General features: G+C 35.6%; 78 protein-coding genes (2 of these 78 cut by a window edge). 29 read left to right on the forward strand and 49 right to left on the reverse strand.

All coding sequences use genetic code 11. The features are described 5' to 3' along the window. The 3 genes from RHP49_13465 to RHP49_13475 form a co-directional block, all read left to right on the forward strand. On the forward strand, positions 1 to 225 hold the 3' portion of the coding sequence (locus RHP49_13465; protein WNH11902.1) for a DUF5013 domain-containing protein. 987 nt of this gene lie to the left of the window's left edge; 225 of the gene's 1,212 nt are visible here — the last part of the coding sequence; its start codon lies off the left edge, out of view; the stop codon is at positions 223 to 225. 219 nt (positions 226 to 444) lie between these two features. Next, positions 445 to 6,924 carry a LamG-like jellyroll fold domain-containing protein gene (locus RHP49_13470; GenBank protein ID WNH11903.1) on the forward strand — a complete coding sequence of 2,160 codons (6,480 nt, stop codon included), beginning with the start codon at positions 445 to 447 and terminating at the stop codon, positions 6,922 to 6,924. Positions 6,925 to 7,524: 600 nt separating this feature from the next. Then, complete coding sequence (locus RHP49_13475; GenBank protein WNH11904.1) at positions 7,525 to 7,737, forward strand: hypothetical protein; 213 nt, start codon at positions 7,525 to 7,527, stop codon at positions 7,735 to 7,737. 184 nt (positions 7,738 to 7,921) lie between these two features. On the opposite strand, the gene RHP49_13480 is transcribed toward RHP49_13475, so the two are convergent. Beyond that, positions 7,922 to 8,062 (reverse strand): hypothetical protein, encoded by a 141-nt coding sequence (locus RHP49_13480; protein ID WNH11905.1) that lies wholly within the window; start codon positions 8,060 to 8,062, stop codon positions 7,922 to 7,924. Positions 8,063 to 8,330: 268 nt separating this feature from the next. On the opposite strand from RHP49_13480, the gene RHP49_13485 reads away from it, so the two are divergent. The 3 genes from RHP49_13485 to RHP49_13495 all read left to right on the forward strand — a co-directional run bounded on the left by RHP49_13485 (position 8,331) and on the right by RHP49_13495 (position 14,404). Next, on the forward strand, positions 8,331 to 9,533 hold the full coding sequence (locus RHP49_13485; protein ID WNH11906.1) for a site-specific integrase: 1,203 nt from the start codon (positions 8,331 to 8,333) through the stop codon (positions 9,531 to 9,533). Between the two features lie 191 nt (positions 9,534 to 9,724). After that, positions 9,725 to 13,945 carry a two-component regulator propeller domain-containing protein gene (locus RHP49_13490; GenBank protein ID WNH11907.1) on the forward strand — a complete coding sequence of 1,407 codons (4,221 nt, stop codon included), beginning with the start codon at positions 9,725 to 9,727 and terminating at the stop codon, positions 13,943 to 13,945. Positions 13,946 to 14,032: 87 nt separating this feature from the next. Next, positions 14,033 to 14,404 carry a hypothetical protein gene (locus tag RHP49_13495; GenBank protein ID WNH11908.1) on the forward strand — a complete coding sequence of 124 codons (372 nt, stop codon included), beginning with the start codon at positions 14,033 to 14,035 and terminating at the stop codon, positions 14,402 to 14,404. A 40-nt stretch (positions 14,405 to 14,444) separates the two neighbouring features. Here the strand turns inward: RHP49_13495 and RHP49_13500 are convergent, their stop codons facing one another. The 21 genes from RHP49_13500 to RHP49_13600 all read right to left on the reverse strand — a co-directional run bounded on the left by RHP49_13500 (position 14,445) and on the right by RHP49_13600 (position 41,448). Beyond that, the gene (locus RHP49_13500; protein WNH11909.1) at positions 14,445 to 16,088 is read right to left on the reverse strand and encodes a sulfatase-like hydrolase/transferase; all 1,644 of its coding nucleotides are present in this window, start codon (positions 16,086 to 16,088) and stop codon (positions 14,445 to 14,447) included. A gap of 66 nt (positions 16,089 to 16,154) precedes the next feature. Continuing rightward, positions 16,155 to 16,871 (reverse strand): 3-ketoacyl-ACP reductase, encoded by a 717-nt coding sequence (locus tag RHP49_13505; protein ID WNH11910.1) that lies wholly within the window; start codon positions 16,869 to 16,871, stop codon positions 16,155 to 16,157. Positions 16,872 to 16,884: 13 nt separating this feature from the next. Continuing rightward, on the reverse strand, positions 16,885 to 18,411 hold the full coding sequence (locus RHP49_13510; protein ID WNH11911.1) for a Dabb family protein: 1,527 nt from the start codon (positions 18,409 to 18,411) through the stop codon (positions 16,885 to 16,887). Positions 18,412 to 18,428: 17 nt separating this feature from the next. Continuing rightward, complete coding sequence (locus tag RHP49_13515) at positions 18,429 to 18,917, reverse strand: heme-binding protein (protein WNH11912.1); 489 nt, start codon at positions 18,915 to 18,917, stop codon at positions 18,429 to 18,431. 73 nt (positions 18,918 to 18,990) lie between these two features. Next, positions 18,991 to 19,416, reverse strand: a complete 426-nt coding sequence (locus tag RHP49_13520) for a Crp/Fnr family transcriptional regulator (GenBank protein ID WNH11913.1) — start codon at positions 19,414 to 19,416, stop codon at positions 18,991 to 18,993. A 638-nt stretch (positions 19,417 to 20,054) separates the two neighbouring features. Then, positions 20,055 to 20,924 carry a hypothetical protein gene (locus RHP49_13525; protein ID WNH11914.1) on the reverse strand — a complete coding sequence of 290 codons (870 nt, stop codon included), beginning with the start codon at positions 20,922 to 20,924 and terminating at the stop codon, positions 20,055 to 20,057. 31 nt (positions 20,925 to 20,955) lie between these two features. Next, positions 20,956 to 21,654, reverse strand: a complete 699-nt coding sequence (locus tag RHP49_13530) for a hypothetical protein (protein WNH11915.1) — start codon at positions 21,652 to 21,654, stop codon at positions 20,956 to 20,958. A gap of 60 nt (positions 21,655 to 21,714) precedes the next feature. Next, the gene (locus tag RHP49_13535; protein ID WNH11916.1) at positions 21,715 to 23,112 is read right to left on the reverse strand and encodes a hypothetical protein; all 1,398 of its coding nucleotides are present in this window, start codon (positions 23,110 to 23,112) and stop codon (positions 21,715 to 21,717) included. Beyond that, the gene (locus tag RHP49_13540; protein ID WNH11917.1) at positions 23,112 to 25,988 is read right to left on the reverse strand and encodes a glycoside hydrolase family 2 TIM barrel-domain containing protein; all 2,877 of its coding nucleotides are present in this window, start codon (positions 25,986 to 25,988) and stop codon (positions 23,112 to 23,114) included. Before RHP49_13540 ends, RHP49_13535 begins: the two co-directional genes overlap by 1 nt. Before the next feature lie 153 nt (positions 25,989 to 26,141). After that, a complete protein-coding gene (locus RHP49_13545) occupies positions 26,142 to 27,713 on the reverse strand; it encodes an arylsulfatase (GenBank protein ID WNH11918.1) in 1,572 nt (523 codons plus the stop codon). A gap of 12 nt (positions 27,714 to 27,725) precedes the next feature. Next, entirely contained in the window at positions 27,726 to 29,120 is a 1,395-nt protein-coding gene (locus RHP49_13550; protein ID WNH11919.1) for a sulfatase-like hydrolase/transferase, read from the reverse strand. A 35-nt stretch (positions 29,121 to 29,155) separates the two neighbouring features. Then, positions 29,156 to 29,503 (reverse strand): L-rhamnose mutarotase, encoded by a 348-nt coding sequence (locus RHP49_13555; protein ID WNH11920.1) that lies wholly within the window; start codon positions 29,501 to 29,503, stop codon positions 29,156 to 29,158. Positions 29,504 to 29,511: 8 nt separating this feature from the next. After that, positions 29,512 to 30,831 carry an L-fucose:H+ symporter permease gene (fucP, locus tag RHP49_13560; GenBank protein WNH11921.1) on the reverse strand — a complete coding sequence of 440 codons (1,320 nt, stop codon included), beginning with the start codon at positions 30,829 to 30,831 and terminating at the stop codon, positions 29,512 to 29,514. Between the two features lie 15 nt (positions 30,832 to 30,846). Continuing rightward, the gene (locus RHP49_13565) at positions 30,847 to 31,794 is read right to left on the reverse strand and encodes an aldo/keto reductase (protein ID WNH11922.1); all 948 of its coding nucleotides are present in this window, start codon (positions 31,792 to 31,794) and stop codon (positions 30,847 to 30,849) included. 10 nt (positions 31,795 to 31,804) lie between these two features. Then, positions 31,805 to 32,632 carry an amidohydrolase family protein gene (locus RHP49_13570; protein WNH11923.1) on the reverse strand — a complete coding sequence of 276 codons (828 nt, stop codon included), beginning with the start codon at positions 32,630 to 32,632 and terminating at the stop codon, positions 31,805 to 31,807. A 1-nt stretch (position 32,633) separates the two neighbouring features. Further along, positions 32,634 to 34,070, reverse strand: coding sequence for a tagaturonate reductase (locus tag RHP49_13575; protein ID WNH11924.1), 1,437 nt, complete (start codon positions 34,068 to 34,070; stop codon positions 32,634 to 32,636). 54 nt (positions 34,071 to 34,124) lie between these two features. Next, positions 34,125 to 35,777 carry an altronate dehydratase family protein gene (locus RHP49_13580; protein ID WNH11925.1) on the reverse strand — a complete coding sequence of 551 codons (1,653 nt, stop codon included), beginning with the start codon at positions 35,775 to 35,777 and terminating at the stop codon, positions 34,125 to 34,127. A gap of 6 nt (positions 35,778 to 35,783) precedes the next feature. Next, a complete protein-coding gene (locus tag RHP49_13585; GenBank protein ID WNH11926.1) occupies positions 35,784 to 36,794 on the reverse strand; it encodes a zinc-binding alcohol dehydrogenase family protein in 1,011 nt (336 codons plus the stop codon). 191 nt (positions 36,795 to 36,985) lie between these two features. Further along, positions 36,986 to 38,518 carry an alpha-L-fucosidase gene (locus RHP49_13590; protein ID WNH11927.1) on the reverse strand — a complete coding sequence of 511 codons (1,533 nt, stop codon included), beginning with the start codon at positions 38,516 to 38,518 and terminating at the stop codon, positions 36,986 to 36,988. Positions 38,519 to 38,657: 139 nt separating this feature from the next. Then, positions 38,658 to 40,478, reverse strand: coding sequence for a beta-agarase (locus tag RHP49_13595; protein ID WNH11928.1), 1,821 nt, complete (start codon positions 40,476 to 40,478; stop codon positions 38,658 to 38,660). 4 nt (positions 40,479 to 40,482) lie between these two features. Further along, a complete protein-coding gene (locus RHP49_13600; GenBank protein ID WNH11929.1) occupies positions 40,483 to 41,448 on the reverse strand; it encodes a hypothetical protein in 966 nt (321 codons plus the stop codon). A gap of 379 nt (positions 41,449 to 41,827) precedes the next feature. On the opposite strand from RHP49_13600, the gene RHP49_13605 reads away from it, so the two are divergent. The 4 genes from RHP49_13605 (at position 41,828) to RHP49_13620 (ending at position 46,647) form a co-directional block, all read left to right on the forward strand. Further along, a complete protein-coding gene (locus tag RHP49_13605; protein ID WNH11930.1) occupies positions 41,828 to 42,700 on the forward strand; it encodes a family 16 glycosylhydrolase in 873 nt (290 codons plus the stop codon). Positions 42,701 to 42,722: 22 nt separating this feature from the next. Next, positions 42,723 to 43,610, forward strand: a complete 888-nt coding sequence (locus RHP49_13610; protein ID WNH11931.1) for a family 16 glycosylhydrolase — start codon at positions 42,723 to 42,725, stop codon at positions 43,608 to 43,610. 15 nt (positions 43,611 to 43,625) lie between these two features. Next, on the forward strand, positions 43,626 to 45,209 hold the full coding sequence (locus tag RHP49_13615) for an alpha-L-fucosidase (protein ID WNH11932.1): 1,584 nt from the start codon (positions 43,626 to 43,628) through the stop codon (positions 45,207 to 45,209). A 220-nt stretch (positions 45,210 to 45,429) separates the two neighbouring features. After that, positions 45,430 to 46,647, forward strand: a complete 1,218-nt coding sequence (locus RHP49_13620; protein ID WNH14425.1) for a glycoside hydrolase — start codon at positions 45,430 to 45,432, stop codon at positions 46,645 to 46,647. A gap of 10 nt (positions 46,648 to 46,657) precedes the next feature. Here the strand turns inward: RHP49_13620 and RHP49_13625 are convergent, their stop codons facing one another. From RHP49_13625 to RHP49_13700, 16 genes are all read right to left on the reverse strand, one after another. Beyond that, positions 46,658 to 47,020, reverse strand: a complete 363-nt coding sequence (locus tag RHP49_13625) for a family 16 glycosylhydrolase (GenBank protein ID WNH14426.1) — start codon at positions 47,018 to 47,020, stop codon at positions 46,658 to 46,660. A gap of 75 nt (positions 47,021 to 47,095) precedes the next feature. Then, positions 47,096 to 47,359 (reverse strand): hypothetical protein, encoded by a 264-nt coding sequence (locus tag RHP49_13630; protein ID WNH11933.1) that lies wholly within the window; start codon positions 47,357 to 47,359, stop codon positions 47,096 to 47,098. A 297-nt stretch (positions 47,360 to 47,656) separates the two neighbouring features. Then, positions 47,657 to 48,841 (reverse strand): HYR domain-containing protein, encoded by a 1,185-nt coding sequence (locus RHP49_13635; GenBank protein WNH11934.1) that lies wholly within the window; start codon positions 48,839 to 48,841, stop codon positions 47,657 to 47,659. A 426-nt stretch (positions 48,842 to 49,267) separates the two neighbouring features. Next, positions 49,268 to 50,410, reverse strand: a complete 1,143-nt coding sequence (locus RHP49_13640) for a family 43 glycosylhydrolase (GenBank protein ID WNH14427.1) — start codon at positions 50,408 to 50,410, stop codon at positions 49,268 to 49,270. Positions 50,411 to 50,500: 90 nt separating this feature from the next. Next, positions 50,501 to 51,514 (reverse strand): L-rhamnose/proton symporter RhaT, encoded by a 1,014-nt coding sequence (locus tag RHP49_13645; protein ID WNH11935.1) that lies wholly within the window; start codon positions 51,512 to 51,514, stop codon positions 50,501 to 50,503. A gap of 45 nt (positions 51,515 to 51,559) precedes the next feature. Then, positions 51,560 to 52,594 carry an aldose epimerase family protein gene (locus tag RHP49_13650; protein ID WNH11936.1) on the reverse strand — a complete coding sequence of 345 codons (1,035 nt, stop codon included), beginning with the start codon at positions 52,592 to 52,594 and terminating at the stop codon, positions 51,560 to 51,562. Positions 52,595 to 52,622: 28 nt separating this feature from the next. Then, complete coding sequence (locus RHP49_13655) at positions 52,623 to 53,717, reverse strand: mandelate racemase/muconate lactonizing enzyme family protein (GenBank protein ID WNH11937.1); 1,095 nt, start codon at positions 53,715 to 53,717, stop codon at positions 52,623 to 52,625. Between the two features lie 20 nt (positions 53,718 to 53,737). Beyond that, entirely contained in the window at positions 53,738 to 55,930 is a 2,193-nt protein-coding gene (locus RHP49_13660; GenBank protein ID WNH11938.1) for a glycoside hydrolase family 3 C-terminal domain-containing protein, read from the reverse strand. Between the two features lie 14 nt (positions 55,931 to 55,944). Beyond that, a complete protein-coding gene (locus tag RHP49_13665) occupies positions 55,945 to 57,531 on the reverse strand; it encodes an arylsulfatase (GenBank protein ID WNH11939.1) in 1,587 nt (528 codons plus the stop codon). Between the two features lie 3 nt (positions 57,532 to 57,534). Next, a complete protein-coding gene (gene aldA / locus RHP49_13670) occupies positions 57,535 to 58,989 on the reverse strand; it encodes an aldehyde dehydrogenase (GenBank protein WNH11940.1) in 1,455 nt (484 codons plus the stop codon). A 119-nt stretch (positions 58,990 to 59,108) separates the two neighbouring features. Then, positions 59,109 to 60,479, reverse strand: a complete 1,371-nt coding sequence (locus RHP49_13675; protein ID WNH14428.1) for a sulfatase — start codon at positions 60,477 to 60,479, stop codon at positions 59,109 to 59,111. A gap of 78 nt (positions 60,480 to 60,557) precedes the next feature. Continuing rightward, on the reverse strand, positions 60,558 to 61,322 hold the full coding sequence (locus RHP49_13680; GenBank protein ID WNH14429.1) for an SDR family oxidoreductase: 765 nt from the start codon (positions 61,320 to 61,322) through the stop codon (positions 60,558 to 60,560). Between the two features lie 63 nt (positions 61,323 to 61,385). Further along, entirely contained in the window at positions 61,386 to 62,402 is a 1,017-nt protein-coding gene (locus RHP49_13685; GenBank protein WNH11941.1) for an alcohol dehydrogenase catalytic domain-containing protein, read from the reverse strand. 7 nt (positions 62,403 to 62,409) lie between these two features. Next, the gene (locus RHP49_13690) at positions 62,410 to 64,953 is read right to left on the reverse strand and encodes a glycoside hydrolase family 2 TIM barrel-domain containing protein (GenBank protein WNH11942.1); all 2,544 of its coding nucleotides are present in this window, start codon (positions 64,951 to 64,953) and stop codon (positions 62,410 to 62,412) included. 222 nt (positions 64,954 to 65,175) lie between these two features. Next, positions 65,176 to 67,701 carry a beta-galactosidase gene (locus RHP49_13695; protein WNH11943.1) on the reverse strand — a complete coding sequence of 842 codons (2,526 nt, stop codon included), beginning with the start codon at positions 67,699 to 67,701 and terminating at the stop codon, positions 65,176 to 65,178. Between the two features lie 132 nt (positions 67,702 to 67,833). Next, entirely contained in the window at positions 67,834 to 70,341 is a 2,508-nt protein-coding gene (locus RHP49_13700) for a T9SS type A sorting domain-containing protein (GenBank protein ID WNH11944.1), read from the reverse strand. A 342-nt stretch (positions 70,342 to 70,683) separates the two neighbouring features. Here RHP49_13700 and RHP49_13705 point away from each other — a divergent pair, with 342 nt between their 5' ends. The 5 genes from RHP49_13705 (at position 70,684) to RHP49_13725 (ending at position 80,281) form a co-directional block, all read left to right on the forward strand. After that, positions 70,684 to 72,297 (forward strand): hypothetical protein, encoded by a 1,614-nt coding sequence (locus RHP49_13705; protein ID WNH11945.1) that lies wholly within the window; start codon positions 70,684 to 70,686, stop codon positions 72,295 to 72,297. Between the two features lie 211 nt (positions 72,298 to 72,508). Continuing rightward, the gene (locus RHP49_13710) at positions 72,509 to 75,607 is read left to right on the forward strand and encodes a TonB-dependent receptor (GenBank protein ID WNH11946.1); all 3,099 of its coding nucleotides are present in this window, start codon (positions 72,509 to 72,511) and stop codon (positions 75,605 to 75,607) included. Between the two features lie 17 nt (positions 75,608 to 75,624). After that, positions 75,625 to 77,358 carry a RagB/SusD family nutrient uptake outer membrane protein gene (locus RHP49_13715; GenBank protein WNH11947.1) on the forward strand — a complete coding sequence of 578 codons (1,734 nt, stop codon included), beginning with the start codon at positions 75,625 to 75,627 and terminating at the stop codon, positions 77,356 to 77,358. A gap of 30 nt (positions 77,359 to 77,388) precedes the next feature. After that, positions 77,389 to 78,972 carry a hypothetical protein gene (locus tag RHP49_13720; protein ID WNH11948.1) on the forward strand — a complete coding sequence of 528 codons (1,584 nt, stop codon included), beginning with the start codon at positions 77,389 to 77,391 and terminating at the stop codon, positions 78,970 to 78,972. Positions 78,973 to 79,138: 166 nt separating this feature from the next. Beyond that, a complete protein-coding gene (locus RHP49_13725; protein WNH11949.1) occupies positions 79,139 to 80,281 on the forward strand; it encodes a family 16 glycosylhydrolase in 1,143 nt (380 codons plus the stop codon). A gap of 207 nt (positions 80,282 to 80,488) precedes the next feature. Here the strand turns inward: RHP49_13725 and RHP49_13730 are convergent, their stop codons facing one another. The 4 genes from RHP49_13730 to RHP49_13745 form a co-directional block, all read right to left on the reverse strand. Then, the gene (locus tag RHP49_13730; GenBank protein WNH11950.1) at positions 80,489 to 82,006 is read right to left on the reverse strand and encodes an arylsulfatase; all 1,518 of its coding nucleotides are present in this window, start codon (positions 82,004 to 82,006) and stop codon (positions 80,489 to 80,491) included. 27 nt (positions 82,007 to 82,033) lie between these two features. After that, complete coding sequence (locus RHP49_13735; protein ID WNH11951.1) at positions 82,034 to 83,659, reverse strand: DUF5060 domain-containing protein; 1,626 nt, start codon at positions 83,657 to 83,659, stop codon at positions 82,034 to 82,036. A gap of 53 nt (positions 83,660 to 83,712) precedes the next feature. Further along, positions 83,713 to 85,362 carry a sulfatase gene (locus tag RHP49_13740; GenBank protein ID WNH14430.1) on the reverse strand — a complete coding sequence of 550 codons (1,650 nt, stop codon included), beginning with the start codon at positions 85,360 to 85,362 and terminating at the stop codon, positions 83,713 to 83,715. A gap of 136 nt (positions 85,363 to 85,498) precedes the next feature. Beyond that, positions 85,499 to 86,359, reverse strand: coding sequence for an AraC family transcriptional regulator (locus RHP49_13745; GenBank protein WNH11952.1), 861 nt, complete (start codon positions 86,357 to 86,359; stop codon positions 85,499 to 85,501). A 154-nt stretch (positions 86,360 to 86,513) separates the two neighbouring features. Between RHP49_13745 and RHP49_13750 the strand changes: the two genes are divergently transcribed. The 6 genes from RHP49_13750 to RHP49_13775 all read left to right on the forward strand — a co-directional run bounded on the left by RHP49_13750 (position 86,514) and on the right by RHP49_13775 (position 92,927). Continuing rightward, a complete protein-coding gene (locus RHP49_13750; protein WNH11953.1) occupies positions 86,514 to 87,632 on the forward strand; it encodes a Zn-dependent alcohol dehydrogenase in 1,119 nt (372 codons plus the stop codon). A 97-nt stretch (positions 87,633 to 87,729) separates the two neighbouring features. Then, positions 87,730 to 88,452, forward strand: coding sequence for an alpha/beta hydrolase-fold protein (locus tag RHP49_13755; GenBank protein WNH11954.1), 723 nt, complete (start codon positions 87,730 to 87,732; stop codon positions 88,450 to 88,452). Between the two features lie 6 nt (positions 88,453 to 88,458). Then, the gene (locus RHP49_13760; GenBank protein ID WNH11955.1) at positions 88,459 to 89,616 is read left to right on the forward strand and encodes a cytochrome P450; all 1,158 of its coding nucleotides are present in this window, start codon (positions 88,459 to 88,461) and stop codon (positions 89,614 to 89,616) included. 42 nt (positions 89,617 to 89,658) lie between these two features. After that, entirely contained in the window at positions 89,659 to 89,973 is a 315-nt protein-coding gene (locus tag RHP49_13765) for a 2Fe-2S iron-sulfur cluster-binding protein (protein ID WNH11956.1), read from the forward strand. A 116-nt stretch (positions 89,974 to 90,089) separates the two neighbouring features. Further along, positions 90,090 to 91,337: an FAD-dependent oxidoreductase gene (locus RHP49_13770; protein WNH11957.1), complete on the forward strand. Its 1,248-nt coding sequence runs from the start codon at positions 90,090 to 90,092 to the stop codon at positions 91,335 to 91,337. 18 nt (positions 91,338 to 91,355) lie between these two features. Continuing rightward, on the forward strand, positions 91,356 to 92,927 hold the full coding sequence (locus tag RHP49_13775; GenBank protein ID WNH11958.1) for an alpha-L-fucosidase: 1,572 nt from the start codon (positions 91,356 to 91,358) through the stop codon (positions 92,925 to 92,927). Positions 92,928 to 93,021: 94 nt separating this feature from the next. Here the strand turns inward: RHP49_13775 and RHP49_13780 are convergent, their stop codons facing one another. Further along, positions 93,022 to 93,858, reverse strand: coding sequence for a T9SS type A sorting domain-containing protein (locus RHP49_13780; protein ID WNH11959.1), 837 nt, complete (start codon positions 93,856 to 93,858; stop codon positions 93,022 to 93,024). A 265-nt stretch (positions 93,859 to 94,123) separates the two neighbouring features. Here RHP49_13780 and RHP49_13785 point away from each other — a divergent pair, with 265 nt between their 5' ends. Next, entirely contained in the window at positions 94,124 to 96,277 is a 2,154-nt protein-coding gene (locus tag RHP49_13785) for a T9SS type A sorting domain-containing protein (GenBank protein ID WNH11960.1), read from the forward strand. A gap of 162 nt (positions 96,278 to 96,439) precedes the next feature. Here the strand turns inward: RHP49_13785 and RHP49_13790 are convergent, their stop codons facing one another. The 6 genes from RHP49_13790 to RHP49_13815 form a co-directional block, all read right to left on the reverse strand. Next, a complete protein-coding gene (locus RHP49_13790) occupies positions 96,440 to 97,432 on the reverse strand; it encodes a T9SS type A sorting domain-containing protein (protein WNH11961.1) in 993 nt (330 codons plus the stop codon). A gap of 95 nt (positions 97,433 to 97,527) precedes the next feature. After that, positions 97,528 to 99,759, reverse strand: a complete 2,232-nt coding sequence (locus tag RHP49_13795; protein ID WNH11962.1) for a VCBS repeat-containing protein — start codon at positions 99,757 to 99,759, stop codon at positions 97,528 to 97,530. Continuing rightward, a complete protein-coding gene (locus RHP49_13800; GenBank protein ID WNH11963.1) occupies positions 99,701 to 100,888 on the reverse strand; it encodes a VCBS repeat-containing protein in 1,188 nt (395 codons plus the stop codon). Before RHP49_13800 ends, RHP49_13795 begins: the two co-directional genes overlap by 59 nt. 94 nt (positions 100,889 to 100,982) lie before the next feature. Further along, positions 100,983 to 102,185, reverse strand: coding sequence for a PKD domain-containing protein (locus RHP49_13805; GenBank protein ID WNH11964.1), 1,203 nt, complete (start codon positions 102,183 to 102,185; stop codon positions 100,983 to 100,985). Between the two features lie 18 nt (positions 102,186 to 102,203). Next, positions 102,204 to 103,745 carry a RagB/SusD family nutrient uptake outer membrane protein gene (locus RHP49_13810; protein WNH11965.1) on the reverse strand — a complete coding sequence of 514 codons (1,542 nt, stop codon included), beginning with the start codon at positions 103,743 to 103,745 and terminating at the stop codon, positions 102,204 to 102,206. A 38-nt stretch (positions 103,746 to 103,783) separates the two neighbouring features. Further along, a complete protein-coding gene (locus RHP49_13815) occupies positions 103,784 to 107,050 on the reverse strand; it encodes a TonB-dependent receptor (protein ID WNH11966.1) in 3,267 nt (1,088 codons plus the stop codon). 310 nt (positions 107,051 to 107,360) lie between these two features. Between RHP49_13815 and RHP49_13820 the strand changes: the two genes are divergently transcribed. The 7 genes from RHP49_13820 to mobB all read left to right on the forward strand — a co-directional run. Next, positions 107,361 to 110,588 (forward strand): glycoside hydrolase family 2 TIM barrel-domain containing protein, encoded by a 3,228-nt coding sequence (locus RHP49_13820; protein ID WNH11967.1) that lies wholly within the window; start codon positions 107,361 to 107,363, stop codon positions 110,586 to 110,588. A gap of 107 nt (positions 110,589 to 110,695) precedes the next feature. Next, positions 110,696 to 112,528, forward strand: a complete 1,833-nt coding sequence (locus RHP49_13825) for a T9SS type B sorting domain-containing protein (GenBank protein WNH11968.1) — start codon at positions 110,696 to 110,698, stop codon at positions 112,526 to 112,528. A 597-nt stretch (positions 112,529 to 113,125) separates the two neighbouring features. Continuing rightward, entirely contained in the window at positions 113,126 to 113,482 is a 357-nt protein-coding gene (ssb, locus tag RHP49_13830; protein ID WNH11969.1) for a single-stranded DNA-binding protein, read from the forward strand. 76 nt (positions 113,483 to 113,558) lie between these two features. Continuing rightward, the gene (locus RHP49_13835; protein WNH11970.1) at positions 113,559 to 113,939 is read left to right on the forward strand and encodes a hypothetical protein; all 381 of its coding nucleotides are present in this window, start codon (positions 113,559 to 113,561) and stop codon (positions 113,937 to 113,939) included. A gap of 11 nt (positions 113,940 to 113,950) precedes the next feature. Continuing rightward, positions 113,951 to 114,148, forward strand: coding sequence for a hypothetical protein (locus tag RHP49_13840; protein ID WNH11971.1), 198 nt, complete (start codon positions 113,951 to 113,953; stop codon positions 114,146 to 114,148). 389 nt (positions 114,149 to 114,537) lie between these two features. Continuing rightward, positions 114,538 to 114,930 (forward strand): BfmA/BtgA family mobilization protein, encoded by a 393-nt coding sequence (locus tag RHP49_13845; GenBank protein WNH11972.1) that lies wholly within the window; start codon positions 114,538 to 114,540, stop codon positions 114,928 to 114,930. A 4-nt stretch (positions 114,931 to 114,934) separates the two neighbouring features. Next, a protein-coding gene (gene mobB, locus RHP49_13850; GenBank protein WNH11973.1) for a MobB family relaxase crosses the window boundary here: on the forward strand, positions 114,935 to 115,343 show its 5' end (the start). It continues 620 nt past the right edge of the window; 409 of the gene's 1,029 nt are visible here — the first part of the coding sequence; the start codon lies at positions 114,935 to 114,937; its stop codon lies beyond the right edge, outside the window.

Below are 115,343 nucleotides of genomic sequence, written 5' to 3' on the forward strand. Positions count from 1 at the left end.
GGTATTCCCAATCTGGCCAATATTTCAACAGCATTGGCGTCCGTTATGCTTTATAATGGAGCTACGATTGGTGAGACTTCGCCAAGCTTTGCAGGAGAGGCAACACTCGATTTTACTGTGGAAACTTCGCAAGTAGTGTCGATAGGTTTCTTAGGCAACTTGAAAGGTAGGGATTCAAAAGGTAATTACTTTTTAGGAAAATGGATTAAATTAGTTAAAAACTAAATATTTATTTTTTAGAAACACCCCTTAATTAAGGGGTGTTTCTAATTTTAACTTATCCAAAGGATTAAACTTTTGAAAATTATATTGATTCAACTACCACTAACTAAATAATTCTAAATAAAAAAACAAGCATAAAAATTTTACTGATAATAAGAGTTAATTTTTGTACAAATTTTGTTTAACGTTCTAAAATTATAGAACATAAATTAATTATAAACAATGAAAACAATACTACTCAAAACAAAAAACCTATGCCTCTTTTTGGTTGGTTTTTTACTAGCCTTTCAGGCCACGGCACAGGAGTTTGTGCATCCGGGAGGTCTCCATACACTGGAAGAGCTCAACCGCATGAAAGAGAAAGTTGCTGCAGGGGAAAGCCCTTGGATAGAGGGTTGGAATGCGTTGACTTTCGACTGGAAGTCGAGTGCTACTTATGGTATGACCAGTGGCGCTAGAGAAAATGCGAACTATAGGCAAAACATGAACAGGGACGCACAGGCGGCTTACCTGAACGCGCTCCGCTGGTACATCTCTGGGGACGTAGCCCATGCAGAAAAGGCTATAAGCATATACATGGCCTATGCCAATACCGTTAACCAAATACCCTCTGGAGGAACTACAGATATATTGGGACTTGGAGGTATAGGTTTTACAGCTATGGCCATGGGGGCTGAGATCATGAGGCTCTATGAGGGCTGGGCTCCAGAGGACTTTGAGAAGTTTAAGTTTATGATGAAGGAGTATTTCTATCCTGTAAGCCACGACTTCCTGACCTACCATAGAGGTACCTGCCCCACATATTATTGGGCAAATTGGGACTTGAACAATGTTTCTGCACTGATTGCTATCGGTATTCTGGTGGATGACCGGGATATTTTTAATGAGGGAATTGAGTATTTTAAAAATGGAGTTGGTAGTGGTAATATTCATAACGCCATCCCTTTTGTTCAGGGAGATTTTGGTCAATATCAGGAATCCGGAAGGGACCAGTCACATGCTTTGTTGGGTATCGGGTTGATGGCCAATTCTTGCCAAATGGCCTGGAACCAGGGAGTGGATCTGTATGGCTATGACGACAATAGGTTTCTGAAAGGTGCCGAATTTGCGGCCCGTACTGGAGCACTTTCGCTCGATGCACCATTTTTTGAAGAATTAAACACCTGTGCCAACCGCGGGCACCGCTGGGTAGCCAGCAATCAACTGGGAAGATATTTTGATCAACCTGTTTGGGAAATAGTTTATAATCATTATGTGGTAAAACAGGGACTGGAAGCACCTCATGTTGAAGCCATGGCACAGATCATGCGATTTGCTGGCAGTACCAATGACCAGTTGGGTCATGGTACGCTCACTTTTACGCTGGATGCAGCCGCTTCCCCACTAGCCTTTACAGCACCTCCAGGACAGCTGCAAGGTCTTACAGTACTAGAGGGCATCGGCAGGGTTGAATTGATTTGGAATGCTATAGAGACCATGGACGCCGAAGGGTTTACTGTTAAACGTTCGACAAGTTCGGGTGGACCATATACGACCATAGCTTCCTGGACGGGCAATACAGCCCCAGGATTTACCGATTTTGGTGTCGAAAACGGCACGACGTACTATTATGTGGTTTCCGCCAGGAACGAAGTGGGTGATGGGCCTGAGTCGGTTGAGATCTCAGCCACGCCTAGGGAAGCGGTACAAGAACTGCCAACGGGATGGACCAGAACAGACATAGGCATCCAGAGTGTTGAAGGTGAAGCTGTTTATGCCGAGGTTAATACCGGACATAGTTTTATTACCAAAGGAGCGGGTTGGATAGGAAAAGGAAATTTCGATTCTATGGGATTCACTTACGGAATGGCTTCAGGCGATGTAACGCTAACTGCAAGGGTGAAAGACTTTGGAGGTTTGCAAAAAACAGGGATTATGATCCGTGAATCGCTAGATCCCGATGCCAAGACGGTACTGATGAAAATTGGTGATGGCGGTTGGCGTATCGCTGGAATGGGATTACGTACCGAAACAGGGGCAAACATGTGGTTTGTAGATGGAAACCGTTACACCTGGCGCCCCAAAATCTGGTTCAGAATTTCCCGGGTTGGAAATACTTTTACCGTTTATGAGTCCAACAACAAGGATGTTTGGTTTGAAGTAGGTAGCCATACAATCGAAATGGCAGAGAATGTGTACGTGGGGCTTTTCAACTGTTCGGGGAATGCTACTTCATTGAATGAAACGAGGTTTGATCACGTTACGGTCACAGGACTTGATAGCAGTGCACCTGAGGCGCCTGCCAACTTTACGGCATCATCTGGCAATACCCAGAACATGCTGGATTGGGATGAGGTAACTGGAGCTTCCAGCTATACCTTAAAGCGCTCTACAACCAGTGGCGGGCCTTATACAACTATAGCAGCCAATCTTAATAAAATGGAATATCAGGATACAGGGTTAGAAAATGGTACTACTTATTATTATGTGGTGTCTGCTGATAACCTTTCGGGAGAGAGTGTCAATTCTTTAGAGATAAGTGTTGCGCCAGAATTGGCTATTGCACTGGCACCCGAAGAAGTAACCGCTCAGTCGGTATCTGGGCAGCAGATTGATCTATCGTGGAATGCAAGCTTAAGTGCAACTAGCTATCATGTAAAACGTGCCACGGTGAGTGGTGGAGCTTATGCCATTATTGACAGTCCTGATACCACTTTATATAGTGACACAACCGTAACGCCAAATACAACCTATTACTATGTGATCACAGCGATAAATGCGCTTGGAGAATCGGAGAGCTCATTGGAAGTGAGGGCAACACCTGGGCAAGTAAGCTATTGGAAATTTGATGAAACAGAAGGACCAGATGCCGCTGATTCCTGGAGTGATAATATGGGAGCTTTGAGTTCAGGTACTATATTTTCTGAAGGTCTGATAGATAATGCAGTGCGTTTGAATGGAAGCGATGAGCATGTGACACTTCCTGAAGGGATAGTAAGTTCTTTGACGGACTTTAGCATCACCACCTGGGTAAAACTTGATAAAGTGGACAACTGGGCACGAGTTTTTGACTTTGGTTCAGGAAGAGACAATTTTATGTTTGTTACACCAAGAAATGGAGATTCTGGTACTTTGCGCTATAGTATAAATAATGGAGCAGGCCAAGAACAAATCAATACGGGATCTGCTTTAACCTCCGGGAGATGGTATCATCTGGCTGTAACACAATCCGGCACTACGGCTATTCTTTATTTGGATGGCGTGGAAGTAGGTAGAAATGATAATATGACCCTTAATCCATCCAGTCTGGGCAATACTACCCAAAATTGGATTGGTAAATCACAATATCCTGATCCGTTGTTAGAAGGTCTGGTTGATGATTTTAGAATTTATAGCAGGACGCTAGAAGCTGCAGAGGTGGACTCGCTTTTCAATGCGGTGGATTTTCCTGCCGTAGCGCCTGTTTCCCTACTGGCCGCACCTGGCAATAACAAGATTACCCTGAAGTGGAACGATTCTCAGGGAGCTACCAGCTATACGGTTTATAGATCAGACGTTTCTGGTGGGCCTTATACACAAGTTGGAACATCTTTAGTCAATGAATTTTTGGACACGGAAGTGCTTAATGAATCTGCTTACTATTATGTAGTAACTGCTACCACACCTCTTGGAGAAAGCGCTTATAGCGAAGAGATAAACGGGACTCCTAACGGGGGTCGTGTTGCCTATTTGAAATTTAATGAAACAACAGGTACAAGTGCTGCGGACTCCTGGGGTGATAATGTGGGAACTCTTAGTTCAGGAGCAGCATTTACAGAGGGCCTGATAGATAATGGCGTGAGTTTGAACGGAAGCGATGGGTATGTTACACTCTCTGAAGGGATAGTAAGTTCTTTGACGGACTTTAGCATCACCACCTGGGTAAAGCTTGATAAAGTGGACAACTGGGCACGTCTCTTTGACTTTGGTTCTGGAACAAGCAACTACATGTTTATCACACCAAAAAATGGATCCAACGGCAGATTGCGGTACGCTATTAAAAATGGTGGCGGAGAGCAGCAAATAAATACAAGTGCTACTTTAATCATAAGCAGATGGTATCACCTGGCCGTGACGCAATCCGGTACTACTGCCATTCTTTATTTGGACGGCGTAGAAGTAGGCCGAAATACTAATATGACTCTTAATCCGTCCAGCTTGGGCAGTACGTCCCAAAACTGGATCGGAAAGGCACAATATCCTGACCCTTTGTTAGCAGGGCAGGTAGATGATTTCAGGATCTACAGTGAGGCATTGGGCGCTTCAGATATAGCAGAAATGGCTTTTGCATATTTGCCACCTGCAGCTCCGAATAACCTTTATACAGAGGCAGGAAATAATCAGGTGTCATTAAGTTGGACCGCCGCGTTGGGAGGAAACGGTTATAATATCAAAAGGGCTACGGATGTAGAAGGTCCATTTGAGGTAATTGCTAACGTAGTTGATACGAGCTACATAGATACAACAGCAGTAAACTGCGAAAAATATTTCTACACCGTATCGACTATTAATAACGTGGGCGAAAGTGCGGATTCATCGCCTTCGAGCCCTTGGTTGGGAAGGAAACTTTCAGGTATGTTAATAGGTACGGATGGTTCTGGGGGCAATAACCCCGCTACCACCAAAGAAGCAGCAGTAGATGGGGATATAGGGACGTATTTCGATGCGCCGACTAGTACCGCATGGGTAGGGTACGATTTGGGTGATGATGGCAGGAGTGTAATCACGAAAGTGCGTTACGCGCCACGTCCCAGTCATTCACACCGTATGAACGGATCGCAGATTCAAGGCGCCAATACCCCCGATTTCAGTGATGCTGAAACACTATTTTTTATTCCAAGACCCGCTGAATGGGTGATGACGGAACAAACTATTTCCAATAGCGGGGGGTATCGTTATGTTCGGTGCTTTTCGCCAAACGGTTACGGGAGCATTGCTGAACTCGAATTTTATGGGCTGCCAGCGCGTTTACCGGAATTTAGTAGTGACAGTATTGTAGAAGGGACATACGGTTCAGAATTCCATTATTTGACCGTGGCTTCTGATTTGCCGGAAGATTTCGTGGCTACCGGATTGCCGGAGGGATTAAGTATTGATGCTTGTACCGGTTTTATTTCCGGTGTACCACAAGCAGCAGGAACTTTTTCTGTAGATATAACCGCTACCAATTATTATGGTTCCAGTACTTATACTGTGGAGTTAATGATTAGGAAGAATCAAACTATTGATTTTGGTTCTATACCTGTGAAATACATTGGTGATGCCGATTTTGAACTTACAGCTGTTGCAAGCTCAGGTTTGCCGATTACATACAGTAGTTCCGATACCACAATAGCTACCATTGTTGATGGAAACAAACTGCATATCAATGGAGTGGGTACAAGTGTTATCACGGCTTCGAATGTAGGTGATAGTATTTACTATCCTACAGAGGAAGTTAGCCAAACTTTTACGGTATTGCCTTTGAGTCTCAATGTGCTGTATAAGGATGGTGACAATGGAAAGACATCAAATGGTCATATTAAACCTCATTTGCAAATTGAAAACAACGATGCTATAAGTGTTGCCTATAGTGAACTATCGGTTCGCTACTGGTTTACAGCTGAAAATTTTGCGGGCATCAATACCTGGATCGATTATGCTGATTTGGGTACTGATTTGGTTTCTATGAATTATGTAGCTTTGGAAAAACCGCATGACGGCGCTTTAGGCTATGTGGAATATCGTTTTGATTCCGTTGCAACCATGCTGGATGCTAGTGGTAATTCAGGGGAGATCCAGTCAAGACTATCCAACACCGACTGGGCAAATTTTGATGAATCAAATGATTATTCTTATCAATCAAATTCGGCTTATGACGCCAACGACCACATCACCCTGTACCGGAACGGATACCTGATTTCGGGAACAGAACCAGCACAGATTAATACAGATTTGAGCTTGAAAGTATATTCTGAAAATAAGAATAATAAAACTAGCACCAGTACGATAAATACTTACCTGAAGCTTGTAAATGAGGGAAATGTTCCAGTAGAATATAATGATCTGATTATCAGATATTGGTTTACAAAAGACAGTGAATCGGATTTGAACTACTGGATAGACTATGCGGATTTGGATGAATCAAATATATCTGGTCAGTTTGTAGCCCTTAATCCAGTCTTTTCAGAAGCAGACACTTATTTTGAGATTTCATTAGATTCGGCAGTTGGGTCACTCTATCCGTTAAGTCATACTGGAGAAATTCAGTACAGGATAACTAAAACCGATTGGTCTAAATTTGAAGAGTTGAATGACTATTCTTATTTGCCAAAAGCACCATTTGCAGAGAATGCGCATATCACGGTGTACTATAAAGGAGCACTTGTATATGGGATAGAGCCAGGTGGCAATAATTCTGCAAAAGGTATTAATGATCAAAAGACAGCAAATATGAACCAATTAGATATTGATGAGCTTAAGGTCTATCCAAATCCGGTATCTGATAAACTTACTGTACTTCTTAATAGTGAAAATGAAGATGTACAATTAATGTTGCACAGTAGCACGGGTAAGTTATTGATAGCTACTAAATCTAGAGAAAACCAGCACACATTAGACCTTAGTGCTTTGTCTGAAGGTGTTTACATTCTTACTATTACTGATACGAATGGAAGTACTTTTAAGAAGATTGTAAAGGAATAGATATTAATGGAAAGGTGATAACCATTATTGCTTAGAAATGATGAAAGACGGGAATAATTATCCCGTCTTTCACATTTTTATCTTTTAACTATCTTGTTTTTTTTCAAGTTTCTAAATCATACCAAACTCGCATTGAGAATTTGTTGAAACCCTTTTTAACTAGGCTCAAAAAGGACTTTAAAAATATCAAAAAATCAAAAGCTTCTATGTTGTGTTAGTTCAAATTTTAATCACTTTTTAACCCAAATAATTATTAAAAAACAAGGTTTTACTAAACCTACAGTAAATAATGCCATGTTACATCGAAAAACATGGATTATAGCAATCTTTTTGAGGCTCACCAGCTTGATATAGGCACAATCCTTTGTGCATACCCAGACCGATCTTGACTGCATGAAAAACAAGGCTGCGCAAGGCGCTCATCTCTGGATTGATGAATGGAAACTTCTTACACAAAATTCAAAGGCTCAAAATAATTATAACGGAAGGGCAAGGGAGAATATGAACTTACGGCAGGTAATGTTTTACAATAGTCTTGTATAAGATTAGTTGTGTTGTCTAAGCACCTAATTTAGCAAATACAAACTGAATAGAAATGAAGTGCACCCAAAATACAAAGATAAAGAACTAACAGGCTTTGTTATTTCAAATAATAATTATCATTTTATTCCTGCGAAAGCAGAGATAAGCAATGGTAAGGTTGTTGTTTTCAATGATTCTATAGCCAACCCTATACCAGTAAGGTATGGCTGGAAAAATGTACCCAATGGAAACTTATACAACAATGAAGATTTACCTGCTTCTCCTTTCTGAATAGATGTAAACTAAAGCTGTTTTTTACTGAATTTGGTGGCTGATGATTTTGACTTGTAAACCATATTTTCCTCATCAATGACATCCTTTATCATATTTGCAATTTGATTAGCCCCAGTTGGATTTGGGTGCAATAAGTCTGGAAAAAGTTCAACGTGGCTAATAAACGGCATATGAAAATCGATTAATATGGCATCTGTTTTGTAAGATCGCCGTCTGCATCGTAAATTTTAGGTTCAGAAAATTGAGGGTTGTGTTCTAAATCGTGTTCCAAATCGTGTTCATTTTCGACACCTAAGGTAATAAAATTGTAAATAGATTGCATAAAAAAACGGTTTAGAGTGAACCAAACCGTTTCATTTCAGAACTTTACGTTTTGTAGCGAGAGCGGGGCACGATCCCGCGACCTCCGGGTTATGAATTTAGAGTGATGTACATCGTTTAAGCGTAAATACCTTTAAAATCAATTATTTAAGGCTTTGTGAATATTGTATGATGTTAAACGATGGCGTTTGATATCATATAATGTTTTAGCTATGTTTTAGCAGAGTTTTAATTTCAAGAATTGTAAATTTATCTAAAACCGAACACTTATGTCTTCAGTATCACCTTTTTTGATAAAAAGACAGAATTCTAAGAATCTGCATCCTATAGCTATCCGAATAATTAAGGATAGAAAACCTTCGTATATTTATTTGGGGCAAGCAATAAAAATGAATCAATGGGATTCTAAAAATGGTCGTGTCAAGAATTCTCATCCAGATCATTTAGAAATCAATCAGCTTATTATTACCAAATTATCCAAAGCAAATAAAAGTCTTTTAAATGCTGAAATAAAAGACGAATATCTGTCATCAAAAAAGATAAAGAAACGAATGGTTTCAAATAATGAAGGTGATTTTTTTACAGTAGCAAAAGTCTATTTAAAAAATATTGAAGATCGAAAAAAATTTCACCAATTAGATATCGAAACAAAGCGTATAAGAGTATTTAAAGAATTTATTGAAAAAGATAAACTTCTTTTCAGTGAAATTAATATAGAATTGCTCAAAACGTTTGAAAACTTTCTACTTAGCAAACGCAATCTCTCAACCCGCACTGTTGTAAATTATATGATTACCATTAGAACCATTTTTAATTTAGCAATAACAAACTCCACTGTGGATGGTAAACTATATCCCTTTGGAAAAGGAAAATACCAAATAAAATTTCCTGAAACCAAAAAGATAGGTTTAAACAGTGATGAGATTACCAAATTAGAAAATATCAAAGATTTAACAAAAGCTCAAGATTATGCATTATCTGCTTGGTTGTTAAGTTTTTATTTTGCCGGTATTAGAGTTAGTGATGTACTACAATTGAAATGGAAGGATTTCATGGATAATCGCTTGTATTATCGAATGAACAAAAACAATAAATTGGTTTCATTAAAAGTGCCAGATAAGGTCTTAAAGATTTTGGATAAACTAGAAAGACATGAAGATTCTGTGTTTTTGTTTAAAGAGCTGGAAGGCGTAGATGGTAATGACAATAGATTGATTAGAACCAGAATAAAAACGGCGACACGGAATTTTAATCGAAGACTGGAATTAGTTGCCGAAAAGGCTGGAATAGACAAAAAAATGAGCATGCATATCGCTCGGCATAGCTTTGGAAATATTTCTGGAGACAAAATACCCATCCAGATGTTACAAAAACTATACAGACATTCTTCGGTTACAACTACGATACTTTATCAATCAAATTTTCTTCAAAGTGATACAGATGAGGCATTGGATAAAGTAATTAATTTTTAAATTGGATCTGTTTTTAGTAGAAAATGTGTAATCAAAATATTTTGAAACATTAGCGAAAATCAATCATGTTAATGAAACGTATGGGTTGAAATAAATAACAAATGGTTTAATCAGGATTTATCCGTCTAAAATAATATGTCACACATTAATTAAGTGATATATTTGAATATAGACCATTCTATGATTTTATTATGTGTAAAACCATTTCATTTTTCAAGTTTTTGATTTTTCTGTGTTTAGTTTCTTTTCTAAGTAAGATAGCTGCTCAGAATCCAATATATTTTCATCATTTAACTACTGATAACGGGTTGTCTCAAAGTGATGTAAATGACATTTGTCAAGATAATCAAGGTTTTATGTGGTTTGCCACACATGATGGGCTTAATAAATATGACGGCTATAATTTCACTATTTATAACCCAGATTCAAACAACCCCAATAGTATCAATAGTAATTTGATATTTGCATTAACTGCCGATAGCAAAGGGAATTTATGGTTGGGAACTACAGGGCATGGGTTGAATTATTTTGATAAATCATCAGAAACTTTTTTGCATTTTGTACATGAAGAAGGAAATTTGAACAGCTTAGGCAATGACCATATAACCGATGTTTATATAGATACCAAAAACAAATTGTGGGTAGGGACCAATAAAGGGGTAAGCGTATTGGATTTGAATAAACCTCTTGACTCCCCGGTGTTCAAGCGTTTTAGTTTAAATCAAGATGCCTTGGTTTCGGGTTCTGATGCCAATACGGTTTTTACCATTTTTGAGGATAGCAAAAATCAATTGTGGATAGGTGGTCCAGATGGACTTTATAAATCGTCATTAAACAGTAGTGGTGATATTTATTTTAAATTAATGAATACCATTATTGGCTTGCCAAGCAAAGCGGTGAGAAGTATTGATGAAGATGCTTTTGGACGTTTAATAATAGGCTGCAGCAATGGTTTGTACATGCTTCAAACAGAAAAGGAATCCAATACCTTAGAAAAGTTTTTTGATGGGTTTTTTAATGCAATAACCGTCAGTGGTCACCATATCTGGACAGGGACCAATAACGGACTCCTGCATTTCACTACTGATAACAAAAACCAAAAACCAGACTTTAAAGAGCGTTATGTGTACGACCCCAGAAACCCTAATAACATCAGCAAGAATATTGTAAAATCATTATTTATAGATCATACAGGCATCATTTGGGTAGGTACCAATGGCGGAGGGGTTAATAATTTTGACCCAGATAGAAAACCTTTTAAACATATTAGAAAAACATTAGATCCTAGAAGTCTTAGTTATGATAAAATAAGGGCCATGTTTGAGGATAGCAATGGCAATTTGTGGATTGGTACAGAAGGTGGTGGATTGAACATGCTTCCGCAAACTGAAAAAAACTATTCTGGTTTTGTGAATTTTGAAGATATTTCAAAACCATTTGCCTTGGCTGAGGTTGAAAAAGCAGGGAAGAAAAAGCTTTTTATTGGTGCAGAAGCCACGCCGGGGTTGTATATGTTGGACATTTCAAACCCTAAAAGCATCAATGAAAATAGCATAGAGGAAGATGAAGATGTAACCCACAGCGTTTTTTCTATCCTACAAGATAGCCACAAAAATGTATGGATAGGAACATATAACGGTGGGGTGCATCGATGGTTGTATCAAGGGGAAAATGAACCATATAAAAAGGACGTGTTTTTGAGTTCTAGGAAAGATTCGTCAAGTATTTCAAGTAATATCATCCGTAATATTTATGAAGACAGCAAAGGGAGCATTTGGTTTGCAACAAGCAATGGTTTGTGTAAACTGCCCCAAAAGGAAGTGGATAAAAACAAGCCTCAATTTATAGTCTATAAGCATAGCGCAGAAGATTATGAAAGCATTAGTCACAATTATATCCTTGAACTGTATGAAAGTGGCAATGGCACCATGTGGATAGGTACTTTTGGTGGGGGCGTCAATAAATATATCCCAGCTACCAATACTACAGATGAAAGGTTTGTGGCCTATAAAGCTGCCCACGGGCTGCCCAACAATGTTATCAAAGGTATTTTGGAAGACAAGGACGGAAATTTATGGATTTCAACAAATAAAGGGCTTTCAAAATTCAATCCAACCACAGAATCTTTTAAGAATTATGATGTCAATGATGGCCTGCAAAGTAATGAATTTCAAGAATTGGCGCGCTTAAAACTTGAAAATGGTGAGCTTCTTTTTGGCGGGATTAACGGTTTCAATGCCTTCTATCCCGAAGCTATTATCGATAATAATTATGAGGCCGAAACGGTCATTACAGATTTTTCAATATCCAATAAACCAATAAAAATAGGTGAAAAGGTTAATGGACGTGTACTACTTGAAAAGCCAATAAATCAAGTTACTGAAATTCATTTAAAATATTCTGAAAATAGTTTTTCATTTGAATTTGCTGCACTGCATTATGCGGCACCGCGCAAAAACCAATACGCCTACATACTGGAAGGGTTTGATAAAGACTGGGTTTATACCACCTCAAAAAAGCGGTTTGCCACTTACACCAATATAGCTCCTGGCAATTATACATTGAAAGTTAAAGCCAGTAACAATGATGGTATTTGGGACTCCACGCCTTCAGAATTGAAAATTGAAGTAATTCCGCCGTTTTATCTTACCAATTTAGCTTATGTCATTTATGGGCTCCTGTTTTTAGGTGCGTTGCTTTTGTACAGAAGGTTCACGATTATTAAAACAACCAAAAAGCATCAACTGGAATTGGAACATATTGAAAATGAAAAAAACGAAGAGCTCCAAAGAATAAAACTAGAGTTTTTTACCAATGTTTCCCATGAGTTTAGAACGCCTTTAACGCTTATAAAAGGTCCACTTGAATATTTGCAGAAAAACGGTAAAAATATAAGCCAGAAAGAAATAGAGGAGCAATATGGGCTGATGCAAAAAAACTCAAACTATTTGATGCGCTTGGTAAACCAGCTATTGGATTTCAGGAAAATCAATCAGGGCAAAATGAAACTGGTGGTTCGAAAAAGTGATATTGTAGCCTTTATCAAGGAAGTAGCAGAACCTTTTCAGTTTTTGGCCCATAAACAACTTGTTGATTTCCATGTTAAAACATCCTCCACCACCCTTATATCATGGTTTGATCATGATGCTTTGGAAAAAATAATCAATAATTTGCTATCCAATGCTTTTAAGTTTACACCAGAATACGGGCAAATCAGCATTGAGATTTCAGAAGATACAGATTCAGACATTAGCCATCAAAATGTCGTGGTGATTCAGGTGTCAGATTCGGGCTTGGGGATTCCAGAAGATAAAATCAATAAAATTTTTGAACGTTTTTATTCAGAAGATGAAAAAAACAAGAAAAACCCTGGAGGAACAGGTATAGGCTTGGCACTTACAAAAAACCTTATTGAACTGCACCAAGGCACGATCAAAATAAACAAAGAAAAAGGTAAAGGGGCTTGTTTTACCATTAAGCTTCCCATTAATAAAGAAGCTTATTTAAACCAGCCAGAAATAGTGTGTAAAGAAGTTTCCGATAGTGATTTTTTAATGCGCTCTTCTGAAAAGGAATCCTTTGCCATTGATATAAATGACGAATTGTTGGATGACGATATATCAAAAACCAGATCTAAAAAACCCATTTTGCTGATAGTTGATGATAATGCTGATATTAGGGCGTTTATCAAACAAGTATTGAGCAAAAGTTATTCTGTATATGAGGCTGAAAATGGGGAAGAAGGCTTTCATGTTGCCAGTAAAATCATTCCAAACATCATTATTACAGATTTGATAATGCCTATTATGGATGGTTTGGAACTATGCGAAAAGTTGAAAACAAACAAAACAACCAGTCACATTCCGGTAGTTGTTTTAACTGCAAAAATGTCTCAGGAAACAGAGCTTAAAGGTCGTGAAAATGGCGCTGATGACTATATTCGAAAGCCTTTTGATACAGAATTGCTTCAACTTAAGCTCAAGAACATCATAAAAAACCGTGATATTATGCGTCAGCGTTTTAATAGGGAGATAACTTTACAGCCCAAGGAAGTAACGGTAACTTCTACTGATGAGCGCTTTTTGCAACAAGCTATTGATATTGTAGAGGAAAATATGATGAATACCGATTTTAGCGTTGAAATGTTGGTTAAGGAAATGGGGCATAGCCGAAGTAACTTGTATTTAAAACTTAAGGAAATAACAGGGTTGTCTTCCAGTGAATTTATTAGGAACATCCGATTAAAAAGAGCGGTACAGTTATTTGAAACAAGTGATTTGTCTGTGAAGGAAATTATGTATATGACTGGCTTTAATACAGCATCCTATTTTGCAAAATGTTTCAAAAAGCAGTTTGGGGTCATTCCTAGTGATTATGTAAGGCAGAAAGATAAGAGAAATGAGTCGAAATGAAATTTTCAGCAAACACTTTGCACATAAGATTTTGCTCACATGCTTATTCGTTCTTTGTTTTTTTTGGCTCAAAGTTTCAAAAGGATAATGTGCAAATTCCTGATATTATTTTTTGTTTTTGTTGATGACATGACCTATTCTGATATTCATGCACTTGGTAACAATAAAATTAAAACACCAAATCTTGACCAATTGATAAATCAAGGCACCCCTTTACATATGCTTATAAAAGCGAGAGATATTGACAACGATAGTGATTTAGATATTTTACTAGGTAGCAATTCAGGTGTTTTTATGGATAAAAAAAAAGCGCAGAAAACAAAAGAATTGCAAACTAAAGGAGGCACTATTACTATTTTAAGGAATAATTTTAATACAGATAATATTATCATCTTCAACATGAACTTACTTATGTTGAAGATGCTGTTGGTAAACAATGTGCTCTCCTTGAAAGTTTAGAAAAAATTACTTGAACCATTAATCAATTCAGTACAATTATTTAATGACTCCCTTTCGGATATAAATCATTTGTGTATCTAAAAACCTCAGCTTTTCCAGTCCCTCTAGCTTGTGTTAATTCAATTTTCCATTGAGCTCTTAGTGTTTTTAAAACCTCGGTATACTCTTGGTTATTTACTAAATTATGAAGCTCTGCAGGATCATTTTTTAAATGATATAATTCTTCATAAACAGGTTGTTCATTATTTAAAGGCGCTTCAATATAATCACGATAAACAGCAATGTCTGGGTCATGCATATTGTAAAGCATCTCGTTTATAGGAATCCCTAATTCCTTGGCATATTTAATTTCTTTGGTAGCCGAGAAATTATTGTTTTTATAATATCTGATGTATTTCCATTCTTTATTTTGAACAGATTCGCAACGTGGGTTTCCAAAATGTGTAGACCATAAATTTTCAGTAAACACATAGTCTCTAACTTCTTTTTTATCGTCATTTGCCAAGTTGGATATATCTTTTCCTTGAAAACTATCAGGTTTTTTAATGCCTGCCATCTCTAACATTGTCGGTGCAATATCAATGGTTTGAACTAGCGCTTCACTTTTTTTACCTCTATTTTTCTTAGGTGTGTTTGGATTGAAAATAATAATAGGTACGTGCGTTGCTTGTTCATAACACAAAGCTTTACCACCTAAGCCTTGTTGCCCGCCAAATAAACCATGATCTGAAGTGAAAATAATGATTGTGTTTTTGTCTAGTTTTAACGCTTTTAGTTTTTCCGTAAGGTTACCAACCAATCTGTCAATACCCGTCATGGCTTGTAATTCTCGAATGTAACGCTCTTTAAGCTCTTTAGGAGTATCTACATAATTATAGATTGCTTGTCTGTCTTCGGCGTGTAAAAGATCTTTAGGCAGTTTGGGTGTTTTTATATCTGCTTTTGCGATATAATTTTTGTGTAAAGGAATTTCTAAATCTCTATATAACGTTTTATAGATAGTATCATCAGAATCTTTTTGCTTCATGGTGCGCGTACTGGCACCATGAGGTAAATTTAAATTAATGGATAGCATAAAAGGTTTATCCGATGGTCTTTCTTCTAAAAAATGCAAAGCACCTTTTAGTTTTCGAGCATTTAAATCTAAAAATTCATCTACACCTTCATTTATAATTTCGGGTTGTGTAAACGCAATAGCATCGTTAAAAATGTCATGATTATCTTTTGGATAAAATCCTAAATGGCCATGACCTGCATACCAATAATCGAAACTTTTTTCCATAAGTCCACTGTTATAACCGCCTTTACCAATTGGTGCGTGGTTTTTTCCAATCCAACCTGTATAATAGCCATTATTGCGCATAACTACTGGGTACGAATTTTTCCAGGCCGTATCTGAAACACTTGTTCCTGAATTAAAATTAACACCGTGTTTACGTTCATATTGACTTAATAGAATGGATATTCTACTTGGCGTACAAATAGCGCTAGTAACGTGAGCATTGGTAAATAAAGTTCCGTTATTGGCTAATTTATCGATATTAGGTGTTTGCACTATGGGGTTTCCTGTGCATCCTAATAAATCGTAAGATTGATCATCGGTTAAAATGAAAATGATATTTGGCTTTTGCTGAGCTTGTAAAATTCCTGAGAATATTAGAAATATTAGGGTTATTTTTTTCATTTGTTACGTACTAAATATTTTATTGTTATTTCGAAAATCAATCTATAAGTCTTGGTTATATCCATGTTATGGATTTGTAGACCATAGCGCGGCACTTTTAAGCATGGCCCGTCTAGGTAGTTTTAAACCAGCAACTATTAATTCGGCAAAATCTTCTGGTTGTAGTATATTTTCAGAACCTTTATTTAGCATTCGTAATTCAACAGTCATATCCGTTTCTATAGTGCTTGGTGTTAAAGTGTTTACGCGAATATTGTTTTTACGAACTTCTTTCATTAGTGATTCAGACATGCCAATAACAGCAAACTTTGATGCGCAATAAGCTGATATGTTTGGGTTTCCATTTAATCCTGCCGTAGAAGACACATTAATAATATCGCCTTCATTTTTATTTATTAAGTGCGGTAAAACTTCTTTGGTGACATAATACATGCCCATAACGTTGGTTTGAATAATTTCGCTCCATTGCTCAACAGGCATTTCATTGAAAGAACCAATAGCAGCAATACCTGCGTTATTCACTAAAATATCGACACCGCCTAAATTGCTAATAATATGTTTAATATTAATTTTTACGTCTTCATAATTACTAACATTAAAAACGGCATATGTTGCTTTAACTCCAAGTTCCTCAATTTCAGAAACAGTTTCTTTTAAAACGCTTTCCGCTCTCCCAGTAATGGCTACATTAATGCCTTGTTTAGCAAAAGCAATTGCCGTAGCTTTTCCTAAACCTCTTCCACCTCCGGTTATTATGGCATTTTTGTTTTTTAAATTTTCCATTTATTTAAGAATATTAATTGTTTTTTGTCCAATAGTCCATTACAAAAACATCGCCTATAATGGGGCCTACTTTATTAACTAATTCTAAATGCGCTTTATGAAAGAGGTAAATTTCTCTGTGGTGCTCATTATTAAACGTTATTGTAAAAGTGTGTGTAAAACCTTTGCTAGCACCTTCGGTACTATCATTTACTCCCCATTCTATATTAGCTATTTCAGGAATTTCAATTTTTAAATCTAAAAATGCTTTAACAGCCGTATCAATTTGTGCTTTGGTGGCATCTTCTTTATATTTTAAGTTTACTATATGTCTTAAAACTTTGCCTTCTCTATTAATTTTTGGAGCTATTTTATAACTGGCTATTTTACCTAAATCGAACCTGAACGAACCAGCAATTAAGAAATTGTTATCTTCGATTTTATGAGACTTTAAACCATAGTAGATTGAAAATCCAGTTTCTAAATAATTAATAGGAGTAAGGATGCCTTCTTTATTTAACTTTAATAATTGAATGCTAGCATCGTCTCTTGTACCAACAGCTAGAATAGCTTCAGTATTATTTGTTGAGACAATTTCAATTCTTGTCTGTCCTTGTAGTTTTGTGGTTTCATCATCTATTAGAACAAAATGAGGAACCAAAGCCCCCTTTTTATTCACTTTAAAAACACTAACACCATCACCATGATACACGAAGTCTGTTTTTTTTATAAAACCACCTCGCTTATAATATTTGTGATGTCTATGTCCTACAATTACAAATTTATTATCTCCTAAAGTTACTCCTGTTACTGGGTATGTACCAGTTAAATACCTATCTGTAGTGTTATCACTTATGTTATTAATGTTTTTAAACGTACCATTTTCATAAACTCTAAAACTACTTATACCATTATCTTGAAAACCGCCTGTGTATAAATAGGTTTTTCCTTTAATGTTATGCGCAAACATGCCTATAATACCATCTGTATGAATAGTTTCGTCGTCTTTCATAGACTGCACATGGGTTAGTTTTCCATCGTTTTGTATTTTAAAACAACTTAATCCGGGAGTTTCCTCTAAACCACCAATAAAAAGGTATGATGCTTTTTTCATGTGGACTACCTGTAATGTGATAGCGGTCCCTAAATGTGTTTCATCGGTGTCTTCAACTAATGCAACACGTTCTAAAGAGCCGCTGTTTAAAATTTTAAACGTTTCAATAACATTACCGTGTTTGTTAGCCACAAAAAGAAAATCTGTACCATTAATATTATCTGCAGCCATACCTCTGGCAGGTCCCTTTTTCATGTAAAGTTCATGATTGCTTAAAGGGGTAAGTATACCTTCTTTATCTAAACTGTACACATCTATATTCCCAACACCTCCAGCAAATATATAATGTGATCCATTTTTTTCATAACTTGTTACAGAAACTGTATTTTTTCCTGATATACTTTTGAAATCTTTTCTGTAAAGCATGACATCATCAGAAATCTGCGAGAAGCTTATTTGTGATAAAACTAAAAGGCCAAGAAGAAGTATGTTTTTTATAAAATTCATGTTTTTGGTTTTTTAAATTATTGTAAAATGGCATTTGCTCCAACAGTCGCAATATCATGATCTTCTTCTATAGTACCACCACTAACACCAATAGCTCCAATAATGGTTCCGTTTTCGTCTTTTATAGGTACTCCTCCAGGGAATGTTATTAGGCCTCCATTAGAAAGTTCAATATTATAAACTATTCCTCCTGGTTGGCTTATCTTTCCTAAATCACCTGTTGCCATATTGAAGTAGCGTGCTGTTTTTGCCTTTTTTATAGCGATGTCTATACTACCTAAAAAAGAACCGTCCATACGAATAAAAGCTTTTAAGTTTGCACAGGCATCTATGACAGCTATATTTTCTAAGACACCTAATTTTTCGGCTTCTTTTTTTGCAGTTAACAGCACTTTTAAAGCTTCTTCATGTGAAATATCATTTGATATTTGGGCATGTACTGTATTTGATAGTAATGTTAGTAAAAGTGCAAAAGCACAAATTTTAAAATGTTTTAATGAGTTCATTATTTTTATTTTTAACTACAAAAATGGTAAACTCGTTTGATAAAACAGTTGAACAAGTTCAACTCTGAAAAAATTATTCAATTTGAAACTGTTTTTTTATTTTACTTAAAAATTCGTGTCGAATACCGAGATAACCTGCTATTTGTTTATCTGTTAGTTTTGATACGATACCTGGGTACTTTTCAATAAAATGGCTATATCTCTCTTTAGCCGTAAAGGAATGGTTATTTATTAAGCGCTTTTGCCATGAAACCAAAGCCTTTTGAGACATAATTCTGAAAAGTTTTTCAACCTTTGGCATCGTATTATATAATGCCATTTTATCTTGTTTGTCGATTAATAATACCGTACTATCCTCTAAAGCTTGAATGTTTAAATTAGAAGGTATTTGGTTCATAAAACTATCTATATCCATAAGCCACCAATCTTTAGCAGCAAAATACAAAGTGTTTTCATTCCCTTTTTTATCTATAGTAAAAATTCTAAAACAACCTTCCAATACAAATCCTTCGACCTTACATATTTCACCTTGAGTTAATAGAAATTCTTTTTTTTAATTGATTTTGGATAAAATGGTTTGCAGAATCGATCTATTTCTGTTTTGGAGAAATTTGTGTTTTTAGTAATATTTTTTATTAATAATTCCTTTGTCATTTATTTCTTAATTGAAGAAAACATCTTTTATGGAAAATACATATTAGGCTTTTATATTAATTAAAAATTTAAAAAAGCATTGATGGTAAATAACTCGATTTATAATTTTTTAATGTAAACGTAATAAGCTGAATTAGTTTTGTTTTTACTATCTATAAAATTGGCTGATAACTTAGTCTTTCCAGCTTTTGATTAAAATATTCCTTTTTCATTGATACTTTTAAAATTAAGAGTAAAAGTATTTTTAACATCCAATTTTAATGTTGATTTTGGTTAAGATTGGATCGCTTTCAGTACTATTACGAATATCTTTGTAACAATAATTTACAATATCGCTATTTGAGTTTCTTGTAATACTTCCATCTACAATTTCTTAATTTATATTAGCTTTCTCGCTAGCTGAAAGTATGGGGAACCTTTTATGAAAAAATTATTTCAATTTGGGTTTGCTTTAGCACAGCTAACAACCTTTTAAAGGTATAATTAGATTTTATTTCCTAAAAAAGTTTGAAATTTAGAAGGATTTCCATCTTCATCACCAGTAAGCAAGTAATAAACCATTCCCGCATCAGATATGTCTGCTCTTTTTTCTTTGTGTTTTTTCATGCATTTCCAGATCCAAGCTATATCCGGATTTTTATGATTTTTTAGCCAATCCCAAACACTCCAATCATGATTAGAACTCCAGCCTTCATTAGGATTGTTTTTGTTGTTTTGGTCTTTTATTCTTTTAAACTTTAAACGTTTCCCACTAAGTTCAATAACCTGATCTATAGTATGGTGATTTGGTCTCCTCAAATGATTATCGTTATAATTACTGTGCGATACAATATATACATGAGATAATGCTTCTCCATTGCCTTCATTTATTACCAACTTAACAGCCTGATAAAGAAATTCTGATGGTCCCATGTTTATAAAATACAAGGGGTCTTCCTCAGTAGATTTTACTAATTCATTTTTAAAATGTTTAATGGCTTCGCTTTTATGAGTTCCTACATCAAAGAAAAGGTCTTTATTAAAACCCCTTCTTGTTATAGAGCCATCAACACCTTCTTTCATATAATTTCTAACGGTTGTGTGCGGAGGCGATGGCATAAAATTGTTATAAGAATAATGGACTAATTTATCCTGAAGTTTCAATTTTGCTAATATAGCTAGGGTGGCGGGTGTAGCACCCCAATCATCTGGATCTGCATAATTCCATCTACCAGTGTAGTCCAAATCTGGTTGTGCATTCCCATCGGCGCTACAGGCAATTCTATTGTTGTTATAATCTAAAGCTTGGGCTGAGGAAAAGTTAGGTGCTAAAAATAGAAAACCTATAATTAATTTAATTGTGTTTATTCTCATTTGAATACTTATTTAGTAGGGCTTATTACGCTTATTCGCAAGCAATTGTTTCGGTTTTGGCTTCGGATTGTTCTTTTGCCTCGTTATCTGTTATGCCAGATGATAAAACAAGTTTGTCTAATTGAAAATGCTGCGATCTTCCACATATTTTTAAAGTATACTCTCCTGCTTCAGGAAATCTTGCAGTCATCCAAGAACTTGACTTAGGATCGTGCATATCTAGCTGCCCCCCATAAGTAAAATCTATTTTTCCTCTACTAACAAACTTTTCATAATGTTTTAAAAAATAAACTTCATTGTTTATCCAAGCCGACCCAACATCTTCGGGGAAATAAATCCAAACATCGTTAGATTTGTCATCTTCTACTGTTTCTGGTTGCCTCATGTACCATCTAACACGGTAATTTCCTGAAGCGGTAACTTTAAACTTAACCGTGATTTCATTAGCTAAATTTTGAGTTTGGTACTGGTTTGCGCCAAAGTATTCTATATACTTTCCATTTGATGCTTTGTCATCTTCTACAATTCTCCAATTTCCTTTTAACTCAAAACCTTCTGCTTCTATAATAAGTAGTCCATCTTTATTTGTTATGGTGCATACTTCTTCATTTACATTTGCCTCATTTACATTTTCCTCATCTGGTAAAACCATTTCAGAATTATTATCGTTATCACTACACGAAAAAAATAGAGTCAATACTATTAATGGCAAAAAATTAAATTTTTTCATAATTGGTTTTTTAGTAATATTCTAGTTAAAAAATGTTTTATAAATTATTTGATAGAGTATTTATTTAGTTATTTTTAGCTTTAAACTACACAATGCATCTTCAGGTAATTCTACATTTATTTCCTCTTCACCAATTATTAACTTTACAAACTGATTTGTTGATTTATTGTTTTGAATTAATACTTTAATCTCATTATTTCTATTTTTAGTTGTCACAATTCTATGTTTTGAAATGTGAGCAATTCTTTTATCGCCTTTAACTACGGAATTACTTGCTAAATACATAGCATTGTAATCTGGTGTATATTGAATAGCTCCATTTTGGCGATTAATAACCATTAACGAATTTTGTTTCCATCCCCAAGCGCTATTTGATGTTTCATTTAAAATTAAATTCCAATAGCAATAATTGGTGCTGCCTGCATTTATATAGTTGGCAATTTCAGACAATCTTTCTTTGGCTTGTTCGGTAGAATTATCACCATTATAACACTTTGTTTCCGTATTCATGATTTTCATATTAGGCGCCAGTAATGAGACTTCCCTAATAAAAGCCTCTTTGGCATATTGAAAACCTATACCGTCAAAATTTTCAAAGGTTTTGGAGTTTAATAGTTTATAATGATCTCCTCTGTTAATAGTTCTAAACGTTCCGGCCCAAATACCCGTGTCTAAGTCTTCATTTTTAAATGCCGGAATTACGTAGTTGACACTTAAATCTTGCAATTGTTCCATGGTCATATTACAACCTGGAAATGGGGCATAGGTATCTGGTTCATTTTGTATACAAAAGCGATCTATTTCTACTCCTTCATTTTTATAAGCTTTAATGTATTTTATCAAATAGTTAGTATATGCCTCATAAATTTCTGGTGATTCTATTAACCTACTTTTTTCTTTATCTAAATTGTTTTTATCCATGGCATTACTATATTTCATCCATGCAGGTGGACTCCATGGAGATGCTTGTAGTATCATTGAATTATTTTCCTTTAAAGCTTCTTTTATAAAAGGCAATAAATGTTTTTTATCTCTTTCAATGGAGAAATACTTCATGTCATAATCTTCAGGTACCATGCTATAACTGTATGCATCTAAAGAAAAGTCACTAGCTCCAATAGGCGTTCTATTAAAAACAAGATTTGCATTATTGGTGTTAAATAAATTTTTTAAAACTTCGCGTTGTTTTGTTTTAGGTAAGCTAAATAAAGCTTCACCGCCATTTTCATTAAAAGCACCTCCAATGCCCTCAATAGTTTGGAATTCCACCTCAGGAACTAAAACAATAAAATCATTTTGATGTACTTCAATGTTAGCGTCAATTTTTGTTTCGTATTTTTTAATTGGAGAAGCTTCTCCTTTTTTTAATGTAACATACGAAACTTCTACATTATAATTTTGTGCACTTAATGCTGATGTAAACAATATGGCAGCAATTAATATTTTATTAAATTTCATTATTTTATTTGTTTTAATGTTAAACCATTTAGCCAAAAAGAACCTTTTGGATTAATACTTTTAAATTTTAATACAATCGCATTAGTACCATCTGAGTTAAAGGTTGATTTAATTGAAATGGGTTTACGTTCACCACTACTATCATTATTATAGTAATTTACAATATGGTCGTCAGCGATTCTTGTAAAACGACCATCAGCATCTTCAACGGTAACTTCTATTTCATTTGTTAATGTTATATCCAACTTTCTTGCATGATGAAAGGTTTCTATAGCATATTTCCCCATTTTTAAGTTTGTTAATTTTAAAGATAATTCTCCATTTTCTATATAAACACCATCTGTGCCTACAAAACTTAAATCACCAACCATACTTGTCCCATTTCCTAACCAATTTATTTTTTTGTTAGTGTATATTTCAACTTGTGCATTTGTTTCTTTTAGTTTGTATTTTAAATCGCTGTTAGAATTTCCTGTCCATTCTTGCCATTCAAATTGTACCAATTGTTTGTCTCCACCAATATCTACACGATCTATAGGATAATCGTAAATTGGTTTGGCATGGTTCGCAATTTCGTTGGTATTAAAGCTTACCGTATTTATTGTGGCATTTCCAGATTTTAAGCCTTTTGCCTTCGCATTTATGGTTATTGTTCCTGTTTGATTGGTTCCTTTTACATAAATAGCGGCAACACCATTGTAAACTAGAGCAGGATTGGCGTAAATTTTGCCATTATCAATTATTTCACCAACGCCAGAAACCGAAAACGTAATTTCATTTTTAGTGTTAGTAACCACTTCACCATTTTCATCTAAAATAGAGGCGTATACCAATCTAATATCCGATCCTCCAGCATAAAACGGTTTGTCATTAATATTATATACAACTTTTATATGATGTGGTTTCCCCTCTTTTTGCCTTGTAAATTCTGTTACTTTTTCGCCGTTAGAATATCCAATAGCTTTTAATATGCCACTTTTCCAATGGTGTTTAAAAGTAAATGAAGGATGATTTAAATTGGCTTTAGTAATATCATTATCTGGTAATTGTCTTGCAATTAGTTTTCCGTCTTGATATAATTCTACTTCTTGACAATTACTAAATACTCTAACTTTTCCCTCCTTAGAAGCTGTTTCATCTGCGATATGCACTATTGGTTTTTTTACTAATTCTGATTGATACCAATAATAAACGGGCTTAGGTACTCTGTATGGGGACAGAACGCCGTAAGTGGTCATGAAATCTCTGGACCATTGATCGTCAACAATATCTGGTTGTAAATGATTATAATCTGCCCCTAACCAAGTAATGGCTGCAAAATTATTTTTGTTGCCTTTATATCTTGAAATGTGAAATTGATTCACTTCTGAATTTGGAGAACTACCATGTTCCATAACCATAGTAAAGGCACTCTCTGGAAATTCTGTTCTTCGATAATCCATAGTGGCATGCACATCTGTAATTCCTTCGTTTTTTGGTCCATCCCATGGGGCAGAAGCAGAGGCCGTTAATCTGAAAGGGTCTTCTTCTTTGGCAACAGTTTGCATTCTAGGAACTGGACCTCTGTGATTAATTCCTGCTCCCCAAACAATAATTGCCGGATGATTTCTATGATTACGAATCATGGTTCTGGTTGCTTTTTCTAAGTTTTCAAACCAAGTGTCATCTCCCCATTCAATCCAAGTAGAAGGTTCTTCATAAATAAAAATTCCCACTTCATCACAAGCATTAATAAAAGCATCATCTTGTGTATAATGTGATAACCTTATAATGTTCATGCCTGCTTTTTTGTATTGCAAAGCTTCATTATAATGAAAGGAATTTGGTACCGCATCTCCAATATTAGGATAACTTTGATGGCGATTGGCACCAACCAAAAAAAGAGGTTCGCCATTCAATACAAAACCCTTTCCTTTTTCTAAAGAAAATTTTCTGAAACCAAATTTGTTTTCCACAAAATCAACAGGTGTTTCGTCATCATAAATCACCGAATTTACTCGATATAGATAGGGCGTGTCTGGAGACCATAAATGATAATCTTCTTCAACGGTTGCAGATTGCCTAAATGTATATGATGAGTTTGCAGCAATAGCAACTTCTGAAATGAGCTTCTTAATTACAAAACCATCTTTATTAATAATATTGGTTACTATCTTACTGTTTTTATCTGTTGAATTTTCATTTTTCACAGTGGTTTTAATAGTAACTGTACCGTTGTTTTTGTTTACAGTAGGTGTTGTAATGTGCACGCCAGCATCAAAATTTTCCCAATTGAAATTGACATGAAGTTTATTAGTGGTTACTAAATAAACATCTCTGTAGAGCCCACCAAATTTTACATAATCTGTTCTATGAGGATCGGGAGCAATAGATTGGTTATATGTGTTATCTGCTTTTACAGCAATGGTGTTTTCTTGTCCGAATTTTACAAAATTGGTAATATCAAAATGAAAAGGAGTGTAGCCATTTACAGCGTAATTACCCACTTTTTCTCCATTAACCCATAACTCTGTTGCGTTATGTACGGCTTCAAACTCTAAAAATATTTTTTGAGAAGTATCAGCTTCAATCTTCAGCTTTTTTCTATACCAACTAATATCTCTTAAGTAGTTTTCTTGTACCCAAGTTTCTTTAATACTATCCAGCTCATAAGAAACTAATTGTGGGTTGTGTGGTACAGAAACATCTTCCCAATTGCTATCATCAAAGTTTATGCTTGTTGGTTTCGCTTTAAGATCTCCTAAATGGAATTTCCATCCTAAATTTAGGTTTGTTTTTGTCCTATTTCCAGCCTCAAAACCTTTTGGTAAATTATTACTCTGGGCAAAATTAAGATGACCAATTAGAAGTCCGATAATTAAGAATTTGATTTTCATTTTTTGTTGTATAAAATTTATCCATACCAAAAATATTTATTCTTACCTCCTACGGTAATTAGATATGGATAGAATGATAGAACATATGGTCTAAAATGAAAAAAGGCTTTGAATTTTCATCCAAAGCCTTTCTTATTAATACTATTTTTCAGTTTATTTCAACTCGAGTTCTTTAATTTTAACCTCCGATTTACCTCTTAATTTATGGTAAGTTGCAGTTAATTCAGCTAATTTTTCTTTATTAGTATTTGCTAAATCATTTTTCTGAGCTCTATCTTCCTTTAAATTATAGAGTTGATATTCACTAGAAATTCCTAATTCAATATTTACTTGCTTATTAATTGGCTTTCCTTCGTAAGGCGGAATTAATACCCAGTCTCCACTGCGCAATGCTGTTTTTTGACCAGTTTCCAGAATTAAATTTTTTCTGCCTTGGTTTGATTTTCCTAAAAAGGCATTTAATAGTTGTTCACTATCATTAGTTTTTGCAGTACTACCTGTTAAATGAGCCAAAGAGCTAAATAAGTCTAACTGGCATACTATAGCATTAGAAACAGTTGGCTCTATGGTTCCTTTCCAATATGTAATAAAAGGCACATGTGTACCTGCATCAAACAAACTATATTTACCACCACGTAAACCTCCCGAAGGTGTATGGTTACCTAATTTTTCTACAGCATCATCATAATATCCATCATTTAATACTGGGCCATTATCACTAGATAAAACAATCAAAGTATTTTCTAAAATACCTTCTTCATTAAGAGTTTTAATGAATTCACCAATAACCCAATCGGCCTCTAAAATAACATCGCCACGTGGCCCCATTCCAGATTTTCCAACAAAACGAGGGTGTGGTGTACGTGGTACATGTGGTTGTTGTAAGGCATAGTATAAAAAGAATGGGTTTTCCTTATGTTTCTTCACATAGGTTTGTGCTTCTTTTAAAAAGTGGTCCGCCATGTCTACATCGTTCCATTTTGCAGCTTCGCCACCTTTCATGTATCCAATTCTAGGTATTCCATTTACAATACTGTTATTATGACCGTGGTGCCATTTCATAGTTAAAAGTTCTGGATTATCTTTCCCTGTAGGTTGGCCTTCAAAATTTGTTTTGTAACTAATTTCAATGGGATCGTTAGGATCTAAGCCATCTACATGACCGTTTCTTATGTAAACTGTTGGCACTCTATCTTGAGTTGCAGCCATAATATACGATTCTTCAAAGCCAACCTCATTTGGCCCAGGGGATACGCGTTCATTCCAATTTACATTTCCTCTACCTAAACCTAGGTGCCATTTACCAACAATACCAGTTTGATACCCTTGTTGCTTTAACATTTTTGGAACCGTTTTTTGTTCTGTACTAATAATTAGAGGCGCGGTGCCTGGTAAAATAGCAGCATCTTTATTTCTCCATGGATAAATACCTGTTAAAATCCCGAAACGGCTAGGAGTACAGGTTGCTGAAGTTGCATAACCGTTTGTAAAACGTACACCGCCATTGGCTAATTTATCGATGTTAGGAGTTGAAATTTCTGTAGCACCATTTGCACTAATGTCGCCATAGCCCAAATCATCTAAATAAATAAAAACAATATTTGGTTTGGTGTCGGTTTTTTGAGGTTCTTCTTGTTTATTTTCATTTTTACAACTTACCGATAAAGCAAACGTAATCATTAAAATAGAGCATTTTAAAAATGTAGGTTTAGTGATTTTAATCATAATTATTTAGCTTTAGTTTGAATTTGTTGATTTTTTTCTAATCTGTTCCCACTTTTTTTCTTCTTTGATTACATTTTTTGCATGTGGATCAAACCAGTTAGGATCAATATTTTTAGCATCCCATTTTTTATAAGCCGCTTCTAGATTTGCTATGATTTTTGAATTGCCATCTGAAATATCATAACGTTCTAAACTGTCCTTTTTTAAATTAAACAGTAGTGTTTTGTTTTTATAAGCACTCTTGTATAGTTTGTAGTCCCCTTTTCTTACTGCATATTCAAAATTTCCAGAAGACCTCCAAAAAAGTTCATCGTGTGGTGCTGATTTTACTTTGTTTGTAATGTATGGTAATAAATCTACACCATCTAGTTGTTTTTCTTTTTTGGCCTTAGCTCCAGCCGCATTTAAGAATGTAGGAAATAAATCTAAAGATGATACAATATTTTGATAATGTTGATTTTCTTTAATTTTCTTTGGCCAAGTCATGAAAAACGGCACTTTTATACCGCCTTCAAATAACATCCCTTTATGACCTCTATATGGTTTGTTATCGGCATGTTCAATTCTACCGCCATTATCGCTTAAAAATACAATAATAGTGTTGTCTTTAATATTATTTGCTACCAAAGTTGAATCTATTCTACCTACATTAGTATCAACAGCATTTACCATGGCAGCATATATACTTCTACCAGCGTATTCTATATGTTTTGTTTTTTCTAAATATTCTTTAGTAGCATGATCTGGCGCATGAGGTGCATTATAGGCTAAATACATAAAAAAGGGTTTGTCTTCTTTTTTAGAAATAAACTTAATGGCTTCATCTGTAAAATCATCAGTTAAATAATTTAATTCATTTTCAGGTACAGCTTTACCATTTCTGTATATGGTTTGAATATCATTTTTAGCTTTTCCCCAATAGTTCATACCGCCTCCAGGAAAACCAAACCAATGATCGAAACCTTGAGCAGGTGGGTATAAATCTGGATGATCACCAACATGCCATTTTCCAATAGCACTCGTTCTATAACCTTGCTCTTTTAAAGCTTCAGAAATCATTTTTTCTGATAGAGGTGTACCGACAGTAGTATCATTTTCTACATTATAAGGCATATTACAATCATGACCAAAACGTGCTTGATAACGACCAGTTAAAAGACCTGCTCTTGATGGACTGCAATAAGGATGTGTGACATATCCGTTTGAAAACACAACACCTTGTGAAGCTAATCTGTCTAGATTTTGTGTAGGTATGTCTGTACTCCCATTAAAACCAACATCGGCCCAACCTTGATCGTCGGTTAGGATCACAATAATGTTTGGTTTTTCTTGAGAAAACACTTTATTTACAACTGTAGATAATAGTGCAGCGAGTAAAAGTTGTACTGTTTTTATCCTGAAACTCATTCTTGTTTTGTGTTTACTGTTATTTGTTTTTAAGCTTATCTTTCTAATTTAAAAACCTGTTCTAAAGCCATCCATTTTTCGCCATTTTTAGCCCAGGGAAGTTCTTGTTGGTATTTCCACATGAGGTTTTCCCATTCTTGCACTTTTGGGTTGTTGGCATCCATTTTAGCTTTTTTGACTGGATCAAAAGTCTCATCAACTTCCATAATCATAAACATACGATTGCCGACAAGGTAAATTTCCATGTCCACAATACCTGCATCTTTAATGCTTTTGGTTATTTCTGGCCATGCATTACCAGCAGCGTGGTATGCTTTATATTCCTTTATTAATTTAGAATCGTCTTTTAAGTCGCATGAAAAACAATGTCTTTTTGTACTCATAATTTCTGTTATTTTGAAGTTTTATAAGTAGCATAGCCGTAATGTGCAACTACTGCCAAACAGATTAATGGAAGAACAAATGAGAATTTTACTTCAGGAATAAACCCCAAAATGGCAACATCTGCAAAACCAGAACCTCCCATATCCAAAATTCTACCTTGAAGTACTGGCATTAAAGCCCCACCTACAATAGCCATAACCAATCCTGCTGATCCAATTTTGGCTTCGTCCCCCATATCTGTAAGTGCAATACCATAAATGGTTGGGAACATAATAGACATAAATACTGAAATCCCAACCAAAGAAATTAAACCAGCCATTCCAGGTAAAAGAATAGCGCCAACACTACAAATAACACCACCAATTCCAAAAAGCATTAATATTTTGGATGGGTTTATTGATTTCATCAATGCGGTTCCTATCCATCTACCAACAAGAAACAAAACCATTGCAGCAACATTATAATATGTAGCGGTTAGTTCCCAGCCAAAAGTCGCATTCAAATTATCTACATATTGAAAAATATAGGTCCAACACATAATTTGAGCACCAACATAAAAAGCCTGAGCAATCACACCATGTTTGTAATTTTTGTTAGAGAACAATTTTTTGAACGATTCTGACAGTCCCATTTTATCTTCTGCTGCAGTTTTTGGAATCTTGGTAAAAATTATAATAGACATAATTATTAATACTAAAACACCTAAAGCAATGTAGGGAATACTGATAATGCTTAAATCGTTTTCTCTGATGGCTCCTAATTCTTCTGAACTTAAGGCGTTATAAGCTTCAGTAGTATAATCGTCAGAACGTAAGGCGCCAATAATAAAAACTTGAGCTATTATCATACCAGTTAAAGAACCAATTGGGTTAAAAGCTTGCGCTAAATTTAAACGTTGGGTGGCCGTTTCCTTGTCGCCTAAGGATAAAATCAAAGGATTGGAAGTGGTTTCTAAAAATGCCAAACCGCAAGTAATAATCCATAATGAAATCAAAAAATAATTGAATTCTTGGTTCGCTGCTGCTGGAAAAAACAAAAATGCTCCAATAGCGTACAAAGACAATCCTAATAGAATCCCAGATTTATAACTATATTTTCTAATGAACAATGCTGCGGGTAACGCCATGAAAAAGTACCCAAAATAGAAAGCAAATTGTACTAATGATGCTTGAACATTTGAAAGCTCTGGCATTACTTTTTTAAATGCTGAAACCATAGGGTTGGTTAAATCGTTTGCAATACCCCATAAAGCGAATAAGGAAGTAATGATTATGAAAGGAAGTAAAAGTTCTTTTCTAACTATAGGGATTTTTAAATGTTTATTCATTTTTTTTAAATGGTTTTATCTTAAATTTAGTACGGTGTCTGTAATGTCATTAAATATAGCTTCTGGCAGTTTGCCTTCTTCCCATGCATCTAATAAATCAATTAATTGATCCTTGGTTGTTGGTCCAACAACGACTCTATCTGCTTCTTCTATTGAAAACACATACCTTAATGCCAATCTAGATAACGGTATGTGATTTGCTTTAGCAATATCATTTATTTTTAAGGCTGTATCAACATCCAGATTGGTAATCCATTCATTATTGGGACGTTCATTGGAGTATTGCTCTAAACGTCTACCTAATAAGCCCATATGTAAAGCAGAAGCTGCATAATACCCGATATTTTCTTTTTGTATTTGAGGAATGTCTTTATTAAAACCAGTTAAGTTGCAGGCATCTAATTTTAAGAACCCAGATAGCACATCAAAATTTTCTTTAATCATATGGGGATAAAATCTATCTATAGGATTTCCACCAATACCTAAGCTTTTTACAAGGCCTTCTTTTTTTAATGAATTCAAGCACTCCATGATTTCGTCCATTTTTTCAACAGGTACTAAATGTGGCTCATGTAAAAACAATAAATCGATGGTATCTATACCCAAAACATGCAAGCTTTCGTAAACACTTTTTCGCATGGTTTTAGGCGAATAGTCTATAATGAATTCATCAGCTTTGTCCGCATTTAATCGACCAACTTTAGTACTTATAATAGGCTTTTTTCCAGACCATTGTTCCAATGCTTTTCCTAAAAATTCTTGTGATCTATTATAGGATGGAGCAGTATCAAATACACTTACGCCATGTTCTAGGGCATACATTAAAGTTACAACGGCATCTTTTTCTTCAATAGGTCTCCAAACACCTCCCAAACCAGAACAGCCACAAACCAAACGGCTTTGGTTATTGAAGAATTTGCTTTTTTTATGATCTCCTTTAATATAAGTTGGCTTTGTGCTCATAATCAAATTATTATAAATTATAAAATTTTATAGTATTATTGCCCATAATATTTGCTTGTTCAGTAGAACTTAGACTTGCTATAAAATGCGCTACTAAATCTTTAACTTGTTTGTAATTGCCAGCCACCAAACATACTGGCCAGTCGGAACCATACATTACTCTTTTCGTTCCAAAGACCTTTAAAACTGCATTCATATATGGTTCAATTTGTGAGGGTGACCATGTCTTGTAATCAGCTTCGGTAATCATGCCAGACATTTTGCAATACACATTTTCATGCTTTCCTATTTCATTTATTAGAACTTCCCATCCATCAAAAAAACCATCTTTTATATACGGTTTTGCTATGTGATCGATTACGAATTTCTGGTTAGGAAACTGTTTTACAAATTCTAAAGAGGCACCTAATTGATGTGGAAGTATGAGTATATCGTAAGTGAAATTATGTTTTTCTAAAGCTGAAATACCTCGTAGAAAATTTGGTCTTAATAAAAAATTGTGATCCGCTTCACCTTGTACAACATGACGGAATCCTTTTATTTTTTCAAATTGACTATAATGTTTTAAAGCCTCGTCAATATTTTCAGACCTTAAATCTACCCAGCCGACTATACCTTTTATAATATCATTTCCAGCAGCCAGTTTTAAAAGAAATTCTGTTTCTGCTAAAGTTTGGTCTGCTTGAACTGCCACACAGCCTTCAATTCCATTTTCATCATACACTTTTTTTAAATCAGAAGGTGTAAAATCACGTCTGATTACCGACATACTATCGTCAATCCACGCGTGTTTTACGGGTTCATAATTCCAAAAGTGCTGATGGGAATATATTATCATATTAGTTCATAAAAGTTTTCAATGCCGATGTCATCCCCTTGTTTATAATGGATTCTAAATTTTTATTGACTTCGTTTTCCAAACCACTAATTGCGGTTAAGTCTGTTTCCCAGAAATCAATATTTGATAAGGTGGCTTTTACAACGATTGAAACATTATTGGTTTTCCATTGATTATTAAAAAACTCCAAAACAGCGGTATCGTCTTTTAATGTAATAGGAGTTCCGTTTCTATCACCTTTATAAAACGCAATTAACGCCGCAAGTGAAAACAACAAATGTGAAGGCAATGCATTTTTTCTTTTGATGAATTCCAAAACCGATGGCAATACACGTGTTTTGTATTTAGATATGGAATTTAATGAAATACTCATGAGTTCATGTTCCAAATATGGATTTCTAAATCGGTCTAATACATCATTAGAAAATTGACTTAGTTCCTCGTCTGGTAAATCCAATGTTGGACAAATATTTTTGAACAATGCGTCTTGTAAAAATGTACCAACGATTTTATCTTCCAATGATTCACGAACACGATCTATTCCATATAAATAACCAACAGGTACTAAAGTGGTGTGAGCACCATTTAAGATTCGGACTTTTCTAGTTCTATATGGTTCCATATTGTTAGTGAACACAACATTCAATCTACAGGGTTCTGATGGAAATTCTTCTTTAACGGATTCAGGGCCTTCAATAACCCAAAGATGAAACTGTTCACCTTCAACAACCAAATTGTCTATATAACCTAATTCTTTGGTTATGGCCTCCATTTTGTCTTTAGGATATCCAGGAACAATTCTGTCTACCAGTGTGTTACAAAAAATATTATCTTCATTAATCCATTCAATAAAATCGTTTCCAAGCTTCCACTCAGAAGCATATTGAAGTATAATGCGTTTTAAGTTATCTCCATTTCTATCAATTAATTCACAAGGAATAATAATCAAGCCTTTATCTGAAGCACCATTAAATGCTTGAAATCTTTGGTACAATAAAGCTGTTAATTTACCTGGAAAGCTAGACTGAGGCTTATCATTTAAAGTGTCCTTTTCATTATAAGAAATTCCGGCTTCTGTGGTGTTAGAAATAACAAATCGTAAATCTGGATTTTTAGCATTTGCTAAATAATCATTATAGTTTTCATACGGATTAATACTTCTCTGAATACAATCTATAATCTCATGTTCACTAATAGCTTTTCCATTTTTAATACCGTTAAGATAAAGTGTGTATAAACCGTCTTGATCATTTAGCATTTTTACTAATCCTTGATTTATGGGTTGCACGACAACAACACCACCATCAAAATTGGCTTTTTTATTCATTTCATGAATCATCCAATTAGCAAATGCTCTTAAGAAGTTTCCTTCTCCAAATTGTATGATTCTTTCGGTATATGTATTAACAGATGTTGTTTTTCTATTTAATGTATTCATTTAGTCTATACTTATTTCTACAAGGTTGCATAAACCTCGTAGTTATGATTTAATTTATAATGAAACACCTCGTTTCCAAGGGATAAAATCGTTGTTACCGTGTAAAACGGCCTTTGAGTGCACTTCACCACTTGCCACTTTTATTATGTGCTCTAAGATTTTATCACCCATTGATTCTATAGTGTCCTCACCCGTAATAACTGTTCCTGCATTGATATCAATAATGTCGTTCATACGTTCAAATAAATTGGTATTACTAGACATTTTAAGTACGGGTGCCACCGGGTTTCCTGTTGGTGTTCCTAAACCAGTAGTAAAAACCACTACATTGCAACCTGAACCTACCAAACCTGTAGTCGATTCTACATCATTTCCTGGAGTGCATAATAAATTTAATCCTGGTTTTGTAACTTGTTCGGTATAATCTAAAACGGCAACAACAGGGGAGGTGCCTCCTTTTTTTGCGGCTCCAGCTGATTTCATGGCGTCGGTAATTAATCCGTCTTTTATATTTCCAGGTGATGGGTTGTTTTCAAATCCAGAACCAACGGCCACAGCGGCTGCAGAATATGCACGCATTAACCCGTAAAATTTCTTGGAATCTTTATCGGTCACACATCTATTAATAATTTCCTGTTCTACACCATTTAACTCTGGAAACTCTGATAATACTGGACTGCCACCTAGAGCAACTAGTAAATCTGAAGCATAGCCTAAAGCTGGATTTGCAGAAATACCTGAAAACCCATCCGATCCACCACATTCCAATCCTAAAACGAGTTTGCTTAGCGGTGCTGGTTTACGCTCAATTTTGTTAGCTTCAATTAAACCTAAAAATGTATGCTTAACAGCCTCTTCAATAAGTTTGCGTTCACTTTCACTACGCTGTTGTTCTAAATAATGAACTGGTTTTTTACAGTTTGGATCGATAGCTTCAATAGCATTTTGCAACATTTCTATTTGTGCATTTTGGCATCCTAAACTAAATACAGTGGCACCTGCAACATTGGGGTTTGTAATATAACCCGCCAATAGTTTTACTAAAACCTCAGAATCTTGACGAATACCACCACAACCACCATCATGTTTTAAAAATTTGATTCCATCTACATTTGGGAATATTCTGTTTTTAGAAATTTCTTCTTTTGTTGTAATAATTGGGGTATTGAATATGTCTTCAGAACTTACACCAGATTTGTATTGTCTAATTAATGCTTCGGTATCTACAGCAAAATCTTTTTTGGTCTCATATCCTAATTTTTCTGAAAGTGCCCCTTCTAAAACATCAATATTTCTGTTTTCACAAAAGGTTAAAGGTATCACTAGCCAATAATTGGCTGTTCCCACTTTACCATCTTCTCTGTGATAGCCACTGAATGTACGCCCTTCAAAATTTGAAGCATCGGGTGCAGTCCATATGAATTTTTCTTTAGAATCATTAAATTCCGCCGAAGCGTGCTTTACATTTTCAATGGTAATAGCGGTCCCTTTTTGTATTGGAAGTACTGCCTTTCCTATTAAAACGCCATACATGAAAATTTCATCACCTATGTTAAAATCGTATAGAGCGAATTTATGTTTTTGCTTGATGTCTCCTTGCAATGAAAAAGTTTCGCCAGCAACATCTATAAAAGTGTTTTTGGGCAAGGGGGTTATGGCAACGATAATGTTATCCTTTGGGTCTATTTGTACGTAATTCTTAGGCATCGGTTTTTAATTGAAATTTACGGTTGCTTTTATAACTCCTGTTTCTGGTTTTAACCAACTATCAAAATGGTTAATCATTTCGGTAAAAGGCACATTGTGCGTTATGAAGGATTCTGTAGGGAATTGGTCTAATACACTGATAACATGTTCGAAATCTTCGGTTGTTGCATTTCTACTGCACATTAAAGTCATTTCTTTAGCATGTACTTTAGGATGCGTATAAGTTAATTCTCCTTTTGAGAGCCCTACCAATACAAAACGTCCACCGTGGGACATGTAGTCTGGACAGGCTTCTAAAGCAAATTTATTTCCTGAGGCATCAAATACTACGGTTGCCATATCTCCATTGGTAATGTCTTCTATTTGTTTCACGGGGTCTTTGCCAACGTTAACTATGTAATCAACACCAATACTATCTTTTGCATATTTTAATCTGCCCTCGTTCATATCTAGAGCAATGACTTTTGCACCTTCGATTTGAGCGAGTTTCATGATTCCAATTCCAATTGGTCCACAACCAACAACAACAACAAATTCTCCTTTTTTTATGGCTGCACGTCTTACCGCATGTGCACCGATAGCTAAAGGCTCCACTATGGCCATTTGGTCATCTGAAAGGTTATTTGCAGGTAATAGAATATTGTCGGGAACGGTTATTTGCTCCTGCATTCCGCCATCGGTATGAATGCCCAAAACTTTAATATTTGTGCAACAATTGGTTTTTCCATTTCTACAGGCAATGCATTCACCACAACTTACGTAGGGCATCACCACAACATTATCTCCAGCTTTAATGCCTTTTGGGTTCTCGCCAATTTCTAAAACGACCGAAGCCAATTCGTGACCTAGTATTCTAGGATAGGTGAAAAAAGCTTGATTGCCACCATAGGCATGTAAATCGGTACCACAGATACCTACTTTGTTTATTTGTAATAAGGCTTCTCCTTCTTTTCTAACTGGAGCTTCTTTTTCTTTTAATAAAAATTCCCCTGGTTTTTCGCATACTATATATTTCATGTGATAATATTTATTGTTTTTTATCGGTCACATGTAACTTCCAAATAATCATTTTCTTGAGAATCAAGAATTCGTTATGGAAGTTTCATGATGTATAATAAATTTATTTTAAACTCATAAGAGCACATCAGTTATAGATGTACTCTTATTTACTAAACAAAAATTTTAAAAACTAACTACTAAATTGTTTTTTATAAGGTTAACTCTAAGACAAAAGCAAAATCTCCAGATTTTTGAGATGGCATTTCAACAGTCAAACCATTATCGTCTTGAGACCATTTTAAAGTCTCATCACTACCTAACATTCTAACATTAGATACTTTATCTTCTGAAGATTTAACAGATTTAACAAGAACACTATTGTTTTCTGGCCACGCCATCATAATAGCATATACTTTGTTTCCTTTTTGTGTGAAACGAATATCCTGTCCTGTAAATTCTTTATTGCCTCCTTCTGAATGGTGACCAGTACCAACTTCTGTAGGACCTTCACCAAAGGTTTTCCAATATTTTGTATCGTAAATAGCTTCACCATTTATATCCAACCAACTACCAATTTGTAATAAGATTTCTTTTTGGTCTTCTGGAATGGTGCCATCTGCTTTAGGACCTACGTTTAAAAGTAAGTTTCCGTTTTTAGAAACAATATCAATTAAATCATCAATTAAAGAATTAGCAGTTTTAGATTTCCAATTAGTAACATGAGACCATGAGTTTTTACCAATAGAAGTATCTGTTTGCCAAGGCAATTTTCTAATACCGGGAAGCTTGCCACGCTCTAAATCATAAATGACCGTGCCTTCCGGAAAAGCTTCATGATCAAAATTCTTATCGTTTATTACCACTTCTTTGCCCCATTCCATGCCTTTGTTATAATAGTAAGCGGCTATTTTTGGACGCATATCTGCATAATCGGGAATATCCAAGTAGAAATCAAACCAAAGGATATCGGGTTGGTAGTTGTCAATTAAATCAACGGTTCTGTCCCACCATGTTTGTTTGAATGCATCGGAAACCGGTTCTGTTATATCTTTTCCTTTAGAAGAATATAAATCAGCATATTGTGGGTCTGTGGTGTCAAAATGGTCTTTTTTATTGTAAAAGGACCAATTGAAAGCATAGTGGGAAGATGCTCCCATAATCAAACCTTTATCCCTGCCTTCTTTAAAAAGTTCCCCTAAGATATCACGTTTTGGCCCCATATCCACGGCGTTCCATCGCGTTGTGTTGGATTTGTACATGGCAAATCCATCATGATGGTCGGCTACAGGAATCACATATTTTGCTCCCGCCTTTTTAAATAAATCAATCCATTCTGCCGCATTGAATTTTTCACCTTTAAACATGGGGATAAAATCTTTATAGCCAAAGGTTTTTTGGTCGCCCCAGATTTTTTTATGATGGGTGTAAACTTCGTTAGGGCCTGTTTTTTGAGGTGTTAATTGTGCCGTAAATGTGGCCGTATCCATATACATTTGACGCGGGTACCATTCTGAACTATAAGCAGGCACAGAATAAGCGCCCCAATGAATAAAAATACCGAATTTTTGATTGTTAAACCATTCGGGGTCTTTATAGTTTTTTTTGATAGACTCCCAATTTGGTTCAAAAATTTGGGTGTTTTCAGTTTTATTTTCTGTTACTTTTTTTTCGTTTTTTTCACCACATCCCAAAATTAAAAAGGAAAGGGTTAATAAAATACAGGACTGTTTTCTTAAAAGCATGTTCAAAAATTTTGGTTAATTGTGATTAAAGTAAATTTACTAATGTGTTGGCTAAATTCCTGTTTTTACTTAAAAGCTGAAATATCGAATGTTTAAAACTCTACAACATATGGTTATTTCTCAGATTTTTTGATTAATCTTAACCTCTCGACTCAACATTTATAATAACTGAACTAACATGGCCACCTGAATCAGGAAAGGTGATTTTTACACTGTTTTCCCCTGCTATCAAAAGTTTATTGTCTATCGGAATACCAATAACACCAAAGAATCGTTGTCTCGCTAATTGGTCATAACCTGCCCAATTATTTGGTACTTCTATGGTTTTGCCATTAAGCGTTATAGTAGGTTTTTTACTCATATCATGAGACCTGCCAATCCCCATTTTGATATATGCTCTACCATTTTTAACAGCTTCAATATTCTTAAAGTTAAATGTGATGGTTTTGTTTTTCTCTATTGGTTGTAGATAGGTGTCTGTATAATAATTGTTTTCTTTTAAAGTATTATTAAATATAATAGGAGTAACATCACATTCTGCTATGATTGTTTCGCCAGGTTTTAGTTTAACTGAATCTATAGATGATTCGTTTGTAAAGTAAATTAATCTTGGAAATCCTGTAGCAGTGGTGTAAAGTCGTCTTAACGTGATGTTTTTTATATAATCTGTGCTGTTGTTTAAAAAGTTTAATACCACATCTTGATTCTCATCACTTAAATTATTTATAGCAATAAAAACTTTTCCCTCCTTTGAAAACCCATGTATCTGGATGTCGGGATTGTTTGATGCCACTTCTATGCGTTTTCCTTCAACACCTTTCCAAAGTTCATAAAATTTCTTCAGGTGTGTAAAAGTATATGAACCATCTTCCTCTTTCTTTTTAATAACCCAAGGATAAGGATAGCCATTAGGGTTTCCTTCTTTATTATCATAGAACCAAGTGGCTTTAGAAGTTATAAATGGAATGGCTTTAAGTAAACGGTCAGGTTTATCTAATAACTGCATTAAAATCTTATTATAAGCTATTAAGCAAGTGCCATTTAATTCTGGGGAATATGGTTTGCCAACAAGTCCTTGCGCCGTATAGCCATATTCTGAAATAACATGAGGTTTCACAACACCCCATTTTTTAAAACTGTAGGCTTCAATTAAATCTAGAATACCTTCGGAATTACTTCCTGAACGGTAACTAAAATCGCCTTCAACATTTCGTCCATCATAAATATGTGTTGCAAAAAACTGCATGCTTTCTCCCGCCACATCCATAAAGGTTTTCATGCGCGTATCCCAGTAGCCGAAATCGTCTTTTTCAACTTCAGGATATGCAGAGGCGTAACCACCAACCATCATATCAGGAATTTCACTATGTACTTTATCTGCAACAGTTTTATATAATTTAGACATTTCTATTATGACGGCAGGTGTTTCACCCCAAGTTTCTACGTAATCTTTGGCATGTACAAAAGGTTCATTCATAACCTCATAGTACTTTGGAATTACGGGATACGCATTTTTTAAGTAAGTAGCATCGTATTCCGCAACTTTGTCGTAGTTCTGGTTTAATTGAAAGGCCTCACTAGGATGGTCTGTAATGATGAAATCTGAAGTAGCAAATTCATCAAAGAGTGGGCTCTTTTTTAGACCTTCAGCAGCTCTATCTGCCATTGCTTTTGCTTCTGCTAAAGATGGGATTTCTGTTTTCGATTTTCTAAAGGGGGCAGGGCCACCAAAAGCACGACCATGTTCAATTCCTAGTTTTTTAAATAAATAATCGGCATCAGAAGCTAGATCCCAACTAGCATAAGAATCGTGCATTGCAAAGTATTTTTGCCTATTTAATTCACTTTCATTACCTATAAATTTTTGAGTAGTAAAATCGATAGTTACTTCGTTTTCTTGAGCAACAACGCTGTATAGTGATACTATGCTTATTGTAAGTGTTATAAATAATTTATTCATTATCTTAAAGTTTAACAAATTTGTAATAATCATCTTTGCTTGTAATGGCATAATATGCGCCTTTATTTAAATCTGAAATGGTTATGGAATTTGTGTTTGTCTCTTCTTTTACAATTTCTCCATTAGCCGATATAATTCTTATAAATTCATATGAAGGATTGCCCGGTAAGGTTAAAATATTCGAGTTTTTATTAAGTGAAAGTGTAATATGCTGCTCGTTCAAATCATCAAGAGTAAGTACTTTTATAGCTTTAGTGATTTCAATTCCAGAGAGTTCTTTGCTTACAATATTTTCGTTAGGAAAGCCTTCCCCAGAGCCATAATACAATACAAAACGATATTTGTTGCCTTCCTTTTGTTGTCCTGCATTTAAAGTTACCTTTATTGAACCTTCCCCAGTATTAATGCTACTGTTTTGACTTGCAGCAATCCATTGTTGGCCATTCCATAACGCTACTTGAAGCAATCTTGGTCCGCTGGCTTTGTAATTAATATCAAACTCAAAAACTTCCCTACTAGAAAGTGAAGTGGGGGTTAATAAAGAAAAGGATGCATCGTCTAAAATAGGAGCGTTGGTTTTAGTTATTTCTACATTTCTTATGATGGACGAAGCGCGCTCTGTTTTCCAATCACCACCTCTATCTCGTACAGAAACCAAAATACGATAACCTTTGCCAACTCGTGGTTTATCTTTTGGACTGATTTGAAATTGAAATACACCTTTCCCTTTATCTACAGGAATGGTTTTTCCTGCCCAAAATTTACCTGGACCACCAGAAATATCCAAAGCTAAATCGGAATCTTTTGAAACTTCATATCCAACAAAAAAGCTATACGAAGATGCACTTTTAAGTTTTACTGGCACATCTTTTACGAATATTACTTTGTCGTTTTGGGCTTGATTTTTAAAGGATATAAACCCGAAAATGAGTAGGGCAATGAATTTGATTGTTATTATGCAATGTTTCATAATATTGGTTTTATTTATTTTGGTTTTAACCTTTTGCTCCTGTCTCACTGCGAGTGTTTGGAATTAATAATGCTAGAACCTATTCAAATCTAAGTAATAAATAAAGCATCATAAATAACACATGGTTATAATTTGATAACATATGTCTATTAAAAGCGATTTAGAGTGCTCTAAGTCCTTACCTTAAGACCATATGAAGTTCTAAAAAGTCTGTTTTTATCCTTTGTTGTAACTGTTACCATGTAATTTTATTAACATCAAATTCATAGAATGGAATAAAAATTTTTCATGAAAAAACCTTTGCTTTTATTGTTGTTTATTGCTTTTTTATTTGGGTTTTTAATCAATAATAATAGTTGACAATAAAAATTGTTAAATAATGGATAAAAAACGTTTACAAAATTTATGTTTTGTACTTATTTTTTCAGGGGTAACACGGGCGCAAGAATTAACCATTCCTCCAAAAAAGTATGTTGATTCTGTTCAAATTGAGCGTGCCGTAAATAGAAATAATGATGATTTTCCGTTATCGGACCAGCAGAATTTAAAAAACTGGAAGCTGTTAACAGATGTTTCCGACGAGTTTAAAGGAAGTAAACTCAATGAAACTTTATGGTTTCCAAACAATCCGAAATGGAAGGGAAGACCGCCAACTTTTTTTCATGGTTCTAATGTAAAGATTGAAAAAGATGAACTTGTAATTAGAGCCAATCAGCACGGTAATACTAGCTTGCCAAATGAGTTCACACATTCAACTGGCTTCATTAAAAGCAGAAATAAATTCCTTTATGGCTATTTTGAAGCCGAATGCAAACTCATGGATGCCCCTTGGGTTTCTGGTTTTTGGATGACCAATGTAGATACAGATTGGTGGACAGAAATCGATATCTGTGAGAATGCTCCAGGGGTAGATTATAACCGTCACGATTTGAATTCAAATATTCATGTATTCCGTTCGCCTAAAGACCAAGGAGATGTGAAAGCCCATTTTTCACGTACTGAAAAATATTATTTTCCCAAAGAGTTACAAGCCGATTACCATGTTTGGGGATTGGAATGGATGGAACAATACATTCGTTTTTATATAGATGGCATCTTGTTTCGTGAGGCGGAGAACACCCATTGGCACCAACCTTTAGAAGTCAATTTTAATTGCGAATCCAATAAATGGTTTGGCGCCTTGCCCAATGATAATCGGTTGGATGGCGAATTCCATGTGAAGTATTTTAGGGCATGGACATCAAAAAAATAATCTAACGTTTACATCTTTAAAAATGAAATTATTAGCAAAACAATCCAAATATTTATCAATAATTCTACTTATAATTAACACAAGTTTATCTGCACAAAAAGCACCTGTTTTTTTGAATGGTGAAGACCCAAGACCAACCGATACGAAATGGGAATTGGTTAAAACTATGTCCGATGAGTTTAACGGTAAAAAAGTAGATGAAGAAAAATGGCAAATATCCGGTCAAGGATGGATTGGCAGACCACCGGGCTTATTTCTTGCCGATAATGTAAAAGTTAATAACGGTAGTTTGCAAATAATAACCACCACATTGCCAAAACCTGTAATTAAAAACAAACAAGAGTTTACTCATGGAGGCGGTTATGTTGGGTCTAGAAACGGAATGACTTATGGTTATTATGAGTGTGAAATGAAAGCCAATAAAACATTTATGTCTTCTACTTTTTGGTTGATAAATGAGGGTAAAGATTTAAAGGGTTGTGATAAAAGAACCACAGAATTAGACATACAAGAATGTGTTGGGCAAATTACAAATGATGCTGAGTGGATGAAAAATTTTGATCAAGCTATGAATTCGAATACGCATAGCAGAAATATCCCCGAGGGTTGCGACTACATCAAGGGTTCGGAAAAAGCTGGAGCAACTATTGGTGGAAAGGTATATGATGATTTTCATGTGTATGGCGTTTGGTGGAAGTCTAAAGATGAAATTCTTTTCTTTTTAGATGGTAAATTTCAATCGAAAGTAAAACCGCCCGCTGATTTTGATATTGAAATGTGTTTAAGAATGGTTGTGGAAACTTACAACTGGAATCCCGTTCCTGCTGATGGTGGCATGACGTGTTCTTTAGAAGATAGAACAACCACTTATAATTGGGTAAGATCTTGGAAACTGGAAGATAATAAATAATAAAAAAAAATAATTATGAGAATTATTAAAGCTTTAATCCTCTTTTTTTGTGTTGTGTGTTTAAATTGTAAAGAGAAACCAACCAATCAAAAGGAAAATAGTTTAAACATTGAATCTTCAATTTCTTTTGAAGAAAATTGGGAGTCGTTTGAAAAAGTGAATCCAGAACCAAATTGGTTTAAAGACGCCAAGTTTGGTATCTATACACATTGGGGACCAGCATCTGAAGCTTTTAAAGGTGCAGATCCTAATAAATGGTATGGAGGCTGGCATGGCATGTTAATGTATAAAGATGGTGTTAAAATTGAAACAGAAAATGGAAAACCATCAAGCAATTTCACACATCATAAAGAAAAATATGGAGATCCCGCTGAATTTGGGTATAAGCATATTATTGAACAATTTAATCCTTCTAAATTCAATGCTAAAGAATGGGCAGAATTGTTTAAAAAATCAGGAGCTAAGTTTTCAGGGCCTGTAGCCATGCATCATGACAATTTTGCAATGTGGAATAGTAAAGCGACACGGTGGAATTCGATGAATTATGGAGGCATAGATCCTTCACTAGAACTTAAAAAAGAAATTGAAAGTAGAGGCATGAAATTTATGGGATCATTTCATCATGCATTCACTTGGAAATATTATGCTCCAGCTCATAAATATGGTGGAGTAGACCCTAAAGATTATGATTTATACACAAACCCCCACAGTATAGATTCTGATATTCCTGATGATGATTTTTATAAGCAATGGTGGGCAACACTAAAAGAGTTTATTGACGTTTATCAACCAGATTTAATTTGGTTTGATTGGTGGTTAGAAAATATGACAGAAGAATCACGTCAAAAATTTTTAGCGTATTATTATAATAAAGGGTTAGAATGGGGAAAAGAAGTTGTTGTTTGTTATAAAGAAACTACATTTCCAGAAAATGTAGCCATTAGAGATTATGAAAGAGGCAGACCAAACCAACCTAAAGCACAAACTTGGTTAACAGATACGTCTCCAGGAGCATGGTTTTACAGACCCCATGCAAAGTTTAAAACATCTAATGAGCTTATAGATATTTTAATTGATATTGTGTCTAAAAATGGATCTATGTTATTGAATGTTCCGCCAAATCCTGATGGTTCAATTCCTCAAGGCATGAAAGATTTGTTAATTAATATGGGCACTTGGTTAGAAGTAAACGGAGAAGCTATTTATGAAACAAGGCCATGGACAATTTTCGGTGAAGGCCCAACAAGATTGCCTGAAGGCGGACATAAAGTTGAAAAACATAAAATTGAATATACCAATAAGGATATTCGATTTACGAAAAAATCAAACACAGAGTTTTTTGCTATTGTTTTAGATAAACCTGAAAATGAAATTGTGATTAAATCACTTAGTACTGGATTAGGGGTTTTAAATTCTAAAATTGAAAACATCAATCTTTTAGGTAGCGATGAAGAAATTCAATGGACAAGAAATGATAGAGGATTAGTTATAAAAGTACCTAAAGAACTTAAAGAAAGTGAAGCCTACGCATTTAAAATATATATGGAAGGATATAAAGAGAATGACATAGGAGGAGACATTGAAGCACATATTGACTGATACTATGTTAATAACTACAAAGAGAACAATCATTTATAATTGGGTTAGATTGTGGAAATTGGTTGATAGTAAAAAACAATAATAAAAAAGATTTAAATTTTTGAAATGTCATAACCAAGATTTGGATAACAAAGAAAATGGTAATTATGCCATTCCATCACACCATTAAAAAAATAAGCATTAACAGATGAAAACATTAAACTCACTTTTTCTATTACCAATGTTAGTAGGATTTCATTTAATATCCTGTAAATCACAATCTCAAACTTTTCCTTTTATATTACCAAAAGAGAAACCAAACCAGCCATTAAGCACCTCAATGCAACGTAATTATGATAATTATATGGCGCCAAGACCAGAAGACAACGAGCTTTATACGCAGTTTAAATATACCCAATTAAAAGGTTTGGATTACAGTAATCATGATGGAACGATAACGCGCCGCGACCCTTCAAAAGTTATTTTCGAAAATGGAAAATACTATGTTTGGTACACGCATAGACAAACGCCCACACCACCTAAGGGAGCAAAAATGTCTAACGATACCATTCCTTCTGCAGATTGGGATTTATCAGAAATCTGGTATGCCACTTCTGAAGATGGATTTACTTGGAAAGAACAGGGAGTTGCCATTCCAAGGCCTCCAAAACCCAATTTAGGGCATCGTTCTGTGGCTACTGCCGATATCTTAAAATGGAAAGGAAAATTCTATATGTATTATCAAGGGTTTAACGAAGCAAGCGGTACGCGTGGTGACGATTGTCCAGTTTTGGCTTCATATGCCGATTCGCCGGATGGGCCTTGGACAGCGGTGAATAAAATAATTATTCCAAACGGTCCGAAAGACACTTGGGATCAATTTTCCATTCATGACCCTTATCCTTTGGTTTATAAGGACAAAATATATCTCTATTACAAATCTGATTTTGATGGAGATCCTGATTTAATTCGTATGCAAGGTTTGGCTACTTCCGATAATCCGCTGGGCCCTTTTACAAAAAATCCATTGAATCCTGTTTTGGCTTCAGGTCATGAAACTACGTTATTTCCTTTTAGAGAAGGTATCGCTGCGCTGACCATTAAAGATGGTAATGAGCATAAAACAATTCAATATGCGAAAGATGGGGTTAATTTTGAAATCGCTTCCATCGTTGAACTTATGCCCACAGCAGCTGGCCCTTACATTCCTGATGCATTTACTAATACAAAGGACGGAAGAGGTATAACTTGGGGTATTTCGCATTTTACCAATTATACTACATGGGCAGAAAATCACGCTATTTTAGTACGTTTTGATTGTGATCTAAGTTTGGATATTGATGACCCTGAAATGAAAAAGCATCATGTGTATCATCGCCCTGATGTATATCTTTCGCAAGGCTTAAGCGAAAAACAAAGAGAACGTATTTTAAAGGAAAATAATAAAGCGAAAAACTAAAAGTCAAGACCTATTGTTTCACCTTCCAAACCCTGATGTAATCAATGTCATAGGTTTTATTTAAGCGGTCATCAATAGGGAAAGCCTGTAGCCATTTGCTGGATTCACTATTGAAATTTATATGTTGGTCTTGATGCCAATACGTATTTAACGATTCTCTAAAAATAACGCTATCTAAATACCATTTTATGGAATCTTTATTCCATTCCAAACCCCAAACATGAAATTCTTTTTGAAACTCGAAAGGGATGAGGTATTTTTTTCCAAAGGATTTTAGTTTATCGACGTTTCCTTTATCGGAAGAGGTTGAGAACACATGGAGGTTGGAAGTTAAATCATGGCGGTTTGATTGGGCACCAGGATTATTTTGCAGATATCAATCTCGGTTTTCCAATTGTCCTTAAACCAAAAATATAAAGCCAAAAACAACTTACTGAGGGCGCATCCATTAATTTAGCTCGCATTTCAAAATAAAATAGCCGTAGGTTATGGATTTTTTACTAATAACACAACCAACGCTATGGGTATAGCTATTAAAAGGCTCATTTAACTTATCTACACGTAATACTAAATGGCCGTTTTTTACTACTACATTTTTTGTATTTGCCATGGACGGTTTTCCGCCCGGCCAATTGGGGTTGTCGCCATGCCATTTTGTGGCATCTAATTCATTCCCATAAAACTCATCGGAAAATTGTTTTTGAATACCCATAAATTATCCTCTTGATTGGATAGGGGAAAAGTGCTGTTAATACGAATTGGTGCCTTATCAAAGTTTAGAGAGTCCGTATAATAATTAGCTGGTTTTGTTGAATCTTGTGCATGCAATGTTATTGCGAATACAACGGAAAAGACTGAAAGTAAAAACCTCACGAACAACTTTTTAGTTTTAATCAAATTCAAGGTATCTAAATATAATGTTGCTTTTTTTATTGATTTAATGGTTTTTTAATCCAATAAAAAAGAATTACCACTTTACCTTTAACAAGCAAAGTGGTAATATTTCATATTATATGTTATCTAATTTCCAAGTTCTGATCCAATCGTACTTAGTGTTTAAATCATCAAATGAGCCTGTTGCAAAAATACTGCCTGCTTCATCTACAGGATTCCAATCATAGGTTTCAATGGCCATTGTAATATAGCCGTCCAGATCAAAATCTGTTGGAGGCGTAATAGAATGCGTGTATTCTCCATCTAAATAGAATAAAATTTCAGTAGGCGATTTCCACCAACAGCCATATACAAAAAACCTAGAATTATTTTTTTCTGTCAATACCGTTTTAGCTGGTGATTGCATGGATTCATTTACTTCAGTATCACAATCTCTTTGATGCCTCCATGCATTTGAATGGTAGGAGTTAGCCCAATCTGCAGCCCAGTTTGCGGTACCATCATGAACACGCCCCACACATTCTTGAATATCTAACTCTAATTTTCTAACTGGCCCAGTATTGCAATTTTGCTTAAAGGCAATCCAAAACGTAGAAGACATAATGGTTTTATTGGCTTTCATTCTACATTCATAATATTGACCATGTTTTGCAACTGCCTTTGAACGTACAATGGCACCTCCATGGGTGAATTCTGTATTATTTACCGTTTTTGGTGCGGCAAACTTTTCAACAGTTATGTTTAAATTGCCGTCACTTACTGTAACATTATCCGATTCAAATAGTCCAGGTGGTCTTCCAATCCAATTAAATCCATCCGTTGAAGGGTTTCTGTGCCATTTATTATCATCAAAAGAAGTACCATCAAATTCATCGGATAAATTCTCAACTTTAGTCCATTTTTTACTAGACGGTGTTGGGTCGCTTCCAATAAAATAAGGTTTATTGCTTGATGGAGCATCCCTAGTTACAATAACATCGAAGCTACAAGTGGCAACATTACCGGCCGCATCTTTTGCTTGAAACGTGTTTGTTGTGGTTCCCATAGGATACATTGCTCCAGAGGGTAACCCACTGGTTTGTGTAACCGTTGCACCCACGTTATCTGTAGCATTAGGGACAGTATAATCCACTTTGGCTTCGTTTTCTGTAGAGGCAATAGTAACATTTATATCAGTCTGACACGTAACCACAGGTTTTTCTGTGTCTTTTATTAGGTCATCTCCGCTATCACCACTACAAGATGCAGCAATGATCATGAAGCATAAACTAAATACATAAACTAATTTCTTTTTTGCCATAATCTTTTTTTTTAAATTTAATACGCAAATCACTTTAGCCAAAAGTATCTTTTTGGATTAATACTGAAAGAAACAGATTGTCCAAAATGTGAAACATATGTCTTTTTTCTAAATGATCACTGTCAAATAAACATCTGATTAATGCTGATGGAACTAAAGACTGTCTGAAAAGTGCATAAATCGTCATTACGAAAGCAGTGAAGTAATCTGTTTATTGGTTTTTATAGATTGCTTCACTTCAACTGCGCTCTGTGCAGGCGTACCTCGATGACGTAAAACAACACTTTCCAGACAGTCTCATCAGGTTTAACCTGCCAGCAGGCTGGTGCCCCGAGACTTGCTCTTTTTTTTAAATTTATTTTTTGCCTTTTTGGTCACGATAGCAATCGGGATTAATACCTCGTGGGCTTGTTGCCCTGAGGTAATTTATTCCTCGCCTTTTTCCCCTTTGGCTTTATGTTCTTTTATGCGCCAGGTGGTAAAACGTCGAATGTATTGGTAGTCTGAAGTTTTATATTCATGTGTTAATCCCCAACGCAAAATTTCGGTAGGTTCCTTTTCGGTATCGGCTGTTCTGTTTAAGCCAATGGCATGGGGCGCGCCTTTTACAACCGCTTTTATTTCAAAATTAATGCCATCCGGTGACCATTGTACCGTGTTTTTTTCTGGGCCATCGGTAGTGATTAATGATGAAATGCCTCCGTTGTATGGCCAAACACAAATTTCGTGTCCACTATTGCTTATGGGGTTATATGGTGATTTTACATAAGGCCCTTTTGGATTATCGGCAATAGCAACCCCATGACGGATTTGACGCCCTCCAAAGGTAATGGCTTCACCCATTTGCTCACCTTTATAGTATAAATAGAATTTTCCTTTGTATGGCAAAATACATGGGTCATGCACCTTATGGCTATCAAAATCGCCTTTCTTTTCAACCATAAATCTATTATCTTCTTCACCTTTCCAAATACCATTATCGGCAGGGCTTAAAATAGGTTCTGCGCTTTTTGTCCAAGGACCATTTGGTGAATTGGACCATGCCAAGCCCACTTGATTTTTTACGCGCACATTGTAGGGCGATTTTACCGTTTGATAGCATAAATAATACATGCCTTCATGCTCCATAATTTCCACTGTAAATACAGAACGGTCATCATACGCACCTTTTTCGCCTCGTGCAACCGCTAAGCCTTCTTCTTTCCAAGTGATGCCATCTTCAGAAGTGGCATACCAAATATCGCATCTGTCCCAAGGGAATACTTTATCTTTTTCAATATCGCCTGCAAAACCTTGTGTTGGCCCTGTGCTCCTGCTGTACCAAACATAATATTTGCCATCGTGTTTAATCATGGCGCTTGGGTCTCTGCGAACCACGCCTTCTTCATAGGCCAAATCACCTTTTAGATCTGAAACTGCATAATCAAAAAACCATTCATTCCCTAAATTGGGATCCCATTGCAGGGCACGTTTGGAAGCTGCGCTCAGTTTGTCTTTATTGGTAATGCCCAAAAAATCTTGTTGGTCATCCGTGATCGTAATTTCTTGTTTTTCAGGGTTTATTTTCATTTCATTTTTACATGCAATGACACTAATTAATGATAGTGCACATACTAATTGACATAATTTATTTTTCATTTGTTTCATTTGTTTCATTTTTTAAGATATTCCGTTACCGATTGCTATAATTATAATTCCAACAATCATACACGCTAAACTCAGGTATAAATAATTTTTTGCTTTTGAAGATGCGTTGACCCATTCTTTAGTGATGATACCACTGACGATGGCTGTTGCCACACAAGATGTATTAAATATAGCATAACCCACAGTGTTTCCGATGTCACCTAATTTGAATGCAGCGAATGCAAAAAGGGCAGAGGCGGCATAGTGAAATACAGCCATAATAAAAATAAGGACAAAGTTTTTGCTAAAACTCGGGGTTTTAAAATTGTCCCAGGCTTTTTTGGCTGATAATTGCCATGCAAAATATGCTGCCATTACAATACCACCACTAATAAAAATGGGAAACATAACACCCACAGCTGTTACCCATTCTGCATTCCCAGCAGCTTGAAAAGCTTCATGAATAGATGGTCTGCCCACAGCGTTGGCATAACTAAAACCAGTAGCTAATAAACCTCCAACAACAGCAATGGTAATGCCTTTGACCATGTCGCCTTTTTCTTTTTTGCTTTGACCGGATTTTAATTCATCCAGCTCTCTGGTAATCCCAGCTTGACCGTTAAAAAGCACACCTAAAAGAACGACAAAAATACCTGCAAGAACCGTTAGGAATACGTTTTGAGGTGGTAGGCCTTCTACAACGAAAGGCAAAATAGACCCTACCAAAATGACCGTTCCGATGAATAGGGAAAATCCCAATGACAAGCCTATATGGTTGATGGCCTTGCCCCACATCATCACCCCAATACCCCATAAGACACTGGCTGCCGCCATTTTGAATAAAATATCTGTTGGCACCGCAGCAAATACGCTGCTAAAATCTTTAATTAAAGTCAACGATGCAATAATAGGCACCAAAAACATAGTTAACATAAAAAAGAGTCCCCAAGTATTTTCAAACTTAAAATCTTTGGTAAATTTCTCTGGTAAAGCATACAGGCCCAACATCAGTCCCGCTCCTATGGCTAATACAATTCCTTCTATCATAATTATTTTGTTTTAGTTAGTATAATTTTGTTTTTATTGCGAGTGTTACCACCCAAATTTAAATATGGTCGTGCTCGTAAATTCTTCACCTGCCTTGGTAATTGATTTTGGCGAATTTTCAATGTTTGGGCCATTTTGATAGCGATGCGTTTCGCAACAAAAACCACGATATTTTCCATATTGTTCTCCGTTTTCTCTTTTAATGGCATCGGAAGTATATTTGCCCGTATATAGCAACATGCAAGGTTCTGTTGAAGAAACGGTCAATGACCTTCCTGAAACATCAGATGATATACGAGCTACTTCTTGAAGTTTGAATTCTGGGTTATCGAACACATAAAAGTGCTCAAAGCCATCTCCCATCGCTTTATGTACATCGCCAATTATTTTACCCGAACTTAAATCATCTGATTTACCTTTAATATCCACAATTTCGCCTGTTGCGGCTCCGCTATCATCCATCACGAGCCTCTTGTTTGTATTTACTTGAGCTTTATGGTTTTCAATAGTAGATTCAAAGGCATTTAAGTTGAAATAGGTATGGTTTGTTAATGATAAAGGGGTATCCTTATCTGGAGTTGCACGGTATTCTATTTTTAATTCATTATTTGAAGAGAGTGTAAAAATAACAGTAGCCTTTACATTTCCTGGAAATCCTTCTTCTAAATCTTTGCTTGAAAGTGACATTTTAACGCAATTTTCAATCTTTTCTGCTTTCCAAACCTTTTTGTCAAAACCTTCAACGCCACCATGTAGATTATTTTCCCCACAGTTTTTTGCCAATTGGTATTGTTTTCCGTTTAAGGTGAATTTTGAATCCTTTATTTGAGAACAATATCTGCCAATAGTTCCACCGAAATAGGGTGAATTTTCAACATAATCCTTCCCGAAATAACCATCCAAAGTATCAAAACCACATGCGATGTTTTCAATATCACCATTTTTATTTGGAGCCAATATGGAAGTGACGGTTGCTCCGTAATTGGTTATTTTTACTTCTAAACCATTCTTGTTTTTCAGTGAAAATAGCTTAATAGTTTCACCATTATAATTTCCAAAATTCGATATATCTATGCTCATAGCTTGATGAAATTATTTAATTGTTCATTTATTTTTCTTCGAAAGGAGCCAACTTTTTCCAATCGAAAATAACGCCGGTTCCAGGATAATCTGGAGCTACGGCTCTGTAGTTTTCTACTACCAATGGTCTTGTTGTATATTCATCTATTGGAAAACTGTGTACTTCCAGCCAACCAGAGTTAGGTTGAGACGAAACCAAGCTTACATGCAATTCTTGCATACCGTGTGAACAAGCGGGAATGCCATGTTTATCTGCAAGTCTAGCTGCCGCCAACCAACCAGTTATACCTCCACAATTGGAGGCATCTGGTTGTACAAAAGACAATTTTGCTTGATCGAATGCATATTCAAACTCGTGAATGGTATGCAAGTTTTCGCCCATCGCCAAAGGAAACCCTGTAGCATCAACAATTTCGCTAAATCCTTTGTAATTATCAGGTATAATAGGTTCTTCAAACCATGTAATGTTATATTGTTTGAAACCTTCAATAGCTTTTATCGCTTTTTCAACAGACATAGAATAATTGGCATCCACCATAAAAGTGACATCTGGTCCCACAAATTCTCTAACGGCTTTGATGCGATCTATATCTTCTTGAAGATTTTCTTTTCCAATTTTAATCTTGACAGCATTAAAGCCTTTAGCTAAATACCCTTCCATGTTTTTTAACAACTTTTCAATAGGAAACATTAAATCGATTCCGCCACAATAGGCTTTACAGGTATTTCCTGCGCCCCCAGCCATTTTCCATAGCGGTAAATTTGCTTTTTTACATTTAATGTCCCAAAGTGCAATATCTATTGTAGAAATGGCAAACGAGGCGATACCACCACGGCCCACATAATGAATATGCCATTCTAAAAAATCGTAAATACCATCGATATCGGAACCGTCCTTATCAATCAATACATTTGCAAAATCATGCTCTATCATGGCTTTAATGGCAAAACCCCCTTTGCCACCAGTATAGGTATAACCCGTCCCTTCGGTGCCATCTTCCAAGGTTATGGTAGTGGTTACCAATTCAAAATGATAATGGTCGCCATGTTTGGCATCCGACATGACTTCTGGTAAAGGCACGGTGAATAAGCGAACGTCAACATTTGAAATTTTTGTACTCATAAGTGTTTTCTTTATATAGTTTAAATTAGTTTAACCGAGATTTCCACGGGTTTTGAAGCACCTAAATATTGGCTTCGTTTACTAGGTAATGCGTTTGCAATGATGATTTTATAATTTCCTTTTATCCATGACTTATTACCGTTTATATCGGTTTGATAAAAATCTTTATTGGCTAAATTGAAATTTATTATTTCGGATTTTCCTGCTTCTAATTCCACTCTTTTAAATGCTTTTAAAGCGTAGAATGGTAAGAATACTTTGGTGTCTTCTGGAACTAAATACAGTTGGATAACATCCTCAAAATTCTGATTACTAACGCTTTTAATTTCAACTGAAACTGAAAAATCTTGTCCTTTCTTAATTTTTTTAGCACTCCCCATTGGGTTTGAAAACTCGGATTTTCCATAGCTTAAGCCAAATCCAAATGGGTACATGGGTTCTTTTTCCATGTATTTATAGGTTCGTCCTTTCATACTATAATCATCAAAAGGCGGCAATTGATTTACATTTTTTGGAAAAGTTATGGGCAAATGTCCAGAAGGAGCCACGTCGCCAAAAAGAATGTCGGCTACTGCATTTCCTCCCTGTTCACCAGGATACCACATGAGAACAATGGCATCAACGTAAGGCTCAATGTCTTCCAAAGACACTGGGCTTCCAGTTCCTATTACCAAAACCAAGGGCCCAATTTTATTTTCACTGATTTCCTTGATATAGTCAATTTGGCTTTGTGGTAATTTTAAATCTTTTCTGTCGCCTTTGTTTTCTGAAGCTATGGCATCCACTTCTTCGCCTTCAATTTCGTTGGAAATACCAGCAACTAGAATTGTAGCATTGGTAGTTTTTGCTACTTTAGGTGCCCAGTTTAAAGGGTTTAAGTTCTTTTGAAAAGGTAAAACACCTAAACGGTATTCTACTGAAGTGCCCAATGAAACTTTATTGGTAATTCCTTCCAAAACAGTAACCATATTGGGAGATGCACCATAATAATTCGCCATTAAAATATCCGCGGAAGCGGCGAAGGAGCCAGTAACATATAAAGATTTTATGTTTTTATTCAATGGCAATACATTGTTGTCGTTTTTTAACAGCACAATGGATTGTTGTGCGGTTTTTAGAGCAATGGCTTTATTTTTATCGGAATTGATGACGGCAGTACTCAGTTGTGTATAAGGATTGCTCTCATCAGAATCAAAAAAGCCAAGTTTAAAACGAATTAAAAATAGTTTTTTTAAACGTTCGTTTATCAAGCTTTCGGAAATAAAGCCTTGTTCTACCGCTGACAGGAGTTTTCCGTAAACCCAACCACAATTTAAATTGACTCCTGCCAGTAATGCAAGTGCCGCCGCTTCTTCTGCGGTTTTAGCTTTTTTATGACCTTTTAAAATGTCGCCCAAAGCACCACAGTCGGACACGATGTAGCCATCAAACCCCCAGTGCTTTTTTAGAATATCTTCCAATAGAAAAATACTGCTATTGGCGGGCTCTCCATAAACAGCATTGTAGGCGCCCATTATTCCTTGTACGTTCCCTTCTGTAACCAAGGCTTCAAATGCAGGCAGATAGGTTTCATATAAGTCTAGTTTTGAAGGATTTGCATTGAAACTATGGCGTAAAGCTTCAGGACCAGAATGCACCGCAAAGTGTTTGGCACATGCCGTAGATTTATAATACTTTGGATGGTTTCCTTGCAAGCCTTGTACAAAAGCAATGCCTATTTTAGAAGTCAAATAAGGATCTTCGCCGTAGGTTTCTTGTCCACGTCCCCAACGCGGGTCTCTAAAAATATTGATGTTTGGAGACCAATAGGTTAATCCCGCATACATACCCCTGTTTCCAATGGATTTAGAAACTTCAAATTTGGCTCTACCTTCATCAGAGATGGCATTTGCCACCTCCTTTATCAAAGTCGGGTTAAATGTTGCTGCCATAGCAATGCCTTGCGGAAAAATTGTCGCTTTCCCATTTCGGGCAATACCGTGCAAAGCTTCGTTCCACCAGTTGTATTCCGGAACACCTAAGTGCTGAATTGCCGGAGATTCAGAAAGAAACTGACTGCATTTTTCTTCCAAAGTCATGGCATCAATCAATAAACCCGCTCTTTGTTCAAAAGAAATGGATTCATCAAACCACTTTTGAGATGGGGTTTGTGCATCCAATGCTATAAAAGCAAAAAATGATAGAAGATACGCTATGGAATTTATATACTTCATTTATAAATACATGTTTACTTTAATTCAATGTTTTGAATATTGGAATGTGCATCGCCTCGAATATCTTTGAAATGAGAAACTAGTTTTTTTAATTTTTCGGGGTTGGATTTAGCCAAATTGTTTTTTTGACCCCAGTCTTTTTTTAAATTGTACAATTGGAATTCTTGGGAAATTCCAGTTTCTATTTGTACATCCTCTAAAAATCCATTGCCTTTATACTCAGGAATCATTAACCAATCACCTTTCCTTAAAGCTGTTCTAGTGTTCGCTTCAATAATAAGTGATTCTCTAGCTTTATCACCCTTTCCTAAGAAGGCTGTAAGTACATCTTGACTATCAGCAGTTTTTACATCTGCTTTTAAAAGGTTGGCTAATGATGCCATCAAGTCAATTTGACAAACCAATGCATCCGAAACTTTTGGTGTTATGGTTCCTTTCCAGTAAGTAATAAAAGGCACTTTAGTCCCGGCTTCAAACAAACTATATTTGCCGCCTCTTAAACCACCTTTAGGGTCGTGATTACCAATTTTTTCAACCGCATCGTCAAAGTAACCATCGTTTAAAACAGGACCATTATCACTTGAAAATATAACTAGCGTATTTTCTAACACACCTTCTTCTTTTAAGGTTTTCATAAATTCACCAATAACCCAATCGGCTTCCAAAATGACATCGCCTCTTGATCCCATACCTGATTTACCCACAAAACGAGGGTGTGGTGTTCTAGGAACATGCGGCTGTTGCAATGCATAATACAGGAAGAAGGGATTATCTTTATGTTCTTTTACATAAGATTGTGCTTTTTGCAAAAAATGGTCAGCCATATCTACATCACTCCATTTTGCAGATGCGCCACCTTTCACATAGCCTATTCGTGGTATACCGTTAACAATGCTGTTATTATGGCCATGATGCCATTTCATGGTCGTTAATTCTGGATTGTCCAATCCTGTTGGTTGTCCTTCAAAATTCTTATTATAATTGACCTCGATGGGGTCTTTTGGGTCTAAACCTACTACATTACCATTTTCTATATATACAGTAGGTACACGGTCTTGTGTTGCAGCCATGATATAAGAATAATCAAAGTCAACTTCATTTGGACCTGGCGAAATATGGGTATTCCAATCAACATCTCCATGTCCTAAACCCAAATGCCATTTACCAACAATGCCCGTATTGTAACCTTGGGATTTAAACATTTTTGGCAATGTAAATTGATCGGTGGAAATTAACAGTGGGGCAGTACCAGGTAGAATTTTGGCATCTGCGTTACGCCATGGGTAGATTCCGGTTAAAATGCCATATCGACTTGGTGTACAAGTAGCCGATGTTGCATAGCCATTTGTAAAACGAACACCTCCATTTGCCAATTTATCGATATTTGGTGTTTGTAATTCGGTTGCTCCATAGCAACTTAAATCGCCGTATCCTAAATCATCCAAATAAATAATGACCACGTTTGGTTTGGCGGCTATTTCTACTTTTGTTTTTTTTGCTTGGTTTTTTTTATTTTTACAATTATGAAGAAATAATCCTAACGTAAGAAAAAGGAAATAACAGGGTGTTTTCAGTTTTGAAAATTGGATTATCGTCATCATATTTTAAGCTTTATGTCTGATATAAAAAGTCTTTTTTTCTAAGTATTGTTCAAAACCATATTTGCCATCTTCTCCACCAGAGCCAGATAATTTATAACCGTTATGGAACCCTTGATGCTGTTCACCATGACCTCGGTTTACATAGATTTCTCCGTATTCCAATTCATCATTGCATTTCATTATGGTATTCATATCGTTGGTAAAAACCATTGCTGCCAAACCATATTCACTGTCGTTGGCATAGCCTATAACTTCATCAAAGGTCTTGAATTTTAAAACTGGCAAAATAGGGCCGAAAGATTCTTCGTGAACAATGGTCATATCTTGGGTTACGTTTGTCAAAACCGTTGGTTCAAACCAATAGCCTTTTTCAAATTGCTTTCCAACTGGTTTTTTACCTCCGGTCGCCACTGTAGCACCTTCTTCAATACTTACGGTAACTAAATGTTCCATATGCTTTAATTCGTTGGCATTTACTTTTGGTCCCATATCGGTTTCTTCCAACATGGGGTCTCCAACTTTCAATCCTTTCACCTTTGCAATAAATTTATCCATGAATTTATCGTAAATCCCTTCATGGATATACATACGTTCGTTACAGGTGCACACTTGCCCACAATTGTCGAAACGAGAATGTAAAGCGGCATCAACGGCAGCATCGATATCAGCATCTTCAAAAACAATAAAAGGGGCTTTCCCGCCCAATTCCAGTTGTACATGTGTCAAATTTTGGGCTGCGTTTCGGGCAATTTGTTGACCAACAGGTGTGGATCCCGTCATGGTAACCATTTTGCAAATAGGGCTTTCCACCAGAGCATTACCCATGGCTCTTCCTGGGCCCGTTAAAATATTGATAACACCTTTAGGGATGCCTACTTTATTGGCAATATGGCCTAATTCAAGAGTTGTTAAAGGGGTTTCGGAAGTTGGTTTGATTATAATAGTATTTCCAGCGATAAGAGCAGGTCCTAATTTCCGGGCAGCAAGAGCCAAGGGGAAATTCCAAGCAGTAATGGCTACAACCACACCACGCGGTATTTTTTGAATCCAGATTTGTTCGTTTGGGTTGTCGGAAGGAATAATATCACCTTCAATTCTACGGGCGCCTTCACATGCATATTCAATAAAGGACGATGCCACAGCAACTTCAAACCGTGCTACTTTTAATAATTTCCCTTGCTCTTTAACCAGTAACTGTGCCAAATTTTCGGCATTTGCCTTTATCTCGTTTGAGAACTTATACAATAAATTGGCTCTTTCCCGAGCAGGTAACTTTTTCCACTTTTTTTGTGCTTTGTCAGCAGCTTCTAAAGCTTCAATAGCTTCTTCAGGAGTACCGTTTTGAACACGTGCTACAATTTCCTCTGTAGAAGGATTAATAATATCAATGGTTTCTCCAGAGGTTGAGGTAATCCATTTTCCGTCTATGAATAATTGGTATTCTTTAATATCTGCCATGTTTTTATGTTTTATATTTTTTAATTCTAAATCCTCATGCTATATTAAGGTATCTGTTTCGCTTTCATATTCTGCTCCATTTTCACGATTTAATTCGTCGAAAAACGGATTGCAATAAATTAGTTGTGATGAATGTTGTTATTTCTATAGGTGTCTAAACGTTCAATGGCTTTTTTTTCATAAAGATGTTTTAGCATCCAAAGCGGTCTTTCTAAAGTCATTTCCCATTCAAAAAAACGTTTATATAATTCTTTTACTATTTCAGGATTGGATGCTGCAAGATTATTGGTTTCTCCAATATCTTCAGCTAAATTGTATAATTCAGCTTGACGATCTGGAAAGCGGATTAATTTCCAATCGTGATGACGAATAGCTCCGCGAACTTCCTTTTTCCAAAACAAGGTTTCATGAGGTCTATTCTTGTATTTTTGAGTTACAAATGGGATTAAGTTCACACCATCTAAATCGGTAATTTGTTTTTCGTCACCTCCAGCTAAATTATAGAATGTTGGAAATAAATCTAAAGTGCTTATCGGATGTGTGTAAACCGTATTTTCTTGTAAATGGGTTGGCCATGACATTACAAAAGGCACGCGAATTCCGCCTTCTAAATGATTTGCTTTTGTGCCTCCTAAAGGTTTATTGGAAGAGGCATTGGTATCGGAAGGGCCTCCGTTATCGTTAGTAAATACGATAATGGTGTTTTCCCTTAAACCAAGTTCGTCTAATTTATTAATAACTTTCCCACAAGCGCGATCTAAACCAAGGGTCATGGCTGCTAATGTTTTTCTTTTATCTTCAAGATTGGGAAATTTGTCTAAATCATCTGGTCTAGCTTCCATAGGTGTATGCACGGCGTTAAAGGACAGGTAAACAAAAAATGGTTGCGATTTGTTTTCTTCTATAAATTTAGTGGTTGCATCAGCTAAAGCATCGGTTAAATATAATTCTGATTCTTCAAAATTACCAAAACCACGTTCCATGCGGTTTTCTTTTTTTATTAGTTTATTGTTTTGGTCGTATTCATAATAACTCCTTGCGCCTCCTCTAAATCCGTAAAATGTATCAAAACCTCTTTTTGTAGGATGAAAACAATCGGCATTACCCATATGCCATTTGCCGAAAAGAGCTGTTTTATAGCCTTCCTCTTTTAAATATGCTGCAATTAATTTTTGATTCAATGGTAAACCCATATCGTCTCCAATAGCTCCTGATACACTCATGTAACCCGGTACATTGTTTTCTTCGTAACCAAAACGTTGTTGATATTTTCCTGTTAAAATGCCGGCACGAGAAGGTCCGCAAACAGCTGCAGATACGTAAGCCTGTGTAAAGCGTAAACCTTGCATAGCTAATTTGTCTAAATGTGGCGTTTTAAATTCTTTACTGCCTTGAAACCCAAAATCGGCATAACCAGCATCGTCTGATAAAATGAATACAATATTAGGTTGTTCTTGAGCTAAAACCCATTGGTTCCAACTCAAGAACATTAAAAACATTATGAATATTGATTGCTTATTTTTATACACGTTTTGATTTATTTTTATGCCATTTAACTTATTCTAAAATTACCTGCCCATCCAGCCGCCATCAACCAGAACAATAGCCCCGTTCATATAACTTGCTGCTTCTGAAGCTAAAAATACGGTTGGCCCAGCAAAATCTTCGGGCTTGCCCCATCTTCCAGCAGGAATGCGCGACAATATAGATTCTGATCGCACGGGGTCGTTTCTTAATGCTTCAGTGTTATCGGTAGCAATGTACCCAGGCGCAATAGCGTTTACATTGACGCCTTTACTGGCCCATTCGTTGGCAAAGGCCATAGTTAACTGTCCGATAGCGCCTTTGCTTGCTGCATATCCAGGAACCGTAATACCGCCTTGAAAGGTTAACAAAGAAGCTGTGAAAATAATTTTACCATGTCCTCTTTTAACCATTTCTTTTCCAATTTCCCTTGTGAGGATGAATTGTGCATTTTGATTGACCTCAATCACTTTGTCCCACATCTCGTCAGGATGTTCTGCGGCTGGTGTTCTTAAGATAGTCCCCGCATTGTTGACTAAAATATCTATTTGCGGATGGTCTTTCTTTACGGCCTCAATGAATTTATAAAGCGATTTTCTGTTGCTGAAATCACATTGGTAGGCACTGAACTTTTTACCTTTGGATTGTACTTCCTTTTCAACAGCACTACCTGATAATTCCAACGATGCCGAAACACCAATAATATTTGCACCAGCCTCAGCCAAACCTATTGCCATGGCTTTACCGATGCCTCTTTTGCAACCTGTTACTAAAGCTGTTTTTCCCTCTAAACTGAATGTATTTAAAATTCCCATTTTTATTTATGATTTTTGATTTACGATTAACGATTTTTGAACTCTGAACTTATTTATTTAAAGCTGACAATCCATTAACACCTTTAACCCATCTGGATTATTATCGATGTTTTCAAACACTTGTTGAATGTTGGTCAAGGGTTGTACATCGGTAATCATTTGTTCAAATGGCAATTCATTGGCAGTTATTAGTTGTATGGCTTTTTCATAATCTTCTTTTTCATAAACCCTTGCGCCAATCAGTTTCAACTCTTTCCAAAAGAATTTGAACAGATCCACATCTTTTTTCTGTCCGTGAATTGCAACCATAACGATTCTTCCACGAATACCAGCGACTTCGCACATAATATCCAATGCCGGTTGCACGCCAGCAACTTCAAAAACCACATCCGCTCTTCGGTTTTCCGTTTTTCCTTTTACATATTCTACTAAATCCACATCTATGGGGCTCACTGCATCAAAACCAAGTTCTTTTGCTTTGGCAATACGTTTTGGGTTGACTTCTGAAAGGATAACTTGGGCACCCACTTCTTTGGCAACCATGGCAACCAATAAGCCAATAGGGCCACCACCTAAAATTACGGCGGTTTCCCCAGCTGTCAAGCCACTTAAACGCACATCGTGTGCTGCAACCGATAAAGGCTCTATCAATGCTGCCAATTTTAAATCGGTGTTTTCTTTAAGTTTATGTAGTGTAAAAGCGGGGACATTCCAATACTGTTGCATGGCTCCTGGGCTGTCAATGCCTATAAACTTTAATTCCTCGCAAATATGGTTGAATCCTTTGTCTGAAGCCTTTACTTTTCGGTCATCCAACGGGCGTACCACTACTTTTTCACCTACAGAAAAACCAGTAACCCCCTCGCCAACGGCATCAATAACGCCAGACATTTCATGCCCTATGGTTTCGGGCATTTTTACACGTTTGTCCATCATGCCATGGTAAATATGGACATCGGTGCCACAAACGCCCACATAGGCCACTTTAATCCTAACCTCACCTTTTGCGGGCTCTTCAATGTTTTTTTCTTGTATGCTGAAGGTTTTATTGCCTTCGTATTGTGTTGCTTTCATAATATAATTATTTAATGCTTATTGTTATGTTTTGTTTTTCAATGCCTTCTGCAGAAGCTGTTATGGTAATGTCTTCTGGCGTATCGGATGCTTGAATGATTAACAAGGTTTTTCCATTGTGTGTGGTGCTTTTGTTGGATTGAAATGTTTCAACGCTTTTTTTCCAACCATTATCAACGCCCAATATTTTGGCAGAACCTTTAATTTCAAAGGTGATCAATCGATCATCTGTTTTTACAGGGTTTCCATCACCATCGGTAAGTTGCATGGTGATATGGGCAACATCATAATGATTGGCTTCTATTGTTTTTTCTTCGCAAGTCAATTTGATTTTTGCAGCTTTTCTGGCTGTGGTGATTTCATAAATTATTTTTTGACCATCTTTGATGCCTTTAGCTACTAACTTGCCAGCTTTAAACGGTACGCCCCATTTGTAAATGTGGTCTTCAAAATCGGAAAGCCTCTTTTTTCCGAGTGATTTGTCATTCAAAAACAATTCAATTTCATCGCAGTTTGAATAGATTTCAACTGAAATCATGTCGTTTTCATTGTAATTCCAATGGGCATTCACATCTTGCCATTCCCAAAGCGAATGTTCCCATTTTTTTGGGTCTTTGGCCACGATGGTGCCGCTTTCATCAATTTTGTTAAGCGATTTTTCAATGTTTTGGGTGGCGATATGAATCATTGGAGCATCCGTCCAAAGCGATTGCATCATATAATAGGAGCCTTTTTTGAAGCCAGCGGTATCAAGAAGTCCCGAAGGCTGCACACGCACCGGCCATGGATCCCTGATTTCTCCCATATAATCAATGCCGGTCCATAAAAAAGTCCCTGATATAAATGGGCGTTCCATAATGGCTTTCCATTCATGGTACTGGGCTAAATTTTCGGTGCCCATAATGGGTTTATCGGGGTAGTTTTCGTGTCCATAATCATATAAAACCCGTCTGTAACTGTAGCCCACCACATCCAAAGCATCGGTGTAACCCGATAAATGGCTCGCCGAAGGCAAGATTAAATTGGCGGTAACGGGCCTGGTAGTGTCCAATTCTTTTACCCATTTTGAAAGTTTTTGGGCGGTTTCGCCAATATCATATTTTCCCTTTGGAAGGGTTTCCAATTGGCGTTTAATTTCTTCTGTGGTATGCGGTGGTTCTGACCAGAAATAGTTGCCTTTCCAGTCCATATTATTGAAAAATCCGGTGGCTGCCGCATTTCTGGGGTAGGTCCATTCAATTTCATTCCCGATGCTCCACTGGAAGATAGACGGATGGTTTCTATGGCTTAAAATCACATTTTTAAGGTCTTTTTGCGCCCATTCTTGAAAATGTTCGCCATAGCCTCGGGTGATGTAATCGGTGCTTTTGGATTCGTTTTGGTTGAAACGTTTGTCCTTTGGGTTGTCCCATTCGTCAAACAATTCATCTTGTACCAAAAGGCCCATTTCATCACATAAATCCAAAAACTGGGTCGATGCGGGATTGTGCGATACTCTAATGGCATTGGTGCCGCCATCTTTTAAAATTTGTAATCTGCGTTTCCAAACGCCTTTTGGCACCGCTGCTCCTACTAAACCGCCGTCATGATGTAAACAAACACCTTTAATTTTCATATTGACTCCATTCAAAAAGAAGCCTGTATCGGCATCAAATTTTATGGTTCTAATGCCAAAATTGGTTTGATGGGTATCAACAACTTCATCGTTTTTTATAATGGAGGTTACCGCTTTATAAAGATTTGGATTGGTAATATCCCATAGTTTCGGATTTTCAATTTCTATGTTTTGCTGAATCTCTTTGGATGTGTTTCCGTTTATTTTTAATGTATTTGTTGTTTGGGCAACGTTATTATTATCTGCATCAAAAATTTGGGTTTTAACGCTGATGGCTTCTTCTGAAGAAAAATCGTTATTGACTTTGATATCCAATTGAACCGTCGCTATTGCCTTAGAAACCTTGGGCGTGGTTACAAAGGTGCCCCAAACAGGTACGTGCAGTTTATTGGCTGTAATCAATTTTACATTTCGGTAGATGCCCGCGCCCGTGTACCAACGGCTATCGGCATAGCGGGTGTGGTCTATTTTTACGGAAACAATATTGTTTTTCCCGTTTTTGTTTAAGTGTGGCGTTAAATCATAATAAAAAGGAGAGTAGCCATACGGATGAAACCCTAGTTTTATGCCATTTATATAGACTTCAGAATTATTGTAAATACCATCAAAAAGGATGTAAACAACTTCATTTTCACTGACCTTCAAATCGAATGATTTTTTGTAATAACCATAACCTTTGCTGGGCAAATACCCTGTGGCATGGGCATCATTGACCAATGTGGAATCAAAGGCTTGCTCAATAATCCAATCGTGGGGCAGGTTTACGGTTTTGTATTGATTATCCGGAATGGAGGCAATAGCTTCATTTTCTTGGGATAAATAGAAGTTCCAATTTAGGTTGAAATCTGTTTTTTGACTACTTTTTTTTTGTGCATCAGAATGATTACAGCCCAAACATGTTATGAATGCTAAAAATAAAATTTGAAATTTTCTCATGTGATACAATTAACTTTTGGATAAATTCAAAATTCGATGAATATGTTTAATTTCAGTATAACCCATGGCTTTTAGAAAGCAATAAATGATTCATTGGTCAGGACTTGACACAAATTTAATCTTATAACCACTGGACGACGATTTTTGATACTAGACAAAAACTAAACAGAAGTAACATTTACCGATATTTATGGTTTTTAATTTCAAGGTATGTATCATGACTTATTGTGTTTTTATTTTAAATCCTCTAGCGGTAACCGTATCGGTTTGGCTTTCATATTCTGCACCGTTTTCACGGGTTAGTTTGTCAAAAAACTGATTGTAATTGGAATATTTGTATGTTTCGTTTCGTTGTCTTATTTCACTTCCCATGGCTTTGAATTCTTTTGCAGCTTTATCGTGGTCGCCGATCAACAACATATAATTGTTTTTTGAAATGATTTCGCCGGTTTTGTCTTTTAATTCCAAATGCACATAAAAATTATCTTTTATGTTTTTCAATACATCGGCCTTTAAATCGAACCATGCTTTAGAGCTATTTTCTTCTATTTTAGCAATGTTGAAAGTGTCTTTGTCTAAAATCTTCCCACTATGGTTTGTGATGGTATAGTTGGCAACACAATCATCATATTCAGTATAAAAATCATTTACCACCCAGATTTTACCCTTAAAAATGTCGGTGTGCAACCAGCGGCGTTTTTGGAATTGCATGTTTATTAAAACAGGCTGATAGGCCGTTTTTACATAATCGTAAGAGCGTTTAGGTTGTTGGTAATTATCAACAATGCCCCATTTCATATCGGGCCAATAGGTAATAAAATGACAGAGCGAAATGCCGCTTGTTTCAGGTTTGTTCCTTCTAAAATGTTCTATTGAAAGTTGAAAAATTATGCCTTGGGCATCTTGTGTGGCCTCTACAAATTCTTGAAGTGAACCTGTTTTTTCGCTTCCAAAAGCATCAAAATTCTGTGCTCTTAATCGGTCCAAGTCTGCCCAATGGTGACCCCAACTCAATCCTGGTGGCCATAGCTCATTTTCAGGAATGAATTTCTTTAAGCTCTCTATATTTGGCACCGAGGTAATGGCCAATTCTGGTACAATTGGAAAATCCAGTTTTGAATACCAATCTTCCATAGGTGCATGCCCCATGTTATAAAAATAGGCGAGGGCATGAACGGCTTCTTTGGGTTTATAGCCAGCTTCTTGCGATGGTTCATCCGTCATGGGGGAATCTGGCACATAGGGTAAATCCACTTGTTCTTGCAATGCTTTTCCCAATTGTTCTAAAAAATTTCGTGTAAATGCTGGGTCGCCAGAGCGCAAAAACATTTCCTCGCCACCTTCCATCATAATCAATGAGGGATTGTTTCGGCGTTCCTTAATAACGGCAACCCCTTCGGCAATGGTGGTGGCAATAAAATCTTCGTCATGCGATAAATTTCCGGTGCCTAAAGGGATGATGTCGTTCCAAACGGTAATGCCGGCCTCGTTGCACAATTCATAAAACAAAGGAATTTCTGAGGGGTGCCAACCAAAAATCCGAATATTGTTCATGTTAGCGTCTTTTGCCAATTGGATGAGTTTTCGGTATTTTTCTTCGGAAGTGCGCCCCGTAAAAATATCCGGTGGCCCGCCCCAACAAGCCGAACGGATGAATATTTTTTTGCTATTGATCATGGTGGTTCTCGGGAAACTCACTTCATCTTTTGTAAAACCGGGGTTCCATGCCATTTTCACTTCACGGATACCAAAAGTTGTTTCTTTAAAATCTTGGTTTATTTTATTTTCGGACAAAGAAAGTTTTGAAGTATATAAATTTGGTTTCCCTAAATCCCAAGGCCACCACAGTTGGGCATCTTCAATAAAAATGTCCTTTTTAATGGTCTGTTTTCCGGGTGCTATGGTTTCTGTAAATGAGGTTGAAATAACATCGGATTTAAAATTTTTCCCTTGAATGGTAGAAATGAATGTTATTTCTTTTGGAAATGCCTCTGTGTTTTCCACTTCCACTTCAAGCGTTACTTTAGCGTTGTTGTCCGCTTCAATTTTTGGCCTTAAATACACGTCCTTGATTCTTGTTTTTCCTGTATAGACCATTTTTACGGATCTATAAATACCAAACGGATTCAAATCGCGCCAATAATCGCCAAACCAGGGTGTTTTTCTGCCTGCTACTTTGGCGTTTACCTGCGGTGGTGGTGCTAGCCTAACCATTAAAATATTGCTGCTTGCCAAGTATTTTTTACTGGTTCTAAGGGCCTTGTTGATATCAAATGAGAATCCTGAAAAAGCCCCTTCATGACTTCCAAGAAAATGACCGTTCAGCCATACATCACAAGCATAATCTACGCCTTCAAAATCCAACCGTACCAACTGATCGGTTATGTCTTGTGTAACATTGAATTGTAACGCATACCACCATTCGTAGTGCATGACCCATTGCGCTTTTACGCTGTTTCTTCCAAAATAGGGGTCTTCAATGGCACCGATTTTCCAAAGATCTGTATAAACATCTCCAGGGACTTCGGCGGAATTCCATACCAAGGTTTCAATATCTTCAGGAGGAAGTTCATGCAGTCCAGCTTTTACGCCTTCCCCGGGAAGCATCATTTTCATTTTCCACTTAAAACCGCTTAAATCTTGCGATAATTGGCTGTTGTCTTTATGCGAGACTTCAGAACCTGGTTGTGCCATAGCAGAAAATGACAAAAAGCACAATACAGTTAATGATATAAATTTTAAATACATTGTTATTTTTTTTATACCTACAAGGTTTTTGAAACTTTGCAGGATGTTTTCAAAACCTTGCAGGAAGATTACTCATAAACTTGATAACGCCCTCTTTTGGGGTTAGGGGCTTGCCATATTTTATTGAAAAAATTACTGTTTTATTAATTTATTGACCCATCCATTATCGGTTTTTAAAAAGTAAATACCGCTTGGCAATTCTGAAATATCATAGTTTTGCGCAGGTTTAAAGCTTTTAACTTCAGATCCTGTAATATTGTAAAGTTTCATGTTCTTAAAACCCGGCACATTCGTGATGTTGAAAAGGCCCGTTGTAGGGTTTGGATAGATGAATGTCTTTTTGGAAACGGAGTTTTTGTCAACACTTAAAGTGATGTTTCTTAAGTCGCTACTAAAATTATAAACTTGAAGTGTGGCCGTACTTATATGCCCTCCAGCATCTGGAAATTCAACAGAAATGCTATTGTTGGTTTGCAATACATCAAAAGGAACGGGGATTTCCAAAACCCCAAAAAAGCGTTCACGATTTGCTTGATTATCCCCGCGCCAATTGTTAGGAACATCTAAAGATGTGCCATTAACAGTAACAGTGGGGCGCAAATTCAGACCATGAGGTCTGCCAACACCTATTCTTAGTACGGCTTCACCAAAGGTGTTTTTTGTAATGCCGTTAATTTGAAATGTTTCTGCTTGGTTTGCTGCTATGGGTTTTAAATAGCTTGTTGCATAATATTTGCTTTCGGTGTTGCTTTCATCAATTACGATAGCATTCGTAAAAGTGTATTCAAGAATCATGGTGCTTTCTGCATGCAGTGTTACTGTGGATGTATTGGTTGGAACAGATTCGTCCAACAGTACGGGTAGATTGCTACCGTTTAAGTACAAATGTTTTTTGTTGATATCATTGATGGCTTCACCTTTGGTCTCTATTACAGAAAGGTCGATGACTTCATCGGTAAAGTTTAGATTATTAAGAATGATATACGCTTTATTTCCATCTACATACCCATCCACTTGAATGTTTAGATTGCTTGAAGTGATGTCTATTCTTGTTCCTTTCACGTTTTTCCAAAGCTGATAAAACTTGAGCATATCTGTATAGACCCATTGGCCGGTATAACTGGTTGGCTCATTCTCTTTTCGCATCAAACGATGTTGGTATGGAATACCATTATTATAGCCCCATTCAGCCTTGACTATTAAGAAATTTATTGCAGATGCTATATTGTTTGGTCTGTCCAGAAAAGACATGAGCTGCGCATTTTGGGCTTTTAAATGCAGCCAATCCCTTAAAGGGCTCCATTGTTGATTGGCATAATCGTGCATTTGCGCACCGTATTCAGAAATTACAAATGGCTTAACTTGGTTGAATTTCATGTAGCTGTACTGTTCCATCATATCAAATGTGGCTTCCAGATTACTGCCGGAGCGCAATCTTTTCTTTCCGCCAATGGCCGGAAAATCATAAAGATGGATGGACCAAAAATCCATATTGGCACCTGCTACATCCATAAATAATTTCCATCTGTTGTTCCAACGTTGAAAATCGCCTTTCTCAAAATTTGGAAACGCCGTGGTATAGCCACCCACTTTTAGGTTTGGGGCTTGGGCTTTTATTGCCAAAGCAACCTCATTATGAAAATCTGCAATTTCTTGAAGTGAATTGGTGTAATCTTCTGGGCCGCCAAGATGCTCGTAGGCAGGTTCATTGATAACTTCTACAAAAGCTGGTACAGGCTGCCCGTTGTTGCCATGGAATTCATTAATATACCTGCCCATATATTCCCCTGTAGCTGTTCCGTTTGCTAAACTCCAACCCTGCGCTGTTGGCTTTTGGCCCGTACCTGTCCAAAAGGGATATTTTTGGCCAGCAATAATCAAATTATTCCTTGCCTCATATTGATGTAAGCTCGTTTGATTTGCATAGCTGTTTCGGCTGTTTTGTCCTCTTGTAGCGATATTGCTTGGTTCTGCATAACCCGGTCTGGTAGGGTCTTGGGTTACTTGATTTAAATTATAGGTAATGCCACCAGTGTCCCTGCCCATATAAACATCGTAGCCATTCAAAAAATCATTTCTTAAATCTCCCACTTTATTATCGCCATTCCATTCGTTTTCTGTTTGATTGGCATGAATGGTAATAAACTTGGCGCGATTAAAAGCATCGGTGCCACCTACCATGTGTTTCGCATTGATAGTTGCCTTTACTTGGGTATTTACTGTGGCAGCAGCGGATATAACAATATTTTTACTGGCATTGGCAGAGCCGCCTCCATCATTAACCATGAAAATGACGAGTGAATAGTAATTTCCCGGAGCAAGTGAAGCCGTTTCAACCACATTGGCTGGAATGGTATAATTATATGAAATGGTATCTGTATTAGGATGATTGTCCGGGCCGCCACTAAGCGGGCAGGTAGTAAAGGCACCGTAATCTTTAACAATGGTGCCAGAAGCGGTAAGTTCCCTAACCCATATACAAATATAATCCACATCTGGAGAGGTGTAAGAAAGGTTTATAGTAACGGATTGTCCAGGAGCAAACGTTATGGGGTTAGCTGGTACATTGGTCCAGGTAATACTGGTTTGAGCAAATGAAAATCCGTATACCAATAAAATAATGAATACAATTCTTTTCATAACAGTGAATTTTGTTCGATCTTATACAATACCAAAATTAAAACAGTAGTTGATTTTTAGGATTTTTTAGCACTTGACTATTACTAAACATTCGTTTTAAATCAAAAAACAAACTGGATTAAAACTTGACAAAGCCATATTTTGAATATATATGATATATTTTTTTAGGTTATTTTATATATTGAACCAATATTCAAATGTTAGTGTGTGGTATTTTTATTTGTTTTTTTAGTGGTTGATTATTAGTATTTTAATTTATTTTTTGTTCAGTTTTTTTGTATGATATGTAAGTGGTTTTGATTGTTTGGAATATTTTGAATGTTTAAATTGATTTTTTTAAGGATGAAAGGATTTTATATTGTTTGGATAGGTTTTATGGTATGTTTTTGTGAATTGTATTCTCAAAATAATTTTGCTCAAGATTCACTTTATTTAAAAGAAAAAGGGTTGAAATATAGAAACCCAGATAGTTTGGCTTTTCATCTTAAAAAAGATTATCAATTAAAACTTAAAGAAAAGGATACCATAAGTGCTATTGCTACTTTAATAGAATTATCCCAATTATATTCACATAATGTTAATTACGGAAAATCTTATGATAATTATTGGGAGGCGTTACTGTTGGCAGACCAATCCAAAGACTCCATTTCAATGTTTAAAGTGTACCATGGATTAGGATGGTTGTATTTATTTTATAAAAGAGATGATGAAGCTTTAAAAAAGTTCAACGTATCCAACAAAATCATAAAACAGCTCATCAATAAAAAAAATAAGGATTTGATGTTGGGTTATGTTGGCGGTAATTATTTTGCCATTACCAATCTATACAGGGATATTAAGGAATACGATAAAATGGGAATTTATTTGGATAGTTGTTTTCAGGTTCAAAATGAATTAAAGAATAGGCCTAAAAGTTATTATTTCGAGGCTGAATCCGGTTATCTGGCATCAGTTAAGGGCAATTATGAAGAGGCTTTACAAAAACTTAATAATGCAAAAAATCATTTTGAATTAAATGACCCATCCTACCAAGTGCTTCTCGAAATGTTTTTTGGTGATGTTTATCTACGAATGGGAAAACTTGACGAAACCATCTTTCATTATAAAAAATCGCTTGAAATATCAAGTAAATATAAAAGACATTTAAACAATGATTTAATTGTTAATGAGTCGCTATCCAACACCTTCTTGAAGCAAAATAATTTTAAAGAAGCTTATAAATATTTGAAGGATGCCAAGACACTTAACGAGCAGGTTTTTGGCAGAACGAGTGATAATAATCGGCATCTATTGGAAATCAAGGATTTATATAGGATTGAGAAAAAAAGATTAGCGGACAATGAAACACAGAATCGGTTGTTGCAATTGGAAAACGAAGACAAAATTTGGTTTTTAAAATCGATTATTCTAGGGGTTAGTATTGTGTTTCTAATAATTTTTGGATTTTCTACCATAAGAAACATTAGAAATAGGCACGCTAATGAAAAACGGATTTTAAAGGAAACACAAAAGCTAAAAACTCAAAAGCACAAAGAAATAATAGAATTAAAAAATAAGGAATTAACAGAATCGGCACTTCGTCTTGTGGAAAAGGACGAATTTATAGCCAGCATCAAAAACAGGTTAGAAAACCAAAAGGATAAAATAGATGTGAATGTTATTAAACGTATTTTAAGGTCTATGCAAGGAAACCCAAACAATAATTGGGAAGAGTTTGAAGCGAGGTTTACTTCAATAAATAAAAGTTTTTATTCTAACTTAAAAAAGGGGTTCCCCCATTTAAAACAAACAGATTTGAAAGTATGTGCGCTTGTGAAATTGAACTTTCCAAGCAAAGATATGTCGAAATTACTTGGTATTTCAGTAGAAAGCGTCCATACATCTAGACACCGACTTAGAAAAAAACTCAATTTGGACAGAAACGAAAATTTAGAAGAATTTATCGATAATTTTTAGTTGCTCTGTTTCTACTATTTAGTGTTTGTTTGTTTATTATGTTTTTTAAAATCTTGTTTTTTAGTGGGTTATTTGCTTTTTGTTTTGTTTTTGTCTAGTTGTTTTTTTTATCAAATTGAATTTTGTACAGTTTTAGTTCAGTAGTATTTTATTGATAACATAGAACCTGTGTCTAATTTTGATACATACTAATTTTAACTAAATGATAATTATGAAATTCAACTTATGTGTTAAGCAAAGTTATAAATGCCTTATGGTATTTGCTTTGTTTTTTCTCGTTTGCGGAGCAATTCAATCACAAAACATTACTGTAAATGGAATTGTTACTGGCGATCAAATGCCATTGCCTGGTGTCAATGTTTTGGTAAAAGGAACATCACAAGGAACGGTTACAGACTTTGATGGCAATTATGAAATTAGCGCCAAAGCAAATGATGTGTTGGTATATAGCTATGTAGGCTATATTACCCGCGAGGTACCTATTCAAAACAAGACCAATATTAATGTAGAATTAGAAGAAAATCTTTCTCAGCTAGACGAAGTTGTAGTTGTGGGGTATGGTACCCAAACGAAAAAAGAAGTAACCGGAGCCGTTTCTCAAGTTAAAGCGGACATTATTGCTCGAGCACCCGTTTCAGACATTGGCGAGTCGCTTCAAGGCGTTGTTGCTGGTGTAAATGTTCAAGCCGCTAGTGGGCGTCCTGGTGAAGCCGCTAATATTCAAATTAGGGGAGTGGGTTCGTTATTGGGAAAATTAGAGCCTTTATACGTAGTAGATGGCGTTCCTTATGAATCAAACCCAAACATAGCGCCCGACCAAGTAGCATCTATGGACATTCTTAAAGATGGTGCGTCTGCTGCGGTATATGGTGTAAGGGCATCCAATGGTGTTGTCTTGATTACAACCAAAAGAGGTAAGCCCGGTAATTTTGCAGTAACATTATCTACTTATGCAGGTATTCAAAATATTACTTCGGGAACACCTTTAATGAATACACAACAACAATTATTTGCTGATTTTTCAGTGGACAACGTATTGAATTCTGGTAATCTGCCAGGTTACTTTATCACAACTCCGGAGTTGTTGGATTACGATACTGATTTTGTTGGAGATGTTCAAAACAACAATGCCATTCTTAGAAATTATGATTTAGGTATTACTGGTGGAAGCAAAGAGTTAAGTTTAAGCTTTGCTACCAGTTTTAATGACCAAGATGGGGTATTGATTAAATCAGGATTTAATAGATTAAGTTCTAGATTAACTGCTCAATTCACTAAAGGAAAATTTAAAGCATTTGCTACAATAGGTTTAACTGAAGAAAACAGAGATCAAGAACCTTTTGCTTTATATGAATATAGTATTGGTCAAAATCCTTGGCAGATTCCATTAGGCGATTTAGATATTAGTGGTGATAACGTTGTAAACATTCCTGTGGATAACACTATATATTTTGGTTTTTTAGCCAAACAATTACAAAATGTTGATGAAAGAAAAGTGACTTCATCTAATATTGCTTTAAATCTGGAATATGAGATTGTAAAGGATCTTAAGTATAAAATAAGTTTAAGTAATAATAAGTATAACTACAAAAGAAAATTCTTTAGGCCATCATATTTTATTTATGGATTAGATGGAAACCTAAATGCAACGGCTTCAACGCTACAGGCGCAACTGACTGAGGATTATACTTTTTCTGACAGAAGAGTTATTGAAAATATGTTAAGTTACCAAAAAGAATTTGGCAAACATAAATTAAACACTGTAGTAGTGTCTTCTTATGAAGAATTTACGTCTAAACAACTTTCTGTAGGGGGTATTGGTTTTCCTACTAATGAAACTCAAGAAATAGGACAAGCATTTTCAGCAACTACTCCAACAAGTTTTGTTAATAAATATACATTGGCTGGTTTGTTAGGCCGAATTCAATATAGTTATGATGAACGTTACTTATTATCTTTGAGTGTGCGTAGAGATGGTTCTTCAAAATTTGGAACGGGAAATAGATATGCTTCTTTTCCATCCGCTTCTGCGGGATGGAATATTTCAGAAGAAGGTTTCTTTAAAAACTCGAAAATTGGAAACACTGTAAATAGTTTAAAATTAAGAGCAAGTTATGCACAAGTGGGTAATCAAGATGTTCAGCCTTATGTTGCAGCAACACAAATAGAGACTGGTGTTAATTATTTATTTGGCCCCAATGAAACTTTGGCATCTGGATTAATACAAAGAAGATATTCAAACCCAGACTTGAAATGGGAAACGAGTACTTCTAAAAATATAGGTATCGATTTGGCCATGTTTAAAAACAGATTGTCTTTAACGGCAGATGTTTATAGTAATGACAAAAAAGACATGTTATTGCCTTTTCAAACACCACCTTCGGGCGGTACATCGGCACCAGGAGCAGAAACTGTTTATAACCCCATCTTTATTAATGCCGGTAAAATGACCAATGAAGGTATTGAATTGGCATTAGGGTATAAAGGTCAATTTGAAAATGGATTGAAATACAACATTTCATCAACATTCACTAAAAACATTAACACCATAGTTGATTTGAATGGTATTGATCGTGGTTACCCAAATGGCCGACCAACCTTCTCATTAGGAAATAGTATCGATGAAACTACCTTTTTTGCTGTAGGGCATGAGGCGGGTGCTTTCTTTTTGTTGAAAAATGAAGGTGTCATTAAAAATGATGCAGATTTAAGCGAGTATCAAAAAATAAATCCTACCGCAAGTAAAGGTGATATACGCTATGCTGATATAAATGGAGACTTTAAAATTGATGAACAAGATAGGGTCTATGCCGGTTCTGGCCAAGCAGAGTTTGAAGCAGGTTTGAATTTTGATTTGACCTATAAAAATTGGGATTTAACAGTGCAATCCTATTTATCTTATGGTGCAGAATTGTTTAATGGCGCACGTTTCTTTGCTTATACGCAAGGCAGGCACTTAGATCAATTTTACCAATGGTCGCCACAAAATCCTAATTCTGATATTCCTAGTTTCAGAAACAGTGAGGCTACGGAAAGTGTGAGGGCAAGATCTGATTATTGGTTAGAAGATGGTACGTATTTAAGGATTCGTAACATTACATTGGGCTACTCTTTGCCTAAAGAACTCATTGATAAATTAAGTATTTCAAGTGTTAAATTTTACGTAACAGGTTTCAACCCTTTTACGTTTACCAATTACACCGGATATGACCCAGAAGTTGGGGGTAATGGCATAAGCACCCGAGGTGTTGATAGAGGAAATTATCCTGTGGCTAGAAGATTTGTTCTAGGTGCTAAAGTTAAGTTTTAACAATTAATTTAAAAAAAATGATACACTTTATAATAAAACCCAAAGTATTGGCCATGGCAGTTATCACATGCTGCATGTTGTCTTTCACAAGTTGTTCTGAGGAGGAATTTTTAACTGTTAACAATCCAAACTCCATTACTGATGCTACGTTTTGGAAAACAAGCACGCAATTTAACAATGCATTAAATGCCGTTTATGGCGCCATGCAATTTCAAGCCATAAGTGGTAGTGGTTTATCTCAAGAAATAATAAGGGCTGATATTGCAGACACCTATTCTTTTTTTGGAAGATGGAATATCTTCAGACAATTAACTTATACCGATAACAGTGAACAATTGGTTAATAAATGGAACCAATTGTATATTGGTATTTTTAGGGCTAATCAGGTAATCAACAACATTGAAATAGCCGATTCTTCTATTTTTAAGGAAAATGAGAAAGAATCTATTTTAGCACAAGCTAAATGTTTAAGGGCCTTTTTTTATTTCGAGTTGGTGCATACCTATGGTCAAGCCGTTATTCATACCGAAGTTTCAGCAGCCAATTTAAATAAACCCACAAGTACCATTGAAGAAGTAAACGACCAAGTTATTATTCCCGATTTGAATTATGCGAGATTGAATCTGCCTAAAATATGGACAGATAGTAAAGATTTAGGACGCGTAACATCTGGAACTGCAACGTCATTACGCGGAAAAGTATATTTATATGACCAACAATGGGGGCTTGCCGCAAATGATTTTAAAGAAGTAATAGACTCTAATGTATATGCATTAACTCCAGAGGCGTTAGATAATTTTACAGATCAAAATGAATTCAATTCAGAATCCATCTTAGAAGTAGCCTATAGTGCTACCGCCAATCCTGGAGCCAATGGTGCCAACGTAGATGACACGCCTTTTGTTTCCGGAGCAGAATCAAATGCGGTAGCATCCAACTATGCATCCATTGGGTTTGGAGGGTTTAACACGGTAGTTGCAAACTTGTATTTACATGAACTTTTTACAAATGACGAAATAGATGCTACAAATCCAATCAATACCGATAATGTACATTCCAGACGACTTTCCGCATCTATTTGTCCTAAGGATTTTGAAGGCCTATATTTTGGTGTAGATAATACCGATAGGAATGTGCACACATACAGAGGCCTGGGGTTAACGGCATTGGTTAAAAAATATACCAACTGGTACCAAGGGACTTCTGAAATACCATTAAATCGTAGTGGTATTAATTTTAGGCACATTCGTTTGGCTGATGTTTACTTAATGTACGCAGAAGCCGTTTTAAATGAAAACTCGAATGTGGGGGAGGCCATAAAATATATTGACTTAGTTAGAAAAAGAGCTGGCGTTAAAACCATACAACAGTATTTGGATGCAAATGCCAATACATTTCCACAGCTCCATATCAGCGAACAAGTTCACGGCACACAACCTATGGTAGCTCCTACAAAGGAGAACATCATGACACATATCCAAATGGTGGAAAGACCACTGGAACTTTGTTTTGAAGGACAAAGATGGAGAGACTTAGTGCGCTGGGGAATGGTTAAAAATACGCTCACCACTATGGGCGATGACTTAAAATGGAGACGGGATAATTTAGCTACTATTCTCAATCAACCACCTCTGTTTATTGAGGGATCCGTAAATTTACTTTCTCTCATTGGAATAGAAAAGTATAATGCTGCCGAGCATGATTATTTTTATCTTCCAGCAGCTGAACAACAATCAAATAAAGGATTGTAATAATTTATTTTAATTTAAATACGAAAAAAAATGAAAACAAAATTTAAATTATTAATATCAATTTTAGTCATTGCGTTTGGCTTACAATCTTGTAGTGACATATACGACAATTTAGACTTAATTGAGGCCAATAGCAGGGTGATAGCAACCTCACAAATGAATTTTGATAACACGGTGAGAGTGGGCGGAAGTATTACTTTTGGAGATATTTCGTCTGGTGTGGTGTCAAGATTATGGACGTTTCCAGAAGGTGCTGCCGATATTGAAAATGCAGACAATGATATTACGGCAACCACAGAAAATGTTAAAGCGTTCTTTAACGTTCCAGGCACATACGATGTTACTTTGCATCAGGTATTTAAAGGGGAAGCTTATGATTTGGATAGTCCAAACCCCATTGGAAAAGAATTGGATACTACCATTGTAGTAACAGTGCTCCCTAAAATCAAAACCGTTCTTAAAGGCTATGCCTTGAATGCCGATGGTTCTGAAGGTGCAGCATTAAATTTGACAAGTGGTGCGAAAAACGAAATAACTGCGGGACGCATGGCTCGATACATCATTGAATCTGTAGAAGGAGCACCCGCTAATATAGCCTGGACAACTGGCGCTACTACAGCAAATTTATCTGATGACAAAAGGACCATTGACGTTGTCTATAAAAAGACCGGGAACTATGGTCTTGAGCTGTTTGCAAACACAGCAAGACCTGCTGGAGAAGAAAGAACCATTTTTACGGATCTTATAACTGTTATTCCTTCAACAGATCCAGTAACCTTGGACAGAGTATTTGAGAAAGATGGTCAAACGATTGGCCTTGAATTTAGCAGGGAAATGGATCCTGCAACAATCAATAAAAATGATTTTTCTGTTTCAATCCAAACGGCTGGGGGTGCTGTTTTAGTTCCCGATCCAAGTGCCGTTACAGTAGATGCGGCAGAAGGGAACATCGTGCTGGTTAGTTTAGGGGAGCCTTATTATAATAACGACACCGTTAAAATATCTTACACACCGGGTGTATTGAGTACTCTTGATGGGGTAAATGCAACGGCTTTTACAGATGCTGTTTTAACTGATATTATTAAAACAAACATTCTAGCAAACAGTGCTTATGATTATAGTTTTGAAACTTCAGCAGATGCTACATGGCAAAATTTAGGTTGGGCTGGTTTTACAGATTATACACGTCAAATCTCTACAAATAAAGCCAAGGATGGCGCTAAAAGTTTGTATGTAGAAATGGCAGCCGGTGGCGGCATGATTATGGGGCATAGAGATTCTGGAGGCAATTTTATCAGGTTTACAACAAAAGCCAATACCCTCTATGAAATAGGTGCTTGGGTGTATGTAACAGACTTAGGGAACGCTACTGGGGCTAACCCACCAGACTTGCGCTTTTACTGGAATCCAGGAACAGATTGGGGAATTGGCAGTGCTGCCGATTTTACAGCAAATTTCCCAACTAACACATGGGTATATGTTTCTTTCCGAACGTCAAAATTTGCTGCTGGAGATACCTCTTTTATGATTAGAGGCTTTAATGCGCCAAACACAGCGCCTTTAAAATTTTATATGGACGATATTACGGTAGCAGAGCTTAACTTGAGACCTTAACATTCGACTAATAATTAAAAAAGAGATTAAAGTAAAAATCACACCTTCTAAGAACGTGTGATTTTTACTTTGTAATTAAATAATTTTCTTGGCAAAAATTCTATTGTTCAATCTCTTAAACTTAAAATAGCTTTTAGCTTTATTCAATAGATAAAAATATTCAGATATGAAAAACATATTATTACTGCTTTCTCTTCTATCGCTTTCATGTTCAAAAGAGGATTCAAAGTCAGATGAACCCGTTCAGTTTTCACTAACAACAACAGTTACACCGCAAAATTCGGGAACAGTAACGCCCGCTACTGGAAATTTTGTTCAAGGCACCACTATAAATATTGAGGCCACAGCAAAAGCAGGCTATCTTTTTACAGGGTGGTCAGGCGATGCCAGCGGAGACACAAACCCATTGCCATTAAAAATGGATGCAAACAAAAACGTGGTTGCAAATTTTGTGGATACATCAACTCTAGAGGATTGGTATGCTTATGAGGTGCCTGCCGATGCTGGAACAGGGAAAACATGGGTGTTGCAATCTGATGTTTCTGACGATTTCAATTATGTTGCCATTGCCGGTAATAAAGGGGCTGATTTTGATAATAAATGGACAGATTGGTACCATAATGCATGGACAGGGCCAGGTTTGACCAATTGGAACCGGGAAAATTCTTTTGTAGAGAACGGGATGTTAAAATTAATAGCGACAAGAAAATCAGGCACCAACAAGGTTTATACAGGTGCAGTAACCTCTAAAAAAAGAATCCAATATCCGGTATATATTGAAACTAGAGCAAAAATAATGAACTCTGTTCTGGCCAATGGCGCTTGGTTGTTGAGCCCTGATGATACTCAGGAAATTGATTTTATGGAAGCTTATGGTTCCAGTTATTCAGAAGGGGCAGCAAAAGATCAAACGTATTTTGCTGAACGGATGCACCTAAGCCATCATGTGTTTATTAGACAGCCTTTTCAAGATTATCAGCCCACTGATGCCGGAAGTTGGTATAAAACCAGCCCAGCAACTTTGTGGCGCAACGATTTTCATCGTTATGGCGTACATTGGATAGATCCTTGGAATTTGAAATATTATGTTGATGGTGTATTGGTTAGAACCGTTTCCGGTAAAAGTATTATTGATCCAAATGAATTTACCAATGGCACTGGCTTAAATAAGGAAATGGACATACTCTTTACAGTGGAAGACCAAGATTGGCGTTCTAATCAAGGCATAACGCCTACCGATAATGAACTAAGCAACCTAGCAAATAATACATTTTCAATTGATTGGGTTAGGGTTTATAAGCCTAATTAAGGCTTAATATTTTAAAATAAAATTACACAAAGAAGCCACCCCAATTTATTTATTGAGACGGCTTTTTTTTAGTGTAGTGCACATTGCAATTAAATTGTTAGTAAGCATCCTATAGTATGCTGGTTTTTTTAAAGCATTGGGCTATTTTAATCATGTTACAGTTTGTCAATTGTTTTTTTTTAAATGAGGATGTTTTTACCACCTTATTTATTTTATCCCTGTGTTTACTTTACTAGCTCTTGTTTGGTTATAAATATTTAATAAACGCACTACTTTGTCTTGATAAATTGAATTGTTTATCAAATTCTGTGCTTCAATTTCAAAAGGGTTTTCGTTCAAATTAAAAAGTGCTATTAATTCTTGATCGATTTCAAATGCGTTTTCATTTTTAATTTTTAGAATCAATTTCCATCCATTTTCTGTAATCATGGCTTCTTTTCCAGTTCCGGATTGAGTGATTAGAAATGGATGAGGCTCGATGTCTTTTTCATCCAGTAGTATGGGCAATAAATTTGAAGAATCCATAGCTTGATTATCATCTATTTTTTGATTTGTTACAGCAGCAAGCGTTGCCATAATATCAATACCTAAAATGGGTTTGCTTGATATTGAATTCGATTTGATTCTATTCGGCCAATGTGCAATAAATGGCACTCTATGTCCGCCTTCATAGGCTTGGTTTTTGCCACCTCGATAGGTGTCATTAGAACTGTGACCAGATTTAATCGTTTCAGATATAAGTAATCCACCATTATCGGATGTGAATATAAAAAGTGTATTTTCATAAACTCCTTTTTCCTTAAGTGCATTGACCAGCATTGTCATTTGAACATCTAATTCTTTAACCATATCTAAATGGTTTGAAGGTGTGGTTCCTGCTATTTTTGTTCCATTTAATGTTTTCGAAGGTGTATGGGGTTTATGGACAGCTTGTGTGCAATAATACATGAAGAAAGGTGCTTCTGATTTACTATTTTCTTTAATATAATCAACAGCTTTGTTTACTAGTAGCTCTCCAGCCTCAAAAGGATTCCAGTAGCTATCTCCTAAACCTTCCATTTTATCAAGCTTAAACCCAATTTTGTCCATGTTTTCTTGTGTAATTTGAACAATTTCAGAATTTTTATTTAAAGGCACCATAATACCATTCTCGTAAACTGAATAAGGAGCTGCTTGAATACCAGCAGGATACATAAAACTATAATCAAACCCATTTTGTTGAGGTCCTCTATCCATAACTTTTGTAATGTCAACATCTAATTCCGGTTTATTCCTAGGGCCTCTGTAAACAGTATTTGGGTCATCTTTTCTGGCGAAATCCATTCCAAATCCCCATTTTCCAAAGAAGGATGTTTTATAGCCAGCTTGCTTCATTAAATGCCCTAAAGTAAGTTGGCCTGGCTCTATGGGAGAAGGCTGATAACTGCCCCAAACACCTCTTGGTGCATAGCTTCTGTAGCAATGGTTCCCCGTCATAATGGCATAGCGCGTAGGTGCACATAAAGCAGCAGGCGAGTGGGCATCTGTAAACATAATGCCCTCTTTTGCTAATTTGTCCAGTGTAGGTGTTTCCACAATAATATTTTCAGAGTGTAATCGTCTATATTGTGAAATATCTCCAACACCAATATCATCAGCTAAAACAACTATTACATTGGGTCTGTCTTGAGCAAAAACAATGGTTTCTATAATAATTAAAACTATGGATAAAATGTTTTTTTTCATTATTGAAATTTATGTTCTAAATCGTTTTTAGTCAATCAGCCTAGATATGAGTATAGCATCTGCCTCTTCACGCCATGGAGAAATAAACTTAGGGGGTTTTGTGTTTTCTGTTTCAATTTTCGTGAATTCCCCTGTTAAAGTATTAAACCATTGCAATGTTCTATTTTCATCTTTCTTTTTTAGGAAAGCGGCATCTATACCATAGTTTTCTTTATGAATATATAATAAAACCGTTTTATTGTCATCAGTTAAATTATAGGCACTTCCGTTTTGCCAAGGTGACGGTGTCATTGTACTAAAATCAAACAGGGTAAATAGCTTTTCCATGTGATTGAAGTATTCAAATTTTGGTTTGATAAAATCATCAGATTGTTCAAACGGGTTATGAATAATAACATTCCATGAAGCACCTTGCCAATAATAGGTTGAGTAAACACCTGCAAATAGGCACATGTAATTACGGCGCAAACAAATTTCTGCATTGGTATAATCACCTGTAAAAACCAGATAAGGAGATTCTTCATAACCGCCATGTTCTATATTAAAAACGGGTTTGTCTTTAAATTTTGTTCTTGCATCAAGCATCTTGTCATAAAGATTATGCGACCAATTTTGAGTAGAAATGAAATCAACTTTGTCTGGAAACCTTGAGCAATATTTAAAATCATGTACCGATAACAATCTGTTAAATTTGTCTTGTTCTCTTAGTCTTTTTATTCTTCCGTGTATATAATCTTCATCTGCCCTACCGTAATACAAGGCTTCTTTTGAAATATCCCAGACCACATTTGGAAAAGCTTGATAGCGCTTTATTATATAATCAAAATACATATTATCTGCCTCGGTATCCATATCTGGCCAAGCTACAAGCTTGTTCCAAACGTAAATCATGAGGTGAGATACAATCCGTTTATCATGCATTAGGCTAATGGTATGGTCAAATTTTTGAAAAAATTCTGGATTTAATGCGGAATGGTCAGGTTCTTGGTTTGTTCCTAGAAAAGGAAAAATAGTTGCTGGACCACCAAATTCGTGTTCAGGATGCTCTTTTAATTTTTCGTCTTTTTCCCAACTTACATCATACGAAAACACATTCATTACAATTTGATTGAACCCATTTATCCCTATTAAATCCAATAAGTGATTTGTTTTAGGGATGCCCTTATCATTGTGATAATCCAATGCATATAACCAGTCACATTCAAAAGCCAGTAAGAAGTAAGGTGTGCCATCTTCATAATAAAAATGCTGAGGATTTTCTTTATTGATTACAATGGCTCCGTGATTACCGTCTTCATTATTTTCAACAATGATATTTCCCTTTTCCCCAGATAATTCAGTTAAATCTCCTTTTGTTTCAAAACGCCATTTGCCTTTTTGCGAACTGGAAAAGCGTATTATCCATTCATTTTGACCATTGTAAAATCCTGGCATTTCTTGCTTTGTGCCATTTTCGTGCGTAAAAATAGCATGAAAATCTGCCGTAAATGGAGATTTTAATTGTGTTTTAGAAACAAAACTGATATCTAAAACTTCCCATTTTTCTACTTGATATGAAGCATGTTTTTTATAGTTTTCTTTTTTAATTTGACCAAAAGCTACATTTGATAAAAATAGAATAGCAACGACACTAATTTTAATGAGATGATTCATTTGTTAAATTTAATTTTAATGGGATTAAAACATTTAAAAACATTGAAAACAATTTAATCATTCCAATGCGCATCAATGACCTTTTGAATGTGCGGATACTTGTCGCCATCTTCTTCATTCAATTCTTTACGTTTGGCTACAAGTTGCTCTTTTAAATTGGCAATAATGTCTTTATAGGCTGGATCTTTATAGGCATTGTTCATTTCTTGAGGGTCTTTACTTAAATCGTAGAACTCCCAAGCAACTGGTGTGTGCATGGTAAAACGGTTGCCCCAACTAGCTTTGTTCCATTCGGCATCAGGGTTGTCGGTATCTACCCAATACTTTCCATAGAAAAATATAAGTTTATGTTTTTTGGTTCTGATGCCAAAATGTGCGGGATTGGCATGCGCATGTGCCATGTGCATCCAATATCTGTAATACGTCGATTGTTGCCAGCCTTCAGGTTCTTTGCCAGTTTCCAATATTTGTTTAAAACTATGACCTTGCATTTGTTCTGGTGGCGTTCCTCCAGCCAATTCAATTAAAGTTGGTGCAAAATCCGCATTATTTATTATGGCATCTGTTCTCGTTCCTGCTTTGATTTTCTCTGGGTATCTTACAAAAAATGGCATACGCATAGACTCATCATACATCCAACGCTTATCAATATAATCATGTTCACCTAACATAAAGCCTTGGTCGCCTGTATAAACAATAATGGTGTTATCGTAAAGGCCTTCTTCTTTAAGGTATTCAATAAGTCGCGCCACATTATCATCTACACCTTTTACACAACGCAGGTAGCGTTTTAAGTATTCTTGATAGGTTTTGTGTATGTATTCCTTATCGTCTAAACCATCGGCTTGAGTGGTATCAAAATCCGGGTTGTTTCTTTTGGTGTATTCTGTGCTCCAAATGCGCATGCCCATATGTCTTATGGTGTTTCTTTTGGAAACCGAAGAACCAATAACGTGGATTAAAGAATCATTAGCCCCGCGTGTTGCAATAGAACCGTTATTACCATTATCATATAAACTGGCAGGTTCCGGAATTTCTGTATCTTTAAGATAGTCTTTATAGCGCGGTGCATATTCAAAATCGTCATGAGGTGCTTTAAATTGGTGCATTAAAAAGAAAGGCTTGCTTTTGTCACGTTTGTTTTTTAACCAATCTAAAGTGATATCGGTAATCACATCCGAACTTTGACCTTTGTATTGTTTCCCTTCATAATTGGGCATTCCATTGAAAGGTTCATAATGCATACCGCTTTCCGTTAGGTATGGGTCAAAATAAGAACCTTGTTGATGATGTTGTGTAAAAATATTGTAATAATCAAAATTAGGTTGGTGTGTCAAGTGCCATTTCCCAATAAGTGCCGTTTGGTAGCCTAGTTTTTTTATTTCCTCGGGTAGGTATTGATTTTTTGTTTCAACTTCACCCTCTAAATCTATCACGCCATTGGCTTGGCTATATTGACCGCTAATTATAGTTGCTCTACTCGGTGTGCAAATAGAGTTGGTTACAAAACAATTGTTGAAAATGATGCCTTCATTGGCTATTTTGTCTAAAGTTGGTGTGGGGTTTAAAGATGCTAATCTACTGCCGTAAATACCAAATGCTTGAGAGGTATGGTCGTCGGACATAATGTAAATGATATTGGGTTTTTGGGAAACCTGTACTTTTTTTCCTTGGTTTTTACAAGACAAAACCATGAGCACCATCAAACTTAACAATAAGCCGTTCTCAACTTTATTTTTTAATTTCATCAGAATATATTTTAAAGTTTAAAGGTGCGGATTCCTAAAGCAAAACAGCATAACAAATGATTTAATTAATAGCAAAGATGATTTTCATTCTTTATGCTTTTGATGCTATATGTCTGTTTTTAAACTCTAAAGGCGATGTTTTTATGAATTTTTGAAACTGGCGGTAAAAAAAGGGTAGGCTTTCATAGCCACATTCATAGGCTATTTGCGACACTTGTTTATTGGTTTCAATTAGTAATTCGCAAGCCCGATTGATTCTATATTCATTCACAAACGTAAAAAACGATTTGTTCAAGGATTTCTTAAAGAACCTACAAAAAGCCTCATTACTCATGGCAACGCTGGAAGAAACATGACCAAGTTTTATTTTTTTATAATAATTTGAATGCACATAATTGTAAACACGGTGTATTCTTTCGTTTGTTTTATGGTTTAAATTAGGCACAAAACCATCTGTTATCAAAAATTCATGAGATTTTATTGCTGAAAGGGATTCTAATAATTTAACAAAGCTTAAAAGTTTTTCTAACGACGATTTGTTCAAAATATTAATTAACTTTTTTGAAAATTTTTTTGAAGCCTCAACATTGAATTTAATGCCTCTTGACGATTTTTCCAATAGTTTTTTTATGTACCTAAACTCACTTTTTTCCATCCAGCCCTGTCCCAAAAACGTATCATTAAATTGAAAAACTATGGATTTTACTGATTTAGAGTCCGAATTCGTGTCTTTCCAGCAATGTGGAACGTTGCTGCCCAATAACACAAAATCGCCTTCTTCAAAATTTTGTACACTATTGCCAACATACCGAATACCTTTCCCTTTAATTATATAAGTAAGTTCATATTCAGGATGAAAATGCCAAGGTGCCTCAAAATTTTCCTTTTCGTATAAAAAAGAAATAAAGGAACTATCGGTTGATTCTGGGACTTTTTCAAATTTTGCTTTCAAAAGCAGCGTATTTTAGTGTTCTATTATGATGTAAATTTATGTTTTTTATTTCAAATAAGTCAATATAAGCACTACTTATGCTAAAATACACAATGATTGCCATATATGCCTACCGTAATTTTGTAGATTCAACCAAAAACATAAAAAACAATACATGGGTTTAACATGCAAAGCAGCTATAGCCAAAGGAGATGGAACGTTTTCTATTGATACCATTGAAGTTCAAAACCCGAAACCTGATGAGGTTTTAATTGCTGTAAAAGCCGCTGGTTTATGCCATACCGATCACGACTCTTTGTATTGGGGGAAACTCATAATTATTGGGCATGAGGGTGCTGGTATAGTAACAGCCATTGGAAAAGATGTGAAAAGTGTCAAAATTGGCGATGCCGTTATTTTGAATTGGGCAACACCATGCGGCACTTGCTTTCAATGTGAACGGGAGAACGAGCATATTTGCGAAAATAATTCCCCTGTGGTTGCGGGTGCAAATGGTTATACCGAAGGTCATGCACATATAGAAGGTACTACCTTAAACGGTACGCCCATTGAGCGTTCTTTTAATATAGGTACCCTTTCTGAATATACAATGGTAAAAGAATCGGCAGTTGTTAAAAACCCCATTCAAGATATGTCCTTTAGTGCCGCGAGTATCGTGAGTTGTGGGGTGATGACGGGGTTTGGTTCTGCGGTAAACACAGCTCAAGTCACAGAAAATTCATCGGCAGTTGTTTTAGGAACGGGGGGTGTTGGTTTGAATGTGATTCAAGGCATAAAAGTATCAAAAGCTTCCAAAATCATTGCCATAGATATCAATCAAACACGATTGGATATGGCGATGAAATTTGGAGCAACACATACTATTTTGGCTGATAAAAATGATAAAGGCTTATATAAAGCCGCCGAAAAAGTAAAAGCTATGACCAACGGGCGAGGTGCCGATTATGCTTTTGAGTGTACTGCTATTCCTGCTTTAGGAGCAGCACCTTTAGCTATGATTAGAAATGCGGGAACCGCAGTACAGGTAAGTGGAATTGAAGAGGAAGTCCTGATTGATATGTCTTTGTTTGAATGGGATAAAAAATACATCAACCCATTATACGGTAAGTGTAATCCTCAAAAAGATTTTCCTAAAATAATTGAACATTATAGAAATGGAGATATTATGCTGGATGAAATGATTACAAGAACCTATCCCTTAGAAAATTTACAACAGGCATTTGATGATATGTTATCTGGTAAAAATGCTAAAGGCGTTATTGTTTTTGAATAAGAAGTGAAAATCCATGTCAAAATTTAGAACTACAGAAATATCGGACCCACGTTTTGAGTCCAATAATTTGAGGCACATTACGGTAAAGAGTGAACACTTGAAAAACCGGGGCGATATTACGGTGTTTGTACCGCCTGGAGAGGGTTTGTCCAATTTGCCCATCGTCATTTTATTACACGGTGTTTACGGAAGTCATTGGATATGGTCCGAAAAAACTGGCATTCATTTAAAAATGAAAAGCTGGATAGAAGCAGGGAACATAGATCCCATGATCATTGCCATGCCGTCCGATGGCCTTTGGGGAGATGGTAGTGGCTATCTGCCTCTTGAAAATTTAGATTTTGAAACATGGATTGTTGAAGATGTACCCAATGCGGTTGTGGAATTGATTCCGCAGGCCAGTGATACATCAAAATTGTTTATTGCTGGTTTGTCCATGGGCGGGTTTGGTGCGCTGCGATTGGGCGTCAAATATAACGATACATTTTCAGGGGTTTCTGGTTTGTCGTCTATCACAACTATAGAAGATATGGCATTATTTACAGATGAAAACCTGTCTGCATATCATCAAAATGAAATAGAAAACGAATCGGTTTACGCCACTATTTTGAAACATAAAAACAAATTGCCCTCTTTTAGGTTCGATTGCGGTAAAGATGACCTTCTTATTGAAGGCAATAGAAAATTGCACCAACAGTTAACCGATTTGAACATTGAACACACCTATAAAGAAAATCCAGGAAAACACGAGTGGATATATTGGGAAACCCATATTAAAGAAACCATTCAGTTTTTTAACGCTATTTTAAACACTAAATAAAAACAGATGAAAAAAAGTGCACTTCCAGATCCGTTTGAAACCGCCAGAAATACTAAAGGCTACGGAGAAATGAACGATCAAAACGACCCAGTTACCATGATTTTGGGGCATAAGGATGTGCGCAAATGTGCGCATAATTGGAAAACGTTTCAATCGGGCGCCACACCGGGCCGTATTGTGGTGCCTTCGGAAGTCAATATCCGAGATACCCGCCAAATTCCTTTTGAAGTAGATCCACCAGAACACAAAGGCTACCGTGCCATCGTGGAACCTTGGTTTAAAAGGCCTTTAGAGGCTGATTATACGGCTGCTTTAACCAAGCAAATCAACGCCATTGTTGATGAAGTGCTTACCAAAGATGCCGTGGAAGTTGTAGAGGGTTTTTCATTACGTTTGCAGTCACGGGCGTTAACCTTGTTATTGAACACACCTTATGAAGAAGCAGAAACCTGGATCTCTTGGGGAACACATGTTTTTAGAAGCGAAGGAAATGCATTGGATGGAGAAAAGGCAAATATTCTCTATGATTATATAGATGAAAATATAAGTAAAGCCATTGAGAACCCAGGTAATGATTTATATTCCATGCTTTTAAAAGCTACCCTAGACGGTAAAAAACTAACCCGCGAAGAAATAAAAGGCGTTGTGGTTTTAACCTTTTCAGGAGGTAGAGATACTATTGTCAATGCAGTAACTAACGCTATTGCGTATTTTGCTGAACATCCAAAATCGCTTCTTAAATTAAAAAATGAACCAGAAATTGCTTGCAAAGCGGTTGAAGAATTGATTCGTTATTTTTCGCCATTAACCCATATGGGGCGTGTAGTTACAGGAGATACCGAAGTATGCGAACATGCAGTAAAAGCAGATTCTCGTATTTCTTTATGTTGGGCATCGGCAAATCGTGATGCTAGAGTATTTGAAAACCCAAATGAAGTTATTCTAGACCGAAAAATCAATCCACATGTTGGCTTTGGTTTTAGTCATCATAATTGTTTGGGGGCAACGCATGCAAGACAAATCATGAATATTTTGGTGAATACTTTGGCAGAGAAAGTGACGTCTATTGATATTATAGATTACAAAGAAAATATTGAAGATTTGGATGAATTTAAACGTAAAGTGGGTTATGATAAACTTACTGTTAAGTTTAATGGACAATAATCACCAAAAATATAGACGAATCACATTTTAATTAAAAAAATTATGGCAAAAATAACATTTATAACAACAGATAATAAAACGATTACTTTAGAAGGAACATCGGGTTCTGTAATGCAACTAGCAGTAGATAATAGCGTTCCTGGCATTGATGGCGATTGCGGAGGCGTATGTTCTTGTGCTACTTGCCACGTTCACGTAGCTCCAGAACATCAAACAAAAACTGGAGAAGCTACCGAGATTGAAACGGATATGTTAGAGCTAAACGATTACGCAAATGAGCAGAGTCGTCTATGTTGCCAAATTGAAATCAGTGATGCACTTGACGGTATCGTACTCCAAGTTGCAGAATCAGATTAATTAAATTGTCATTGCGAGAAAGAATGAAGAAGTAATCTGTCAGTTAATAAAAAGATTGCTTCTTAACTCAGAATGATAAAATGTACCTCCTTTTTAATTCAAAAAATTATTATTTAATGTCAGATATTCTTACTAAAGAATCAATTTGTGTCGTTATTGGCGCTAGTCATGCAGGAGTAAATCTCGCTTTTTCATTACGTAAAGAAGGTTGGGAAGGTTCTATTCTTCTTTTTGATAAAGATCCTGAAATTCCTTATCATCGTCCACCGCTTTCAAAAACATACCTAAGTAATGAAGAAGTGAATGTGTTGAAATCTGCTGAAAGCTACCAAAAAGAGAATATTAACTTGAATTTAGGGGTTTTAGTAAGGTCAATAAACCGAACAGATAAAACGATTATGTTAAGTGATGGTACTAATCAAGCTTATGATAAGTTAGTTTTAGCAACAGGGGCGCGTCCAATAATACCGCCAATTTCAGGAATAGAAACAGCAACTCATTTATATCCTTTAAGAACGGCAGAAGATGTTGGACATATTCGTAATGCGTTTCATACCAGTAAAAATAAACGTGTTGTTATTTTAGGAGGTGGATATATTGGTTTAGAAACGGCAGCTTCTATAAAAAAGTTAGGTGGAACGGTAACCGTTTTAGAACGTGAAACACGAATTCTGGCTCGTGTTACAGCCCCAGAAATGTCTGATTTCTTTATGAATTTGCATGCTGAAAACGGGGTAGAAGTGCTAACAGATAAAAATGTTACTGCAATAAATGGTACCAATGGTGTAAATATGGTTATTTGTACTGATGAATCTCAATTTGAAGCAGATATTATTGTTATAGGTGTTGGTATTCGTGTGAATTCAGAATTAGCAAACTCAGCAGGACTGGTTATTGAAAATGGTATTTTGGTAGATGAAACGGCATGCACCAACGACAAGGATATTTTCGCTATTGGAGATTGTACCTTTCATTATAATCCACATTACAACCGCCATGTACGCTTGGAATCTGTTCAAAATGCGGTAGATCAAGCTAAAGTGGCTGCGGCCGCCATTTGTGATAAACATCCCGTTTATAATACCATACCTTGGTTTTGGTCTGATCAGTACGATGCTAAATTGCAAATGGTCGGTTTGTCTGAAGGCTATAACGAAACTTTAATTAGAAAAGAAGAAAGCGAAAGTACTAAAATATCAATTTGGTATTTTAAAGATGATATATTGTTGGCAGTTGATGCCATTAATAACCCGAAAGCTTTTGTATTGGGAACTAAATTTATTAAAGACGGCAGCAAAATAGATAAATCTAAATTAGTGGATGTATCTGTTCCTTTAAAGCCAGATGAATTGTTATTTTTATAATTTAAAATCTATATCTAGATGAAAACAGAACATGCGCTTATCGTACTTGTTTGTTGCTTTATTTTGAATTCCTGTAAAGAGGAAAAAAGAGATAAGACAACTCAAGAATCGGAAACAGTAATTAATTACACTTCGGATTGGAAATCCTTAAAAAGGCACGAAACACCCGAGTGGTTTTTGGATGCTAAATTTGGAATATATTGCCATTGGGGCCCCTATTCCGTTCCTGAGTATGAAAACGAATGGTATGCCCATTGGATGTACGTCAACAAAGATAACCCTGAAGCTAAGGACGGAAAAGCGACCAAGTTTTATGAGCATCATGTAAAAACCTATGGAACATTAGATACGTTTGGTTACAAAGATTTTATTCCCATGTTTACAGCTGAAAAGTTTGATGCTGCTGAATGGGCTGAATTATTTAAAAATGCTGGAGCAAAATTTGCAGGCCCTGTGTCCGAACATGCCGATGGTTTTGCCATGTGGGATAGTGATTTAACAACTTGGGACGCCAAAGACATGGGGCCCAAACGGGATATCATGGGGGAACTCGCTGAGGAAATCAGAAAGCGAGATATGAAATTCATCGCTACGTTTCACAGGCATTGGTTATTGGGATGGTATCCGACTTGGGATGAAACAACAGATGCATCAAATCCAGAATATGCTGGTTTATATGGCCCAAAAATGAAAAAAGGCGATTTTCAATATCCACCAAATCCTCATGACATTGATGCAGGTATTGAAAAATATTACCCTTTAGCTGATGAAAAATTTAATAAAGAATGGTTAGCTAGATTAAAAGAAATTGTTGATAAATATGACCCCGATTTGGTGTGGTTTGATAATAAAATGGATGTAATTGGTGAATCTTACAGAAAAGATTTTTTAAGTTACTATTACAATCATGCTGAAAAAAATAAACAAGAGGTGGTTTCAACCTATAAATTTTATGACTTTGCAAAAGGGAGTGCCGTATTGGATTTAGAGCGGTCTAGGATGAGCGAAAAACAAGATTTTCCGTGGTTGACTGATGATTCCATCGATTGGAAATCTTGGTCACATATCAGTAACCCCAATTATAAATCAGCCAATAGGCTCATCGATTTTTTAGTGGATGTGGTAAGTAAAAATGGAGCCGTTTTGTTAAACATTACGCCCAAGGCCAATGGTGAAATTCCTGAACCTGTTAAAGAACGTTTATTGGAAATGGGCGAGTGGTTAAAGATAAATGGAGAAGCTATTTATGGCACACGACCCTTTAAAATTTATGGCGAAGGAAAAGCCCAAGTCGTTGAAGGGCATTTAAGTGAAAATCAAAATCCAAATAACACATCTGATGATATTCGTTTTACGACAAAAGGAGACATTTTATATGCCACCGTTTTAGATTGGCCAAAAAATAATAAGACTGTTATTTCAAATTTAAAACATGGAAGTGAATACTATGCCAAAACAATAAAAACTGTTGAGTTATTAGGTTATGATGGGAACATAGAATTTGATGTAAAAGCAGATGGGTTGCATATTTATTTACCAGAAAAACAGGTTGGCAAGCATGCTTTTGTGTTTAAGGTTTTATCGGAATAAACATTTACTGTACATTTAGTAACATGCCTTAAAATGGAAAATGCCTGCATTATTTCAATGCAGGCATTTTATTGAGAAAGATACGTTACTCTATTTAGTTTTTCACAAACTTAGCTTGTAAACCTGTATCGGTTTTTAAGAAATATAGACCAGTATTCAAATCAGATATATTTAATACTTTAGTATTGTTAAATGTCTTAACTGTTTTACCAATAATATCATAAATCCTAACAAAGTTGAATTGCTCTTTAGTTGAAATTGTTAATTTATTTGTTGTAGGGTTAGGATATACTGAAACATTAGTTAACTTAAAATCTTTAGCTCCTAAAGTTGCAGAAGAACTAGCAGAAACATCATCTATGTAGTAAGTTTCTCCAGCTCCGGCAACTGTACTGTCAAAACGAAATCTAGTAAAAGTATTAAATGCAGCTGGAGCATTAATTGTTACATCAGAATCTACAGGACTTCCAGGAGTTCCACTCAAATTAATTTCATACTCTACCCATGTATCCAATGGTATTGTAACAGTTTTATTTATAATAAAATTACCAGGATCAGGGCTGCCTATTTGAATTTGTATAGCAAAGGTTGTCTTATCTTTAGAACGGACTTTAAATTTGAAAAATCTAGTTGTATCCAAATTATAACTACCCAGTTCTGTAGTTCCATCATATTTTGCCTGTAAAGCATTCCATCCTCCACAGCCCGTGGTCTTAACATATTCAACACTGTTTCCTGTTCGGGTACCATCTGGGTCGGGCACTGATGTTACAGTGGGTTTTGTTGCTGCGCCAGGTCCAGAAGGTTCAAGTACAACGTCTGGTTTGGTTGCAGGAGTCGTAATTTCCATGTCAAAAATATCAATCTGTCCATGCATTGCAAAAGTTGCAAATAGAAATACTAAAGTTAATGTGAGTAATTTTTTCATCATATATAAAATTTTTGGATTAATGTATGATGTAAAAATATTATTGTTTTGAATCTTTAATATCAACACATGATTTTATTAATATAACATATGGTTTTATACATGTAAAAGTTTAAAAGTTTTGTTGGTTAAAGGTTTTAATTATAAATAAAGTATTAGGTCAACATATTTATTGAATTTAGACATAAGTTGCCTTAATAAAGCCTTATAAACAATAGATTGGGTAGTTTAAGCCTTAGTTTTATTTTAAATCTAAAAAATATTTAAAATGAATAAAATTCTACAATTTTTATGCCTTATTATTTTACCATTAAATGCTATGCTTTTTGCACAAAACGTATATGTGGCAACCAATGGTAACGACTCTAATGATGGTTCTATTGGGAGCCCATACAAAACATTTAATAAAGCTATTTCGGTAATGTTTGCAGGAGATGTTTGTATTATAAGAGGTGGTATTTATGAGGAAAAACTCCTAGTAAACAAAAGCGGAAGCGCAGGAAACTATTTAACCTTTAAAGCGGCTAGTGGTGAAAATGTAGAAATCAGAGCCACTTCTCAAGTAAATGGGTGGCAATTACATGCCGGGAATATTTATAAGGCGAATGTAAATATGACTATTACGAGTAGGTATCGTGCAGTTTTTCATAATGACGAATTTATGGATTTGGCAAGATGGCCAAATAACATAGATAATAATCGATGGACTGTTAATTCTATACCTGTAACTGGCGGAGATGGGTCGCATTTTCTTGCCAGTGGTATTCCTAATATTGATTGGACTGGCGGCTTGGTTTATTACCTTGGAGCACATTCTGGAACAAGTTGGACAAGAACCATAACCAGTAGTACAACATCTAGAATAGACCATACAGGAGTAAATATTAACACTTGGCCTTTTAATCCACATAATCCTGGAGTTTGGAGAAACTATCCAAACAATAATAGAGGACAACTCTATTTATTTAACAAATTGGAAGCATTAGATTATGCCAGAGAATGGTATTATGATAGCGCTACTCAAACACTTTATTTTCAATCTGCTAATGGCACTATGCCCATAGATGGCGAAGTGGAGTTTACAACCGAAAGATATGCAGCGGAATTAAACGGGAACTATATACAAGTAGAAGATATTGATTTTTTTGGAGGAAGCGTACTAATTAAAGGAACTAATAATAATTTTGTGAACAATGCCATTACACATGGCACGGCATTACACGATGATTTAACCAACACTTCTGCAAATATGGGAAATGCTGCACTAGAAGTTAGAGGAGCAAACACATGGGTTAAAGGCTGTACCATAAACCATAGTTCTGCAAATGGCATAACTGTAGAAAAATGGTCTGGCGCACATAACTCAACTATAGAAGAAAACTACATAAGCAATATTGATTATTTAGGAATACATACCACACCAATACGTTCGCTAGCCGATAATGTTAAAGTATTAAAAAACACCATTGTTAATGCTGGAAGAGACGGTATGTATGTGAGTGGAGATAATTGTGAAGTAGCCTATAATGATGTGTCTTTTTCGGAATTGATAAATAGTGATTCAGGTGTGTTTTATACGGTAGGAGGAGCGACTTTAAAGAATACAGAAATACACCATAACTGGTTTCATGATGCTACTGCACCAAGCTATTCCCATGAAGTTGGCGGGCCTGGGAAAGCAGCAGGTATTTATTTAGATAATAACAGTAAAGGATATACAGTTCATCATAACGTGGTTTGGAATGTGTCTTGGAGTGGTTATCAGGTGAATTGGAATAATACTGATTTGGACTTTTTCCATAATACCATTTGGGATGCCGAACGTGCCATGGATTCATGGGTAAATGGCTATGCGCAACAAAACAATAAAGTATATAATAATTTTGCGAGTACGGGAACTTGGTTTGCAGGTAATGGACCAGCAGAGTTTGATATACAGGATAACTTGATAACCGCCGTTTCTCCTTTTGAAGATGCCAATAATCTGGACTTTATGCCAAAGTCGGGTAGTGTCGTGGTAGATCAAGCCATGGTTATTTCTGGGTTTGTTAAACCTTATAAGGGCAGCGCGCCAGACATAGGAGCCTATGAAAGAGGTGGCACGATGTGGACTGCTGGCGTAAATGCTATTGAAGATACAGGAGAACCACTTAGCGTTTCAGAATTTGACGTGGCTACGGGTTTAAAAATATACCCTAATCCAACAAGTGATTTTTTGAATATTGGATTTTCAGATAATCAAAATCTTGATAAAGCTTCAGTAGAAATTTATTCTATAATGGGAAACCTTTTGAAATCTATTTCATCTAAAGAAATAACAGCGAGTGCAGCCATTCCTGTACAGGATTTATCAGCAGGGATTTACTTGATAAAAGTAACATCTCAACAGGGTACTTATACAGGTAAATTTGTAAAGAAGTAATAAAGGGCTGTTCATTATAAAAATTTATTACTATCAATTCAAACTAGAAATTACATTATAACAAAACACCAGAGAAATTATCTTCTCTGGTGTTTTGTTTATTTGAAAGTGTGAATCATATAGTGATAAGTGATAAGCTTCACGTGATTCTTAAATATTTAATTATTGTTTAATGAATTTAGCTTGTAAACCTGTATCGGTTTTTAAAAAGTACATCCCATTAGAAAATTCTGAAACATTAAGTAATTTAGTTTCTCCAAATGTTTTAACTGTTTTTCCAGTTAGGTCATATACCGAAATCGACTTATAACTAGATTGTGTCGAAATAGTAATTAAATCCTTGGTAGGGTTTGGATAAACCGAAACTTTATTAATTTCAAAATCTTTTGTTCCTAAAGTTGCTACAACATTTATTTTTGCAGTAATATTATTAGCTCCGCCACCAGAGTATTGAGAAAATACTCCCGCTTGAGTTCCAGCCACAAGGAGTCCGCCTCCAAAATACCCCCAAGATAATGTCATAGAACCATTAGGTGTAGTTACATCAAATGATGTTCCAGCAACTTGTGCGCCTCCAGCATCTTTTAATTGATTAAAAATTTTCGATGCAGGTGTAGTCACAGTCAGGTTAGACCAAGTTACTTCGTATGGTAAAACACCATAACCATATCCAGGTTGATTAGGTGCGCCCTCAGAAGTAATCTCAGTTGGTAATGAGCTATAAGATATTGTCGGTACTACTGCTTCAGTAATTGTTACAACTTGCGTAGCATTTGGAAAATCTCCAGCGATAGTTCTTTTGTATGAAACCACTAAACGATATTCTCTGTCAGCAGGTAAATCTGCCGTTGGTGTTAAATCAGATGGAACAGTCATAGGAGCCGATTCAACATTTGACCCAGCTGTAATCCCATTTTTGTTCACACTTCCGAATGCAATTTGACTAACGTAGTTGTTGGTTGTTGTATCGTAAAGTCTTAATACAAAAGCAAGGTTGTTTTCAACACTATCCGGAGATATAGCATCAAAAGAACCGAACATAGTAAAAACTTCTCCTTGTTCTAACGAAGCTGGAGCAGAATCTACAGTTACAATTTGTGAATAGGTAAATGAGGTTGTGATCAGGGCGACCAGTAATAGTAATTTTTTCATCATAATTAAAAATTTATATATTTAGTTAATGATGTAAACTTAAAGGGGTTACCTCCTTTTAATTGAGTGACATGACTTTTTTAGTATAACATATGGTTTTACTTGTTTAGGTGTTTAAAATCATCGTCAACAGTATAGATTTTGAGGGATTTGTTATTTACACCTAAGATAATACCTACACTATTATTGATTGTTTTTATTTGATTTATGGATTTAACGTTTGATGGTTCACAAAAACCACTTTCTAAATAGCTCAAAACATGGTAGTTTCCGTTTTTTGTTCCCAATAATACCCCCCCAATAGATTGGTCGGCCCTTGTAGTCTCAACTTCAACTTCAAACTTATTACCTGCTAATATAATATCAAGTATTCCATCATGGTTAATGTCTAAAATATCAATGCCGTTTATAACAGATAATTGGGCTTCCATGGGTAGTTTTTTAAGCTTCAATTTGCCATTGTCATTTTCTAGAATAATACTAGCAAATTCTTGTGCTTCATACTTTAGGGCTTCATTGGCAGTGTTGCCTATAATTTGTGTAATGTCTGCTTTGGCAAATTCATTATATGTTTTAAATTTTTTTGAAATATTTGGAATTTGTTGCGACGAGCACTCTTTTCCTCTTATAGGAACCACTCGGTCTTTATAATGTTTGGCTAAAAACACATCGTTGGTGCCATTTTGGTCAAAATCGCTAGCATATACAATAAATGGTTTTTCTGGACTCGCACTAAACTTATAATTCAAACCTAGATTTCCTATAATATAATCAGTATCCCCATCGGCATCCAAATCGGCAGCTTTTATTGTATTCCACCAGCCTCTAGTTTTATCTAAATTATAAGTTTTGGTAACGTTTTTAAAAATATTCTGTTCTTTTTTAAAAACAGTAATAGGCATCCATTCTCCAACAACAATAAGTTCATTTTGTTTATCACCATCTATATCGCTCCAAACTGCGGAGGTTACCATGCCTATTCTTGATAGTTTTGGTGCAAGAATTTCCGTTACGTCTGTAAATATGCCTTTATTGTTTTCTAATAAAAAACTTTTGGGTGCAAATGGGTAGGTTTTTGGAATGAGTCTACCGCCAACAAATAAATCTAAATCACCATCATCATCAAAATCTAAGGGGATAACACAAGAACCGCTTTCGATTAATTCTGGTAAGTCATTGGATTTGGAAAAATTGCCCTTACCATCATTCATATATAATCTATCTTGTAAAATAGGGGAGTAGGCATCAAATTCATTACCACCGCTTACTACGTATAGATCTAGATCCAAATCGTTATCAATATCAATAAATGTTGCACCAACATCTTCATGAGGAGCATCTTTTAAAAAGATACTCTGTTTTTTTTCTATAAAAGTGCCTGATTTAGTTTGAAGATAAATGACACTTGCTTGCTGACTAGCACCACCTACAAAAAAATCATCCAAACCATCGTTGTTTATATCACCTACGGTAATACATGGGCCGTTTTGCGATAGTTTATGAGGTAATAAAATTTGATCTTTAAAATCGTCATAACTATTTTCTTTATGAATAAATGGGGCTTTTAATACTTTGGAAGTAATGTCTTTTAACAATGTTTTTGTAATATCATTAATGTAATTAACATTTATAGCCGCTTTATAATTGATAGTTATAAGCTGATTTGCTTTTATGTTTTTTGAAATGCTTTTTTTTCCGTTATTCCAATCTACTTTAATAGAATCTATAGTTTCTGTTTTTCCTAAACCAAAGTGAACTAAAGGCTCTACAGAAGATAAATAACCTCTTACGGTTTTAAATTCGTGGTATTGCAATTTGTCGTTATAATAGATGCTCAATTTTGCACCCAAACCTGTCGTATTTTTTTCAGGACCAATAAGCTTGATTTTTAAATAATTATTTTGAAGATTTTCCGAAGTATTTTGATAAATAAAAGCTTTTGCATTCATGTTGTTTACTACGATATCCAAATCGCCATCGTTATCTAAATCGGCAACTGCCGCACCACTTGAGAAGCTGTTATGGTTAACACCCCATTCCTCAATTTTATTGGTAAAGGTTAGATCACTATTATTTTTAAATATATAGTTTGGTATTTTATTTTCATTAAATAAATTGATGATGTGTTGGGCATTCTGTTCGTTTGTGCTATTTCTAGCTTGCGGGCTTTTCATATATTCTCGAAACTTAACATTAGCGTCTTTATCCCATATATCTCTTTTAAAACCGTTGGTAATATAGATGTCTCGAAAGCCATCGTTATCAAAATCACTACCTAAACATGACCAGCTCCAATCGATCGGTCTTCGATAATCCCGAATATTGCCCAATATCGCTAAAAATGCCTTTTCCTCTGTTTAATTGCAGCATGTTGTGCATATATTGATAATGAAAACCATTTGTGGTCATGTCGTTAAACAGCTTGGTGTTCATTGATGCCATAGTGGTTTTGGAACGTTCATAATCTTCTGGCATCATTTCCAATTGCATAATATCTTCAAAACCATCATTGTTAAAATCGACAACATCAACGCCCATGGCATAAAATGGAATGTGGTTAAGCCGCGTTGTCAATTCATCTTTAAAACTATTTTTTCCTTGGTTGATGTACAGATAATCGCGTTCTAAATAATCGTTAGACACATATATGTCCGTTTTACCATCATTATTCATATCTGTGGTCGCTAACCCCAAACCGTATCCGAAATTATTTTTTATACCCGATTGAATCCCTACTTCTTTAAAATTACCATCGTTATTTATGTAAAGTTTGTCTCTAAAACGGCCATCTTGTTTTTCTTTTCCTATTAAAACCTGTTTATAACCCATAAAAAAGGTGTTGGGTCTATTGGTCAAGAACATATCTAAGTCGTTATCATTATCTGCATCAAAAAAAGAAGCCATAATCGAATAACCAGTATCGTCTAAACCATAGGCACTAGCTTGTTCTATAAAGGTTGCATCACCTTGGTTTATATAGAGTAGGTTAGAGCGGTCAGTATCTGTAGCTTGTTTGCCACCGCGGCATATATAAATATCTAAAAAACCATCGGCATTAACATCTGCCATAACCACCCCATTATGCCAGCCATTTCCTCCAGAAACACCAGCAGAATTAGTAATGTCTTCAAATTTAAAATTGCCTTTGTTTAAATAGAGTTTATTTGGAACTTCGTTTCCTGTAAAGTAAATATCAGATAATCCATCGTTATTTATATCTCCAATGGCAACCCCTGCACCATTATAAACATAATTAAAAACAGCAAAGAAATTATCAAAATTTTCTTCAATATGATTGTTGAAAGTGACGTTACTTTGATTTGAATCTATTAAAATAAATAGCGTATTATTTTCAACAGCACTGCTAGTTGAATTGGATTCGATTTCTGTTTCCAGTTTGTCTTGCTTGCAACTATAAACCAGTAAAATGATAACTATAATTTTTTTTGAAATACTCATAAGGAAAGGTACTGAAATTATTAAATTGAAAAAAGCCCAATTGTTTTTTACAAAAAGGCTTTTTAAAACTAAAACAAACTACTATTTAAATTATTTAATTTCTAATTACCTGAATGTTATCAATAAAAAGATTCATATTTAGGTCGGTGTGAAATGGTGTATTCCACATTTTAATTTGAACATAATAATCACCTGGTTGTAAGGTTTTTGTGCTTGAAGCAGCAAACCAAGCGCCTCCAGGAGTTCGGAAAAACTGTTTGGTAGGGCCATCAGCTGTTGTGCCAGCTAAAGGTGTTGATATTTCAAATACATAATCGGGATGTGTTGTCGATATCAGATCTCCAAAAGTATCCATTGAAACTGTGTATGAGCCTGCTGTGGTTACGGTAAACGGATAATTTTCCATTCTTAAGGTATTGTTTGTAAATGCACCTGCACCTGGTTCTTCATACAAATATTTTAAACTTGCAGTACCTTCTGAAAAACGTTCTGTTGAAACGGATAAATTAGCGTTTCTATCTTCACCGCTATTTCCTCTAGCAACCCAATTGGATAAACCAGCAATCTCTCCATCATTATTACCACAATCTATTAGGTTTACAGTTTCATCACAAAGAGGAACTAACAATATGTTCATGTAATCTACTTTTGTTGTAGTTCCCATACTCGCAGGGATTCCACGACTAACTGTTAATTTTACAGAATATACCCCAGGAGTAGCATAAGTAACAAAAGGATTCCTCTCGGTACTAGTTGCTGGGTTGCCACCTTCAAATTCCCATAAAATGGTGTCCAATAATCTACCTTCTTCAAATGTAGATTGTCCGTCAAGTGTTCTATCAAAAAACTGAATGGTGCTTCCGAATAAGTCAGATGTTTTTTCAGCTTCAAAATCAGGAACTACTTTTTGAAATACTTTTACTTTGAATAAATTGCTTTCAACTGAACCATCTTCGTGTGTAACTTCTAGAGTTGTACTGAACCCTTGGTTTTCTCTAGCTTGTCCAGTTCCAATTGAAGGGGATGGACTTGGATAAGAAACGTTAACAACTTCATCCGTTGATGTTGCGGTATTACCACCTTCAAAGGTCCAAACTCTTGAACTTACTGTCTGAGAAGAATCTGTATAGGTAATCGATTCACCTTCTGTAATTAATAGCTTGTTTGCAGTCGCTTTAAAGCTCCCGGCTCTAATACCATCTAATAAATTAGAGTCTTCTACACAAGCTGTGGTAGTTACTAGCAATACTAAAAGCATTGATATGAAACTATAAGCTATATTTTTATTTTTTTTCATAATATTAATAGTTTTAAATTAATAATCTGGGTTTTGATCTAAACTCGGATTAATTTGAATTTCGGAATTTGGAATGGGCCATCTAATTTCAAAATCTTGATATTCTGTACCCGGATCTCCAGCATTAGGGCCTCCTTGTGTAATTCCAGAGATAGCTTGTTTGTATTTTCCAAAACGAATTAAATCATTACGCCTCCAACCTTCTAGACATAATTCTTTACGTCTTTCATCTAACAATGCGGTTGCATTTTCTTCCTTAGTACCTAATACCATGTCTGGCACAGCGGCAGGGTTCATTCTTGCCCTTGCTCTTAACTTATTTACAGTCATGTCTATAACTTCTTGTGTCAACAGACCTTGACCGTTTAAAGCTTCTGCATACATTAATAGTACATCTGCATAACGAATGTACGGATTGTCAAAAGGGGTGTCATTAGGGTATGCGCCATCTTGTGATGCGTGCCATTTCCAACCTCTCCAGTTGTTTTTATTAACCGTCCATGCATCTGGGTTATTCATACCGTCTTCCGGGGACCAGTCATTAGCATTATGCTTTGCAACATTGTTCAACAAACGAATATCATCCCTATCATAACTGGCTTCAAAGTTTTGGTTGATGAAACATGTTCCCCAGCCACCGCCATTGTTTACATTTCCGTTTGGTCCGTAAAATGTACTTAAGAGTCCACCTTCATTTTTACCAGGTCCATCCATTCCTATAGAATAAACCATTTCTACACTTTGTTCATTATCTAATGAGAAAACATCAGGGTAACTAGCTAATAAATTATACACACCGCTGTCCATAACGTCTTTAAGTATGGCACTGGCCAAAGCAAATTTATCGGTTTGGTTTAAAGGAAACCCCGTCATTTGTAAATATACTTTTCCTAACAAAGCTTGAGCGGCTCCTTTGGTTACTCTACCACCACCTTGTTCTGCTGGCAAGATAGCTGCAGCTGCTTTTAAATCCTCAATAATAAAAGCATAAACATCTTCTGGAGCAGCTTGTGGTACTTCTAAATTATCTAAACTGGTTACTTCATTTTTGATAAGTGGTACATTTTCCCAAGTGGAAACCAAGGCAAAATTTATGGTTGATCTTAAAAATTTGGCTTGTGCTACAAAATTGTCTCTATCTTCTATGTCAATTTGATCGGCAGTCATAGCACCAATCCGATCTACAACACTATTTACTTTATTCAATGCCACATACAAGTCTTCCCAAATACTTCTAACTGTGCTGTTTGTTGGTGTTAATTGTTGTAAATAGATTAATTTACGATCGCCACCCCATGGCGGAACAACTACTTCGTCGGTACCTATTGTTCCCCAATGGATTGCCCATCCATCAACACCGTTGCCACCAGAGCTCACTATTTTTTGTACAGCATCATAAGCCCCTATCAAATAGGTCTCTGCACCCTTTTTGTCTACCAACAGTGCATTTGGTGTTACAAATGTCGATGGATTTTCGGTTAAAAACTCGTCATTGCATGAAGTTATTGATGCCATCATAATTGATAACAACAACAAACTGCTTATTTTTTTCGTTTTCATTTTTTTCATTTTAATAATTAATGTTAACATACACATGGTTAAAAACCAACGTTTAAACCAATTCTAAACGTTCTTGCTCTTGGATAAGAATCGATATCTAATCCTGGCGTTAATTGATTATTACCAACACTCACATCAGGATCGTACCCTGAGTAGTTTGTCCAAACGTATAAATTATCTACGGAGCCATAAACTCTAAAGCTTTTTAATCCTAACTTATTAGCGACTTCTTTATCCAAACTGTAACCAAAAGTAACATTGGCAAGTCTAATGAAAGATCCATCTTCTACGTAATTTGAATAAGCATTACCTGAAATCCCTGCATCACCATTACCCCAAATTACTGGAACATCGGTGTTAGGGTTTTCTGGTGTCCAGCGATCTCTAACACTTCCATATTTATTAAAGTAAGGTATAGCTTGAGAAGTTGCCTGCTTTATATTTTTGTTATAAACGTCATTGCCATAAGACCATGAGGTAAGTACAGATAGGTCGAAATTTTTATAAGAAAAATTATTAGTAAATCCACCAAAATGATCTGGAACGGTTCTACCAATTATAGTTCTGTCATCAGAATTCACAATACCATCATTGTTTTGGTCTGCAAATTTCGGCATCCCAGGTCTGTAATTATTAATATTGGGCTGTCCAGATGATATTACTACACCGTCTTTCAATGTGTAAACCACATCATAGTAAGGAACACCTTGAGCAGCAGCGTCAGCATAAATTTTTTCAGCAGCTTGAGCATCTGTAAGTCCATCAAAGGCAGCGAAATCACTATAATTATAAACACCATCAACTTGTAATCCATATATCGAACCTAAAGATTCACCAACTCTAACTACATAATCATCCTGAATTTGGTTATCTCCAATAGCTCTTATGAAAAACTCGTTAGCATCTCCTAGATTTAATACTTTGTTTTTGTTAAAACTAATATTAAAGTCTGAAGACCAAGTAAAGTTATCTGTTTGTACATTAATGGTATGCAAAGCAAATTCAAATCCTTTATTTTCTAAAGCGCCTATATTTTGGAAAGCTGTTTTAAAACCAGATGTAGACGGTAAGGGTCTTTCTAATAGTAAGTCAGTTGTTTCTTTTTCATAATAATCGGCTTCAATACTTAAACGGCTGTTAAAAAGCGCTATTGATATACCGGCATCGGCTTGCGATGTAGTTTCCCATGTTAAATCTTCATTTGCTAATCTTTCTACCGCTACACCAGTAACTAAATTATTACCATTAAAAATAGTACTCGCTAAGCCTGCCGATGCTAAAGAACGGTAAGAGCCAATAGAGGTATTACCAGTTTCACCATAACTTACTTTTAGTTTTAAGCTATTTAGCCAGTCGACATTTTCTAGAAACTTTTCGTTGTTCACTTTCCAGGCAAATCCAGCAGATGGGAAGAATCCCCATTTGTTTCCTTCGGCAAACCTAGATGAACCATCATAACGAGCACTTACGTTTAAGGTAAATCTATTATCGTAATCGTACTGTATTCTTCCTAAATAAGATTTAAGTGAATTATCTGAAAACGTAGATTGTGTTGGTAAAGTTACCGTAGCACTTCCTAAATTATCTAAATTGATATTGGGCAAATCAAAACCTGTAGATGCCGACGTTACATTTTCAAATGATGTGGCTTGTTGTTCATAAACAGCAGTAACATTTAAAGAGTGATCTCCAAAAGATTTATTGAAATTTAAGTTTTGCTCAGATGTTATGCCTTGTCCTTGAAAAGTTCCTACAAAAGCTCTACCATTCGCAGATCTACCCCACCCATATTTTTCTGAAAAATACCTTTTATTTTTACCACCAAAAGTATTAAGCCTGAGTGATGATTTGAAAGTTAGACCATTAGCAATTTTATACTGTACATATACGTTACCATATATGTTATGTTGCGTACCTGAGTTTATATCGCTTTCTAAAATAACATTTGGATTGGATATATCACCACTTCTTAAAGATATTAAACGGCCGTCATCATCGTATTCAGCATCACCATATCTAGTTAATCCTTGTACTGGGCTAAATAATACAGCATTGGTAATAATACCAGAACGTCCATTTGCATTTTCAGAAGCTGCGGATACTACACCGCCTGTGTTGTTAAAACCCATGTTAGCATTTACACCCACTTTAATTCTTTCTCCAATATTTTGGTCAAGTCTAAGGTTTCCATTATATCTTTCAAAACTTGATGTTTTAATAATTCCTTCTTGATTGATATATGAGAAAGAAGCCGAATATGAACTATTATCAGAGCCACCTGTAGAAGATACTTTATAATTTTTTGTAACGGCCGTTCTAGTTATTTCGTCTTGCCAATCTGTAAGGATGACCCTAGGATCCAATAAATTCAAATCATTACCAAATTGATCTCTAAAAGCACCAACAAATTGATCTCCCGGATCGTTAGGATCCCAAGGTGTATATTCATATCTCCAATCCACGAATTCTTGTGCAGATAGTAAATCTATTTTATTTGAAATATTCCCAAAGCTGGTATAAGTTTCAAAGTTGAAATCTGCTCTTCCTTTTTTACCCTGTTTGGTGGTAATAATGATAACACCGTTCGCACCTCTAGAACCATAAATGGCCGTTGCCGAAGCATCCTTTAATACTTCAATGGATTCTATGGTACTTGGGTCCATTGAAGCTAATGGACTCGTAGAACTGTTTCCAAGCCCTAAGCCAGTACCTTGAGCGGTTCCATCAATAGCAAAACCATCAATAACATATAAAGGGTCATTACTAGCATTAATAGATGATCCACCACGCACTCTTATTTTAAATCCTGCTCCGGGTCCACCTTCTGAACTTACAACTTGAACACCCGACGCCTTCGAAGCTAGCGCACCTTCAAAAGAAACACTCTTTACTTTGTCTAAATCTTCAGCCTTTAAAGACACTACGGATCCAGTTAAGTCTTTTCTTTTTACACTTCCGTAGCCAATAACAACTACTTCATCTAGTTTAGAAGCATCTTCTTGTAAGACAATTTTTAATACTTTGTTGTCACCTACGGTGACTTCTTTGTTTTGATAGCCTAAATAACTAAAAACTAATACATCTTTAGCTGAAGCATTAATTTCAAAGTTACCATCAAAATCAGTAACGGCCCCTTGGTTCGTGTTTTTTACTTTAATATTTACACCAAGTAAAGGCTCGCCTGCCGAAGTTACAGAGCCGGTAACTTTCTTAGATTGCCCATAAGAAACACTAAAACAGAAAAGACTAATGAGCGTAAACACAAAAGCTTTCGTTTTAAAATTTTTAAACAATTGGAATTTCATATTTTTATTTAGTTTAAGTTATGAGTTACAAAATTGTTTAAAATCAACTCAGAGAAGGATGACAAATGATTTTTTTGAGACAACATATGTATTTTGTATTAAAATAATGTTAAAAATTGTTTTACACAGTGATTTGTAAAAATCATGATTTTTACTTATTTAATTAAATAGTAAATAAGAATTTATTCGATTTCTTTTTTATTATAGCATTTTAATTTAAGACATATGTGGTGGTTATATATTCAATTGTAGTTTAAGAGTTATTAATAAATTTTAACTTTTGCTTTTAGTTTAATTTTAACTTTATAAAATGAAAAAATATAGTTTCATAGTGTTTTTTTTAACACCAATTATCTTGATAGCACAACAAAATGATTGGGAAAACCCGTATGTAAATCACATAAACAGACTACCAGCACATACTACTTTTTATTCATATAGTGAGTTGGGTCAAGCTAAGGAAAACATTCGAGAAAAGTCATCATTGTTCAAATCACTAAACGGCGATTGGCAATTTAATTGGGTAGCAAAACCTGATGAAGCTTTTAAAGATTTCCAAAAAGTCAATTTTGATGCTTCAAAATGGGATGTTATAGATGTGCCTTCAAATTGGGAGATGAGAGGTTATGGTAAACCTATTTATACGAATTCAACGTATCCTTTTTTTAGCGATTTTCCATTTATAAACTATAATGATAATCCAGTTGGTCACTATATAAAGTCTTTTGAAGCAGATAAATCGTGGAAAGATAAAGATGTTATTCTTCATTTTGGTGGCGTGTCTTCAGCGTTTTATGTATGGGTGAATGGTGAGTTTGTGGGTTATAGTGAAGACACTAGATTACCATCAGAATTTGATATTACAAAACATATTAAGGATGGTATTAATAAAATAGCCGTAAAGGTGTACAGATGGAGTGACGGTAGTTATTTAGAAGCCCAAGACCATTGGCGCATGAGTGGCATTGAGCGTGAAGTCTATTTGCAGGCCCTTCCTAAAGTGCGTTTGTCGGATTTTACAATTCGAACTGAATTAGATGAAAATTATGAAAATGCGCTTTTACAAATACGTCCAGAGTTTATTGCGAACATTGCTGATAAATATGTTGAAAAAGTTGGACATTTTGGAGATGCACCGTTAAACACAAAAGTGGATGAATGGACATTAAGCACGCAATTAATAGATACTAACGGCAATCCTGTTGGTGATGTTACAAATACAAAACTTAAAAAATATTTTGGAGAAATTTACCCACAGCGCGATAATGTGCCTTTTGCATTGATTGAAACCAAAGTCAAAGCACCTAAAAAATGGTCGGCAGATAGTCCTTATTTATATACCTTATTATTTACACTTAAAGATGATAAAGGAAACGCCATTCAATACACAAGTACTAAAGTTGGTTTTAGAACATTAAAAATTGATGAACGAGGAAGGTTTCTAGTTAATGGTAATCCCGTGAAAATGATAGGTGTTAATCGTCATGATCACCACATGAAAAACGGAAAATCTGTTTCTAGGGCAGATATGGAAGCCGACGTAAAACTCTTAAAACAATTCAACTTTAATGCTGTGCGAACGTCACATTATCCTAACGATCCTTATTTCTATGATTTGTGTGATACATACGGAATTTACGTTATGGACGAAGCGAATTTAGAAACCCACGGTACTCGCGGTAAACTATCTAACGTGCCAGAATGGTCCAATGCTTTTTTGGAACGAGTCGTGCGCATGGTGGAACGAGATAAAAACCATCCCAGTATCGTGATATGGTCTTTGGGTAACGAATCTGGTATGGGGCCCAACCACGCTACTATGGCAGGTTGGATTAAAGAAATGGACCCAACTCGCTATATCCATTATGAAGGCGCACAGGGCGATGCTACTGATGCACGTTATAAAAAGAATTATTTTGACCTTGGCAAAGGAAACCCAACCGATTCAAAATGGGTGGATATGTTAAGCAGAATGTATCCACAACCACAAGAACTACAAGATTTAATTGATGATACCAGTTTTGATAAGCGGCCCGTATTGATGTGTGAATATGCCCATGCCATGGGGAATTCCTTGGGAAATATGCAAACCTATTGGGATGTTGTTTATAAAAACGACCGAGCTTTGGGTGGTTATATTTGGGATTGGATTGACCAAGGTATTTTGAAAAAAGATGAAAATGGCACCGAATTCTTAGCCTATGGTGGCGATTTTGGGGATATGCCAAATTCGGGCAGTTTTTGTCTCAACGGCATTATTGCAGCCGACAGAACTCCGAAACCGGAAATTTACGAATGTAAAAAAGTCAATCAACCAGTTGTTATTTCAGAAGTCAATGGGTTAAACGGCGAATTTGAAATTTTGAACCGCCATCATGCCATTGATTTGTCAAAGTATGATTTGGTTTGGGAACTGTCAAAAAATGGGACAGAGGTTCAATCTGGAACTTTAACATCTTTAACAACAAAACCCAATCAAATTGATAAAATCAGAATTCCCTTTAAAACCCAAAAAGCAGCTTCTGATGACGTGTTTTTTATTAATATTAAAGGAAAACTTAAAAATAATACCTTATGGGCAAATAAAGGTTATGTGGTTTTTGAAGAACAGTTCCAATTGCCTTTTGAAGTTAAAAAATCAAAAGAAAAAATAGAAAAACAACCTTCTGTAGTTGTTGATGAAACTTCAGATAACATTATAGTGAACAACAAATCAATGCACGTTGAAGTGGATAAAAACTCAGGACTTATTTCTTCTTATAAATTCAAAGGTACCGAGTTTTTCAAAAGCCCCTTAAAACTTAATTTTTGGAGACCGGAAACTGAAAATGATGCAGCTTATAGAAAAGCAAAAAAACAAACCAACGAACGCGATTGGATGAAAGCTGGGGACAGTTTTATAGTTGAAAAAGTAGAAGTTATTTCTGCTGAAGTGGGAAAAGCTATCGTGAAGATTGAAGGTGTTATTGAAAACCCAAAAACAGCAATTTACTTAGTGTATAACATTTTTGGAAATGGAGAAGTTCAGGTTGATTATACGAGTCGGATTAATCAAAATGCACCCAATATTCCTAGGATAGGCATGCAGTTTGATATAGCGAATACCTATAAAAATATCACATATTTTGGAAAAGGGCCGCAAGCCAATTACCAGGACAGGCAAACCGGTGCTTTTGTAAATATTTATAAAGGTGATGCAAACACCATGAGTTACGGTTATGTAGTTCCAGAAGAATACGGCAACCATATGGATACCCGTTGGTTTAAGGTTCAGAATAATTCAGGAAAGGGACTTTTAGTAACAGGTGCAACTCCTTTAAATTTTAGTGTGTTGCCATTTAGTTTCAATAATATTGAAACGGCGAAACATACTAATGAATTGATTAATCGAGATATTTTAACAGTAAATATCGATCATATTCAAATGGGCGTTGGCGGTGATAATACTTGGTCGTTTAGGGCAGAACCGCATGAACAGTTTAGGGTAAAACCAGGTGTTTATATATACACCTATACTTTGATTCCTTTTGAAGATTAATCATAGGTTTGGATTAAAGTCATTTATTTATACGTGTAAGCTATTAATATATAATTTTGAAAATGCATGAAGAATATATTTGCTTTTTAATATACAAGTTCTGACTAATGGATATTTGGAACCACATAATTCTGACCTTATTAGTTTACTGTTTTTTCAATTTATATGCTAATGGTCAAAGCGGGAGCGGAAAATTTTGCATAAATGCTGAACCTCTTTGTGGTGCCAGTCAATTTTATTATTCTAACAGCTCTGGTTATAGCATCGCTGAAAGTGGCCCAGACTATGGTTGTGTTCTGGCTCAATTAAACCCTTCTTGGTTTTATATGCAAATCTCCCAAGATGGTGATATTCAACTCAAAATTGAACAAAGTACGACCATTGGTGGAACTCCAGATTTAGATGTGGATTTTGTTATTTATGGTCCATTTAATGACCCTGAAAAACCATGTGTTGTAGATTTAACGTTTGAGAATATTGTAGATTGTAATTATCTACCAGATTTTGTTGAGTATGTTAATATTCCAAGCACAAGTGCAGGTGAGTATTATCTCCTTTTAATAACTAATTTTTCATTAGCCCCTGGTTTTATAACGGTAACCCAAACAGCAGGTTCTGCAACGACAAATTGTATTTTTCTAGAAGATTATAATATTGTTGAAGAGAAAGCTTGTAGTGGAGATGTTTTAACACTAAATGCTATAACGCAAAACGCAGAGAGTTATATTTGGTATGAAAAAAACGAAAATGTACAAAGTGGTTTTGAAATAATTAATGGCGCTAATACAGAAACCTATGAAGTGAATACCTCAAATGAATATCGAGTAGAAGTTTTTGATGTCAATAATGTTTTAATTGAAAAACTGCAGTTTAATGTGTTTTTTTTAGAAACACCTAAAGTACCTACTACTATTTTGGACTATTCACTATGTGATATTGAAAATGACGGTTTAGAAGTATTTGATTTAGGATTTATGGATTCAAAAGTGCTAAATGGCTTAAGCCCATTAGATTATTCAGTATCATATTATTCTAGTTTAACAGAAGCAAATAGTGCTAAAAATCAATTGCCGATTTTATATATAAATACTCAGATTTCAGAAATCATTTATGTAAGAATTGATAATATAACATCAAATGATATAGTTTGCTTTGAAGTAGGTTCATTTAATATAAAATTGAATCCAATCCCAGAGATTATATTAGAAGACAATTATATTTTTTGTGTAAACTTAAACGGTACAGAAGAAATAAGTACTCCTCCAATTATTGATACAGGATTAAGTAATACAGAATATCAATTTACATGGTACTTTAATAATGTTGTTTTGCAAAATGAAAGTAAAAGCACACTGATAGTTTCGCAAGAAGGAGTATACACTATTGAAGTCCTGAATTTAACAACTAATTGCTCCTATATGTCAAGTACTGTGGTTAATATTAGTTCTCCGCCAACGGTTTCTGCTTCAGTCACTTCTCATGCGTTTATAGAACAAAATGTTATTTCTGCAACGGCATTTGGAGAGGGGTTTCAAGACTACGAGTTTAATTTAGATGGCGGTCCTTGGCAGTTAGAAGGAACATTTAATAACGTGTCTTTCGGAGAACATACTGTAAAAGCAAGAGATATTAACGGGTGTGGCACATCTAGCAAGAATATAGTTGTTATGGACTACCCCCTTTATTTTACACCTAATGGAGATGGAGAACATGATACTTGGAATATTGTTGGAATTTCTAACCAATTGCAGGCTGAAATCAGAGTGTATAATAGATATGGTAAGCTTATTAAACAATTAAGTCCCTCTGGATTAGGGTGGGATGGAACCTATAATGGAAAACCATTACCTACTGACGATTATTGGTTTACGATAACATTTTTTGAACCCAAAGACGGGACATTAAAACAGTTTAAATCTCATTTTGCGCTAAGACGATAAATCCACTCAGCACATTTCCCTACATTTTGCGAAAAGCGCCATTCCGGGAAAAGCGCTTCATTAATAAATCTTGGACACAATCCCCACTTTTTACTTTTCATTCCGTTAACCCTTTCCATCCCGAAACTTCGGGGCTTGAAAGGAACACTCTATTCCAAGAAAAAAGCGTGAATTAAGTCCGCTTTATAGGAATATAAATGTATTTGCATTTCGTTCCACTTCCTATGTTTTTGTATTTCACAAAGAATTTAGACTTATATCCTGAGCCAACACCGCTAAACCTTTTTTTGACAGCAAAATAACAACATTCAGCTTTGAACGACAGCATAACCAGGCTCATGCTTCGCACTTTTTATATGTCTACACAAACCTGAATATTGAAAGGGCCAAGCAACAAAAAAAGGTAACAGCGTCGGCTCTATGGGAAGTAAATCTAAAATAAATCTTATGAAATCTTACAAAATCAATAAAAAGGAAGCGGAACAAAAGTTAAAAAAACAAAAGAAGGAAAACGCTCTGGATATAATAAGTAAATCAATAACAAAGTCTTTCTGAAGGGTTCAGAAAGGTCAATATTAATCTTTAAATTTTTTAATTATGAGTACTCTAAAAAACAAAGTACAGTTAATTGGTAACGTAGGGAACGAGCCAGAAATCACGAACCTAGACAGCGGAAAGAAAGTCGCTAAATTTTCAATCGCTACCAATGAGTTTTACAAAAATTCAAATGGCGAGAAAGAACAAAACACCCAATGGCACAATGTCGTAGCATGGGGAAAAATTGCCGAAATCGTAGAAAAATATGTAGGCAAAGGAAAAGAAGTTGCCTTAGAGGGCAAATTGACATCACGCTCTTATGAAACCAAAGAGGGAGAGAAAAGATATGTTACCGAAGTGGTAGCCAATGAAATTCTTCTTATGGGAATTAAAGGTGATGGAAACACTAGTAAATAACTAAAATTAAAAGAGGGCGTTCCCGTGGAAAGTTGCGCCCTCTTTTTCATTATTAACTTCTAAAAATAGAATCAGAATGAAGACACAAGTTAACAAAATAAAAGAGGATCTGCAACAATTTATAGGTTCAGAAACCTTTTATAAAATTCCTTTAATAGGAACTAAATTTACAGATGGGATAAAATATTTGGCAGATACAGCTGAGTGCTTTTGGTTAGTGACCGATGCATCAGTAATAGCAAAAAGTTTAATGACTAAAAGCTATTTTGTAACCATCGATTTTAAACGGCTTTCCGAAAAAGAAAGAGCAGAAAAACAATGTGAAGCTATCATTAATTATAGCGATGGAAATGATAACATTTTTGAAACGCATAGGTACAATGTAACTGATTTTCCTTTGGATGAATTGCGATTGTTTTTTGTTGATAATACACTGATGCTTCCCAGTGAATACTGATTTTTTTGGTCATGGTATATCTCAATTATACAAACCTCGATAACGAAACCCAAGAACGTTTGGTTTCGATTTCCAAAAAAGATGTTGAACAGAAATTTGGAAATGATTTGAAACGATACGCCAAAGAACATCATTTAAAATATGAAACGCTTTTGGAAGAAGAAGCTCTAAAAAATTTGTATTCTTATGACTATGTTTTCAATATTTAAAAGCTAATTATTAACCCAGGATCTTTAAGTTTTTAAAGGTCCTTTTTTTGTTCTGTTATTTTGGATTTTGCAATAAAAAGAGTGGATTGCAAAGAATTATTTTAAACTTCAAATTAAACACTCTTAAAAAATCGAATTTCTATTCTTATTGAAGCAAAAGCCATTACATTTTTAGATGTAATGGTATTTTTTTGTCCCGGTAAATCGGGACGAAAAGGAATAGCAAGAGGGTAACACGCTAGCGCGATGTTTCAGTTTTTAGTTTTTACAAAACACTAGTAAAATCAATGGTTTTGAGAGATTGAATGTTTTAGTTAATGAGTTTTTAGCATCGTTTTTCAGAAAAAAACCTCTCAGACCAATAAAAATAACAAATTTTTTCAGAAAAAATGGATAAAGGTTATGAAAAAGAACGCTTTGAGATGCTCGGGATTAAAGTTTCGGTGGCAAAAAGATTTCGGAAATTTTGTAAAAAAATGTCAAAGTCCCAATCCATGACATTGCTTCTGATGCTTGACTTTTTTGAGGAGAATGGGATTTCACCAAATGAAACTATGGGTCCAAATATGCAAACCTTGGAGAGCGAAATTAAGAAACGAATCAATGCTGTAATAGCCATTATAAAGGACATTGAAAAGAACCATGACAAACCCACTACAGCGATGCTGCAATCCTTATTTATGGAATTCGAACCTAAGGATAAAAAGCTCATTTTAGAAAAAGATCCTAAAGAAAATAAAGTTCAGTTTGTAGAAAAAAAAGAATCAAATAATCAATTATAAAATAATGTACATAACAATCACTGCACAAAAATTAGGAGGCAACTATTCACAGAGTTCGACGGATTTTGTTGATTACTTAGAGAAAGAAAATCAGGGTTTGGAGCAAGAGGATATAGAACATTTTTTTAACCAATATGGCGATGAAATAGATGCTAAAGAAGTGGTCAAAGAAATTGATAGCAATACTGCAAAACTCAAAAATAGGGAACCTAAGTTTTATTCAATTACTGTAAGTCCAAGTCAATCTGAACTTCGAAAATTACAAAACAGTTCTGAAGATTTAAAGACATATACTAGAGCCATCATGAAGGATTATGCAACGTCTTTCAATCGGGAAATTAATGGTAAACCAATAACCGTAGACGATATAAAATATTTTGCCAAAATTGAACACCAACGCACGTTTAAAGGCA

This window comes from Flavobacteriaceae bacterium HL-DH10 (assembly GCA_031826515.1).
Taxonomy (GTDB): domain Bacteria; phylum Bacteroidota; class Bacteroidia; order Flavobacteriales; family Flavobacteriaceae; genus Thalassobellus; species Thalassobellus suaedae.

Bases quoted from the DNA above. Each gene is read 5' to 3' on its own strand.
- RHP49_13470 (WNH11903.1), top strand. From the start codon at position 445: ATGAAAACAATACTACTCAAAACAAAAAACCTATGCCTCTTTTTGGTT.
- RHP49_13480 (WNH11905.1), bottom strand. From the start codon at position 8,062: ATGCAATCTATTTACAATTTTATTACCTTAGGTGTCGAAAATGAACAC.
- RHP49_13485 (WNH11906.1), top strand. From the start codon at position 8,331: ATGTCTTCAGTATCACCTTTTTTGATAAAAAGACAGAATTCTAAGAAT.
- RHP49_13490 (WNH11907.1), top strand. From the start codon at position 9,725: ATGTGTAAAACCATTTCATTTTTCAAGTTTTTGATTTTTCTGTGTTTA.
- RHP49_13495 (WNH11908.1), top strand. From the start codon at position 14,033: ATGTGCAAATTCCTGATATTATTTTTTGTTTTTGTTGATGACATGACC.
- RHP49_13500 (WNH11909.1), bottom strand. From the start codon at position 16,088: ATGAAAAAAATAACCCTAATATTTCTAATATTCTCAGGAATTTTACAA.
- RHP49_13505 (WNH11910.1), bottom strand. From the start codon at position 16,871: ATGGAAAATTTAAAAAACAAAAATGCCATAATAACCGGAGGTGGAAGA.
- RHP49_13510 (WNH11911.1), bottom strand. From the start codon at position 18,411: ATGAATTTTATAAAAAACATACTTCTTCTTGGCCTTTTAGTTTTATCA.
- RHP49_13515 (WNH11912.1), bottom strand. From the start codon at position 18,917: ATGAACTCATTAAAACATTTTAAAATTTGTGCTTTTGCACTTTTACTA.
- RHP49_13525 (WNH11914.1), bottom strand. From the start codon at position 20,924: ATGAGAATAAACACAATTAAATTAATTATAGGTTTTCTATTTTTAGCA.
- RHP49_13530 (WNH11915.1), bottom strand. From the start codon at position 21,654: ATGAAAAAATTTAATTTTTTGCCATTAATAGTATTGACTCTATTTTTT.
- RHP49_13535 (WNH11916.1), bottom strand. From the start codon at position 23,112: ATGAAATTTAATAAAATATTAATTGCTGCCATATTGTTTACATCAGCA.
- RHP49_13540 (WNH11917.1), bottom strand. From the start codon at position 25,988: ATGAAAATCAAATTCTTAATTATCGGACTTCTAATTGGTCATCTTAAT.
- RHP49_13545 (WNH11918.1), bottom strand. From the start codon at position 27,713: ATGATTAAAATCACTAAACCTACATTTTTAAAATGCTCTATTTTAATG.
- RHP49_13550 (WNH11919.1), bottom strand. From the start codon at position 29,120: ATGAGTTTCAGGATAAAAACAGTACAACTTTTACTCGCTGCACTATTA.
- RHP49_13555 (WNH11920.1), bottom strand. From the start codon at position 29,503: ATGAGTACAAAAAGACATTGTTTTTCATGCGACTTAAAAGACGATTCT.
- fucP (WNH11921.1), bottom strand. From the start codon at position 30,831: ATGAATAAACATTTAAAAATCCCTATAGTTAGAAAAGAACTTTTACTT.
- RHP49_13565 (WNH11922.1), bottom strand. From the start codon at position 31,794: ATGAGCACAAAGCCAACTTATATTAAAGGAGATCATAAAAAAAGCAAA.
- RHP49_13570 (WNH11923.1), bottom strand. From the start codon at position 32,632: ATGATAATATATTCCCATCAGCACTTTTGGAATTATGAACCCGTAAAA.
- RHP49_13575 (WNH11924.1), bottom strand. From the start codon at position 34,070: ATGAATACATTAAATAGAAAAACAACATCTGTTAATACATATACCGAA.
- RHP49_13580 (WNH11925.1), bottom strand. From the start codon at position 35,777: ATGCCTAAGAATTACGTACAAATAGACCCAAAGGATAACATTATCGTT.
- RHP49_13585 (WNH11926.1), bottom strand. From the start codon at position 36,794: ATGAAATATATAGTATGCGAAAAACCAGGGGAATTTTTATTAAAAGAA.
- RHP49_13590 (WNH11927.1), bottom strand. From the start codon at position 38,518: ATGCTTTTAAGAAAACAGTCCTGTATTTTATTAACCCTTTCCTTTTTA.
- RHP49_13595 (WNH11928.1), bottom strand. From the start codon at position 40,478: ATGAATAAATTATTTATAACACTTACAATAAGCATAGTATCACTATAC.
- RHP49_13600 (WNH11929.1), bottom strand. From the start codon at position 41,448: ATGAAACATTGCATAATAACAATCAAATTCATTGCCCTACTCATTTTC.
- RHP49_13605 (WNH11930.1), top strand. From the start codon at position 41,828: ATGGATAAAAAACGTTTACAAAATTTATGTTTTGTACTTATTTTTTCA.
- RHP49_13610 (WNH11931.1), top strand. From the start codon at position 42,723: ATGAAATTATTAGCAAAACAATCCAAATATTTATCAATAATTCTACTT.
- RHP49_13615 (WNH11932.1), top strand. From the start codon at position 43,626: ATGAGAATTATTAAAGCTTTAATCCTCTTTTTTTGTGTTGTGTGTTTA.
- RHP49_13620 (WNH14425.1), top strand. From the start codon at position 45,430: ATGTTAGTAGGATTTCATTTAATATCCTGTAAATCACAATCTCAAACT.
- RHP49_13630 (WNH11933.1), bottom strand. From the start codon at position 47,359: ATGGGTATTCAAAAACAATTTTCCGATGAGTTTTATGGGAATGAATTA.
- RHP49_13635 (WNH11934.1), bottom strand. From the start codon at position 48,841: ATGGCAAAAAAGAAATTAGTTTATGTATTTAGTTTATGCTTCATGATC.
- RHP49_13640 (WNH14427.1), bottom strand. From the start codon at position 50,410: ATGAAAATAAACCCTGAAAAACAAGAAATTACGATCACGGATGACCAA.
- RHP49_13645 (WNH11935.1), bottom strand. From the start codon at position 51,514: ATGATAGAAGGAATTGTATTAGCCATAGGAGCGGGACTGATGTTGGGC.
- RHP49_13650 (WNH11936.1), bottom strand. From the start codon at position 52,594: ATGAGCATAGATATATCGAATTTTGGAAATTATAATGGTGAAACTATT.
- RHP49_13655 (WNH11937.1), bottom strand. From the start codon at position 53,717: ATGAGTACAAAAATTTCAAATGTTGACGTTCGCTTATTCACCGTGCCT.
- RHP49_13660 (WNH11938.1), bottom strand. From the start codon at position 55,930: ATGAAGTATATAAATTCCATAGCGTATCTTCTATCATTTTTTGCTTTT.
- RHP49_13665 (WNH11939.1), bottom strand. From the start codon at position 57,531: ATGATGACGATAATCCAATTTTCAAAACTGAAAACACCCTGTTATTTC.
- aldA (WNH11940.1), bottom strand. From the start codon at position 58,989: ATGGCAGATATTAAAGAATACCAATTATTCATAGACGGAAAATGGATT.
- RHP49_13675 (WNH14428.1), bottom strand. From the start codon at position 60,479: ATGTTCTTGAGTTGGAACCAATGGGTTTTAGCTCAAGAACAACCTAAT.
- RHP49_13685 (WNH11941.1), bottom strand. From the start codon at position 62,402: ATGAAAGCAACACAATACGAAGGCAATAAAACCTTCAGCATACAAGAA.
- RHP49_13690 (WNH11942.1), bottom strand. From the start codon at position 64,953: ATGAGAAAATTTCAAATTTTATTTTTAGCATTCATAACATGTTTGGGC.
- RHP49_13695 (WNH11943.1), bottom strand. From the start codon at position 67,701: ATGTATTTAAAATTTATATCATTAACTGTATTGTGCTTTTTGTCATTT.
- RHP49_13700 (WNH11944.1), bottom strand. From the start codon at position 70,341: ATGAAAAGAATTGTATTCATTATTTTATTGGTATACGGATTTTCATTT.
- RHP49_13705 (WNH11945.1), top strand. From the start codon at position 70,684: ATGAAAGGATTTTATATTGTTTGGATAGGTTTTATGGTATGTTTTTGT.
- RHP49_13710 (WNH11946.1), top strand. From the start codon at position 72,509: ATGAAATTCAACTTATGTGTTAAGCAAAGTTATAAATGCCTTATGGTA.
- RHP49_13715 (WNH11947.1), top strand. From the start codon at position 75,625: ATGATACACTTTATAATAAAACCCAAAGTATTGGCCATGGCAGTTATC.
- RHP49_13720 (WNH11948.1), top strand. From the start codon at position 77,389: ATGAAAACAAAATTTAAATTATTAATATCAATTTTAGTCATTGCGTTT.
- RHP49_13725 (WNH11949.1), top strand. From the start codon at position 79,139: ATGAAAAACATATTATTACTGCTTTCTCTTCTATCGCTTTCATGTTCA.
- RHP49_13730 (WNH11950.1), bottom strand. From the start codon at position 82,006: ATGAAAAAAAACATTTTATCCATAGTTTTAATTATTATAGAAACCATT.
- RHP49_13735 (WNH11951.1), bottom strand. From the start codon at position 83,659: ATGAATCATCTCATTAAAATTAGTGTCGTTGCTATTCTATTTTTATCA.
- RHP49_13740 (WNH14430.1), bottom strand. From the start codon at position 85,362: ATGGTGCTCATGGTTTTGTCTTGTAAAAACCAAGGAAAAAAAGTACAG.
- RHP49_13750 (WNH11953.1), top strand. From the start codon at position 86,514: ATGGGTTTAACATGCAAAGCAGCTATAGCCAAAGGAGATGGAACGTTT.
- RHP49_13760 (WNH11955.1), top strand. From the start codon at position 88,459: ATGAAAAAAAGTGCACTTCCAGATCCGTTTGAAACCGCCAGAAATACT.
- RHP49_13765 (WNH11956.1), top strand. From the start codon at position 89,659: ATGGCAAAAATAACATTTATAACAACAGATAATAAAACGATTACTTTA.
- RHP49_13770 (WNH11957.1), top strand. From the start codon at position 90,090: ATGTCAGATATTCTTACTAAAGAATCAATTTGTGTCGTTATTGGCGCT.
- RHP49_13775 (WNH11958.1), top strand. From the start codon at position 91,356: ATGAAAACAGAACATGCGCTTATCGTACTTGTTTGTTGCTTTATTTTG.
- RHP49_13780 (WNH11959.1), bottom strand. From the start codon at position 93,858: ATGATGAAAAAATTACTCACATTAACTTTAGTATTTCTATTTGCAACT.
- RHP49_13785 (WNH11960.1), top strand. From the start codon at position 94,124: ATGAATAAAATTCTACAATTTTTATGCCTTATTATTTTACCATTAAAT.
- RHP49_13790 (WNH11961.1), bottom strand. From the start codon at position 97,432: ATGATGAAAAAATTACTATTACTGGTCGCCCTGATCACAACCTCATTT.
- RHP49_13800 (WNH11963.1), bottom strand. From the start codon at position 100,888: ATGAGTATTTCAAAAAAAATTATAGTTATCATTTTACTGGTTTATAGT.
- RHP49_13805 (WNH11964.1), bottom strand. From the start codon at position 102,185: ATGAAAAAAAATAAAAATATAGCTTATAGTTTCATATCAATGCTTTTA.
- RHP49_13810 (WNH11965.1), bottom strand. From the start codon at position 103,745: ATGAAAACGAAAAAAATAAGCAGTTTGTTGTTGTTATCAATTATGATG.
- RHP49_13815 (WNH11966.1), bottom strand. From the start codon at position 107,050: ATGAAATTCCAATTGTTTAAAAATTTTAAAACGAAAGCTTTTGTGTTT.
- RHP49_13820 (WNH11967.1), top strand. From the start codon at position 107,361: ATGAAAAAATATAGTTTCATAGTGTTTTTTTTAACACCAATTATCTTG.
- RHP49_13825 (WNH11968.1), top strand. From the start codon at position 110,696: ATGGATATTTGGAACCACATAATTCTGACCTTATTAGTTTACTGTTTT.
- ssb (WNH11969.1), top strand. From the start codon at position 113,126: ATGAGTACTCTAAAAAACAAAGTACAGTTAATTGGTAACGTAGGGAAC.
- RHP49_13835 (WNH11970.1), top strand. From the start codon at position 113,559: ATGAAGACACAAGTTAACAAAATAAAAGAGGATCTGCAACAATTTATA.
- RHP49_13840 (WNH11971.1), top strand. From the start codon at position 113,951: ATGGTATATCTCAATTATACAAACCTCGATAACGAAACCCAAGAACGT.
- RHP49_13845 (WNH11972.1), top strand. From the start codon at position 114,538: ATGGATAAAGGTTATGAAAAAGAACGCTTTGAGATGCTCGGGATTAAA.